108 protein-coding genes, 1 tRNA gene, 1 other RNA gene and 1 pseudogene (1 of these 111 running past the window's edge) are annotated in these 115,343 nt (G+C 55.2%); 46 read left to right on the top strand and 65 right to left on the bottom strand.

Annotated features, from left to right (window positions below; genetic code table 11):
* The 18 genes from alaS to IQ22_RS14125 form a co-directional block, all read right to left on the bottom strand.
* On the bottom strand, window positions 1–2,031 hold the 5' portion of the coding sequence (gene alaS / locus IQ22_RS14210; RefSeq protein ID WP_145143109.1) for an alanine--tRNA ligase. Its footprint begins 594 nt before the window's first position; the window shows 2,031 of its 2,625 coding nt (coding positions 1–2,031); the start codon lies at window positions 2,029–2,031; the stop codon falls past the left edge of the window.
* A gap of 117 nt (window positions 2,032–2,148) precedes the next feature.
* Window positions 2,149–3,153: a low-specificity L-threonine aldolase gene (gene ltaE / locus IQ22_RS14205; protein WP_145143107.1), complete on the bottom strand. Its 1,005-nt coding sequence runs from the start codon at window positions 3,151–3,153 to the stop codon at window positions 2,149–2,151.
* Between the two features lie 47 nt (window positions 3,154–3,200).
* Window positions 3,201–4,229, bottom strand: a complete 1,029-nt coding sequence (gene astE, locus IQ22_RS14200) for a succinylglutamate desuccinylase (protein ID WP_145143105.1) — start codon at window positions 4,227–4,229, stop codon at window positions 3,201–3,203.
* 27 nt (window positions 4,230–4,256) lie between these two features.
* Entirely contained in the window at window positions 4,257–4,541 is a 285-nt protein-coding gene (locus IQ22_RS14195) for a GTPase (protein ID WP_145143103.1), read from the bottom strand.
* Between the two features lie 10 nt (window positions 4,542–4,551).
* A complete protein-coding gene (astB, locus tag IQ22_RS14190; protein ID WP_145143101.1) occupies window positions 4,552–5,898 on the bottom strand; it encodes an N-succinylarginine dihydrolase in 1,347 nt (448 codons plus the stop codon).
* On the bottom strand, window positions 5,895–7,358 hold the full coding sequence (astD, locus tag IQ22_RS14185) for a succinylglutamate-semialdehyde dehydrogenase (RefSeq protein WP_145143099.1): 1,464 nt from the start codon (window positions 7,356–7,358) through the stop codon (window positions 5,895–5,897). The genes astB and astD overlap by 4 nt, the downstream gene beginning before the upstream one ends.
* A 9-nt stretch (window positions 7,359–7,367) precedes the next feature.
* Window positions 7,368–8,378, bottom strand: a complete 1,011-nt coding sequence (astA, locus tag IQ22_RS14180; protein ID WP_145143097.1) for an arginine N-succinyltransferase — start codon at window positions 8,376–8,378, stop codon at window positions 7,368–7,370.
* 97 nt (window positions 8,379–8,475) lie between these two features.
* Window positions 8,476–9,495, bottom strand: coding sequence for an arginine/ornithine succinyltransferase subunit alpha (aruF, locus tag IQ22_RS14175; RefSeq protein WP_145143095.1), 1,020 nt, complete (start codon window positions 9,493–9,495; stop codon window positions 8,476–8,478).
* 72 nt (window positions 9,496–9,567) lie between these two features.
* Window positions 9,568–10,788: an aspartate aminotransferase family protein gene (locus tag IQ22_RS14170; protein ID WP_145143093.1), complete on the bottom strand. Its 1,221-nt coding sequence runs from the start codon at window positions 10,786–10,788 to the stop codon at window positions 9,568–9,570.
* 307 nt (window positions 10,789–11,095) lie between these two features.
* Window positions 11,096–11,569, bottom strand: a complete 474-nt coding sequence (locus IQ22_RS14165; protein ID WP_145143091.1) for an outer membrane lipoprotein — start codon at window positions 11,567–11,569, stop codon at window positions 11,096–11,098.
* Window positions 11,570–11,758: 189 nt separating this feature from the next.
* Complete coding sequence (locus IQ22_RS14160; RefSeq protein WP_145143089.1) at window positions 11,759–12,895, bottom strand: glycerate kinase; 1,137 nt, start codon at window positions 12,893–12,895, stop codon at window positions 11,759–11,761.
* Window positions 12,896–12,945: 50 nt separating this feature from the next.
* Window positions 12,946–14,304: a GntP family permease gene (locus tag IQ22_RS14155; protein WP_145143086.1), complete on the bottom strand. Its 1,359-nt coding sequence runs from the start codon at window positions 14,302–14,304 to the stop codon at window positions 12,946–12,948.
* A 137-nt stretch (window positions 14,305–14,441) separates the two neighbouring features.
* Window positions 14,442–15,548, bottom strand: a complete 1,107-nt coding sequence (locus IQ22_RS14150) for a sugar diacid recognition domain-containing protein (RefSeq protein ID WP_145143084.1) — start codon at window positions 15,546–15,548, stop codon at window positions 14,442–14,444.
* A gap of 32 nt (window positions 15,549–15,580) precedes the next feature.
* The gene (gene pdxH / locus IQ22_RS14145) at window positions 15,581–16,231 is read right to left on the bottom strand and encodes a pyridoxamine 5'-phosphate oxidase (RefSeq protein ID WP_145143082.1); all 651 of its coding nucleotides are present in this window, start codon (window positions 16,229–16,231) and stop codon (window positions 15,581–15,583) included.
* Window positions 16,232–16,358: 127 nt separating this feature from the next.
* Window positions 16,359–17,054 carry an OmpA family protein gene (locus IQ22_RS14140; RefSeq protein ID WP_145143080.1) on the bottom strand — a complete coding sequence of 232 codons (696 nt, stop codon included), beginning with the start codon at window positions 17,052–17,054 and terminating at the stop codon, window positions 16,359–16,361.
* 314 nt (window positions 17,055–17,368) lie between these two features.
* Window positions 17,369–18,523 carry a serine hydrolase domain-containing protein gene (locus IQ22_RS14135; RefSeq protein ID WP_145143078.1) on the bottom strand — a complete coding sequence of 385 codons (1,155 nt, stop codon included), beginning with the start codon at window positions 18,521–18,523 and terminating at the stop codon, window positions 17,369–17,371.
* A 464-nt stretch (window positions 18,524–18,987) separates the two neighbouring features.
* Complete coding sequence (gene dinG, locus IQ22_RS14130) at window positions 18,988–21,132, bottom strand: ATP-dependent DNA helicase DinG (protein WP_145143076.1); 2,145 nt, start codon at window positions 21,130–21,132, stop codon at window positions 18,988–18,990.
* Window positions 21,133–21,286: 154 nt separating this feature from the next.
* Window positions 21,287–21,559: a DUF1145 domain-containing protein gene (locus tag IQ22_RS14125; RefSeq protein ID WP_145143074.1), complete on the bottom strand. Its 273-nt coding sequence runs from the start codon at window positions 21,557–21,559 to the stop codon at window positions 21,287–21,289.
* 345 nt (window positions 21,560–21,904) lie between these two features.
* On the opposite strand from IQ22_RS14125, the gene IQ22_RS14120 reads away from it, so the two are divergent.
* Entirely contained in the window at window positions 21,905–23,980 is a 2,076-nt protein-coding gene (locus IQ22_RS14120; RefSeq protein WP_145143072.1) for a S8 family peptidase, read from the top strand.
* Between the two features lie 52 nt (window positions 23,981–24,032).
* Here IQ22_RS14120 and IQ22_RS14115 read toward each other — a convergent pair whose 3' ends face one another.
* On the bottom strand, window positions 24,033–24,674 hold the full coding sequence (locus IQ22_RS14115; protein WP_145143070.1) for a PA1041 family peptidoglycan-binding anchor lipoprotein: 642 nt from the start codon (window positions 24,672–24,674) through the stop codon (window positions 24,033–24,035).
* Window positions 24,675–24,816: 142 nt separating this feature from the next.
* Here IQ22_RS14115 and IQ22_RS14110 point away from each other — a divergent pair, with 142 nt between their 5' ends.
* Together IQ22_RS14110 and IQ22_RS14105 are read left to right on the top strand one after the other, a co-directional pair.
* Window positions 24,817–25,314, top strand: coding sequence for a DUF6231 family protein (locus IQ22_RS14110; RefSeq protein WP_145143069.1), 498 nt, complete (start codon window positions 24,817–24,819; stop codon window positions 25,312–25,314).
* Window positions 25,315–25,316: 2 nt separating this feature from the next.
* A complete protein-coding gene (locus tag IQ22_RS14105; RefSeq protein ID WP_145143067.1) occupies window positions 25,317–25,790 on the top strand; it encodes a YchJ family protein in 474 nt (157 codons plus the stop codon).
* 6 nt (window positions 25,791–25,796) lie between these two features.
* Here the strand turns inward: IQ22_RS14105 and IQ22_RS14100 are convergent, their stop codons facing one another.
* On the bottom strand, window positions 25,797–26,345 hold the full coding sequence (locus tag IQ22_RS14100) for a flagellar biosynthesis protein FlhF (protein ID WP_145143337.1): 549 nt from the start codon (window positions 26,343–26,345) through the stop codon (window positions 25,797–25,799).
* A 236-nt stretch (window positions 26,346–26,581) separates the two neighbouring features.
* Here IQ22_RS14100 and IQ22_RS14095 point away from each other — a divergent pair, with 236 nt between their 5' ends.
* The 6 genes from IQ22_RS14095 to IQ22_RS14070 all read left to right on the top strand — a co-directional run bounded on the left by IQ22_RS14095 (window position 26,582) and on the right by IQ22_RS14070 (window position 32,731).
* On the top strand, window positions 26,582–27,076 hold the full coding sequence (locus tag IQ22_RS14095) for an LEA/WHy family protein (protein ID WP_145143065.1): 495 nt from the start codon (window positions 26,582–26,584) through the stop codon (window positions 27,074–27,076).
* A gap of 3 nt (window positions 27,077–27,079) precedes the next feature.
* Window positions 27,080–27,274 (top strand): SEC-C metal-binding domain-containing protein, encoded by a 195-nt coding sequence (locus IQ22_RS14090; protein WP_145143063.1) that lies wholly within the window; start codon window positions 27,080–27,082, stop codon window positions 27,272–27,274.
* Window positions 27,275–27,381: 107 nt separating this feature from the next.
* Window positions 27,382–28,029: a glutathione binding-like protein gene (locus tag IQ22_RS14085; protein ID WP_145143061.1), complete on the top strand. Its 648-nt coding sequence runs from the start codon at window positions 27,382–27,384 to the stop codon at window positions 28,027–28,029.
* A 193-nt stretch (window positions 28,030–28,222) separates the two neighbouring features.
* Window positions 28,223–30,763, top strand: coding sequence for a penicillin acylase family protein (locus IQ22_RS14080; RefSeq protein WP_145143059.1), 2,541 nt, complete (start codon window positions 28,223–28,225; stop codon window positions 30,761–30,763).
* 164 nt (window positions 30,764–30,927) lie between these two features.
* The gene (locus IQ22_RS14075) at window positions 30,928–32,130 is read left to right on the top strand and encodes a CmpA/NrtA family ABC transporter substrate-binding protein (RefSeq protein WP_244309159.1); all 1,203 of its coding nucleotides are present in this window, start codon (window positions 30,928–30,930) and stop codon (window positions 32,128–32,130) included.
* Between the two features lie 19 nt (window positions 32,131–32,149).
* A complete protein-coding gene (locus tag IQ22_RS14070) occupies window positions 32,150–32,731 on the top strand; it encodes an ANTAR domain-containing response regulator (protein ID WP_145143055.1) in 582 nt (193 codons plus the stop codon).
* Window position 32,732: 1 nt separating this feature from the next.
* Here the strand turns inward: IQ22_RS14070 and IQ22_RS14065 are convergent, their stop codons facing one another.
* Window positions 32,733–34,448, bottom strand: a complete 1,716-nt coding sequence (locus IQ22_RS14065) for a diguanylate cyclase (RefSeq protein ID WP_145143053.1) — start codon at window positions 34,446–34,448, stop codon at window positions 32,733–32,735.
* A gap of 256 nt (window positions 34,449–34,704) precedes the next feature.
* On the opposite strand from IQ22_RS14065, the gene IQ22_RS14060 reads away from it, so the two are divergent.
* The 10 genes and pseudogenes from IQ22_RS14060 to IQ22_RS14015 all read left to right on the top strand — a co-directional run bounded on the left by IQ22_RS14060 (window position 34,705) and on the right by IQ22_RS14015 (window position 49,007).
* Entirely contained in the window at window positions 34,705–34,911 is a 207-nt protein-coding gene (locus IQ22_RS14060) for a hypothetical protein (RefSeq protein ID WP_208733641.1), read from the top strand.
* Complete coding sequence (locus IQ22_RS14055; RefSeq protein ID WP_145143049.1) at window positions 34,912–35,685, top strand: hypothetical protein; 774 nt, start codon at window positions 34,912–34,914, stop codon at window positions 35,683–35,685.
* 406 nt (window positions 35,686–36,091) lie between these two features.
* Window positions 36,092–37,303 carry a nitrate/nitrite transporter gene (locus IQ22_RS14050; RefSeq protein ID WP_145143335.1) on the top strand — a complete coding sequence of 404 codons (1,212 nt, stop codon included), beginning with the start codon at window positions 36,092–36,094 and terminating at the stop codon, window positions 37,301–37,303.
* A gap of 135 nt (window positions 37,304–37,438) precedes the next feature.
* Window positions 37,439–39,109 (top strand): bifunctional protein-serine/threonine kinase/phosphatase, encoded by a 1,671-nt coding sequence (locus IQ22_RS14045; RefSeq protein WP_145143046.1) that lies wholly within the window; start codon window positions 37,439–37,441, stop codon window positions 39,107–39,109.
* 519 nt (window positions 39,110–39,628) lie between these two features.
* Entirely contained in the window at window positions 39,629–40,129 is a 501-nt protein-coding gene (locus IQ22_RS14040; protein WP_145143044.1) for a thioesterase family protein, read from the top strand.
* 275 nt (window positions 40,130–40,404) lie between these two features.
* Window positions 40,405–41,733 (top strand): annotated as a pseudogene (locus tag IQ22_RS14035) (FAD-dependent oxidoreductase); the annotation flags it as partial.
* Between the two features lie 100 nt (window positions 41,734–41,833).
* On the top strand, window positions 41,834–44,578 hold the full coding sequence (locus IQ22_RS14030; RefSeq protein WP_145143040.1) for a nitrate reductase: 2,745 nt from the start codon (window positions 41,834–41,836) through the stop codon (window positions 44,576–44,578).
* A 527-nt stretch (window positions 44,579–45,105) separates the two neighbouring features.
* Window positions 45,106–45,861, top strand: a complete 756-nt coding sequence (cobA, locus tag IQ22_RS14025) for a uroporphyrinogen-III C-methyltransferase (RefSeq protein ID WP_145143038.1) — start codon at window positions 45,106–45,108, stop codon at window positions 45,859–45,861.
* A 422-nt stretch (window positions 45,862–46,283) separates the two neighbouring features.
* Window positions 46,284–47,861, top strand: a complete 1,578-nt coding sequence (locus IQ22_RS14020) for a putative bifunctional diguanylate cyclase/phosphodiesterase (protein WP_145143036.1) — start codon at window positions 46,284–46,286, stop codon at window positions 47,859–47,861.
* Between the two features lie 129 nt (window positions 47,862–47,990).
* Complete coding sequence (locus IQ22_RS14015; protein WP_145143034.1) at window positions 47,991–49,007, top strand: ligase-associated DNA damage response exonuclease; 1,017 nt, start codon at window positions 47,991–47,993, stop codon at window positions 49,005–49,007.
* A gap of 39 nt (window positions 49,008–49,046) precedes the next feature.
* On the opposite strand, the gene IQ22_RS14010 is transcribed toward IQ22_RS14015, so the two are convergent.
* Complete coding sequence (locus IQ22_RS14010; protein ID WP_145143032.1) at window positions 49,047–50,288, bottom strand: DUF2254 domain-containing protein; 1,242 nt, start codon at window positions 50,286–50,288, stop codon at window positions 49,047–49,049.
* Between the two features lie 252 nt (window positions 50,289–50,540).
* On the opposite strand from IQ22_RS14010, the gene IQ22_RS14005 reads away from it, so the two are divergent.
* Window positions 50,541–52,262, top strand: a complete 1,722-nt coding sequence (locus tag IQ22_RS14005) for an ATP-dependent DNA ligase (protein ID WP_145143030.1) — start codon at window positions 50,541–50,543, stop codon at window positions 52,260–52,262.
* A gap of 110 nt (window positions 52,263–52,372) precedes the next feature.
* On the opposite strand, the gene IQ22_RS14000 is transcribed toward IQ22_RS14005, so the two are convergent.
* From IQ22_RS14000 to IQ22_RS13990, 3 genes are all read right to left on the bottom strand, one after another.
* Window positions 52,373–53,074 carry a DUF2726 domain-containing protein gene (locus IQ22_RS14000; RefSeq protein WP_145143028.1) on the bottom strand — a complete coding sequence of 234 codons (702 nt, stop codon included), beginning with the start codon at window positions 53,072–53,074 and terminating at the stop codon, window positions 52,373–52,375.
* Between the two features lie 156 nt (window positions 53,075–53,230).
* The gene (locus IQ22_RS13995; protein WP_145143026.1) at window positions 53,231–53,485 is read right to left on the bottom strand and encodes a hypothetical protein; all 255 of its coding nucleotides are present in this window, start codon (window positions 53,483–53,485) and stop codon (window positions 53,231–53,233) included.
* 58 nt (window positions 53,486–53,543) lie between these two features.
* Window positions 53,544–54,179: a M15 family metallopeptidase gene (locus IQ22_RS13990; RefSeq protein ID WP_425298868.1), complete on the bottom strand. Its 636-nt coding sequence runs from the start codon at window positions 54,177–54,179 to the stop codon at window positions 53,544–53,546.
* A gap of 450 nt (window positions 54,180–54,629) precedes the next feature.
* Between IQ22_RS13990 and IQ22_RS13985 the strand changes: the two genes are divergently transcribed.
* The 8 genes from IQ22_RS13985 (at window position 54,630) to pdeM (ending at window position 63,416) form a co-directional block, all read left to right on the top strand.
* Complete coding sequence (locus IQ22_RS13985) at window positions 54,630–55,409, top strand: ABC transporter substrate-binding protein (protein WP_145143022.1); 780 nt, start codon at window positions 54,630–54,632, stop codon at window positions 55,407–55,409.
* Window positions 55,410–55,521: 112 nt separating this feature from the next.
* The gene (locus IQ22_RS13980) at window positions 55,522–56,262 is read left to right on the top strand and encodes an ABC transporter permease (protein WP_145143021.1); all 741 of its coding nucleotides are present in this window, start codon (window positions 55,522–55,524) and stop codon (window positions 56,260–56,262) included.
* Window positions 56,259–56,969 carry an ABC transporter permease gene (locus IQ22_RS13975; protein ID WP_145143019.1) on the top strand — a complete coding sequence of 237 codons (711 nt, stop codon included), beginning with the start codon at window positions 56,259–56,261 and terminating at the stop codon, window positions 56,967–56,969. The genes IQ22_RS13980 and IQ22_RS13975 overlap by 4 nt, the downstream gene beginning before the upstream one ends.
* Window positions 56,970–57,032: 63 nt before the next feature.
* Window positions 57,033–58,145 carry a succinylglutamate desuccinylase/aspartoacylase family protein gene (locus tag IQ22_RS13970; protein ID WP_145143017.1) on the top strand — a complete coding sequence of 371 codons (1,113 nt, stop codon included), beginning with the start codon at window positions 57,033–57,035 and terminating at the stop codon, window positions 58,143–58,145.
* A gap of 93 nt (window positions 58,146–58,238) precedes the next feature.
* Window positions 58,239–59,003: an ABC transporter ATP-binding protein gene (locus tag IQ22_RS13965; RefSeq protein WP_145143015.1), complete on the top strand. Its 765-nt coding sequence runs from the start codon at window positions 58,239–58,241 to the stop codon at window positions 59,001–59,003.
* Between the two features lie 115 nt (window positions 59,004–59,118).
* Window positions 59,119–61,758: a ligase-associated DNA damage response DEXH box helicase gene (locus tag IQ22_RS13960; RefSeq protein WP_145143013.1), complete on the top strand. Its 2,640-nt coding sequence runs from the start codon at window positions 59,119–59,121 to the stop codon at window positions 61,756–61,758.
* 95 nt (window positions 61,759–61,853) lie between these two features.
* On the top strand, window positions 61,854–62,630 hold the full coding sequence (locus IQ22_RS13955) for a penicillin-binding transpeptidase domain-containing protein (RefSeq protein ID WP_145143011.1): 777 nt from the start codon (window positions 61,854–61,856) through the stop codon (window positions 62,628–62,630).
* Between the two features lie 129 nt (window positions 62,631–62,759).
* A complete protein-coding gene (pdeM, locus tag IQ22_RS13950; protein WP_145143008.1) occupies window positions 62,760–63,416 on the top strand; it encodes a ligase-associated DNA damage response endonuclease PdeM in 657 nt (218 codons plus the stop codon).
* A gap of 34 nt (window positions 63,417–63,450) precedes the next feature.
* Here the strand turns inward: pdeM and IQ22_RS13945 are convergent, their stop codons facing one another.
* Entirely contained in the window at window positions 63,451–63,681 is a 231-nt protein-coding gene (locus IQ22_RS13945; RefSeq protein ID WP_145143006.1) for a hypothetical protein, read from the bottom strand.
* Between the two features lie 76 nt (window positions 63,682–63,757).
* Window positions 63,758–64,642: a polyprenyl synthetase family protein gene (locus IQ22_RS13940; protein WP_145143004.1), complete on the bottom strand. Its 885-nt coding sequence runs from the start codon at window positions 64,640–64,642 to the stop codon at window positions 63,758–63,760.
* A 157-nt stretch (window positions 64,643–64,799) separates the two neighbouring features.
* On the opposite strand from IQ22_RS13940, the gene fni reads away from it, so the two are divergent.
* From fni to IQ22_RS13910, 6 genes are all read left to right on the top strand, one after another.
* Complete coding sequence (fni, locus tag IQ22_RS13935) at window positions 64,800–65,849, top strand: type 2 isopentenyl-diphosphate Delta-isomerase (RefSeq protein ID WP_145143002.1); 1,050 nt, start codon at window positions 64,800–64,802, stop codon at window positions 65,847–65,849.
* A 2-nt stretch (window positions 65,850–65,851) separates the two neighbouring features.
* Window positions 65,852–67,144, top strand: coding sequence for a glycosyltransferase (locus tag IQ22_RS13930; protein WP_145143001.1), 1,293 nt, complete (start codon window positions 65,852–65,854; stop codon window positions 67,142–67,144).
* Entirely contained in the window at window positions 67,141–68,319 is a 1,179-nt protein-coding gene (gene crtY / locus IQ22_RS13925) for a lycopene beta-cyclase CrtY (RefSeq protein WP_145142999.1), read from the top strand. Before IQ22_RS13930 ends, crtY begins: the two co-directional genes overlap by 4 nt.
* Window positions 68,319–69,827, top strand: a complete 1,509-nt coding sequence (locus IQ22_RS13920) for a phytoene desaturase (RefSeq protein ID WP_145142996.1) — start codon at window positions 68,319–68,321, stop codon at window positions 69,825–69,827. Before crtY ends, IQ22_RS13920 begins: the two co-directional genes overlap by 1 nt.
* Entirely contained in the window at window positions 69,824–70,750 is a 927-nt protein-coding gene (locus tag IQ22_RS13915; protein WP_145142994.1) for a phytoene/squalene synthase family protein, read from the top strand. Before IQ22_RS13920 ends, IQ22_RS13915 begins: the two co-directional genes overlap by 4 nt.
* Window positions 70,751–70,930: 180 nt before the next feature.
* A complete protein-coding gene (locus tag IQ22_RS13910; protein ID WP_145142992.1) occupies window positions 70,931–71,497 on the top strand; it encodes a gluconate 2-dehydrogenase subunit 3 family protein in 567 nt (188 codons plus the stop codon).
* A 64-nt stretch (window positions 71,498–71,561) separates the two neighbouring features.
* On the opposite strand, the gene IQ22_RS13905 is transcribed toward IQ22_RS13910, so the two are convergent.
* The 5 genes from IQ22_RS13905 to moaB all read right to left on the bottom strand — a co-directional run bounded on the left by IQ22_RS13905 (window position 71,562) and on the right by moaB (window position 76,748).
* The gene (locus IQ22_RS13905; protein WP_145142990.1) at window positions 71,562–73,121 is read right to left on the bottom strand and encodes a sensor domain-containing diguanylate cyclase; all 1,560 of its coding nucleotides are present in this window, start codon (window positions 73,119–73,121) and stop codon (window positions 71,562–71,564) included.
* A gap of 116 nt (window positions 73,122–73,237) precedes the next feature.
* Window positions 73,238–73,786, bottom strand: a complete 549-nt coding sequence (locus IQ22_RS13900; RefSeq protein ID WP_145142988.1) for a sterol desaturase family protein — start codon at window positions 73,784–73,786, stop codon at window positions 73,238–73,240.
* Between the two features lie 66 nt (window positions 73,787–73,852).
* Window positions 73,853–74,803: a lipid kinase YegS gene (gene yegS / locus IQ22_RS13895; RefSeq protein ID WP_145142986.1), complete on the bottom strand. Its 951-nt coding sequence runs from the start codon at window positions 74,801–74,803 to the stop codon at window positions 73,853–73,855.
* Between the two features lie 212 nt (window positions 74,804–75,015).
* Window positions 75,016–76,212, bottom strand: coding sequence for a molybdopterin molybdotransferase MoeA (locus IQ22_RS13890; protein WP_145142984.1), 1,197 nt, complete (start codon window positions 76,210–76,212; stop codon window positions 75,016–75,018).
* On the bottom strand, window positions 76,209–76,748 hold the full coding sequence (gene moaB / locus IQ22_RS13885) for a molybdenum cofactor biosynthesis protein B (RefSeq protein WP_145142982.1): 540 nt from the start codon (window positions 76,746–76,748) through the stop codon (window positions 76,209–76,211). The genes IQ22_RS13890 and moaB overlap by 4 nt, the downstream gene beginning before the upstream one ends.
* Window positions 76,749–76,882: 134 nt before the next feature.
* Between moaB and mobA the strand changes: the two genes are divergently transcribed.
* The 3 genes from mobA to IQ22_RS13870 all read left to right on the top strand — a co-directional run bounded on the left by mobA (window position 76,883) and on the right by IQ22_RS13870 (window position 77,922).
* On the top strand, window positions 76,883–77,470 hold the full coding sequence (gene mobA / locus IQ22_RS13880; protein ID WP_145142980.1) for a molybdenum cofactor guanylyltransferase MobA: 588 nt from the start codon (window positions 76,883–76,885) through the stop codon (window positions 77,468–77,470).
* A gap of 75 nt (window positions 77,471–77,545) precedes the next feature.
* Window positions 77,546–77,767 carry a YgdI/YgdR family lipoprotein gene (locus IQ22_RS13875; protein WP_145142978.1) on the top strand — a complete coding sequence of 74 codons (222 nt, stop codon included), beginning with the start codon at window positions 77,546–77,548 and terminating at the stop codon, window positions 77,765–77,767.
* Between the two features lie 78 nt (window positions 77,768–77,845).
* A tRNA-Pro gene (locus IQ22_RS13870) sits at window positions 77,846–77,922 on the top strand.
* 94 nt (window positions 77,923–78,016) lie between these two features.
* On the opposite strand, the gene IQ22_RS13865 is transcribed toward IQ22_RS13870, so the two are convergent.
* Window positions 78,017–79,360 carry an esterase-like activity of phytase family protein gene (locus tag IQ22_RS13865; protein WP_145142976.1) on the bottom strand — a complete coding sequence of 448 codons (1,344 nt, stop codon included), beginning with the start codon at window positions 79,358–79,360 and terminating at the stop codon, window positions 78,017–78,019.
* Between the two features lie 255 nt (window positions 79,361–79,615).
* Window positions 79,616–80,089 carry a hypothetical protein gene (locus IQ22_RS13860; protein WP_145142974.1) on the bottom strand — a complete coding sequence of 158 codons (474 nt, stop codon included), beginning with the start codon at window positions 80,087–80,089 and terminating at the stop codon, window positions 79,616–79,618.
* 432 nt (window positions 80,090–80,521) lie between these two features.
* On the opposite strand from IQ22_RS13860, the gene IQ22_RS13855 reads away from it, so the two are divergent.
* Together IQ22_RS13855 and IQ22_RS13850 are read left to right on the top strand one after the other, a co-directional pair.
* A complete protein-coding gene (locus tag IQ22_RS13855) occupies window positions 80,522–81,577 on the top strand; it encodes a hypothetical protein (RefSeq protein WP_145142972.1) in 1,056 nt (351 codons plus the stop codon).
* A 192-nt stretch (window positions 81,578–81,769) separates the two neighbouring features.
* Window positions 81,770–82,114 carry a hypothetical protein gene (locus IQ22_RS13850; protein ID WP_145142969.1) on the top strand — a complete coding sequence of 115 codons (345 nt, stop codon included), beginning with the start codon at window positions 81,770–81,772 and terminating at the stop codon, window positions 82,112–82,114.
* 591 nt (window positions 82,115–82,705) lie between these two features.
* Here the strand turns inward: IQ22_RS13850 and IQ22_RS13845 are convergent.
* Window positions 82,706–82,978: a hypothetical protein gene (locus IQ22_RS13845; RefSeq protein WP_145142967.1), complete on the bottom strand. Its 273-nt coding sequence runs from the start codon at window positions 82,976–82,978 to the stop codon at window positions 82,706–82,708.
* Between the two features lie 529 nt (window positions 82,979–83,507).
* On the opposite strand from IQ22_RS13845, the gene IQ22_RS23190 reads away from it, so the two are divergent.
* From IQ22_RS23190 to ssrA, 6 genes are all read left to right on the top strand, one after another.
* The gene (locus IQ22_RS23190) at window positions 83,508–83,678 is read left to right on the top strand and encodes a hypothetical protein (protein WP_158635435.1); all 171 of its coding nucleotides are present in this window, start codon (window positions 83,508–83,510) and stop codon (window positions 83,676–83,678) included.
* A gap of 601 nt (window positions 83,679–84,279) precedes the next feature.
* Window positions 84,280–85,605 (top strand): MFS transporter, encoded by a 1,326-nt coding sequence (locus tag IQ22_RS13840; protein WP_145142964.1) that lies wholly within the window; start codon window positions 84,280–84,282, stop codon window positions 85,603–85,605.
* A 487-nt stretch (window positions 85,606–86,092) separates the two neighbouring features.
* Window positions 86,093–87,427, top strand: coding sequence for a TrkH family potassium uptake protein (locus IQ22_RS13835; RefSeq protein WP_244309157.1), 1,335 nt, complete (start codon window positions 86,093–86,095; stop codon window positions 87,425–87,427).
* Window positions 87,417–88,094: a potassium channel family protein gene (locus IQ22_RS13830; protein ID WP_145142960.1), complete on the top strand. Its 678-nt coding sequence runs from the start codon at window positions 87,417–87,419 to the stop codon at window positions 88,092–88,094. Before IQ22_RS13835 ends, IQ22_RS13830 begins: the two co-directional genes overlap by 11 nt.
* 304 nt (window positions 88,095–88,398) lie before the next feature.
* Window positions 88,399–88,584 carry a hypothetical protein gene (locus IQ22_RS13825; RefSeq protein WP_145142957.1) on the top strand — a complete coding sequence of 62 codons (186 nt, stop codon included), beginning with the start codon at window positions 88,399–88,401 and terminating at the stop codon, window positions 88,582–88,584.
* A gap of 307 nt (window positions 88,585–88,891) precedes the next feature.
* Window positions 88,892–89,245: a transfer-messenger RNA gene (ssrA, locus tag IQ22_RS13820) on the top strand.
* Between the two features lie 326 nt (window positions 89,246–89,571).
* On the opposite strand, the gene IQ22_RS13815 is transcribed toward ssrA, so the two are convergent.
* The 19 genes from IQ22_RS13815 to IQ22_RS13725 all read right to left on the bottom strand — a co-directional run bounded on the left by IQ22_RS13815 (window position 89,572) and on the right by IQ22_RS13725 (window position 106,890).
* Window positions 89,572–90,333 (bottom strand): hypothetical protein, encoded by a 762-nt coding sequence (locus IQ22_RS13815; RefSeq protein WP_145142955.1) that lies wholly within the window; start codon window positions 90,331–90,333, stop codon window positions 89,572–89,574.
* A 12-nt stretch (window positions 90,334–90,345) separates the two neighbouring features.
* Window positions 90,346–92,148, bottom strand: a complete 1,803-nt coding sequence (locus tag IQ22_RS13810) for an SGNH/GDSL hydrolase family protein (protein ID WP_145142953.1) — start codon at window positions 92,146–92,148, stop codon at window positions 90,346–90,348.
* Window positions 92,149–92,223: 75 nt separating this feature from the next.
* Window positions 92,224–94,269 (bottom strand): hypothetical protein, encoded by a 2,046-nt coding sequence (locus IQ22_RS13805; protein ID WP_145142951.1) that lies wholly within the window; start codon window positions 94,267–94,269, stop codon window positions 92,224–92,226.
* Window positions 94,270–94,332: 63 nt separating this feature from the next.
* The gene (locus tag IQ22_RS13800; RefSeq protein ID WP_145142949.1) at window positions 94,333–94,848 is read right to left on the bottom strand and encodes a hypothetical protein; all 516 of its coding nucleotides are present in this window, start codon (window positions 94,846–94,848) and stop codon (window positions 94,333–94,335) included.
* Window positions 94,845–97,586 (bottom strand): host specificity factor TipJ family phage tail protein, encoded by a 2,742-nt coding sequence (locus IQ22_RS13795; protein WP_145142946.1) that lies wholly within the window; start codon window positions 97,584–97,586, stop codon window positions 94,845–94,847. The genes IQ22_RS13800 and IQ22_RS13795 overlap by 4 nt, the downstream gene beginning before the upstream one ends.
* Window positions 97,558–97,977 (bottom strand): hypothetical protein, encoded by a 420-nt coding sequence (locus tag IQ22_RS13790; RefSeq protein ID WP_145142944.1) that lies wholly within the window; start codon window positions 97,975–97,977, stop codon window positions 97,558–97,560. Before IQ22_RS13790 ends, IQ22_RS13795 begins: the two co-directional genes overlap by 29 nt.
* Window positions 97,974–98,465, bottom strand: coding sequence for a DUF1833 family protein (locus IQ22_RS13785; protein ID WP_145142942.1), 492 nt, complete (start codon window positions 98,463–98,465; stop codon window positions 97,974–97,976). Before IQ22_RS13785 ends, IQ22_RS13790 begins: the two co-directional genes overlap by 4 nt.
* A complete protein-coding gene (locus tag IQ22_RS13780) occupies window positions 98,462–101,344 on the bottom strand; it encodes a phage tail length tape measure family protein (RefSeq protein WP_145142940.1) in 2,883 nt (960 codons plus the stop codon). The genes IQ22_RS13785 and IQ22_RS13780 overlap by 4 nt, the downstream gene beginning before the upstream one ends.
* A 61-nt stretch (window positions 101,345–101,405) precedes the next feature.
* Window positions 101,406–101,681: an outer membrane protein assembly factor BamE domain-containing protein gene (gene bamE, locus IQ22_RS13775; RefSeq protein ID WP_145142938.1), complete on the bottom strand. Its 276-nt coding sequence runs from the start codon at window positions 101,679–101,681 to the stop codon at window positions 101,406–101,408.
* A 33-nt stretch (window positions 101,682–101,714) separates the two neighbouring features.
* Window positions 101,715–101,924: a DUF1799 domain-containing protein gene (locus IQ22_RS13770; RefSeq protein WP_280177092.1), complete on the bottom strand. Its 210-nt coding sequence runs from the start codon at window positions 101,922–101,924 to the stop codon at window positions 101,715–101,717.
* Between the two features lie 98 nt (window positions 101,925–102,022).
* On the bottom strand, window positions 102,023–102,340 hold the full coding sequence (locus IQ22_RS13765) for a phage tail assembly chaperone (protein ID WP_145142936.1): 318 nt from the start codon (window positions 102,338–102,340) through the stop codon (window positions 102,023–102,025).
* Window positions 102,341–102,348: 8 nt separating this feature from the next.
* A complete protein-coding gene (locus tag IQ22_RS13760) occupies window positions 102,349–102,993 on the bottom strand; it encodes a phage tail protein (RefSeq protein WP_145142934.1) in 645 nt (214 codons plus the stop codon).
* A gap of 84 nt (window positions 102,994–103,077) precedes the next feature.
* Window positions 103,078–103,488: a phage tail terminator-like protein gene (locus IQ22_RS13755; protein ID WP_145142932.1), complete on the bottom strand. Its 411-nt coding sequence runs from the start codon at window positions 103,486–103,488 to the stop codon at window positions 103,078–103,080.
* The gene (locus IQ22_RS13750) at window positions 103,485–103,892 is read right to left on the bottom strand and encodes an HK97 gp10 family phage protein (protein WP_145142930.1); all 408 of its coding nucleotides are present in this window, start codon (window positions 103,890–103,892) and stop codon (window positions 103,485–103,487) included. The genes IQ22_RS13755 and IQ22_RS13750 overlap by 4 nt, the downstream gene beginning before the upstream one ends.
* Window positions 103,889–104,257, bottom strand: a complete 369-nt coding sequence (locus tag IQ22_RS13745; RefSeq protein WP_145142928.1) for a hypothetical protein — start codon at window positions 104,255–104,257, stop codon at window positions 103,889–103,891. Before IQ22_RS13745 ends, IQ22_RS13750 begins: the two co-directional genes overlap by 4 nt.
* Window positions 104,258–104,259: 2 nt before the next feature.
* The gene (locus IQ22_RS13740) at window positions 104,260–104,760 is read right to left on the bottom strand and encodes a DnaT-like ssDNA-binding protein (RefSeq protein ID WP_145142926.1); all 501 of its coding nucleotides are present in this window, start codon (window positions 104,758–104,760) and stop codon (window positions 104,260–104,262) included.
* 6 nt (window positions 104,761–104,766) lie between these two features.
* Entirely contained in the window at window positions 104,767–105,087 is a 321-nt protein-coding gene (locus IQ22_RS13735) for a hypothetical protein (RefSeq protein WP_145142924.1), read from the bottom strand.
* A 52-nt stretch (window positions 105,088–105,139) separates the two neighbouring features.
* Window positions 105,140–106,159, bottom strand: a complete 1,020-nt coding sequence (locus IQ22_RS13730; protein WP_145142922.1) for a hypothetical protein — start codon at window positions 106,157–106,159, stop codon at window positions 105,140–105,142.
* 11 nt (window positions 106,160–106,170) lie between these two features.
* Window positions 106,171–106,890, bottom strand: coding sequence for a hypothetical protein (locus IQ22_RS13725; RefSeq protein WP_145142919.1), 720 nt, complete (start codon window positions 106,888–106,890; stop codon window positions 106,171–106,173).
* A 117-nt stretch (window positions 106,891–107,007) separates the two neighbouring features.
* Between IQ22_RS13725 and IQ22_RS13720 the strand changes: the two genes are divergently transcribed.
* On the top strand, window positions 107,008–107,499 hold the full coding sequence (locus IQ22_RS13720; protein WP_145142917.1) for a hypothetical protein: 492 nt from the start codon (window positions 107,008–107,010) through the stop codon (window positions 107,497–107,499).
* 33 nt (window positions 107,500–107,532) lie between these two features.
* Here the strand turns inward: IQ22_RS13720 and IQ22_RS13715 are convergent, their stop codons facing one another.
* From IQ22_RS13715 to IQ22_RS13670, 11 genes are all read right to left on the bottom strand, one after another.
* Window positions 107,533–108,639 (bottom strand): minor capsid protein, encoded by a 1,107-nt coding sequence (locus IQ22_RS13715; protein WP_145142915.1) that lies wholly within the window; start codon window positions 108,637–108,639, stop codon window positions 107,533–107,535.
* Window positions 108,614–110,053 carry a DUF4055 domain-containing protein gene (locus tag IQ22_RS13710; protein ID WP_145142913.1) on the bottom strand — a complete coding sequence of 480 codons (1,440 nt, stop codon included), beginning with the start codon at window positions 110,051–110,053 and terminating at the stop codon, window positions 108,614–108,616. Before IQ22_RS13710 ends, IQ22_RS13715 begins: the two co-directional genes overlap by 26 nt.
* Window positions 110,053–111,366, bottom strand: coding sequence for a terminase large subunit domain-containing protein (locus IQ22_RS13705; protein ID WP_145142911.1), 1,314 nt, complete (start codon window positions 111,364–111,366; stop codon window positions 110,053–110,055). Before IQ22_RS13705 ends, IQ22_RS13710 begins: the two co-directional genes overlap by 1 nt.
* On the bottom strand, window positions 111,344–111,850 hold the full coding sequence (locus tag IQ22_RS13700) for an HGGxSTG domain-containing protein (protein WP_145142909.1): 507 nt from the start codon (window positions 111,848–111,850) through the stop codon (window positions 111,344–111,346). Before IQ22_RS13700 ends, IQ22_RS13705 begins: the two co-directional genes overlap by 23 nt.
* A 41-nt stretch (window positions 111,851–111,891) precedes the next feature.
* Entirely contained in the window at window positions 111,892–112,107 is a 216-nt protein-coding gene (locus tag IQ22_RS13695) for a hypothetical protein (protein ID WP_145142907.1), read from the bottom strand.
* A 60-nt stretch (window positions 112,108–112,167) separates the two neighbouring features.
* Window positions 112,168–112,380, bottom strand: a complete 213-nt coding sequence (locus IQ22_RS13690; protein WP_145142905.1) for a hypothetical protein — start codon at window positions 112,378–112,380, stop codon at window positions 112,168–112,170.
* Window positions 112,380–112,535 (bottom strand): hypothetical protein, encoded by a 156-nt coding sequence (locus tag IQ22_RS23185; protein WP_158635434.1) that lies wholly within the window; start codon window positions 112,533–112,535, stop codon window positions 112,380–112,382. Before IQ22_RS23185 ends, IQ22_RS13690 begins: the two co-directional genes overlap by 1 nt.
* 4 nt (window positions 112,536–112,539) lie before the next feature.
* Window positions 112,540–114,066: a cellulase family glycosylhydrolase gene (locus IQ22_RS13685; RefSeq protein ID WP_145142889.1), complete on the bottom strand. Its 1,527-nt coding sequence runs from the start codon at window positions 114,064–114,066 to the stop codon at window positions 112,540–112,542.
* A gap of 65 nt (window positions 114,067–114,131) precedes the next feature.
* Window positions 114,132–114,335, bottom strand: a complete 204-nt coding sequence (locus IQ22_RS13680) for a crAss001_48 related protein (protein ID WP_244309153.1) — start codon at window positions 114,333–114,335, stop codon at window positions 114,132–114,134.
* Between the two features lie 11 nt (window positions 114,336–114,346).
* The gene (locus tag IQ22_RS13675; RefSeq protein ID WP_145142885.1) at window positions 114,347–114,862 is read right to left on the bottom strand and encodes a DUF2514 family protein; all 516 of its coding nucleotides are present in this window, start codon (window positions 114,860–114,862) and stop codon (window positions 114,347–114,349) included.
* Window positions 114,859–115,335, bottom strand: coding sequence for a glycoside hydrolase family 24 protein (locus tag IQ22_RS13670; RefSeq protein WP_208733642.1), 477 nt, complete (start codon window positions 115,333–115,335; stop codon window positions 114,859–114,861). Before IQ22_RS13670 ends, IQ22_RS13675 begins: the two co-directional genes overlap by 4 nt.
* Window positions 115,336–115,343: the final 8 nt, after the last annotated feature.

Here is a 115,343-nt window from a genome sequence, read left to right as displayed (position 1 = left end):
GCCGATATCGCCGGTTCGTGAGGCATGGATACCGCCACACAGTTCAACAGAAAAACCATTACCCATAGTTAGCACGCGAACGGTGTCGCCATATTTTTCGCCAAACAGCGCCATAGCGCCCTTGCGCTTGGCGCTTTCGATATCCATCGATTCGATCTGGACCGGTGTGTTCTTGCGCACTTCGGCGTTAACGATGTCTTCGAGCTCTTTAATCTGCTCGGATTTAATTGGCTCGAAATGGCTGAAGTCAAAGCGCAGACGCTGACTGTCTACCAATGACCCCTTTTGCTGGACATGTTCGCCTAATACCTGACGAAGAGCCGCATGAAGAAGATGCGTAGCCGAGTGATTGAGAGACGTTGCCTGACGTACAGAAGCATCAACCTGAGTCTCCAGGCGTTCCCCTACTTTCAGCGTACCGGCAGCTACTAGGCCATGATGCAGGAATGCACTACCCACTTTAGTGGTATCCCTCACATCGAAGCGCTGGCCGTCTGCAAACAGGTAACCGGTATCACCAATCTGCCCACCAGACTCGGCATAGAACGGCGTCTGGTCGAGAACAACAACGCCTTCGTCGCCCTCAACAAGTTGAGGAACGGCAACACCTTTCTTAAACAGCGCGACAATACTACCGCTACCGGCATGACTGTCGTAACCGGTAAAGAGTGTTTCGCCTTCCACCTTTACCAAGCTGTTGTAGTCCACACCAAAGGCACTGGCGGAACGGGCACGTTCACGCTGTGCTTCCATCTCACGCTCAAAACCCTCTTCGTCTAGAGTCAGGTTGCGTTCGCGAGCGATATCGTTGGTCAGGTCGACTGGGAAGCCGTAAGTGTCGTACAGCTTGAATACCACTTCGCCCGGAATCATCTCGCCGTTCAGTTCAGCCAGATCCTGCTCAAGGATCTTGAGACCCTGCTCCAAGGTTTTGGCGAACTGCTCTTCCTCGGTTCGCAGCACACGCTCGATATGAGTCTGCTGCTGCTTAAGATCAGGATAGGCTTCGCCCATCTCAGCTACCAGCGCACCGACGATCTTGTAGAAAAAGGAACCTTTGGCGCCCAGCTTGTTGCCATGGCGACAGGCCCGGCGAATAATTCGACGCAGAACGTAACCGCGTCCCTCATTGGACGGCAGTACGCCATCAGCGATCAGGAAGCTACAGGAACGAATGTGGTCAGCCACAACCTTGAGCGAAGGCGCTCCGTCATTGGCACAGCCGATGGCTTCAGCCGAAGCAGCCAGCAAATTCTGGAATAGATCGATTTCATAATTCGAGTGCACGTGCTGAAGTACGGCACTGATACGCTCCAGCCCCATGCCGGTATCCACACTGGGCGCTGGCAACGGGTGCAGCACACCATCCGCCGTGCGGTTGAACTGCATGAATACGTTGTTCCAGATCTCGATGTAGCGATCACCATCTTCTTCAGGTGAGCCGGGCGGGCCGCCCCAGATACCCTCACCATGGTCATAGAAGATTTCGGTACAGGGTCCGCATGGCCCGGTATCGCCCATTGTCCAGAAATTGTCAGAGGCGTAGGGAGCGCCTTTGTTGTCACCGATACGGACCATATGCTCGACCGGAACGCCGACTTCCTTGGTCCAGATATCAAATGCCTCGTCATCGGTTTCGTAGACAGTTACCCAAAGCTTGTCCTTCGGTAGGTTCAGCCACTTAGGCGAAGTCAGGAACTCCCAAGCGAAGGTAATGGCGTCGCGCTTGAAATAATCACCAAAGCTAAAATTGCCCAGCATCTCGAAAAATGTGTGATGGCGGGCTGTGTAACCTACGTTTTCCAAATCATTGTGCTTGCCACCCGCTCGAACGCATTTTTGGCTAGTCGCTGCACGGGTATAGGAACGCTTCTCGAGGCCGAGAAAACAATCCTTGAACTGGTTCATTCCAGCGTTGGTAAATAGCAAGGTTGGATCGTTCGCGGGAATCAGCGAACTTGAGGCCACTCGGGTATGCCCCTTCTCTTCGAAGAAGCGGAGGAAGGCTTCACGGATTTCTGCGCTTTTCATAAATTCTTCCAGACAGATACAGGGCTACAGCGCGCCGACAAAGGCCGGCAGTATATCGGGCAGAAGCGCTGGCTGTCGTCAATTTGCAATATAGGTATTACCTATTTTGAAACTGACTTACAGCGAACGATAAGCGGCAAATGCTTCAAGCACGGTTTCGATATCGGCCGCTCCAACATTTAGGTGAGTCACCAGCCGCAGGCGCGCCGCTGGACTAATCACTACCTCCCGATCACGCAGGAAAGCGGCCAACCGGGATGCTTGATCGCCTATGCTGACATAGACCATATTGGTTTGCACCGGCTCGACAGTGTAGCCCAGTTCGACCAGACCTTCTGCCAGCCGTGCCGCGTTAGCATGATCATCAGCCAGGCGGGCCACTTGGTTTTTAAGCGCATACAAGCCTGCCGCAGCGAGGATACCGGCTTGGCGCATGCCTCCGCCGACCACCTTACGCCAACGCATAGCTTTGTTGATAAAGGCCTGATTACCGCACAACACGGACCCGACAGGCGCGCCTAGTCCTTTGGAGAGGCAAACCGACACAGAGTCGAAGTATTGGGTGATTTCCCGAGGAGCAACCTCAAGCTTAACAGCCGCGTTATACAAGCGCGCACCGTCTAGATGCAGTCCGAGCTCGCGCTCCTGGGTAAAGCGGCGAGCGGCTGCCAAATAGTCAAGCGGCAATACTTTACCATGCACTGTATTTTCCAGGACCAGCAGGCGGGTACGAGCGAAGTGGAAATCGTGCGGTTTGATGTAGCCTGCCAACCGCTCCAGGCTTAGTGAGCCGTCTGCTTCCATCTCAACCGGCTGAGGCTGAATGGAACCCAGTACAGCCGCTCCTCCCCCTTCGTATTTATAGGTATGAGCCTGCTGGCCAACTAGGTATTCGTCCCCCCGCTCGCAATGCGCCATCAGCCCCAGAAGGTTACTCATGGTGCCGCTAGGAACGAACAAAGCGGCTTCAAATCCCAGCGTGTCCGCTAAATAACGCTGTAGCTCGAGAACGGTAGGGTCCTCGCCATAGACATCATCGCCAACTTCAGCCCTCGTCATGACGTCGCGCATGTCTGGCGTAGGCTGAGTAACGGTATCACTTCGCAGATCGATAAGGCTCATGCAGGCGGCTCCGAAACAAGGAAGAGCCGATGCTAATGCAAAGCCGCCTAAGAAAGCACGGCCTGGCCTGCAGGAGTACAGGGCACGATCAATATTCCAGCACGAAGGCCTGGCTTGACATGAGGATTGGGAAAAATGATTCGTGCATCCGTTTCGGTCACGATCCATTGATGTACGCCGTCTTCAGCCAGCAGATAACCTTCAGGTAAGGCTGTAAAGTTAGCAACATCATCAGCCAGGTGGAGCTTAAAGTTATCGCTGTGCTTGATGATCTCTCGTGACACGCGAAAAACTCTTAAGTGCTCTGGCTTTTCAGGCCGAGGCGGTTCACGCTGCTCGATCAAAGCCCTTAGCCCGGACTCAAGCTTTGAAAGATCAACGCCTGCGTTCTGTCCGAAAGGCCGAGCCTTACCTAGCTCTAACGTAAATGCCTCCGCCTCGTGAGCAGCATAACTGTAAGCACTAAACGTAATGCCCGGCTTGCTCTGCAACAAAATGGCATCAATACCAGCCGCTTCCAGCCGCGCCATTTCAGCCTGGGAATGAGTACGTCCTTCACTCCAGGGATACAGGGCGAAGCGCTCGATAGCCGACCCCCGAATGGCGGTATGCAGATCGTAATGCAAACGCGCACGTTTAGGCTCGCTGAAGAATTGTGAAACCAGTCGCTCCAGTTGATCAGCCCGCTGGGCTTCAAATCCTGACATCAAGGCATGACGGCCGTTAAACAGTCGATTCATGTCCTGTTCTACAAAGCGGACATTGCGCCGCATCGCCTCTGGATTACCCAGCAGAAACAGAATCCGTACCCGAGGCTTGATCTCTCCTCGGGCAATACTTTTCAAAAGCCTGTCCACTAACTCTATAGGAGCCGTTTCATTGCCGTGTATTCCGGCAGAAAGCAGCACGTCGAAGCCAGTATCCTCACTGGCTGCAGGCTTGACCAACAAGGCGCCCTCTTCCAACCACTGCAGCCGAGTGCCACTCGAAGTAAGTTGGATTTTTTCGGCCGGCTCCCGACCGGCCAGGGTTAGCTCAAGCAACTTGCCCAGGGAAAGACCGTACTGTTCCGTCATGATGATCCTGTCTGGGTAAAAGATTGATCAGTGGTCGTGTTCGCAACCGCAATCCGGACCATGTTCGTGGCCATCCTCAACCGGCTCGAGGCTAACCGTCAACCCAAACTGATTGACCGCCTGGGGCCGCAAGGTAATGACCGGCGTCTCGACTTCGTCTTCGAAAGATTCCGCATAGAGGGTCAGCCCACCCTGCCCGTCCGGCTCAAGCCAGAGATCACGATCATTGAGGTGGACGGCAATACGAAAAGCCTCTACTTCCTGATGTTCGCCCTGAGCATCTTCAAGGATAAGGGACAAGCCAATGGTCATAATCAAGCACTCAATCGATCTGAAAGGGGTACACCGAACCCAGGCCAAGGATTTGCGTAAGCACATCCAGAGCCGTTCGGCACTCGATCAGCAAGTGCGGGTCGGCAAGATCCGATACGCTCAAGCGGTCACGGTAGTGAGTATCTACCCAAGTGACCAGTTGCGTATAGAGCTCCGGCGTCAGGATAACCTTTTGATTTACAGCGGCCAGCTCATGCTCCTTAAGGGCAACGCGCAAACGCAGACACGCGGGGCCCCCGCCATTCTGCATGCTCTGCTTGAGATCGAAAACCTTGACCTCACGGATCGGCCCATCACTGGCGATCAATTGATTCAAATAGCCCCATACACGTGGATTCTGACGGCACTCTTCCGGCACGATCAGCAAGGAGTGCCCATCAGACCGTAACAGTAGTTGGCTATTAAACAAGTAGGACCGTACTGCATCCTCAACCCCGACCTGATCACGGGGTACACAAATCGCCTGCAAACGCCCACCGCGCCGGTCCAGCTTGCTATGGATTTCAGCAAGCACCTGGTCAGTTTCGAGAAAGGCATCCTGATGATAAAAAAGCACGCCGGCATTGCCTACGGCAATGACATCGTTATGGAATACGCCTTGGTCGATTACGGCTGGGTTCTGTTGAGCATATACCACGCCATCTTCGCTCAGACCGTGCAGCCGAGCCACTGCCTGGGAAGCCTCCAGGGTTTGCCGGGCCGGGTAGCGCTGAGGCGCAGGATAACGACTATCGAAAGCACTACGCCCAAAGACGAAGAACTCAACACCCGCCTCGCCGTAACCCCGGCAGAAACGCGTGTGGTTTGCAGCCCCTTCGTCACCGAACTGGCTGGCTGGCGGCAACGCGGCATGGTGGGCGAAGCAGGATTCATCCGGAAACATGGCGGACAACACCCGACTGGTAGTGGGATGCTCAATGCCACGATGAAACTTGTTATTCAAGTTCGCTGCCGTGAAATGAACACGCCCATCCGCCGTATCGGCGCTAGGGCTGATCGTTGCAGCATTAGCCGTCCACATGGACGAGGCCGAACTGACCGCCATCAGCAAAGGCAGCGCCTCGCGGGCGGCCTTTTCAATAACCTGGGCATCCGTACCGGAAAAGCCGAGGCTGCGGAGTGCCGCCACCGCCGGACGCTCTTGCGGAGCGAAGACGCCCTGCTTAAACCCCATTTCCATCAGCGCTTTCATTTTGGCCAAGCCTTGCCGGGCCGCCTCACGCGGGTTGGAAACCTGCTGGCCATTGCTCTGCGAGGCGACGTTGCCATAGGAAAGGCCGCCGTAATTGTGCGTCGGGCCTACCAGGCCGTCGAAATTGACTTCATAGGCGTTCATAACTGGACTCCAGGCAAGAGAGTGGCAGGCAGGTCGAGCGCTTCGGCTTCCAGAGAAGCGACTGGATAGGCGCAGTAGTCGGCTGCGTAATAGGCACTTGGGCGATGATTACCGGAGGCTCCGATGCCCCCAAAGGGCGCGCTGCTGGCCGCGCCCGTCAAGGGACGATTCCAATTGACGATGCCCGCACGGGATTCGAGCAAGAACTGCTCATACCGCTCTCGCGAGGAAGATAGCAGGCCGGCTGCCAAGCCGAACCGAGTGGCATTTGCCACCTTGATAGCCTGAGCGAAGTTGTCGTAGCGCACCACTTGGAGCAAGGGTCCGAAGAACTCCTCATCAGGGCGCTCCGAAACAGCGGTAACGTCAATAATGCCCGGTGTCAGTAAAGCCTCAGTGGCGTTCGGCTGGACCATGTCGAGCAACGAAACGCCATCAGCCTTCTGAAGATACCGCTGTGCTTCGAGCAACTGGCGGGCCGCGTCTAGAGAAATAACCGAGCCCATGAAAGGTGCCGGATCGTCATCGAAGCGTCCAACACGCAAGTTTTTCGCCGCCTGGACTAGCTGCTCTAGTAGCGCATCCCCTTGTTCGCCCCGAGGAACGAGCAGGCGGCGCGCACATGTGCAGCGCTGCCCAGCAGAGATAAAGGCCGATTGAAGGATGGTGTAGACCGCCGCCGGAACGTCATCGACCGTATCGACGATAAGGGGATTGTTACCTCCCATCTCCAGTGCCAGGATCTTGTGTGGCACTCCTGCAAACTGCTGATGAAGCAAGGCGCCTGTACGGCTTGAGCCGGTAAAGAATAAGCCGTCGAGCTCGTCCTGGGCAGCCAAAGCGACCCCGGTATCACGCGCACCTTGTACAAGGTTGAGCACCCCAGCCGGCAACCCCGCCTCGATCCAGCATTTAACGGTGAATTCGGCCACGCCGGGGGTCAGTTCACTAGGCTTGAAGATAACGGCATTACCTGCCAGCAACGCTGGAACGATATGACCATTAGGCAGGTGACCCGGGAAGTTATAAGGGCCAAAGACAGCGACAACGCCGTGCGGCTTATGCCGCAACATGGTTTTTGCCTCACCTAACATGCCAGCTTTTTCACCGGTGCGCTCCCGGTAGGCCTGGATGGAAATAGCCACCTTGTTAACCATACTGGTCACTTCGGTCGTGGCCTCCCACAAAGGCTTTCCAGTTTCCTCTCCGATGATTTGCGCCAACTGCTCACTACGAGACTTGAGCACAGCGGCAAAAGCCTCGATATAGCGAATGCGGGTTTCAAGCGATTGCCGCGCCCAGCTAGAGAATGCCTGACGCGCCGCTTTGACGGCTGCTTCAACCTGCTGCGCCAAAGCCTCACGGCCCGACCACACGACTGCCTGTGTGACAGGATTGAGCGAAACGAACTCTGCGCCCTCGCCTGCCTGCCATTGACCACCGATATATTGCGTATTCATAGAGGACTCCTAGGGCGCAACCGTAACAGCACGCACTTGTGCACCTGCCGACAGCTGTAATCGGCGGGCGGTAACCGGATCCACAACCAAGGTCCCCGAGGCCACTCGCGCCGGGGCTGCTGTGATCCGGCACTGCTCGCGCTTACGGTTATGGATCAGATAAGACACAGCATCATCACCAGGTGTTCCAATCGAGAGGACCAGCGTCTGGCTTTGCTGAATCGCCCGAACCTTGTCGGTTTCCGACTCGATGGCAGGGCCAGCATCGAAAATATCCACATAACCCTGATAAGCGAAGCCTTCGGCGTTGAGCATACGCAAGGCCGGCTCGGTATCCGGATGGACGCGTCCTATGACGGCCCGCGCTGCGTCCGACAGGAAACAGGTATAGAGCGGAAACTTTGGCATCAACTCGGCAATGAAAGCCTTATGCCCAACGCCCGTCAGGTAGTCCGCCTGGGAAAATTCCATCTTGAAGAAATGGCGCCCCAGGTTCTCCCAGAATGGCGACAGCCCCCGGCTGTCCGAAACACCACGCATTTCGGCGATCAGCTTGTTCGAGAACAGCTTGCGAAACTCGGCGATAAAGAGAAAGCGCGCCTTAGATAACAAACGCCCATTGAGGCCATGACGATAGTCAGCATGTAGGAACAGGGAACATAGCTCGGAGTTGTCCGTCAGATCGTTAGCCATAAATAGCGTCGGTATCTGACGATGAATATTCAGTTCACGCGAGGCGCTGACAGTTAGTCCTACCCGGTAGTTGTACCAAGGTTCACGCAACCCTACAGCCCCAGCAATGCCCGAGATGCCCACTACACGACCATCATCCTGCTCAAGCACAAAGAGGTAGTCGGCATCGGCAGGCTCGGCCTCGCCACGAAAGCTTTTCTCGGCCCAGGCTACCCGATGCGCCAAACGCTCCTCGCTAGCAGGCAAGGTAGTCAATCCCGCACCGGTCGTGCGTGCGAGATCGATCAGCGCTGGCAGGTCCGCGCTGGTGACAGGACGAATAATCATGTTTCCTCCGAAACCCTGAAGCCGCTAGCCGCCAGAACCATACTTGTGGCGCAGGCAGGGAATTTCATAACAGCGATACACTGAGCCGTGCTCATCGTCAGACGGCTATCAGCCGCACGGTATCGCCAACAGACACGCACAGCGCCTCGGCAACCGATTGCGGCAACGCCACGGGCTGACCCGGCGCCCAATCGAGTGTCTGAACCACGGCTCGGTAGTCTTGTAGGCGATCGTTACTAATCAGATAGACCTGGCCACTTCCTACCGTCTCACGAGGGCTGTCAACGCGTGCCACTTGGCTGCTGGCAATTGAGCGGATAGCGCTTGTACGGGCATGCAGCGTCGGCCCGCCATCGAAAATGTCGATGTAGTTGTCCGTTTCGAAACCCTCTCGGGTCAATACATCGAAAGTGATCTGTGCACGTGGATGAACCTGCCCCATGGCTTCCTGAGCAGCATCTGATAGCAGAGGCACGTAGATCGGGTAGATTGGCATCAGTTCGGCCAAGAATGTCCGGCTCTTGGCACCGGAAATGCGCTCAGCTTCGGCATAGCTCACATCAAAGAAGTGACGACCTACGGCATTCCAAAAGGGAGAGTCTCCCTGTTCATCGCTCATACCGACAATTTCTACTACGACCGAATCTGCAAAGCGCTCCGGATGCCCGGCCATGAACAACAGGCGGCCTCGGGAGTTAAGCTCGGCATAAGGCGTATCGAGCAAGTCGCGTTCGACGTAAAAGCTACTGAGCACGCTATTGCCGGTCAGGTCATGACACAGCGAAAGCACATGAGTCTTGTTATGAATCTTTAACTCACGCGAAGCGTGGATAAACGTCTCGTTACGAAAACTGTAAAAGGGCTCGGAGAAACCTGCCGTTGCGATAATGGCCGAGCAACCAGCCAGCCGCCCCGTTTGGGTATCCTCTAGAACAAAAAAGTAGCTTTCTTCACCATTGAAGCTGACTTCGGCGGCAAAGGAGGCCTCCGACAGACGAATCTTTTCCCGGAGTCGCTCCGTATCGTCCGGCAACGAGGTGACCCCCACTGGACTGTCCGCAGCCAGACGCTGTACATGAGGCAAGTCGGATGCCCGGGCCGGTCGCATCACCAGCATGAAGTCGCTCCTTAATAGTGAAAAAAGAGTTCATCCCTGAAGATGGCGGCGCGTCCCTGCGCCACCTGTCAATTAGGCCTGCGTAATCCGGGCAATGGCACGTTCCAGTCGTGCCAAGCCTTCGTCGATATCCGCTTCGCTGATCACTAGACTAGGGGCGAACCGGATGACATCGGGACCGGCCTGCAGGACCATCAAACCTTCTTCGTTGGCCGCCGTCAGTACATCTTTGGCCTTGCCCTTCCAGGGCTCGCTCAACAACGCACCGATTAACAGGCCCATGCCTCGAACACCAGAGAAAATGCCGTATTTGTCGGCCATTGATTCAAGGGCAGTACGGAAACGTTCATAACGCGCCTTCACGCCATCAAGCACCTCAGGCGTATTAACGACCTCCAACAGTGCAGAACCTACTGCGCACCCCAGCGGGTTACCGCCGTAGGTACTGCCATGAACACCTACAGAAAAATGCGACGCCAACTTTTCCGTGGTCAGCATGGCTCCAATTGGGAAACCACCGCCCAGACTCTTCGCGCTGGTCAAAATGTCTGGCACCACGCCATAGTGCATATACGCGTACAGATATCCAGACCGGCCGACGCCGCTCTGCACCTCGTCAAAAATCAACAGTGCGCCATGCGCGTCGCACAGCTCCCGAGCGCCTTGCAGGAAACCTTGCTCAGCCGGTAATACACCGCCCTCACCCTGGATCGGCTCAATGACTACCGCACAGGTCTTTTCCGAAATAGCTGCTTTTAGTGCGTCCAGGTCGTTGAACGGCACGTGGGTGATACCTTCGATCTTGGGCCCAAAGCCTTCGGAATACTTCGGCTGGCCACCTACGCTAACAGTGAACAGCGTACGTCCATGAAAGCTATTGATCATGGCGATGATTTCGTAGCGGCTGCCACCACTGACATCATGCCCATAGCGACGGGCCAGCTTGAAAGCCGCCTCGTTAGCTTCCGCCCCTGAGTTAGCAAAGAACACTCGCTCGGCAAAGGTCGATTCAACCAACTGCCGGGCCATGCGCAGTGCCGGCTCGTTGGTATAAACATTGGACAGATGCCAGAGTTTGCTAGCCTGCTCGGTCAGTGCCTTCATCAGTGCCGGGTGACCATGACCCAGGGCATTGACGGCAATGCCACCTGAGAAGTCAATCAGCTCTCGACCGCCTTGATCCCAGACACGGGAGCCTTCGCCTCGTACGGGAATAAAGGCGGCGGGCGCATAGTTGGGCACCATGAATTGATCAAAGTCGGCGCGTTGCACCGGGGACTGCGGAGCAGACATCGAATTTCTCCTGCCTTCTAGGCTAGCGATGGGAGGATTGTAGGGAATGGAACGAGCCGGGCATTGCCGCGATGCGACAACTATTTACAGCGCACAACCGATAGACGTGGAGCCTTACAGATATACGACAGAAACGATCGGCAATACGCAGTCTATGGTCTCTGCGCCTGGGCGGGAAGGGTTGAAGACAGGCTTATTCAAGGTAAGAAAATAGTTGTACTGCGCTTGGGACGTATCAGCACTGCGCAGGCTTTTGGCAGGTCGCGGCATCAACCCTGACGGACCGAAGCCGTGACCTGAACATGTTTTACTGCGGAACGCTAGGCGCTACGCGGCTTGTACCATTGACCGTCAAGATCCGCACCCGCTCGCCGACCCGGAATACTTCACCCTTGCCGACTTCCTGAACATAGGCACGGCTGCTACCGTCATCCTCTCGCACAGTGATTTCTACACCGTCGGCTCGGGTAAAGCCTTCTTCTGTTGCGGCACCTAAAAGTCCGCCCGCTACCGCTCCGACAATGGCAGCCACATAACTGCCCCGACCGCCGCCGATTCCGCTGCCGGCAATACCACCAACAGCCGCACCGGCACCGGTGCCGATTGGTGTTTTGGTTCCTTCAATCTTGACCGGACGAAGAGCAGTGATAGTTCCCATCCGGACGGTCTGTACCTGACGCGCCTCATCTCGTGAATAGACATCGCCCGACTGATTGGATACACAGCCAGCCAATAGTACGGCAGCTGTGAGCGAGGCGACTACTTGAGTGGTTTTTTTCATGGTTTCTACTCCAGTTCCAACAGGGCTGTTCAGGCAGAACCCTTAGGCGATGGACATCCTGCCTGACAGGAATGTTCAGCTTTGGTTAAATCCTCGCATACTCGTTGAGTCATTGGCTGAATACTGCACGGGCTCGTCAGTTAGCGTTCAGATTGCCAGGCACCAGGCACGCAAGCGGAACGCTTTGTCTTAACAGGAGCGAGCCAAGCGCCATAGCCTGGCAAGATCGGCCGCCCTCGCCTCCAGCTCCGCGGCTGCGGTCGAGCAAGCGGTTTCCAGACTGATCGGACCTGGAGCCAGACTAAAGGCTGCGGTTATTCCTGCGTCATAGACCTGCTGATAACCTTCGCCCAAGCTGCCCACTAAAGCGACTACCGGAACAGAAGCCTGTTGTGCAATTCTGGCCACGCCGACGGGCGTCTTACCATGAAGGCTCTGCGAGTCAAGGCGGCCTTCGCCGGTTATGACCAGATCGGCACCCGCCATGGCCTCGGCCAGTCGGGAAACATCGGCAACTAATTCGATACCGCGATGGAACTCGGCGTTAAGAAAAGCCTTGGCGGCAAACCCCAAACCGCCTGCGGCCCCTACGCCCGGCACCGTGCTCACATCCTTTCCAATAGCTCGGGCAGTAACCTGAGCGAAGTGGGCCAGTGCGGCATCGAGCACCTGTACCTGCTCCGGCGTAGCGCCCTTTTGCGGCCCGAATACGGCCGAGGCGCCCTTAGGGCCACACAAGGGGTTGTCCACATCGGCAGCAATATCGATACGCACATCCACAAGGCGTGGATCGAGCCCTGCCATATCGATTCGTGCGAGCTGAGCCAGGGCAGCCCCACCTGGCGGTAGAGTCTGCTCGCGCTCATCTAGAAAACGTATGCCAAGCGCACGCAGCAAACCGGAGCCCCCATCATTGGTGGCACTGCCGCCCAAGCCGAGAATAATCCGCTTTGCTCCAGCATCCAGCGCGGCAAGGATCAGCTCGCCGGTTCCGTAACTACAGGCACGCAATGCATCCCTCTGCTCCCGTAGCACCCAATGCAGACCACTCGCAGCAGCCATCTCGATTACAGCCGTCCTTTGCCCCAGCCAGCCCCACTGTGCTGTCACCGCTTCAAGCATAGGCCCTTGCACAACCTGCTCACGCCGCTCGCCCCCTACCGCAGCTAGCAGTGCGTCAACAGTGCCCTCTCCACCATCGGCCATGGGCTTGAGCACACATCTGGCTTCGGGATAGATCTGCTGCCACCCCCGGGCTATAGCTTCAGCCACAGCAGGCGCACTTAAGCTTTCCTTGAAAGAGTCTGGTGCAATGATAATTTTCATAAAAAGCTCCCGACTGATGGATCAGCCTCTTAGTGATCGTCACTCGGTTGTCAAAGCAGGATCAGACTCAATAGCCAAACGGTAGCCATACCCACGAGCCCCTGTACCAGGGTCGCCAGGGTTTGGGCACGATAAGCTGTAGCTACACTCATGCGGCTAAATTGCGTAACGACCCAGAAGAAACTGTCATTAGCATGGGAAACCGTCATTGCCCCCGCACCGATCGCCATAACGGTAAGGACCCGCCCTATTTCACTATCCAGCCCAAGCTGGCCGAGCAAGGGAGCGACTAATGCGGAGGTAGTGACCAAGGCAACCGTGGTAGATCCCTGAGCCGTCTTCAAGGCTGCTGCCACGAGGAATGGCATGAATAGGCCAATCCCCAACGCCGAAAGCGTAGATCCCAGGTAATCGCCTAGAGGAGTAACCTTTAGCACAGCGCCAAAGGCTCCGCCCGCGCCAGTAATCAGCAGAATCGGCGCCGCTGCCAGAATGCCCTCCGTCACACGTTCCTGAAACTCTTGCCGCTTGTTGCTTCCCTTCAACAAGGTACAGGCAAGCGCCAGCCCAACCAACAACGCAGGCACGGGTTGACCGATGAAGCCGAACACGGTCAGGGCCATACCCTCTCCGAACGGCCTGCCTGGAAACGCCGCCACAGAGCCTAAACAGATCAACAAAATTGGTACAAAAATCGGCGCGAAGGCCTGAAAGGCGCTGGGCAAGGTCCCGTACCGTGCACGGAGGGCAGCAAAGTCTTCTGCTGCCGGCATGGGCGTACCGTCATCTACCAGCGCGATATCTTTATTAAGGAACCGGTTGGCCCACCATAGACCTGCCATGGCAGTAACAAAGGACACGACCAAGCCAACGGCGATTACTAACCCTAACTGTGCATCAAGGCCTAGATTACCTGCTGCCGCAATTGGACCAGGCGTAGGCGGTACGAACGTGTGCGTAGCATAAAGACCAGTAGCCAGCGCCACGCTCATCGAAACCAGCGAGACCCTCATTCGCGCCGCTAACGCATTTTTCAATGAGTTAAGGATGACGTAACCAGAGTCGCAAAAGACCGGAATCGACACGAGGTAGCCAATGATGGAAAGGGTCAGCGTTGGAAAGCGCTCACCCAGTAGTCGAATTACGGTTTCAGCCATGGTAATGGCAGCGCCACTGCGTTCGAGGATCACACCAATGATTGTACCAAGCGCAATTACAATACCGATGTAGCCCAAAATACTGCCAAAACCAGCTGTAAGGGTTTTGGTGATATCAGACACCGGGACCTGATACGCGAAACCGGCCAGAAACGCAGCCAGCAGCAAAGCAAGGAAAGGGTGTAGCTTTAAGCGTGTCGTTGTGATGACGATGAACGCAATCAGCGCTACCAGAATAAGGACAAGACTCATGTCAGGCTCCGGATTGTTATTGTGATCGGATTACCGCAAGGTTGAGCCTATTGTGCTATCAAGTAGAAACCTTTCGCCTGAGGCAGCAGCACAAAGAAATTGCTTTTTTGCACGATCTTTATTGTGCGCATGCACAATCAGCTATCGCACTCCAAAAGACTCATGCCTAAGGATAGGTATAGCCATTGCCCAAGCATGCTGGGGTCCAACCCGCTCAGCTCGCAAATCCGCTCAAGTCGGTAACGTAAGGTATTTCGATGGATATGCAGAAATGCCGCACAGGCCGAAGCTTGACCATGATGCATACACCAGGCATGTAAAGTGCTACGCAAAACCCCCTGCTCATCCTGTGCAAACAGACGCTTGAGCGGCTCCAGCCAACCTTGCAATAGCCAGCTCTGCCGCTGGCTGTACAGCAAGGTGGTCAACCGGTGCTCCTCCAGCCGCAACACCTGTGTGGCCGGGAGGCAGGCACGCCCATACGATTGCAACAGACGCAGTGCCTGACATGCCTCGCGCAGATCAGCTAGTGTCTCCAGCGCACCGGAAACCGTAAGGCGCGCCAGTTTCCATCCCCGCGCCTCAGCCTGGCTCAACCACAAAAGGTCATCGGCCTGGGGATGATAAGGTCGGCACCAGAACCACTCTTTGACCCCAATAGGCGCACAAAAACTATCGGCCTGGAAAGATAACAAGGCGCTCAGCGGTTTATCCGGCCGGGCATCACTCGCCTCATCCAATTCGATCAGGCAGACCTGCCGAGGCCAGCCCAGCGGCACTTGTTGCCTCTCCGCTTCGGCGGCCAACGTATTGAACGGCACAGAAGGATCGAGCAACTGAGCGATCCACTTATCGAGACGATGCCCCTGCCAGTGCCGTTCCCTATGCGCCTGACGCTGCTCAACGAGCATTTCTGCCGCCATCCTGACCAACTCGGCATACGGCCTTACGACCTCCGGCACGCCTGTGATGCCTAGCACGCCAATCAATCGCTCGGCATAGAGCAAAGGCATGTTGACGCCCGGGCGGACACCACGCAGGCAGGAGGCGGTACGCTCGTCGATTTCAACGATACGGCTGTTGGCCAAAACCAGCTGTGCGCCTTCGTGTCGTGTATGCAAGCGCTGCGGATCACCACTACCGATGATCATGCCTTGTGCGTCCATCACGTTTATATTGTAAGGAAGGATAGCCATAGCCCGATCAACGATGTGCTGGGCCAACGTAGAGTCAAGCTCGATCATACGGCACTCCTTCATCTACTTACTTTAAACGCTCATGGTGCCAGACGCTGGCGCCGCCAGCCTTCGCCATCTCGCTGATAATCCAGCCGGTCATGCAGACGGCTCGAGCGTCCTTGCCAGAACTCGATACGATGCGGGACTAGACGATAACCGCCCCAATGCGGGGGACGCGGAGGCTCTTCCTGACGGGCGAAACGTGTCTGGATTTCGGCGACTCTGGCTTCAAGTTCCTCACGACCAGTGATCACACGGCTCTGAGGTGAGGCCCAAGCCCCCAGGCGACTGCCTAGCGGACGCACACGGTAATAGGCGTCCGACTCTTCGGCACTTACCTGCTCGATGGTACCTTCGATACGAACCTGTCGCTCCAGCGTAGGCCAGAAGAAAGTCATGGCGGCTTTGGGCTGAACAGCTATTTGCTGTCCTTTGGCACTTTCGTAATTGGTATAAAAAACGAAGCCATGGGAGTCGACCCCCTTGAGCAATAGCACGCGACAATGCGGTTGCTGCTCGGCGTCAACCGTTGCCAGAACCATAGCATTAGCCTCTACAGGTGGCTGCTCGGTTCTAACCGCCTCCTCGAACCACTGACCAAAAAGAATAAACGGATCGGTGGGTGCCTGGGCCTCAGTAAGCCCATCGCGTGTGTAGTCACGACGCATATCAGCCAGCGTCTGGGTCATAGCAAGCTCCTGTCCGGGAATGGAACTTACAGCTTACCCAGTCATGCGCAAGGTTGCTTGTCTCATGGCAGGGGTTGAAACGATTAGGGCATCCGGACCGGTGATACAGATCCGGATGCCCTAGTACTCAGCGCTTTGCTTGCAAGGAAGCGAGCGAAGCCAGAACCATGGCGCGAGGCTGGATCAGCACTTCAACGCGACGGTTGAGTGCCCGGCCTTCAGGACTTGCGTTATCGGCGCGTGGTTGGGTAGCACTGAGACCACGTACGACAAGACGGGAGCCTCCCATGCCACTGAGGCGGAAAATCGAGGCGACGGCTTTGGCTCGACCCAGGCTGAGCTTATCGTTGACGGCTTCACTGCCGGTACTGTCGGTATGCCCTAGAATGATAACTCCGTTCTCCTCATCCTGGCCGACCAGTTTTGCTGTACGTCCCAACGGACCAAGCATGGACGGCAGCAGCATTTCCGCGCGGTCCGGATTGAAGGAATCATCTACGTTGGCAATCAATACCAAGCCATTCTCACGGCGCTCCACCTGAACCTTGCTACCCGCTACCGCTTCCCGGATAGCCTTTTCATGTAATTCGAACCATTCCTGGCTGACCTTGAGTTCCTGGGCTTTCGCTGCTGCCTTGGTCTCGGTTACAGTCTTATCGCCCTTGCTAAAGGGCCACCACCAGTGCCCTTTATCCGCATCGGCCTGTATCTGCGGTACCGGCGCGGCAGGTTTTTCTATATGTGCGGTTTCGTCCTTATAAAAAGAACTGCAAGCGGAAATGCTCATGCATAGTACGAGAGTGGTGGTCTTGAGCAGCTTCATGCCTTTTCCCTATCGCGTGCAGGCCAGCCGAGAGCATTCGGCAAGGCAAAGTTAAAGTGACTTCTTAGATTGTGTCTGCAACACATTATTTCGCAAGGGCTCCCTTTGGTATGAAAGAAGCCAACTGACAAGCGGTTGGCTTTTATTCACCCTGCCCTACTTGAAGCCAACCCGCATCGTTAATGCAAGCTCGCTTCTGGCATCCAGGTAGCCACCGCCTGAATAGACAAATGGCTGTAACGGTGCCCATGAACAGGCGGTCATCATTTGCCTCTCACTCCGGTAAGTGGCCGAGCGCAAATTCTTCTTAATCCCTACAGGCACTCCCCTACAGCCTTTGCCAAACGCTGAGCCCGAGGGTCCATCAGGACATAAGGTCCCAATGTATTAGTGACAAAGCCGAACGCTACATCACGCTCGGGATCGGCGAAGCCAACCGACCCACCAGCGCCCGGATGACCAAACGCTTGCGCGCCAAGCCCATACGTTGCGTTGGCCTGCTCAGGCTGATCCAGCATAAAGCCCAGCCCGAACCGGGTAGACGTCAACAGCGTACGGTCTTCGCCTACGCTGTGCTCCCGTAGCATTTCAGCTAGCAGCACCTTATCCAGGAGCGCTCCCTGTAATAGCGCATTGTAAAAGCCTGCCAATGATCGTGCATTGCCATGCCCATTGGCCGCTGGCTGCTCGAAGCGACGCCACTCTGGCTTGTTGGTGCTTGTGAGCACACCGGGCGGATTGATGAATGCACGTGTGCTCAGGGCTTCCGGCTCGGTCATGGTCGTCCGGATCAGGCGCTGCGCAGCGGCATCACCCATGTCGCCCTTACCGCGTGTGATATGGGCAACACGGTCGAATTCGCTGTCGGCCAGTCCGATGTGAAAATCCAGATTCAAGGGCTGAGCAGTACGGGCTACGATGACCTGCCCGGCAGAGCGGCTCTCCAAACGACGAATAAGCTCGCCGACCAGCCAGCCATAAGTAATTGGTGCGTAGCCATGGGCCTGGCCCGGTATCCACCAGGGCGCTTCGGCGGCTAGGGCTGCCGTCATGGTCGACCAGTCATACAAGGCATCTGCCGGCAGAGGAGTTCTCAGGGCAGACAAGCCCGATTGATGACAAAGCAGCTGACGAACCGTGATGGAGCCTTTGTTTACGGCTGCAAATTCAGGCCAATAACGTGCTACCGGCGCATCCAGCTCCAGCTTTCCCTCTTGAACCAATTGCAGGGCCGCCACTGCGGTATACGCCTTGGTGCACGAGAACAAATTTAAGATTGTATCGGCATGCCATGCCGACTGCGCATCCTTGTCGGCTGTTCCGGCCCAGAGATCAATTACCGTCTCGCCCCCGACCTGAACGCACAATGCCGCCCCACGTGTTTGCAGACCTTGTGCCTCGGTGAACAGCTCGCTGAAACGATCCTTGACGGTTTCGAATGCAAGGTCGTAATACCCTTGAATCTGCACGCTTTCTCCTTATGTTTGGGTACGACTGGGTTATAGGTATGGCTATAGATTACAGGGCCACTATCACTCAAAAACCAGCCGTATCCTGCCCACGAGCCAGGGAGTGGGCATTTTTTACAGAAAATTAGGCTTTCACGCTTTTCTCGCTGGATAGTATGTCTTGCATACCCTTCATACAGTCCGCTGCATATTGCTCTATTTAGTAATCTGCCCAAACCACTAATTAAGCAATTTTTGACAGCGGCCAAGAATCTTTTCAAACAGCGCCAAACGTTGCCCATCGCTCCACGGGTACGCAGGATTTTGCCCCGTCATATCACAGCCCAAGGGCCAGCCTGACAGCATGGAACGAAATGGTATTCTGGATTCGGAGCTTTGCTGTAGGGCCTGCTCGTTCAACACCTGAGCATAGGCGCCATCCCTGCCAGTGCCCCGAGGTCGTTGGGGCAGAGATTGTGTTCGTCTCAGTCTATTTCAAGACGAAACGGCGGCAGGGTGCTCAGGATCGCTTTACCGTAGCGTTGCGTCACGACACGGCGGTCTAACAGGCTAATGGTGCCGCTGTCCGACTCGGTCCGCAGTAGACGTCCACAGGCCTGAATCAGCCGCAGCGACGCATCAGGCACAGCGATTTCCATGAAGGGGTTGCCGCCACGCGCTTCGATCCATTCGGCCAAAGCGGCTTCGACCGGATCGTCCGGTACGGCAAAAGGAATCTTGGCAATGACCACATGCTCACAGTACGCACCCGGGAGATCCACCCCTTCGGCAAAGCTGGCCAGACCGAACAGGACACTCGGCTCGCCACTGTCGACGCGTGAACGATGTTTGTTCAAGGTTTCCTGCTTGGACAGATTGCCCTGAATGAATACACGCCGGCGCCAGTCCTTTTCCAATCCGTCGAATACATCCTGCATCTGCCGCCGGGACGAGAAGAGCACCAGCGAGCCCTTGGCACCTTCGAGCATGCTGGGCAGTTCGCGAACAATGGCCGCAGTATGTGCTGCAGAGTCACGCGGATCGGCGTTTAGATTCGGCACCCTCAGCACCCCCGCCTCGGCATGCTTGAAGGGACTGGGCACAACCGCCGTGCTGGCATTACGAGGCAATCCCGAGCGCATACGAAAGCGATCAAACGTACCCAATGCCGTCAAGGTTGCCGAAGTAACCACCGCCCCGAACGCCACATTCCACAATGTGCGACGCAATGTTTCAGCCGCCAGGATAGGACTGGCATTGACTTCAATATCATATAAAGAGCCGTACTCGACCAGAGTCAACCAGCGCGCCATGGGTGGGCTGTCCTCAGGATCCTCCAGGGTAAAGGCAGTCCAAAGCTCCCAGCTACCCTGCGCTCGGGCCAGCAGGCTACCAAATAAGGGATACCACTCCTCGGCTTGATAGCTGGCGACACCAATGGACTTTTCACCGTCCATGGCCTCTTTGAGCAGATCGGTCAGTCGCGTAAATAGATCGGTAAGCCGGGCATAGCCCTTTTTGAGCTCGATGCCCATTTCGCGCAAATCGGCCGGCACAAGGCCGCCGGTAAAACGATGCCGTGGACGCTCGCGGCCAGCCATATCCTCACCGGCTCGGAAGTCGGCCAACGCTTCGCAGGCAGTAAACATAAACTGCTGCTGCGTCCTGAGGTCCCGGGCTAATTCCGGGATCTGCTCGATCAGTCGCCCCAACTCGCCTGGCAACGGATGCTGTGCCAGTAGTTTGGTCAGATTCTTGGCTATCTGCTCAAGCCATTCAGCTGTCGAACGCAGCCGAGTAAAATGCGCAAAGTGGCCTATGGCCTTGTCCGGCAGGTGGTGGCCTTCATCGAAAACATAAATCGTATCGCGCGGGTCAGGCAAAATCGCTCCGCCGCCCAGTGCTAGATCAGCCAGAACGAGGTCGTGATTGGTCACGATCACATCCACTTTGGTCATGCCTTCACGAGCCTTGAAAAAGGCACACTGCTGAAAGTTCGGGCAATGCCGATTGGTGCACTGACTATGATCGGTAGTAATCCGCGACCAATGCTCATCCTCGATCGCCTCCGGCCAACTGTCCCGGTCGCCATCCCAACGGTTGCCGGCCAGGCGCTCGATCATCTTGGTAAACAGCTTTTGCCCGGCCTCGTCGACTTCGATATTGAACCCATCGTCGGCGAACAGTTGTGCCGTGGTGTTTTGTGCTTCGCTCTCCTGCAGCATCAGATCCAGTCGGGAGAGGCATAAATAGCGCCCTCGTCCCTTCGCCAGGGCGAAGTTGAACGAAAGCCCACTGTTACGCAGGAGGTCAGGCAAATCTTTGTTGACGATCTGTTCCTGTAACGCCACTGTCGCCGTCGCGATTACCAGACGCTTGTCAGCCGCCTTGGCGGCAGGAATAGCCGCCAGGCTATAGGCTACAGTCTTGCCAGTACCCGTCCCTGCCTCTACTGCCACGACCGCGGGATCACCGACGCGGCGTCCTTCGTCGTCCTGCTCGATAGCGCCGATGCCTTTGGCAGTTTCGGCAATCATTAGGCGCTGACCATAGCGCGCCTTGAGCGATTTGGCTTCTAGAAAGCGGGTATAGGCCCCCTGGATCTGGGACTTGAGTTCGTCGCTAAGCATGGATTCCTCGACAGGGAAGCGCCTGGCACGCTTCCGGGGCATCGTACGGGAAGCGATCCCCATCAGGCACAAAGGACTGTATAAAATATCAGTAGCTTAAAGAGGTGGCTATCATAATGCGTCTTTGCCGACGTACTGACAGTCGCGGCGGATCTTACACCGCAGCATTGGATTTCGCGGGCAAGCGATGCCAGTGAAACACTCCGAACAGCATTACACCCAAGCGGCTGCGCCAAGGCGTCGGGCTCCGTCGAATCCGCCCGTTGAGCAGAAGCACTTCCAGGCCATGCACGATCAACAAGCCGACGCCAGCCAAATTCAACAGGACGTCAAATGGATAAGCGAACGGCTTGACCAGGTTGGCTATTACGACCAGCCAAAACAGCAGGGAAATGAGTTTGCCTAAAAAAATCAATAATGAAGACATGCCATACACTTGAAAAATGAAGAGTTGAATCGGGCCTAGTGTACTCCTCTCGGAGTCAACTATCGCCCTTAAGCAAGCCTAGCCGCTACTGCCCACTTACCGTTGAATACCTTCCGATAGTCGGAAACTCCTTTAGACCTACTCAAGACGCTTGGCTATTGGCCGTCATAGCGGACAGATCCCGTGTTGTCTTTCTGTCTGGGTGGTCCTGTGGTGAAAAGGAAAGCGTCTTCTATTACCTGGCTGGCACCTATGGCCCTGCTGAGTTCTTTTTCAGAGGCCAGCGAGCTCAGTTGGAACCTGAAACTGATTGGCTTGACGCCTAGCTTCTATGCCAGTTAGCCGCTGGGACAAGGGGTTCGTGTAGGCGTATTGGACGGCCTGGCTGATTATCGCCACGGGGAATTCGGCACTCGCCTCGATCGCAGCTGGCTCAGTCCTTATGGGTACTACACAAGCTTTGACAACCACGGTACGCATGTTGCTGGGATCATTGGTGCCGCCCTGGACGGAAAAGGAACCCTGGGTGTAGCGCCACGTGTTAGTTTGTCGAACGTGGCCGTGTTCGATAGCCGTGGCTGGGTGACCGGTGCGACGACCACGGCGGCTATTGCGCGTGTCGTCGCTGATGGTGCACGTGTTGTTAACATGAGCTATGGCCCTGTGGTCACAGGCGATCTGGCCTCACCAGAAACCCTGAGAGCTATTACTACCTACCGTAATCAGACAGTAGCCGTACTGGCTGCCGGTAATAGCGGCGTTGCCCTGAAAAATGAACCCTGGTCCTTGCAGAGTGCTCCGCTGAACAACCTGATCATTGTGGGTAGCGTGGACAGTAACAAGGTTCGCTCCTCATTTTCCAACGTGCCGGGCGAGGCCTGCTTTACTACCCGCCAATGCCTGGAGGCCGATAAATTCAAATACCGTTTCCTCATGGCGCCCGGCGGACGATGGATACCCTCCACCGCACCTGGTAACCGCTATCTGGGAATTGCCGGAACCTCCATGGCTGCGCCACATGTAGCGGGTGCGGCAGCGCTTTTGATCTCGAAGTGGCCCTTCCTCACTCCGGACCAAACAGTTGATATCTTGTTCAAGTCGGCTGAAGACCTGGGCCAAAAAGGAGTCGACCCGATCTATGGATGGGGTCTTCTACGGGTCGATCGCGCCGTGTCGCCGATTGGCCAAACCCGTATCGCCACAGGAAATAGCGTTACCGGCAAGAGTGCTTCTGCCAGCACCACGCGGCTGATCACACCAACAGCCATGGGCAACAGCCGCGCCTTGAAGTCAGCAATGCGGAATGCCGTCGTTTTTGATGATCTTGGCCGTGATTTCCAGGCCGACGCCAGCCAATGGACTTATAGCCATCACGCAGCTCTCGATTTGTCCCGTCATTTCTCTCGGTTGAGCCCTACAGGCGAGCAGACGGTAATTTCTCAGCCATTGGCGCCAGGGTTGACCCTGACAAGTCTTAGTACACCGGCGCTTAGGGGTGAGCAGGAAGGATTCGGTGTGCTTGAGCCTTCCGCCGAAGATAAAAGACTGGCACGCATGCCAGCCTGGCGTCTGGACAAGCAAACTGAGAATTTGTCGCTCAGCCTAGGAAAAGGATTCTCATTCAGCCAAGCCCTGCTGGGCACGTCATCCGAACCGCTGTTCCTAAGCGACGAAGCAGCGCCAGAACTGCCGCTCCTCGGGCTAGCCCGACAAAATACTTTTGCCATGAGTCGCATCCAACTGACCAATACGCTGGCGTTTGCGACCGGCTTTAGCGAGCTGTCCGATTCAACGTTAACAACCCGTAATGCACAGGGCACTCTTCTGGTAGCCCGGGCTACTTATACGCCTAGCGAGCGTGTTGAATTTTCGCTGACGCAGACAGTTCTTGATGAAAAGAACATGACACTGGGCAGTCCCTCGGCGGGTGCGTTAACCTTGGGCAAGGCGGCCCATACCGTGGCGACAGGCGTAGCCATGACAGTAAAACCCTTACCGTCGCTGCGGGCGCAACTGCACCTGACCGAGGCGGTCACCCGGCTTGAGGGCAGCAGCGACTCCCTGTTCCGCTCCGTCGATAATCTTCCCAGCCGCTCCTACGGCGGCTCCCTTGTCAAAACCGGTGTTTTCAAGGCTACGGACGAGCTAGGCCTGAGCCTAACGAAACCCCTGCGGGTGAACGGCGCTAGTGCAGCTCTGGATGTACCGGTAGGCAGAACGGATCAAGGCACCGTGCTCTACGAACACCGCAGAGTCAACCTGGAGCCAGAGGGCAGTCAGACCGACATCGAGCTGAGCTATCGCGGCAAGCTTGGGCAGCGTACCGGGTTCGGCGTAAACCTGTTTCATCAAGACCAGTTCAACCATGAGCGCGGAGAACGTAACACGGGTGCCTCCCTCAGCTTCAAGGTTGATTTTTAAGCGTCACCAAACAATAAAAAAGGGCCTGTCAGGCCCTGTTTTATTAACATCCTTATTCACGCTCGATAAGAATTTCCACCCGGCGATTCATAGCGCGGCCTTCGGCCGTTTCGTTGGTGGCTACCGGCTGGCTTTCACCCATTCCGCTTACCGATACGATGCTGGCTGACGGTACACCAGCCTGGACAAGATAATTACGTACCGATGCGGCACGACGCTCCGATAAACGCTGGTTATAAGCATCGCTGCCTTTGCTATCGGTATGCCCGGAGATGGACAGGCGGGTAGACGCTGCTTCATTCTTGAGCCGTGAGGCTACAGTATCGAGCTGTGCGCGGTCTGATGGGCTAATCTCGGCCGAATCGAAAGCAAAATGCAGATCACGTACAACGATAGTTTCCTGCCGCGGTAGCGGTGCGGGGGCCGGTGCGGGTGTAGGTGGCGGCGCTACAGGCTCTATAGCTGCCACTTGCTCTTCACCTTGCCCGTGGACGTAGCAATAGGCTCCTGCCGTAGTACCTGCGGCAAGAGCGCCCCAACCGGCATAGCTGCTACTTTCAATGGCCCCGACGGCAGCGCCGGTAGCGGCACCAATCGCGGCGCAGGCCGGCCAGTCGGATTTCTGTACGCCAGCGCATCCGGTCAGCACACTACCTACCAGAGCAAGAGGTAAAACAGTCCTTCTAATACTCATCGTTGTCTCCCGTATAGGACAGAAAGAAGCAAGATCGAAGAGGTGTGGGACATCGGTTTTTTGCCCTACCAGACTGACGGTCAAAGCCAGCTCTTGACAGTGCTGCCTGATTAGGCTCCATGTTAATAACGAGGTTCCCTGTATGCCTGACATATTCTCTTCACGAACGCCCCAGCAGGCACTAGCCGCCCTGCTCGATCATTACGCACCTACCCGCCTGCTAGTGGTCAGCGCCAGTGAGATGCCTGCCGTAGAGGCATTTAAGGCCGCTCATGAGAGCTGTAACCTTACTCAGTCCGTGCCTGGCATCCTCAGCCCTGCGGTCACTGAGCATCGCTACGACCTGGCTATTCTGGCGGACTGCCTGGAACACCTGCCCCGGCGCGAGGGTTTGGAACTACTTGGTGGCATCCGTAACCTCAATGCCAGCCGGGTAGCCGTTTTGGTCGACCTTGCCGCTAGCGCTTGGCTGGCAACCGACTTTTATGCCCTAGCCATGCAGGCCAGCGAACGCTTCGAGCGGGACGGCCAGACACTCGTGCTGTTCACTTATGATTTGCATGATTACAAGCAGGTCCCAGACTGGCTTAACGCCCGCTTCTGGGCTAACCCTGAACTTTTTGGAAAATACTGGTGGTAAGGATGACTGCACCCATTTGTCCCTGTGGCAGCGGTGAATTGCTCGATGTTTGTTGCGGTCGCTATCACGCTGGCGCGCCAGCACCTACAGCCGAAGCCCTGATGCGCTCTCGCTACAGCGCCTATGCGCTGAGCCTTATCGATTATTTGGTTGCTACGACCCTGCCAGCCCAACAAAAGAGACTTGATGTCGAATCCATCAAAGCGTGGAGTACAAACAGTGTCTGGCTTGGTCTGGACGTGGAGCGTCATGAGCCGCTGGGCGGGACGCCTGAGCATGCGTTAGTGGAATTTGTGGCGCGATGGCACGATGAACAGGGTGATCATGCCCACCGCGAGCGCTCGGCTTTCGTACAGATTGATAGCCGCTGGTATTTTCTGGACCCCACCGTTCCCCTGGCTGCAGGCCGCAACGACCCCTGCCCCTGCGGCAGTAAGGGCAAGTTCAAGAAATGCTGCGGCCCATTCCTGCCCTGATATTCTTCAGAGCAGTTTGAGGTGAGAAGTGTCAGGCACCGGAGCCGGTGCCTCGGGCGTGGCTTCGCCGATGTCGCTACCGGCGGGCGCTAGCGTATAGCGACTCAAGTCCAGCGCAGGCGGCGCCACCTCAGCGGCTGGATCCTGCAAGTCGGCTCCTACAGGGGCCAGGCCGAAATCAGGCGCATCTACATTAGCGAATGCGGCCATGACCTCATCACGAGGCGCTACTGAAACACGGGTAGCCGTGGGGGCAGCCTCTGATACCGGGGCAGGCGTTTTTGAGGGTTCGACAGGCGGAGACGCCAATTCGATTTCCTCCACATCTGGCATCGGCACGACCTCCACGCGAGCGCCCGCCTGTGCCAGTGCGGCCCGATACTTTTCTGCCGCGGCGGCATCGAGCCGGTTCTTGATGATTACGCGGCGTCCCGAGAATAATTGCGCAATCCGCCGCTCGTCTGCCTGGAATAGCCGGGTCAGGTTGGCTCGTACTTGGCGTTCTTCGGCCCCTTCAATCAATTCAGCGGAAAAGGCAATTTCATATAGCGTCATGTTCATCATCCCGTCTTGCCAAGGCGGTATAAGCATGGAGCGATCAAGCCTTCCCGACAAGCACACCTGGCATAAAAGGAAAACGACCTCTACCTGCCGGTGTTGTAATAAAACATGAGTATGACTCACATTTGGGTTATGGTTTGAGCCAGGTCTCACTTTATAACGATCAGACCTGCAGTCATCTACTGCGCCTTGCGCCGTGACCACTACTGCCCTTGTTATGGAGTCAAAACATGTTCTTCCGGGCGTACGACACAAGGATCCTGGGTATTTCTCTAGGGCTTTTTCTATTATTCGGACTGACTGGATGCAGTTGGTTTGGCCGTAGCTTCGAAGATCCTGAAGTCCAGCTCACCCAGGTTGACCTGGTAAAAGCCAGACTATGGGGGCAGGAGTTCTTGCTCCACTTCCAAGTGGAAAACCCCAATAGCAGGGAACTACCCATCCGCGGCTTGAGTTATACGGTATACCTTGAAGAGATTCCGCTGGCTCACGGCGAAACCGGCCAGCACTTTACGGTGCCGGCAAACGGCTCGAAGGATTTCACGGTCCCCGTTCAGACAAACCTGTGGCGTTACATGAAAGACGTGGTCCGGATGATCAAGCGAACCCATGACCCCATCCATTACCGTCTGGATGGCGAAATCAAAACGGGCTTGATGTTTGGCCGCAGTGTCTATATATCGCGCAGCGGCGAAATCGTTCCGAATAATTTTCTACCGGAGTAAGCAATGAACCAGCAGCCCCATGTCCATGGTCCGGATTGTAATCACGACCACGATCATGACCACCATGGTCATGTCCACGGCCCCCACTGCAACCACGGTCCGGCCGAACCCGTACGCAATCCGCTGAAAGCCATCGGCCGTAACGACCCCTGCCCCTGCGGTAGCCAGAAGAAATACAAGAAGTGTCACGGCGCCTGATCGCCACGGCCCGCTTCCGGCGGGCCCTTCTCGCTCATCGCTTGACCACGAACTGACGCCGCTCTTGCTGGTCACTTTCAAGGCAACGCTTGCCTTGGAGCCCTCAGATGATCGATCTTTATTACTGGACAACCCCTAACGGCCACAAAATTACGCTCTTTCTTGAAGAGGCCGGGTTGCCCTACCGTATTCACCCCATCGACATCACAAAAGATGATCAATACGCGCCCGATTTTTTGAAAATCTCGCCAAACAACAAAATTCCGGCGATCATCGATCAGGAGCCCGCCGATAATGGAAACCCCATTACACTGTTCGAATCTGGCGCCATTTTGCTTTATCTGGCTGAGAAAACCGGCAAGTTCATTCCGCTAAATACTCGGGGCCGCCAAGAGGTCATGCAGTGGCTCTTCTGGCAAATGGGTGGGCTGGGGCCGATGGCAGGTCAGAATCATCATTTCGGCCGTTTCGCCCCGGAAAAAATCCCGTACGCCATTAACCGTTATGTCAAGGAAACAGCCCGTCTATACAGCGTGCTGGACAAGCGACTTGCCGACCGCGACTTCGTAGCAGGCGGTGAATACACCATTGCCGATATGGCAATTTACCCCTGGATCGTGCCCCATGACTGGCAGCAGCAGGACCTGAACAACTTCCCCAACATCAAGCGTTGGTTCGAAACCATTGCTATGCGAACAGCTACTGTGCGCGCCTATGACATCGTCGCCAGGGTCAACCCACCCAAGGCCTCCTGAGCGTTAGCCGTCAGGCTTGAAAGGCCGGCCATTCTGGTCTTTCCTATAAAACGGACCGAGCCTGTCGAATTGGCAAGCGAGGGACGGTATGGACGAGCGGCATAAAAGGCAGGACAGCCCCTTGCCTGTCTCTAGCTGGCTCACTAACGTAGCGCGCCTTTGCCCCTCCGCGCCTTTTGAGAAGCTTTCGTCCATGGACTTGCGTGCACCCCAGCATTTGCTCTGCCGTTTCGGCCTTTTGTCCCTGCTGTCCCTGGGCGGCCTGACTGGTTGTCAGACCTACCTAGACAACCATTATGCGAGCAGCCTTCCGCCAACAGCAGGCGTATACCCAATCAAAGGACTGGCTGAAAACGCTTCGATCCGGCGCAACGCCTTGGGCGTTCCGTTGATTGAAACAACAACCTTTCACGATGCGCTGTTTACCTTGGGCTATGTGCATGCCTCGGACCGCCTGAGCCAAATGGTTGGCATGCGCCTGTTGGCACAGGGACGCCTGGCGGAAATGGTAGGCCCCGGGGCGTTGGAAATCGACCGATTTATGCGTGCCGTTAATCTGCGCAAGAGCGCCGAGGTGACATATAAAAATGCTTCACCGCGTCTGCAAAAATTCTTTGAAGTTTACGCACGAGGCGTAAATGCCTACCTGTTCCGTTACCGGGACAATCTACCTATGGATCTTGCCGCCAGCGGTTACCAGCCGGAGTATTGGAAGCCTGAAGACTCCGCCCTGCTGTTTGCTCTGCTCAACTTCAGCCTGGCGGTCAATTTAAAGGAAGAAATTGCCAGTTTGTCCCTGGCGCAGAGTGTTGGTCTCGACAAAGTGGCCTGGCTGCTGCCGAGCTACCCGGACGAACCCCTGCCCTTTGATGAAGCCGAAAAGCTGAAGGGCCTTTCGCTCACCGGGCAGATTCCCGGCTTCGCCACTCTGCTCCAGACCACGGACCAGATCGCCCAGCTCAATACGATGGGGGTAGCCGCGTCCAATAATTGGGCTATCACTCCGCAGCGTAGCCACAGCGGCAAAAGCCTTCTGGCTAACGATACCCACCTCCCGCTAGCAATGCCGTCGCTCTGGAACTACGTACACATCCGTGCACCACGCTATCAGGCAGCCGGCGTATCCCTGGCCGGTATTCCAGCAGTCGTAGCCGGCTTCAATGGCAAGCTGGCCTGGGGTATGACCATGGTCATGGGAGACACGCAAGATCTGTATCTGGAAAAGATCCGCCTGCAGGGCACCACGCTGATGTATGAGGCTGACGGACAATGGAAACCTGCTACGGCACGTCAGGAAACCTTTTTCATTAAAGGCCAGCGGCCCGTCCGCGAGACGCTGTATGAAACCCGCCACGGCCCGCTTCTCAATAATGTCTTGAATACCCAGGATCAAGGCATCCAGCCGCTCCCTCTAAAGACCCGTTATGGTCTTGCCTTGCGTACTACCCAGCTTGAAGCGGATCAATCACTGGATGCCTTTTTCGACCTGTCACGCGCCCAGACGGTAGAGCGCGCTTTCGAACTGGCCCGAGACATTCGTGCCATCCCTCTGAATCTGGTTTTCGCCGATGCCGAGCATGTTGGCTGGCAGGTAACCGGCCGCTATCCAAATCGACAGGAAGGGCGCGGTCTGCTGCCCTCTCCGGGCTGGGACAGCCATTACGAATGGGATGGCTTCGCCGACACCATGCTGCACCCCTATGATCAGGACCCACCAACCGGCTGGCTGGGTACGGCGAATAACCGTACTGTTCCGCGTGGCTACGGTATGCAGCTTTCCAGTTCGTGGCACTACCCGGAACGGGCAGAGCGCATCGCTCAACTGGCCGGCAGCCAGACCCGTCATGATGTGCGCAGCATGATAGCCATGCAGTACGATCAGACCACACCCATGGCTGCCAAGCTCAAGGCCATGCTAACTGCGCCGGGCATGGCCCAGCCTCTCAAGACGGCAATCGAAGCCTTGCCTGCGGATCAGCGCACCCGCGCTCGTGAAGCCCTCGACCGGCTCACAGGCTTTGATGGGCGCCTTGCGGCCAGCTCCGGCGATGCTGCGTTGTATGAAGCCTTCCTGCAGGAAAGCGCCCGCCACACGTTTGCTGACGAGCTGGGCGGCACAGACAGTGCGGCTTGGAACGCCTTGGTCGAAACGGCCGATCTGTCTTATTCAGCCCAGGCTGATCACTTGCTTGGGCGCGACGACAGCCCTTTCTGGGATGATATTCGCACCCCGCAGGCTGAAGACAAACCGGCCATCCTGGCTCGTAGCCTTGCAGCTGCCGTCATGACCTGCGAGCAGATCATGGGAAGCAACCGCAATGCCTGGCAATGGGGCCGGCTGCATACCTATACCTGGCAGACCAACAGCAGCAAGCTGGCGCCACTTCTGGAACCAGCCCAGCGCGCCAAGCTTGCCGCTACCAAAGGCTATCTCAATCATGGCCCGGTACCAGCTGGCGGTGATTTCTCTACGCTTAATGTATCGGCTTATCACTGGGGCAAGGGGTTCGATACATGGCTAGTGCCTTCCATGCGACTGATCGTGGATTTCGGCCAGCCCGAACCCATGCTGGCACTAAACAGTAGCGGTCAATCTGGCAATCCGGCCAGCCCGCACTATGAGGACGGCATCCAGGCTTGGCTCAAAGGCAACTACATGAGCTTTCCGTTCCAGCCGCAAAACATGAACAAGGTATACGGCACCCAACGCCTGACCTTAACCCCAGATAGATAAGCCATTCTCTGGCACATGACTTGCTTGACTTGATCCTACAGGAGCGGATACCAACGGCGGTGTCCGCTTCAAATCGATCGACAACGGCGTCGTTTAAGGCTGATTACTGCCATTTCCAGCCTGAACGACGCTTTTTTGTTTTACGTCTGCCAAGGTTTGTCATGATGACTATCAACCCTCTCGCCTGGGTATCAGGCTCGGATGCACCAGAACGGAGCATCGTGAACCTGGGATTCATGCCTCTGACCGATGCTGCCTCCCTGATCGTAGCGGCCACTCAAGGCTTCGCCCAACCGTATGGATTGACGCTGCGGCTGCATCGGCAGCCCTCATGGTCCGCGCTTCGCGATAACCTGCTCAACGGTGAGCTGGATGCCGCACATAGCCTATACAGCATGATCTATGGCCTACAGCTTGGCCTGAGCGGGTCGTCTGCTACCGATATGGCGATCCTGATGGGCCTGGCGCAAAATGGACAAAGCATTAACCTCTCGGCCACCCTGGCTGCAGAGGGCATTGTTACCGCTGATGCCTTGAGCCGGCGCATTCACCAACCCGGGCAAGCCCCGCTGACACTGGCCCATACGCTACCAACCAGCACCCATGCACTTTGGCTGTACTACTGGCTGGCAGCCCAAGGCATTCACCCCCTTGAAGATACCCATACCGCCGTCGTCCCGCCGCCACTGATGGTGGAACACCTGCGTGCCGGGCGTATTGATGGCTATTGTGTCGGCGAGCCGTGGGGAGCCGTGGCGACCGAGCAGGGCTTGGGCGTTACGCTGGCAACTTCGCAGTCCATCTGGCCGGACCACCCGGAAAAAGTGTTGGCCTGTACCCTCGCCTTTGCCCAACAGAATCCCAATACGGCACGGGCTCTGATTTGCGCCCTTCTCGATGCCAGCCGCTTCATCGAGGAAAGCCTGGAAAACCGTCGCAGCACCGCTCAACTCATTAGTGGCGAGGCTTATGTTAATGCGCCTCTCACCGCCATTGAGCCCCGCATGATAGGCAACTATGAGGACGGACTGGGCCACTGTTGGACCGATCCTCATCCACTCAGCTTTTTCCGCGAAGGAAACGTGAATATGCCCTACCTGTCAGATGGCATGTGGTTCATGACTCAATTCCGTCGCTGGGGGCTATTACGAAGCGATCCCGATTATCTCGGCATCGCAACCCAAGTCCAGCAACTTGCGTTGTACCGCGAAGCGGCCGAGCACGTTGGTGTCATAGTGCCGGAGCATACTATGCGTAGTGCCCGGCTCATGGATGGCCGCCTCTGGGACGGGCAAAACCCTGCCGCCTATGCGCGCTGTTTTCCACTGCATGCCTTGGCCGACATACCTTTGCATCAATCGTACTAGCTTCGAGGCGACGAGCACCATGCGCATTCTGCTTATCGACGATACCCCGAAGAAAGTAGGCCGCCTCAAAGCGGCTCTGCTGGAGGCCGGCTTCGATGTGATCGAAGAGTCCGGCCTGACAATTGATCTGCCTGCGCGGATCGAGGCCTTACGGCCCGACGTTATTCTGTTTGATACCCAATCGCCCAGCCGGGACGTGATGGAACAGGTTTGCCTGGTTACACGCGATCGCCCCCGGCCGATTATCATGTTCACGGATGAGCACGACCCCAACGTGATGCGCCAAGCGATCCAGTCCGGTGTCAGCGCATACATCGTAGAGGGTATTCATGCCCAACGTCTGCAACCCATTCTTGATGTTGCCATGGCGCGCTTCGAGACCGACCAGGCGCTACGGGCACAACTTCAAGCCCGCGATCAGCAACTGGCCGAGCGCAAGCGTATTGAGCTGGCGAAAGGCATGTTGATGAAAATGCGTGATTGCAACGAGGAGCAGGCCTATACCCTGATGCGAAGGCAGGCCATGAGCAAACAGCAAAAATTGATTCAGGTGGCCGAGCAGATCATTACCATGAATGAACTGCTCGGTTTTCAGCCCTAGGTCAGTATTCTGGACTCGTCAGGTCAGTCAGGGCTGGCGAGTCGCTCTCACTGGCCAAGTCGCTCATGTACACTTGGTTACGTCCACGGTTCTTAGCCTCGTAGAGCGCCTTATCGGCTGTATGCAATAGCTGATCAGCGTGCGTACCGTGCTGCGGATACAAGGCGATCCCCAGGGAAATGCTAATGGGCCCCAGCGGGCCGCCGCCATAAATAACCTGCATATGCGAGACCGCCTCACGCAGGGCCTCGCAGCGCGACAAGGCACCGGCCGGTGTGCAATCCGGCAGGATCAATGCGAACTCTTCCCCCCCGTAACGACAAGCCAGATCACTGGCCCGAACCAGCCGCTTCATTTCTACGGCAAGATGCCGGAGTACCGCATCGCCAGCCTCGTGACCGTGGTTATCGTTGAACCGCTTGAAGTGGTCAACATCCAAGAGCACCACCGCGGTAGTCGCCTGGTTGCGCCCGGCCCGCAGCAGTTCACGGCTCAGCGTTTCGTCCAGGAAACGGCGATTGTGCAGTCCCGTGAGCGCATCTACGATGGATTGATGTCTCAGGCTATCCCGCAACGCCAGGTTGGCGACGCCCAAGGACACCTGCTCGGCAAAGGCCTCGGCCAGCTCCATACCGGATACAGGGTGACTGCATAACGTGAGTACGCCTATCGGCTCGCCTTGCGCCATAAGCGGCACGCAGGCGTAACCATCACCTGCCAGAGGGATATCCGTCATGTGAGAGCAGATCAGATCCGTGCTGACATCACTTACCTTATGAGTCTGTCCGCGACGAATAGACCAGCACTGATGAGGCTCGAACAATGTTTTCTGTGCTTCCCAACCATTCCATGCACCAACCATCTCAAGCACATCGCGGGAAGGATGATAAAGGTGAATACAGCCAGGTGCGCTACCAAAAAGCTGCTTGGCGAAACGCGTGATGATGTCGTAACACTCAGGAAAGTCAGTCGTAGAATGCAGCGCGCCTGCCATTCGGCTCATGAGAACGGTCTCATGGTTACGCAGGCGAAGTCGCTCCATGCCATGAGCCAACTCTTCAGACAATTCAAACAACTTGCGCTCGCTTTCCTGGGTTTCGCGCAGGATGCGAAAGGTAAATTTGTACAAGAGGGCAATCAGGAACAGATCGAGCAAGGCTATGCACAGTAACGCGATACGAACGATCTGCCGCCGCAGTTCGGTTGTCTGCTCCAGCATCAAACCCTGCTGCTTCAAACGCGCTTCAATGGCTCCGGCCTCCTGCCGTATCAAGTCCATTAGCCGCTTACCCTCACCGACATTAACGCGAGCAATGGCAGCCTCCTGACCTTGCTCGCGGCGCAGCTCGATCACGCTGTTCCAGTAATTGCGCTGCTGTATGATCTGCTGTTGCAAAACGGTAAATTCAGGAAATCTGTCTGGATCAAGCTCCTGCGCCAATGGCCCCAGTAAATGGTCGACCTCGGCATACCCCTGGAATAGAGGGGTCAGGTAATCTTCTCGCCCGGTCAGAATAAAACCACGCTGGCCCGTTTCGCCGTCTTTGATCGCCGACAGCAGCTGCTGGACTCTATGCAGGCGAAACTCATGTACCTCGTACTCATCCAGTACTGCCTTGATCCAGTCGGTACTGAGCAGGGGCACCAGGATATTGATCACCAACATGATGATGATCAGAATAAATCTGCTACGCAGCTGCGAAGCCGTGTTGGTCATCTATTGCGTCCAGTTATCACTCAATCGGGCCTTGAGCGGTAGATTTCTACGGTTTACCAGGTTCAGATACTTTCCTGTATCGAACCGTGCATTCAAAACTGAAGAGGCTCTGATCACTTTATTCTACGGCCTGCCTATAAGCAGCTGCCTTTGGCCGGAGGGTCAATGAAGCAACCTGTCCCGGGAGCCATAGTGTCTTAGGCGATGTCTATTGAACACTGCTCCTATCTGGGCTATAAGCCACGGAAAGCCACGTATGGAAACCGCCATGTTCAAACGCTTGATCGGCCTGTTCAACACACCTTCGGAAGAAGAATTGAAACTGGCGCAAACGATCAACAATTCGTATAAATCCCTGCGCGTCGTTGGTCGGGGCACCATCCGTATTGATCCTGAGGAAATCTTCGAATCCCCGGAGTTCAAACAGGATCTGGCCCGCGCCAAACGTCTCGTCAGCGATTAAATGTTCCTTCTCCTTCTTCTGCCTATTCTGGTCAGCGGCTTTCTGGTCTGCCACTGGCACCCGCTGTACTATTTTCGGCTGCACCGTTACGAAGGCCAGTACCTGTATCTGCAAAGTGCCCGGTTGGGCCTGTTCTGCTCACTCATGGCGCTGGTGCTTCACCTTGCTCTGTTTCTTGTAGTTTCGAACCGAAGCTGGCCTGTGGGCGCCTATACCCTCTCGCTGAACTACTTTACAGCTTTGGCCCGACTGATTCAGCGCACTGGCACCATCGAAGCAGCCTCCCAGGCTACTCAGATGGCCTGGATTCTGATCCTGACGATTACGGCGCTGTTAATCCCCAGGTGCTGGGCCGTCCTGGCCAAAGTAAACCTTAAGCTCCGGTACGGCCTAAAGGAAGAGAACTACGCGACCTTTATCATGGCCGGCCTGCTTAAGGACAGCCCCCTAGACGACCTGCTACTCAATGCAACGATCAACAAGGAAACGCTCATGCTTTCCCTGGATGAGCGCAAGGTTTATGTGGGGCGGATCACGACACTGGGCGAACCCAGCGAGACGGAAGGTGCTGACCAGGAGGTCTGCATCAAGCCCATCATGAGCGGCTACCGCGACAAAGATAAACTCTGGGTAACCTTTACAACCCATTACGCCGAGGCCGACAAGGACATTTACCTAACGATCAAGCAAAGCCAGATCGTATCCGCCACGAAATTCGATTTCGATGCGTATGAGCGGTTCGTCCGCAGCAAAAAGGTCGAGCCGACCGTCTGAAGCAATCTGCACGACAAACCTGTCGTGCTCCATCTTCGAGCACTCTTGCCCCACCGTGCGCCGTATTGACACTGAAAACCGCACCTTCAGTTCTTCCCGTATATCTCTATAGCCTCGAGATTGAGCACCTAACCAATCTGGCGCGTCCTTTGCAAGAACAGTATCAACGGTAACCAACGGCGGTTGCCACTCTACGACAAAGGCGTCGCGTTGCCCCTGCCCCGGCAGAGGGTGACGTGGCGCCTTTGTCGTTTCAGCCCCAGCGCTTGGGGCAAATGGACGCACCATAGCAATGTTGAATGCAGATGCTCCGGCACTCCGCCATGCAAACGGTCGCGTTCATCTTGTGATGTTCGAACACAACCCCTGGCCTGCGGCAGGTCATCGTCGATTACGAGGTGCACGAATGAACACGAGTTTCTGGAAAGCCGGGCACGCGCCTACCCTTTTCGCGGCGTTTTTGTATTTCGATCTGAGCTTTATGGTGTGGTATGTACTAGGCCCCTTGGCCGTTCAGATCGCCACGGACCTGGAACTAACCACCCAACAGCGCAGCATGATGGTCGCCACGCCCATTTTGGCAGGTGCGGTGCTGCGTTTGGTTCTGGGTTTCATCGCCGACACGCTTTCACCTAAAACAGCCGGCATCATTGGGCAGGTCGCGGTTATCGTTGCCTTGTTCACCGCATGGCAGCTGGGTATCGATACCTATCAACAGGCACTCCTCCTGGGGCTTTTCCTGGGCTTTGCCGGTGCTTCTTTCGCAGTAGCCCTGCCACTAGCCTCGCAATGGTATCCACCACAGCATCAGGGCAAGGCCATGGGAATCGCCGGGGCCGGCAACTCCGGTACCGTGTTCGCGGCCTTGTTTGCGCCCGGCCTGGCCAAACTGTTCGGCTGGACGAACGTATTCGGCTTCGCCCTGATCCCACTGATTGCCACGTTGATTTTCTTTGTTATCTTCGCCCGCAATGCGCCTGAGCGGCCTGCCCCAAAAAAACTGGCCGACTATGGAAAAGCGTTGGGCGACAAGGACAGCTGGTGGTTCATGTTTTTCTATAGCGTGACCTTTGGCGGTTTTCTCGGGCTCGCCAGTACATTGCCAGGCTACTTTCACGATCAATACGGCCTGGAGCCAGTTATCGCCGGTTATTACACCGCCGCCTGCGTATTTGCCGGCAGCCTGATGCGCCCGTTAGGCGGCGCCTTAGCCGACCGGATTGGCGGTATTCGCTGTCTGCTGGGCATGTATACCGTAGCCGCCATCTGTATTGCAGCCGTCGGTTTCCATCTGCCCAACGCCATGGCCGCCCTGGCCCTGTTCGTAGTGGCCATGCTCAGTCTGGGCGCTGGTAATGGCTCGGTGTTCCAGCTGGTGCCCCAGCGCTTCCGCAAGGAGATTGGCGTCATGACCGGCCTGATCGGTATGGCCGGCGGCATTGGCGGTTTCGCCCTGACGGCAGGCCTAGGCGCCATCAAGCAGTCTACAGGTGACTATCAACTGGGCCTCTGGCTATTCGCTTCCCTGGGTGTCCTGGCCTGGTTCGGCCTGTTGAGCGTCAAGCGCCGCTGGAGAACAACGTGGGGGTCGGCCGCAGTTACTGCCGCCCGCGTTTGATCACTCGCAGTCTCGCCCGGGTTATGCTCAGGCGAGTCATGACAAGAAGGCTGCCCGCTACGGCCTTCTTGTCGATTCGATTCTTTCATCACGAGACCGTATGGACTCCTTTTGTCTGCTCAGGCGTTTCTGGCCATGCCCTTGATGCTTACTCTTGGCGAATCCTCAGCTACCGGCCCACGCGCTGAGAATCAAGACGCCCTGCGTAGCGTTACGCCCAGCCCGTCATTGAGCAACAGCAAGGGTCACCTGTTTGCCCTGGCCGATGGGGTGAGCCAGTGCGCCGATGGCGGTCTTGCTGCACACTCGACTGTTCAGGCCCTGGCCCTGGACTACTATTCCACGCCAGAAACCTGGCCAGTGGCGCAAGCGCTTGATCGCCTGCTCCTGGCACAAAACCGCTGGCTCCAGGCGGCTGGCAATGGTCAACCCTTATTAACGACGTTGACCGCTTTAGTGCTGCGAGGACATCGCTTCACCCTGGCTCATGTGGGCGACTGCCGTGCTTACCACTGGCGAGACGGTGAACTGTATTGCCTGACAGAAGATCATGTCTGGCAGCAGCCGGGCATGCAGCATGTTTTAACGCGGGCGATGGGGCTGGAAGCCCATTTGGTCGTGGATTTCCGTGAGGGAGAGCTACGTACCGGCGACGTATTTGCACTGGTCAGCGATGGCGTCTGGGCCACGCTAGGTGATGAGGGTGTCCGCCGCATCCTGTCCGATGAACCAGCAATGAACGCTGCAGCCCAGGCCCTGACCCGTGCCGCTCATTTGGCAGGCAGCCAGGATAATGCCAGCGCCCTGCTGATTCGAATCGACGGTTTACCGGAAAGACAACTGGCTGACAGCCTGGCTGCCGTGGAAAGCTGGCCCCTTCCACCGCGCCTGAAGGAAGGCCAGGTATTCGAGGGCTGGCAAGTGACCCAGCGCACTGCAGCCTCTCAGCAATCCTGGCTATACCGCGTGCATGACGAGACGGGCCACGCCTGGTTACTCAAGACCTTGCCACCTGCCCTTCAGGACGACACCCATGCTGCTCAGGCATTGCTCATGGAGGAGTGGTTTTTGCGGCGTGTAGCAGGCCGCGCGTTCGTTGAGCTGCATCCACTGCCCCACCGCCAGCACCTTTACTATGTACAGCGTGAGTACGCTGGGCAGACGCTGGCCGAACAGCTCCGGCAGAGGGGCCCGCTTCCTTTGGGCGAATGGCTGGATACAGCTACTCGCTTGCTGCGTGCGGTAGGGCAGCTACACCGACGCAACATTCTGCACCGTGACATTAAGCCCGAAAACCTGCATCGGGGTGATGACGGAGAGTTGAGACTTTTGGACTTCGGGCTGGCCTACTGCCCAGGGCTCTCTCGTGCAGAAGCACATACTGTACCCGGCACGCCTACCTATCTGGCACCCGAAGCTTTTGAAGGCGTAGCGCCTACACCGCAGCAGGATCTATTCGCAGTAGGCGTTACCCTTTATCAATTACTGACAGACCATTATCCATACGGCGAAATCGAGGCTTTTCAGCGCCCGCGCTTTGGTCAACCCGGAAATGCCCTGCGCTACCGACCGGACGCCCCAGCCTGGCTGAACGACTGGCTTCAGCGTTGCGTGGCTGCCGACCCCGCTGAACGTTTCGAAACGGCCGAACAGGCGCTCCTGGCCCTTGAGCAGGCAGAGCAACAGCCAGCGCCACGGCCACGACCACTGATGGAGCAAAATCCGGTGGGTTTCTGGCGCAGCGTGGCCTGCGTATCACTGTTGGTGAATATGCTGATGCTTCTGATATGGCTTTATCGTCAGTAAACCTTGGCCTGCCAGAGAAAGGTTGCAAGCGCATTACGCCAGATCCCGGTCGATCGGAACGGCATCAGGGCCAGCCGGTTATAGGCCTATTTGCAGGCTGGCTAGTAGGCCTGTTAGATAACTAACCAGCACGTTTAAGCGCTTCAAGTAGGCTTTCTTGGCTACGCTGTTATACAGGCGGGTCAAATTGGAAAACATGCATGGTGCCACTACCCCGCCCCGCTTAGTAGCAACACGGCAAGGATCGGCTTGAAGACCTTGCGAAACGTGAACGGCGTCAGGATCAGCCATTCAGGACATAAAGGGCGAATCTTCAGCATGGCGGAAGGGAATACCAGAAGTCTGCTGAGGCCATCTTCACTCCTTCGTGAAGATGGCCTGTTAAAAACGTTCCGTTAAACCGCTTCTCAAAAGAGCCGTTGACAGTGTAAAAGTAACGCGGGATTTCGATTCCAGACGGCATGCTTGTTCAGCTCCAAGCATAAGCCTCGATAAGAAAACCAAAAATGGGAGCTCATCATGGCCCGCATCGAACTCAACCTTCCAAGCGACCAGTTCTATTTCACAACGTACCAAACGGTCCGCAGTACCGACATCAATGCCGGTGGCCATCTGAGTAACGAGTCGATGATTTCCATGATCTCTGAAGCTCGTACTCGCTTCATGTTCTACTACGGAATCAGGGATGGCTCCGAGGATGGCATCGGCACGATGGTGACCGATCTTGCCACTGTCTACCTGGCCGAAGCCTTCGCCCGCGATAAGCTGCAGTTCGACATAGGTGTCATGGATTTCAACAAGTACGGCGGCGATATGATTTTCCGGATCACGCGGCCTGATACCGATACGTTGATCGCACTCGCCAAGTGCGGGTTCGTGTTTTACAACTATCGGGAAAAGCATATCGAACCGATGCCCAAGCCATTCCACCGGACCTTTCCCAAGGTCAACTGGGTCAGCGACCAACCGTCTTCGGGTATGCAAAACCTGACGCCAATCCGGGAGGGATCGCACGGTTAATGTGCATGGCGCATCAGGGTGGTGCATGAATAGGGCCGTTCATGCCCTGCCCTAACAGTAAAACCTCCGCATTATTCGCTAGTTACAAAACTGGCACGTCCTCTGCTTAAGGATAGGCATACATCAAGCGCAGCCTTCAATGGCGAATGGCGGCGCTCCCGATTGAACGGGACCGGACAAAGGCGTCCTCGCACTCTAGTGATTGTGCGAGACGCCTTTTTTGTTGCCTCGATTTAAGTGCGAGACCGGCAGGGTTACGCATGCGGAGACGCCTGATGAAAAAGCTCAAGCTAGTATTGATCGGAAATGGGATGGCCGGGGTGCGCACTCTGGAAGAGTTGTTCAAGCTCGCTCCCGACCTATATGACGTCACGGTCTTTGGTGCTGAACCGCATCCGAACTATAACCGCATACTGCTTTCTCCCGTGCTGGCTGGCGAGCAGACATTTGAAGAGATCGTGCTGAACGACCTCGCCTGGTATGCCAAGCACAACATCGAGCTGCATCTGAACCGTAAAGTTATCCAGATCGACCGTGAGCATCGCCGCGTGATCGCCGAGGACGGCACCGTGGCCACCTATGACCGCCTGATCATCGCCACCGGCTCTACCCCCTTCGTCTTGCCCGTTCCAGGTAAGGATCTGCAGGGCGTGATTGGCTATCGTGATATTGCCGACACCCAGAGCATGATCGACACCGCTGAAACCCACCGCCATGCCGTGGTTATTGGCGGCGGCCTACTGGGCCTGGAGGCCGCGAACGGCTTGAAGCTTCGAGGCATGCATGTGACGGTGGTTCACATCGGTAATTGGCTGATGGAGCGCCAACTGGACAAGACCGCCGCCACGCTGTTGCAAACGGCTCTGGAAAGCCGTGGCCTCAACTTCCTGTTGCCCAAGCAAACTGCTGAACTGCTGGATGATGGCAATGGCCGTGTTTGCGCCGTGCGCTTTGCCGATGGGGATGAAGTTCCGGCCGATCTGGTCGTGATGGCCGCTGGAATCCGTCCGAACTATGCACTGGCCGAAGCGGCCGGTCTGGAATGCAATCGCGGGCTGATTGTTGATGACGCTCTTCGTACTTCTGACCCTAACATCTACTCCGTTGGTGAATGTGCCGCTCACCGCGGCATCGCCTACGGCTTGGTTGCACCTTTGTTCGAACAGGCCAAGGTTTGTGCGAATCACCTGGCTTTACAGGGCACTGCGCATTATCAGGGCTCGGTCACGTCGACCAAACTTAAGGTAACCGGTATTGATCTGTTTTCTGCCGGTGATTTCATGGGTGGCGAAGGTTGCGAGGAAATCACCCTCTCTGACCCTATCGACGGGGTCTATAAAAAGCTGGTCATCAAGGATGACATTCTTGTTGGCGCCTGCCTGTACGGCGACACCGCCGACGGTAACTGGTATTTCCGCCAGATCCGCGAGCGCCGCAACGTCAGCACGATACGTGACCTATTGATGTTCGGCGAGCATGCCTTGGGTAACGCTGCTCACCAGAGTCAGGACAAGACCACACCGATAAGTGACGAGATAGGGATTTGCGGCAGTAACAGCGTTTGCAAAGGCGCCATCGTCAAGGCAATTGCCGAACACAGCCTGCATTTACCGTCTTCGGCAATACCGTAGCCTGGCCGTTGCCTAACCGATCTATCTCGCTTGCCACACGGCCCGCGTCCAAAGAAAAGAATGGAGTACCTGAATGAACATCCATCTTCACGAACCGTTTCGTGACGCTGCCGCGACCCAGATTACGCCCTCCACCTGCTGCTATTGTGGCGTGGGCTGCGGCGTCCTGATCGAGCATGACGGTGTGCGTATCCTGGACGTCAAAGGTGACCCTGATCATCCAGCCAACTACGGCAAGCTGTGCAGCAAGGGGTCGACACTGCACCTGACCGGCGACCTGGATGCACGTGCGCTCTATCCCGAGTTACGCCTGGGCAAGGGGCTGGCTCGCAGCCGCACTGACTGGGACAGCGCACTCGACCACGCCGCTCACGTGTTCGCCGAAACCCTTCGCGAGCATGGCCCGGACAGCGTGGCATTTTATATTTCCGGACAGCTTCTGACTGAAGACTACTATGCCTTCAACAAACTGGCCCGCGCCCTGGTCGGAACAAACAACCTCGACAGCAACTCGCGGCTATGCATGTCCTCTGCGGTGGTTGGTTACAAGCGCAGCCTTGGTGCCGATGCGCCGCCCTGCTCCTACGAAGACATCGAGCAGGCCGAGACGCTGCTCATTGCCGGCAGCAACATGGCCTATGCCCATCCAGTGCTGTTCCGCCGTCTGGAAGAAGCCAAGGCACAGCGGCCCGACATGAAAATCATCGTGGTCGATCCGCGTCGTACCGATACCACTGCGCTGGCTGATCTGCACCTCGCTATCCATCCCGGTACGGACGTGGCGCTGTTTCATGGCGTTTTGCACATTCTGCTTAGGGAGGGTTGGATCAATCATTCCTACATCAATACGCATACTGAGGGCTTCACGGCGCTGAAGGCCCTGGCGCGTACCTACACGCCTGCCATGGTTGCAGAGCTGTGTGGGATTACCGTTGATGCTTTAAACACCTGCGCCCGCTGGATCGGCATGTCGCCTGCCTTCCTGTCGCTCTGGTGCATGGGCCTCAACCAGTCCAGCGCCGGAACGGCCAAGAATACGGCCTTGATCAATCTGCACTTGGCCACGGGTCAGATTGGTAAAGTGGGTGCCGGCCCGTTCTCCCTGACCGGCCAGCCCAATGCCATGGGCGGACGCGAAACGGGAAGTCTTTCCAACCTGCTGCCGGGGCACCGGGAAGTAGCCAATCCGGCTCATCGAAGCGAGGTTGCCGCTTATTGGGGCGTCGACGCGTTGCCGGAAGCGCCGGGCCTGTCTGCCATCGATCTGTTCGATGCGGTACATCGCGGAAAGATCAAGGCGCTCTGGATCGCCTGCACCAACCCGGCACAGTCGCTACCCGATCAGACAAAAGTTCACGAAGCCCTGGCCAAATGCCCCTTCGTGGTGGTTCAGGAGGCGTTCTTTACCACCGAGACCTGCCGTTATGCCGACCTGCTGCTCCCCGCCGCCAGCTGGGGCGAAAAGGAAGGTACCGTTACCAACTCCGAACGTCGCATCAGTCATGTCCGCCCTGCCATACCTGCGCCTGGTGAGGCACGCCCGGACTGGGCCATTACTACGGATTTTGCCCGGCGGCTCGAAGCTCTTCTGCACCCTGAGGTTTCCAACCGATTCCGCTTCGAGACCCCCCAGGCATTGTTCGAGGAATACAAACACCTGACTGCAGGCCGCGATCTGGACCTATCCGGCATCAGCTATAACCTGATCGACACGCAAGGACCGCAGCAATGGCCTTTTCCAATAGGCGCCACGCAGGGTACGCCACGGCTGTACACCCATGGCCGCTTCCCTACCGAGTCCGGCCGGGCGCGCTTCATTGCCGAAGAGTATGCTGCCGCCAAGGAGCAGCAAGAGGCTCACTATCCGCTCACGCTGAACACTGGCCGCCTGCGCGATCACTGGCATGGCATGAGCCGTACCGGCACTGCCGCGCGGCTATTCAGTCATGTGGAAGAGCCGCTGCTCTCTGTACACCCGGACGACCTACAAGATCGTCGCTTGCTTAACGGTCAACTCGTTAAAGTCAAAAGCCGGCGCGGTAGCCTTATCGTGCGTGTCGAAGCGGATGAAAACGTCCGTCCCGGTCAAGCCTTCCTCCCTATGCACTGGGGAAACCGCTTCCTGAAGGGCTTGGGCGTGAATGTTCTGACTTTGCCTACTTACGACCCGCTCTCCAAGCAACCAGAACTCAAACATGCCGGGATCGACATTGAGCACGCTGAATTACCGTGGGAGCTGTACGCCCTGGTTGAGGGCGATGTGCAGAAGCGCTTCGAAGCTCTACGTCCGTTTTTTGAGCCTTTCTCCCATGCCAGCTTCATGCTGACCGGACGTGAGCGCCCGGCTCTGGTCATCCGCGCGGCGCATGCTGAAGCGCCGGATAGAGCCCTGCTCGACCAGATCATGACAGCCCTGAACCTAACGGAAGGCCCCGTCATGGCCTATGACGATGCCCACCGCCAGATAGGAAAGCGCGTTCGCCTTGAGAACGGACGGATCACGGCACTGTGCCTAACGGGAGAAACAATCGCACGGCGCTGGCTCAAAGAACTCTGGGAGGAAGGCCGGGCGGATCAGCCCCTGCGCCGCTGGCTGCTGGCACCGCTCAGTACACCACCCGGAAGGAACATGGCGGCTAGCGGTAAAACCCTCTGCAACTGCATGAATGTTAGCGAGGATGCTATCCGCGGCGGTATTGCCGAAGGGTTGGACCTGAACGGACTCAAGCAATCTCTGGGCTGCGGCACACAATGCGGCTCCTGTGTTCCAGAGATCAAGCGCATGCTACAGAGCGCTGCACTGTCCCAAAGCGCCTGAGAGACAACTGACACGGCGACCCACTTCAGCATTACCGCATACGGGTCGCCCTACTCAACTTACATAGGGAGAAGTACCACTGAATAGGCCTCTGGCAGACGACCTACGTTACAGCCATCATCTCAGGCCTTTCTAGGTTTTCTGTACACAAGGCAACGCATTTCGATAGGTCTATGAGCACGTCATGCCTCAAGCAAGCGCACTGAATCAACACACAGCGCCCCTCCTTGGTGCAACTTTAGTGGTATCAATACTGCTCGGCCTGTCTTAAACCCCACTAGCTCAGGCCTTTGCGTACTTGGCATAATCACTGCAACCAACGCTTTACATACGATGCCGTGATCAAAGGCGACCACGGCACCTCCGGGAGACTACGTATCTCTACGGAACCGGACAAAGGCGTCCTCGCTGGTAACAGCGGGTGCGCCTTTTTTATTTGCCGTGTTTTTATACCAAGCGTTCTGAATTATCGTTTCGATTAAGAACTGACGATCCAGGACCCTAGAACGTCTGATGAGGGTTTATCTATGAATGCGAAAGTCTGGTTGATCGGCGCAGGCCCTGGTGATCCGGAGCTTCTGACGCTCAAAGCCGTACGCGCTCTTCATGAGGCAGAGGTTGTGCTGATCGATGACCTTGTCAATCCAGCCGTTCTGGAGCATTGCCCAACAGCACGCATCGTCAAAGTCGGCAAGCGCGGCGGCTGTCGCTCCACGCCCCAAGCTTTTATCCACCGGCTTATGCTGCGCTATGCCCGCCAGGGCAAAGTGGTGGCGCGGCTAAAAGGCGGCGATCCGTGCATCTTCGGACGGGGTGGCGAAGAAGCCGAGTGGCTGGCCGCACGAGGTGTGCAGGCAGAGATTGTTAACGGCATCACAGCAGGACTGGCCGGCGCGACCCTGTCGGGTATTTCCCTGACTCATCGTGGCATTGCCCGAGGCGTCACGCTGGTGACGGCCCATACCCAGGATGACAGCACGCTAAACTGGCAGGCCCTGGCGCAAAGCGGTACTACGCTGGTTGTGTACATGGGCGTTGCGCGGCTACAGGACGTACAACAGGGCCTGCTGGAAGGTGGCCTGCCTGCCTCGACACCGGTAGCCATGATCGAGAACGCCTCACTTCCCCAGCAGCGCGAAGGTCGCAGTACCCTGGCCGACCTCCAGATAGACGCCGCCCTCTTCCAGCTCAAGAGCCCGGCGATCCTGGTTATTGGCGATGTGGTGGGAGCGTCCTTCGTACAGTCCACGCCGCTCTGCGAGCCGCTGTCACACTTCGGGTAATGCCGCCTCTATCCAGCGCTCCCTTCGTTTGAACGAGCATTCAAACAAAGGGAGCGCTAACAAGACAAAAAAGCGCTGCCAGGTAAAGGTCTACTGACCACAATGTAAAGCTACCCTATGGCAAGGCTCATAGGAGCAGCATTTTGAGCTGCGCGATATAGCCGAATATTCGCTATCTTCACGACAACACTGGCTCGCCAAGGACCAAGCAGCAAACTTCAATCTCGGCTCACCGTTTAGTCCCTTAGTTTCAGACGTATAGATATCCGAATCGATAGCTTGCTATTGCTGAACAGTAAACGGTCGTTTTAATGTGAAGCCCTCAGGTTTGTAAGCACCCGGTCGATTACTGACTAGCGTTTGCTTACGGCAGGGGCTGCTTGCTGCGCTCCTTTTCTACTCTATGACCGAGCCCGTCGATAATGTCGAGTAACCATTCGCTATTTTCCTCTCGGGAAGTCATCAGGGACTTCATTATCGTTCTTGTACTTGGCGTAGCCGCTTTGCTGGCCCTGGTTCGCTTCGAATTCTTTGAGGCCGTGGTCCGCTTCAGCGCAACGCATGAGAGCTGGGAAGTTGATGAAGTATTTACCGCTTTGGTTATCATCGGTTGGTGCGGCTTCATTTTCGGTTTCAGGCGTATCGTGGACATGCGCAAGGAAATTGCTGCTCGCAAGCAGGCCCAGGAAGAAGCCTATCATCTAGCCACTCACGACAATCTGACCCACCTACCCAACCGCCGAGCGCTTCAAGAGCATTTTTCTCGCGCCGTGGGAGCCAGTAACGAGCCTTTTTTCCTCTCTATCTTCGATCTGGACGGCTTCAAGGCAATTAATGATATCTACGGCCACGGCATAGGAGACACGCTTCTGCAGGATATTGGTTTAAGGATCGGATCTGCATTGCCGCAGGGCGACTTCCTGTGTCGGCTGGGCGGAGACGAATTTGCCATCTTGCTGCATTCGGCCAAGAGCGAGACGGCAGCAAAGGCCACTTTGGAAGGCTTGGCCCGGCTGGTGTCGAGCCCCTGCGTACTGGGCTCGACGGTTCTAACCACGGCGGCTACTTATGGCGTTTCCCGCTATCCGAACGACGGAACCGATATGAGTACGTTGCTGCGCCGAGCCGACGTGGCGCTCTATCAGGGCAAGCGTAACGGCAAAAATGCCATTCGCTTCTTTGACGTGACGCAAGATCATGTCCTAGAAGAACAGTCCCGCATTTCCCAGACACTGCGCGAAGCGCTCGAACTAAGCTATATACGTCCCGAGTATCAGCCGATTGTCGCACTGGGCAGCATGACGATTGCCGGCTTTGAAGCGCTGGCTCGTCTTGACCATCCGGTACATGGCTCGATTCCACCCGATAAATTCATCCCGGCGGCCGAAGATAGCGGCCAAATGACTGAACTTACGGATTACCTCCTGCTCCTGGCCTGCCAGGATGCCCAGAGCTGGCCGGAGCATTTGTTCTTGTCCTTTAACCTGAGCGCTGTCGACCTGCGAGACCCAAATCTACCCGCACGTTTAGAAAACATTCTTATACAAACGGGCCTGTCACCTTCACGTCTGGAGATCGAGGTCACCGAAACCGCCATCATCAAAGATATCAAACAGGCCAAGCTCAGCCTTGATACGCTCCGCGCTTTAGGCATTAAGGTGTCTGTCGATGATTTTGGCACTGGCTATTCGAGCATGGCGCAGATCAGTCGTTTTACATTCGACAAATTGAAAATTGATCGTGAATTCATTAATTCCATGATTATCAACGAAAAGGACGACAAGATCGTACGCTGCATCCTGGGCCTTGGGCACGGCCTGAACATGCCTTCCATTGCCGAAGGCATCGAACACAGCTATCAAGCAACCTGGCTCAAGTCCGCCGGTTGCGAGTTCGGGCAAGGCTTTCTGTTTAGCCGTGCAGTACCGGCTGCTGATGTACTTCTCTTACTGGAACAGCACGCCAAACGCCTGTCCCTTGGCTATTACGAGAGCACTTGACCAGAAGAGGAAAGGCCAGTTATCCATCGCCTGCTTTCGTGCAGCCTGCCCTCCGCTTTCAGATCCAGAATCTACAGAACTCGGCCGCCTCCCTCTGCTCTGATAGATACGTCCCTCACGAGCGTAGCCATGGATCTCATCATTGCCCGTCCCGAAGGTCTTTATTGTCCCCCTGGTGATTTTTATATAGACCCGTGGCGCCCCGTCGAACGCTCCGTCATTACCCATGCCCATGGAGACCATGCTCGCTGGGGAAACCAGCACTACCTTGGTTCGGCACCTAGTGAAGGCATCCTGCGCTCCCGCCTAGGCCAAGACATCAACCTACAAACGCTGCAGTACGGCGAAGTAATCGATCATCACGGTGTAAAAATCAGTTTTCACCCCGCCGGCCATGTACTGGGCTCGGCCCAAGTGCGGCTGGAGTATCAGGGTGAGGTCTGGGTAGCATCGGGGGACTACAAGGTCGAAGCGGATGGCACCTGCGCTGCCTTCGAGCCTGTGCGCTGCCATACGTTCATCACGGAGTCCACGTTTGGCTTGCCGATCTACAAATGGCAACCGCAGAGCGAGATTTTTGAACAGATCAACGCATGGTGGCGGCAGAACGCTATGCAAGAGCGTGCCAGCATTCTTTACTGCTATGCCTTTGGCAAGGCCCAGCGCATCCTGCATGGCATCGATGCCAGTATCGGCCCCATTCTGACCCATGGCGCTGTAGAGCCGCTTAATCGCGTATACCGGAAAGGTGGGATTTACCTGCCGGAAACCCACTATGCCGGAGATTTCAAGAAGAACGATCCGCTCCTGCGCAAAGCCCTGATCATTGCGCCTCCTTCAGCAGGCGGCAGCACATGGGTTCGCCGCTTCGGCGAATACAGTGATGCCTTTGCCAGCGGGTGGATGATGCTGCGCGGCACGCGTCGCCGTCGGGGTGTGGATCGTGGTTTCGTCCTTTCCGACCATGCCGACTGGCCTGGCCTGCTATGGGCTATCGAGCAGACCGGGGCCGAACGAGTCATGGTGACCCACGGTTCAGTAAGCGTGCTGGTACGCTATCTGCGTGAGCAAGGGCTGGATGCACAGGGCTTTACTACCGAATACGGCGAAGAGGATGACGAATCCGTAATTGAAAAGGCCTCTTGAACGCAGGGGTGCGCTGAAGAGGCCCTGTTCCAATAGGGGCTAAAGCTTGTCCTTTACATCTTCCGGCAAGCGACTGTATTGAACCAAAACGGCCTGCCTTTCATGCGGGAGTAGCCTTATCAGGGCAGTTACCGAGCCAGCCAGCTTTTTAAGTACAGAGGGATTGCTTTGACCAAAGTGATAAATTTGCTCAAAGGCAAGCCCTACGGCTAGTTCGAAAGACAACGGTCGCTCGATCAAGCGGATCCGCCCGTCTTCACTGCAATAAATCGAACAGGCTTGCCGTTGACCCAAAATGGTCAATACCTCGCAGAGCCGATCGATAACCCGAAAGGCCGTGGTTGGATCATTGATCGAGGGGGATAACGCCTTGATTGCAATATCCGCCATCTCGATCAGCCAGTACTCGATATCTTGCTCCGGCGTACGGTCTGAGCCAAGGACGAACTTTTTGCGTAGCTCAGCCATAACGGTCTCATCAATAGCCTCAGCAGGCCAGACCAAGGCGAGTACATCTCCCGGCAGAATAAACTTTCCAATACGATGCTCTAAGCGAACGATTAAACCTTGCTTGCGTGCCAGTTTAAGCAGCTCTTCACGGTCGACTGCCTGCAAGTATCCCCCTTGTTCGGTGCAGAGCGGGTATCCTTTTTTATCCAATGCCTCGCTTACACAAGGATCAAGCTCCGCCTGTTTTTCCCCAAGAGGCACAAAGGCATGCTCGATTTGCCCAACAGCCTGCTGTGTCACCTGTTGCAAGATGACGGCAATCTGCATGGCACGAGAAGCATGATCAATAAAGTAAACAATCAATCCGATACTGGTAAGTGCCAGTACGACGCCTAAGGCCATAGCAATCTGCGGAACAAAAGGCGCCGACTGTGGTGAGGCGGAACGAACCATACTCATAACAATCAATGTGTACGTAAAAGTACCTACCAGCCCTCCCAGCACTACCTGATTGGCACGATCAGACATGAAGTTTCTGAGCTGACGCGGAGAGAACTGGCTACTGGAGAGTTGAAGCGCAACGATCATGATGGAAAAAACAGTACCGGTAACCGTCACCACGCTGGTTCCGATTGCCGATAATACTGAGCGAGCCCCCTCTCCTGTACTGCCCGCCAACCATACCAGCTGCTCACCCGAGCTGATTATTCCCAAGCGCTCCAGGGAAACCAGAGCCACAGCCAACCCAGCCATCAAAAGCGACATGACCATGGGAAGGAACCAGAGGCTATCCCGGCATTCGATCCAAATAAAGCGTATATGTTGCCCCATTTACTACAACCTCATCATTAGATAGAGGTTAGAAGGGAACAGCTGTCGAGCTGTTCCACGCCCATAGGTAAACAGGGCGCAGGAATATGAAAAAAAACATGTATCAGGCGGCACAAAGAACTCCTTTCCCTTTAACAGGCTCATAACAACAGCGAAGCGATAGTGAAAACAGAGACGTTGCTCTATACGATAATGAGCAAGCGGCCCGGTCCTCATCGCTTCAAACCGCGGTATTAGGAAAGCGAGACCATCATGAAAGCCTTCGCCGATCTCTATGCCCGTCTGGACGCTACTACCTCCAGTAATGCCAAACTCCAGGCCATGCAGGATTATTTCAGCCAGGCCGAGCCGGCCGATGCGGCCTGGGCTGTTTATTTCCTGGCCGGAGGGCGCCCTCGGCGTACGGTACCAACACGCCAGCTTCGGGAGCTGACGATTGCGGCATCGGGTTTACCGGAGTGGCTCTTTGAGGAAAGTTATCAGGCCGTAGGCGATCTGGCAGAAACGATGTCTTTGCTTATCCCAACGGCCGAACATGTTTCCGATGAGGGGCTTGCAGTCTGGATAGAAGAACGGCTCCTGCCTTTGCGCGGCCTACCGCCGGAAGCACTGGCCGAACGCTTGCCCATGCTGTGGTCCCAATTGGACCGACCTAGCCTTATGGTCAGTCTCAAGCTCATCACCGGCGAGTTCCGCGTCGGCGTGTCCAAGCTTTTGGTAACACGTGCATTGGCAAACATGGCGGACCTTGATGCCAAGCGTATAGCACAGCGCCTGGTTGGCTATACAGACCTGTCCCACCGCCCTACAGCTGAACGCTACCGCGCCCTGATCGCCCCCGAGTCGGAGGATGAACATGCCCAGCGCGGCGGTCAGCCCTATCCGTTCTTTCTGGCTCATGCCCTGCAATTGCCGGTCGAGCAATTCGAAACTCAGCTTGGCCCTGTCGAAAACTGGCAGGTGGAATGGAAGTGGGACGGTATCCGTTCACAGCTGGTCAAGCGCGATGGACGCCTGTGGATCTGGTCGCGAGGCGAAGATCTGGTCACAGACCGCTTCCCTGAACTTCATGCGCTGGCAGCCGGGTTGCCCGACGGTACGGTTATCGACGGTGAGATCGTAGTCTGGAAAGATGAAGAAACCCCCGACCTGCTCATGAGCAGCAAAGAAGTTACGCACCAGCAGGCCGAGCATGCGCCGGGCGAGCCTATTCCCTTCGGCGTTAAACCCTTCGCGCTCCTGCAACAGCGCATAGGTCGTAAGACCTTGAGCAAGAAACTGCTCGAAGACGTGCCCGTCGTAATCCTGGCCTACGATCTTCTGGAGTGGCAGGGTCAAGACTGGCGTAGCCGCCCGCAACATGAACGCCGCGCTCAGCTTGAAGCCGTTACAGCAGCGTGTAACAGTCCGCTACTTCGCCCCTCGCCCTTGCTTACTGGAAAGGACTGGCAGGATCTTGCCCAGCAACGGGAAGCTTCCCGCACCTTGGGCGTAGAAGGCATGATGCTCAAAGCACGGGACTCGCTCTATGGCGTTGGACGAACAAAGGACATGGGCACCTGGTGGAAATGGAAGATCGACCCGTTTTCTGTCGATGCCGTCCTTATCTATGCCCAACGTGGACATGGCCGCCGCGCCAGTCTCTATACCGACTATACGTTTGCCGTATGGGATGGCCCACCCGGCACGAAGGATCGTACCTTGGTGCCTTTCGCCAAGGCGTACTCCGGCCTGACCGACGAAGAAATGCGCAAGGTCGACGCTATCGTTCGCAAGACAACCGTCGAAAAATTCGGCCCGGTGCGCAGCGTCGAACCGACCCTCGTATTCGAGCTGGGCTTCGAAGGCATTGCCCTCTCTACTCGTCATAAGAGTGGCGTGGCCGTACGCTTCCCCCGCATGCTGCGCTGGCGACACGATAAGCCTGTCGAGGAAGCCGACACGCTGGAGATCCTGCAGGGGCTTCTGGTCTAAACGTTACTGATTACTGTTGCCTCACGATCAGGTATTATTCTGCCAAACTAATAGGCTGGTATTATCTATCAAGGAGCCTACCGGCGGCGCTTTCTACAACCGCCGCACCTTCACTCATTGATGCGCTTCACATGGCGGCAAGTCGGAAAAGCGCTGCAGCCCCAAAACGCTTCACCGGCATTCGCGCCGCTTCTAGCTTGTCGCCGTACCATGGGCGAAGCGCAGCGCGAACAGACCGGGGTAGCCGTAGAAGGCGCTATACGTTGACTCGCTTTTTTGCGGCGGGGCCTTGATGCACCACGCTCACGCAAGGCATCCAGAATTTCGCTTCTTACCTCTGTAGTCGAATAGGTCGCACGTGCTGGAATCCGAATGAGCGGCAGGTTGATCGCCTTGCACACGCCTTCGACAAAGACGTCCCGCTCCTGCCGGTCGGCGCGCTCATGGGATTTATCGTCCAGCTCGATGACCGCAACAAATGACAAGTCCTCTGGATCACAAAGCACATAATCGAAATGTTTAGCACTGATCTTGTTAAATGCTCGGTACCAGCGCTTTTGATCACGCATATCGGTAACGCTGGCCACGTCAGCAATGCGCACCTTGCCGAAAACGCGGTAGTCATCGTCGACCGCGCTGTCCAGTACCCGTAGAAAATTGCGTTCGGCAGGCGTGAAGAGAGCCTCATTAAGCACATAGGGGAAATCACGGCGAAACGTGCTGGACAGCTTGAACTTGATAACTAACAGCAGAACGATACCAGCAGCGACACCCCACAATAGTGTGGAGTGCGCAGAAAGCGCTTGAAGCATAGGAAAAACCAACGACAACAGAAAATGAAAACGGATAAAGCCTTTGCAACGCCCATACGGCATCGCCCTCCCTGCCCTGCGCGTCGCTCCGTCAGAGCGAGCGAAAGCCGGGCGGGTACATGTAAAGCGGAGCGGTAAGGATAAGAACCAGGAGGTTTACTTCGGCGTCTGAGCCTGCTTGAGCAGATGCCGCAGTCTGAAGCTTTCCGCCAGCTTGATCAGAAAAGCCAGCATCCAGATGATCATTGGCATGCCGTAGTGATGCGTACCACGGGCAAACTCTATGCTCATAGCAATGACGCCGAACAGTGCCAAAATGATGCCGAGCACGAACAAGGCCACTCCCTTGCCATCATGCGTATGAGCGTCATCCTGTAGGGACGATGCTGGCTGTGCCTGGGGCTTTTTCACCAATGACTCCAAAATACGATTGGGTTACATACATAGCTTAGCCTGATAGAGGCACCGGTTATAGCGTCACAGGCAGGCAGATATTTTTAATATAGCGCTCAAACACCTCGGGAAGACGCCTGAAGAGCGCTTTTTTACCCGCCAGATCACTTGCATGCAGCACCGCCTCAAGCATATCGAAGCTAAGAAGCGCCATTGCTTCGCGGGAAACCGGCCAATAACTCAGATGCCAGGGTTCCTCATAAATTCCCCCTTGATAGGCCCGATAAGGGCGAAAGAAACCAAACGACTCGACATGCTCGTCCAGCCATTGGTGTAATTCATGGAAGACCCCGCCTGGCTGGGCCTCTTCAGGCAACAAGACGATTCGATAGCCGGATGGGAGCCGGCTCCGGTCTACCACATCAATTTCCGTTCCCCAATGGTGCCGGCTGGCGCCTGGCAGAGCCGACCAGCCAAGAATAGCCTCTATACGCCTGTCATCCGACCAGCCAGTCATAGTGCACATATGTCCCCTCTGGTCGTATACCGGCTTTTGGCCGGTGAACTTTCCATTCCAGATTCGCCGCTGCGCCTCAAAGTCTCGAAAGGCGCTGAACGGCGACAAGGCAAACCCGTCCCGCTGTGCCGCCGCCTGCAAGGCCAGGAAAGGCTCATGAACGGCGCGGTGAATGGCAAAGCGTGGCGTATCCACTTGAATAATATGCGTACGGGCAAGGCCAACCAGTTCACCCTCGGTAAACATACATAACGCTCCGTTGGGCCAGTCGAGACAACGTATCGAAAAATTGCAGACGGATGAAAGCCATTAATCATGATACTTGCCCTTCATGCCGGTCCCAGAGCCTCCCCCTCGTTCTGGCTGATGTAGAAGCTTCTGAAACCACATTATTAACCGCCTGGAGCACGGTTAAAATGCGTCGTAAAAGTGCAAGTTCATGCCCCATGCCGGACTTTCGCACACTTTAAGCGCATGATACGTTTCATTGGCCGCCTCACCGAGTGGTTCGCGCGGTCCGAAATCTCTGATTTCATCTGTTCGAGCCGCCATGATGGCCAATTGGTTCGGTTATTGCTGAATCCTTAGGTCAGAGGCAACGCGCCTTTTGCGCGCTGCATCGCATTCAACTCGTAAGGACAACACATGAAAAAGAAATGGCTGGCTCTTTCTGCAATGGCGCTGTGTTTGGCTACTGGTTCCGCTCTGGCCAAGGACATTAAAGAGATCCGCTTCGGTGTAGATACAACCTACCCTCCCTTCGAGTACAAAGCACCGGATGGTAGCTTTGCCGGCTTCGATGTTGAGCTGGGTAATGCGATTTGTGAAAAACTGGCCGTAAAGTGCCGCTGGATCGTAAGCGATTTTGACGGTTTGATTCCGGGGCTGCGTGCACGCAAGTTCGACGGCATCCTTTCCTCCTTGACTGTAACGCCGGCACGTGCCGAGCAGATCGACTTCACGGATCGCATGTGGTCTGGCCCAACCTCGATGGTCGTCAAGGAAGGTGCCAACCTCGAACCTACACCAGAGTCTCTCAAAGGCAAGACAGTTGGCGTTCAGCAAGGCACTATCCAGGAAAGCTTCGCCAAGGCCAAGCTGGCACCGGCTGGCGTTAACGTGCAGAGCTATCAAGATCAGGACCAGGTCTATGCCGATCTGATTTCGGGCCGTGTTGATGTTGCCATGCAGGACATGCTCCAGGCTGAAGAAGGCTTTATGAAATCGCCTCAGGCCAAGGGATTCGTTAACAAGACTATTCATGACGAGCTGTTGCCAGCCGATACGGCTATCGGTGTCCGCAAGGGCAACGATGAAATGAGAACACTGCTCAACAAGGGTATCGCCGCCATTCATGCGGACGGCACCTATGAAAAAATCCAGAAAAAATACTTTGGCGACCTAGATCTCTATAACACCAAGTAAATTGCCATTATCGGATAACGTTGCCTTACTCAGCGCCTCCCTCAGGATTCCTTGTCTGGAAACTCCTCATGGAGGCGCTGGCATTTCAGGCCTATAACAATAGTTAATCCTCATGTCGCAAACGACTTTTGATACTTTTCTGGAAAACCTGGGGCTTGGCGCTCTCAGCTTGCACGGCTACGGTCCGCTGCTACTGGAGGGCACCTGGATGACGCTAAAACTAGCCATACTGTCGCTTATCGTCTCTGTAATCCTCGGCCTTCTAGGTGCCAGTGCCAAGCTTTCGCCGCTCAAGGCGCTGCGACTGCCCGCCGCGCTGTACACAACCCTGATCCGCGGAGTGCCCGATCTCGTGCTGATGCTGTTGATCTTTTACAGCCTGCAGAACTGGCTAGGCGAACTGACCGACTATATGGACTGGGACTACATCGAGATCAACCCGCTCTCAGCCGGCGTCATTACCCTCGGGTTTATCTACGGCGCTTACTTCACCGAAACCTTCCGGGGCGCAATGCTTGCCGTTCCGCACGGGCAGACCGAAGCGGCGATTGCCTATGGTATGACCCGTGCGCAAACATTCTTTCGGATTACCTTTCCACAAATGATGCGCTTCGCCCTTCCGGGAATCGGCAACAATTGGCAGGTACTGCTGAAAGCTACTGCACTGGTATCGATCATCGGCCTGAGCGACATCGTCACGGCCACGCAGGAAGCCGGCAAAAATACCTACAAGATATTTTATTTTCTGATCCTGGGCGGCTTGATCTATCTGTTGATTACTGCCCTGAGCAATCAGGTTTTGAACTGGCTTGAACGCCGGTACTCCGCTGGTGTGCGGGAGGCGGTGCGATGATCGAGATCCTGCAGGAATACTGGCGCCCCTTCCTCTGGTCCGATGGTTACCAGCTTTCGGGCCTTGCCATGACGCTCTGGCTGCTGACGGCATCAATCGCCATCGGCTTCGTGGCTTCACTGCCGCTGTCCGTGGCACGCTTGTCCCGTTACCGCCTCGTGCGATGGCCGGTGCAGTTCTACACCTACATCTTTCGCGGTACACCGCTCTATCTACAGCTGCTGATCTGTTACACCGGCATTTATAGCCTTGAGGCCGTACGCGAGCAGCCGCTCCTGAACGACTTTTTCCGCGATGCCCTGAACTGCACCATCCTGGCGTTTGCGTTGAATACCTGCGCCTACACGACGGAAATCTTTGCTGGTGCGATTCGCAACATTCCCTATGGGGAGATCGAGGCCGCCAAAGCCTATGGGCTAACCGGCTGGCGCATGTATGTGTACGTGATCATGCCATCGGCGCTACGCCGTGCATTGCCGTACTACAGCAATGAAGTGATCCTTATGCTGCATTCCACCACCCTGGCCTTTACTGCGACCGTGCCAGATATTCTAAAAGTCGCCCGGGATGCCAATGCGGCCACCTTTCTAACGTTCCAGTCGTTTGGCATCGCGGCGCTGCTCTATCTACTGCTGTCCTTTACCTTGATCGGCTTGTTTCGGTTGGCCGAGCGCCGCTGGCTGGCCTTCCTTGGCCCAGCACGCTAATCCCTGCCTGGATAGACTATTTTCAGCCCATACGGATGTGGGCCGACCCTCAGGAGTTATTCTATGCGTCACCTGACTCACGCCCTGGTTTCCCCTGTTCCCGGTACAGACCGGAGTATTCACAGCTTTCACTTCGGCCCTGAAGACAGCGGCCGCAAGATCTATATTCAATCCTCGCTGCACGCTGATGAGCTGCCTGGCATGCTGGTAGCCTGGACCCTCAAGAATCGCTTGCGCGAACTGGAAGAAAGCGGACGCCTGAAAGCGGAAATCGTCCTCGTACCGCTGGCCAACCCGATCGGCCAGGACCAACAGGTCATGGACATTCACCTTGGCCGTTACGAATTGGAGTCTGGCCAGAACTTCAATCGTCGTTTCCTTGACATGACGGATGCCGTCGCCGCCGATGTCGAGGCCCGGCTAACCGATGACCCGGCTCATAATCAGGCGTTGGTTCGTGCCAGTTTCAAGGCAGCGCTGGAGCGCGAAACTGCCAATAACCAACTGACTTCTCAACGCCTTGTACTCCAGCGGCTGGCCTGCGATGCCGAGATGGTGCTGGACCTGCACTGTGACTTCGACGCCGTCGAGCACCTCTATACCACGCCGGAAGCCTGGGAACAGGTCGAACCACTGGCTCGTTATTTCGGGTCCAAGGCCAGCCTGTTGGCTACCGACTCCGGTGGCCAGTCCTTTGACGAGTGCTTTACGCTGCTCTGGTGGAACCTGAACCAGCGCTTCGGTAATCGTGTACCAATGGGCAGCTTTTCCGTCACGATCGAGCTGCGTGGGCAGATGGATGTCACCCATGCCCTGGCCGAACGGGATGCCCAGGCCATTCTTGATTACCTTACCCATTACGGCGTTATTGCAGGTGAAGCTCCTGCTCTGCCGGCGTTGCCCTTCCCCGCCACGCCGCTAGCGGCAGTCGAACCTATTGAAAGCCCCATCGGCGGCGTCCTGGTGCTGATAGCCAAGGCGGGCGACGTGATCGAAGCCGGGCAGATCATTGCAGAAGTCATTGATCCCATTGCCGACCGGGTTGTGCCAATCCGCAGCTCGGTCTCGGGGGTGATGTACGCCTGCGCCAATCGCCGCATGGCTACCGCTGGCATGGCAGTGGCTCGGGTAGCAGGTACACAGGCATACCGTAGCGGCTATCTACTGGCGCCATAAGACGACCACGACGTTGCAATCCCTTGAAAGCGCAACGCATGAACCTCGGCGGCCGTTGGAAGGCCGCTGTCTTGAACGGGTGGGAAACCGGTAATGTATAAGCTAACCGTCGAAGGATTGTATAAGCGCTACGGTGATATCGAAGTCCTCAAGGGCGTCTCGCTCAAAGCTAAAAAAGGCGATGTGGTCAGCCTGATTGGCGCCAGCGGCTCGGGCAAGAGTACCTTTCTGCGCTGCCTTAACTTTCTGGAAATACCCAATGCCGGAACGATTACTCTGGACAACGAGCCTATTCGGCTGGAACCCGACGATCATGGCCTGCGGGTGGCAGACGATAAACAGCTGCAGCACCTACGCACTCGCTTAGCAATGGTATTCCAACACTTCAATCTCTGGTCGCATATGACCGTATTGGAAAACATCACGATAGCGCCTCGCCGAGTGCTTGGCGTTAATAAGCAAGAAGCCGAAGCACGCGCCCGGGCCTATCTGGATAAAGTTGGTCTGCCCTCCCATCTGGCAGACCAATACCCAGCCTTTCTCTCGGGCGGCCAGCAACAGCGTGTTGCTATCGCTCGGGCCTTGGCCATGGAGCCGGAGATCATGCTGTTCGATGAGCCGACCTCTGCCCTGGACCCGGAACTGGTAGGTGAAGTACTCAAGGTAATCCAGTCCCTGGCTGAGGAAGGCCGTACCATGTTGATGGTGACCCATGAAATGGGGTTTGCCCGCGAGGTATCGACCCAGGTGGTTTTCCTGCATCAGGGCCGTGTGGAAGAGGCCGGAGCGCCCTCCAAGGTGCTGGTCAACCCACAGAGCGAGCGCTTGCAGCACTTTTTGAGCGGCAACCTGAAATAAAACCTCTAGCGCACTCCGTGCAGTGCGCCCTCTCAACACCCCAACGGTTTTCTTTACGGGGAACCAGCCTGCCTCAAAGGACTCCGACCTCTTAAGCACGACGGAGTCCATCACGTTGCCACCTGCTAAATCTTCTGCGCCCTCACGCGGGGCCGCCTGGTTCGCTCAACGCGGCTGGTCACCCTTTCCTTTTCAGGAAGAGGTATGGAAAGCCGTTGGGCGCGGCGAGTCCGGTCTGCTACACGCTACAACCGGCTCGGGAAAAACCTATGCCGTCTGGCTCGCCGCCCTCAACCACTTTGCTTCGACTAAGCCGCTTACGGCTAAAGGCGAACCGAGCAAACGCAAGCAGGTAGCCGCCCCCTTGACCGTGCTTTGGTTGACCCCCATGCGCGCCCTGGCTGCCGATACACTCCGTGCGCTGGAAATCCCTGTGGCCGACCTGGATATCGATTGGACCCTAGGGCTGCGCACTGGCGATACCGGCAGCGCCGAACGCGCCCGGCAGACACGTAGGCAGCCCAGCTCACTGGTTACGACGCCGGAAAGTCTTTCATTGATGCTCAGCCGGGAGGACAGCCGCGAAGTCTTCTCACACTTGCGTATGGTCGTGGTGGACGAATGGCATGAACTGCTAGGCAACAAGCGTGGCACTCAAGTGCAACTGGCCCTGGCCCGCCTTCGCCATTGGAATCCCGGCCTGATCGTTTGGGGGCTTTCGGCGACCCTGGGCAACCTGCCCCATGCCCAGGAAGTGCTTCTCTCAGGCCATCCCGGCCGGCTCGTTCAAGGTAAGCTGACCAAAGACCTGCGTGTCGATACTCTGCTTCCAACACAAGGCGTCGAGCGCTTTCCCTGGGCCGGACATCTGGGGCTGCGCATGGTGCCGCTGGTCGCTGCGGAGATTGAGCAGAGCGCCACAACACTTGTCTTTACCAACACGCGAGCTCAGGCAGAGATCTGGTATCAAGCCCTGCTCGAAGCTCGTCCGGAATGGGCGGGCCTGATAGCCCTACACCACGGATCGCTGGACCGCGATGTGCGGGAGTGGGTTGAAGTCGGGCTCAAGGAGGGCAAGTTAAAAGCGGTTATCTGCACCTCCAGCCTCGACTTGGGCGTCGACTTCCTGCCTGTCGAGCGCGTCTTGCAAATCGGCTCGCCCAAGAATGTCGCCCGGCTTCTGCAACGGGCCGGTCGTAGCGGCCATGCACCCGGACGCCCGTCTCGCGTTACACTGGTACCAACCCAGACGTTAGAACTAGTTGAGGCCGCCGGTGCGCAAAAAGCGGTATCGGCACGCAAGATCGAATCACGTGCAGCACCGCCCAAGCCTCTCGATGTTTTGGTGCAACACCTGGTAACCATTGCCTTGGGCGGTGGTTACCGGCCGGATGAGCTGGTGCAGGAAGTACGTTCCGCCTGGGCGTATCGTGCTCTTACTGATGAAGAATGGTTCTGGGCGCTGGCCTTTGTGCGTCATGGCGGGCATTCGCTGACCGCTTATCCGGACTATCGCCGTGTAGAGCCGGATGAGCATGGCGTCTGGCGTGTCCCGGACCGTCAGTTAGCGCGCCGCCATCGCATGAGCATTGGTACGATTGTCAGCGAGGCAGCCTTGCGCGTGCAGTTCTGGAGCAAGGGCGGCGGTGGCGGCACGCTTGGCAGCGTTGAAGAGGGTTTTATTGCACGCCTGAAGCCGGGCGATACCTTTCTTTTCGCAGGCCGAATCCTCGAACTGGTGCGGGTGGAAAACATGACCGTGTACGTCCGCCGCGCTACAGTCAAAAAGGCGGCCATTCCGCGCTGGAGCGGTATGCGCTTACCGCTTTCCGATGAGTTGGCGGAAGCGGTAATCCATGAATTGACCGAAGCGGACCAGGACCGCTTCGGCAGTCCTGAGATGCGCCTGGCCAAACCCCTGTTGGAAATCCAAAAACAGTGGTCAGCCTTGCCCACGCGTCAACGCCTTCTTGCCGAAGTTATGAAGTCTCGCGAGGGGTGGCACCTGTTTCTTTATCCCTTTGCCGGACGCCATGCCCATTTAGGGCTAGCCAGCCTCATGGCCTGGCGACTGGGACAGCAACGCCCCTTGAGCTTTTCCATTGCAGTCAACGATTATGGCTTTGAATTGCTTTCCCCGACTGCCGTAGACTGGCCAAACCAACTAAATGCCGAGCTGTTCTCTACAGAAACCTTACTAACCGATGTGCTGGCCAGTCTTAATGCCAGTGAGCTGGCTCAGCGGCGGTTTCGCGAGATTGCCCGAATTTCGGGGCTGATTTTTACAGGTTATCCCGGCGCACAAAAAAGTACGCGCCAGCTCCAGGCCAGCAGCAGTCTTTTTTTCCAGGTATTCCAGCAATATGACCCCGAGAACCTGCTGCTGACCCAGGCCGAGCAGGAGGTGCTTCGTCAGGAGTTGGACGTAAACCGTCTCGAGCAGGCCCTTCAGCAAATGCAACGCCTGGAGCTGAACCTGCAGGTAATCACGCGACCAACACCGTTCAACTTTCCTTTGCTGGTTGAGCGGTACCGCGAAAGTATGAGCTCGGAAAAACTGGCCGATCGGATAGCGCGTATGGTTCAGGACCTGGAAAGCGCCGCGGGGCCAGGTAATTATGTGCCTCAGGTTGGAGCAGAAGCTTTGACTACGCTGAATGCTGGTGAGTCGGATTTGCCATCACGCAATCGTAAACGTCCTCCGCGACCTCAAAAGAATGGTCTACCCACACGCAAAAAACAGAGCACTACGTAACAGTTTGCTGCCTGGCTAGCAGAATACTTAAGCACAATGTCACATAATGTTTTTTGACGCGGTAACTTTGACTTCGCCGCGCCCTTATGAAGTACATGAAAACGCTTTTGTCCGCTTTGCTTTCCTTTCTACCTGCCCGAACACTGCCCCCAGCCACTCGTTGGCAGGAAAGCCCTCTGTTGGCCCAGTTATTCCGCAAGAGTAACACCCAAGGCACGTTCGTTTTATATGACGTCTCGGCGGATACCTATACAGGTCTCGATCAGGCGCGAGCCTCTACTCGCTTTAGTCCAGCCGCCACCTTTCTGATTCCGAGCCAGCTGATTGGTCTTACAGCCGGGAACACCGTCGGCCCCTCTCTCGCCATGCCTGCCGAAAATAATCTGCAGCCTTCGGTCCCGATGTGTGAGCAGAACGGCGGCTTGCAGAGAGCACTGATACTGTCTGACATTCAGACTCAAGGGGCGCTACCCCACCTGCATGCGCACCTGCTCAAGCTCGAATACGGTAACCACGACGTAGGTAGTAAACACCCGCATGCCTTTTGGGAATCGGGACCGCTGGCAATCAGTGCACTTGAGCAGACGCGGTTCCTATCCCGTCTGGCACAAGGCAAGCTGCCTTACCCAACAAAAGCACAGCGACAAACTCAGGACCTATTCTGGCTTGAGCAGGGTGGCGACTGGCGCCTCTATGGCACAACAGGCTGGCTCACTGATCGAGAGCACCCGCTGGGCTGGTGGGTCGGTTGGGTAGAAAAGCAGGGCCGGATATATGGATTCGCCCTTAATGGGGATATGACTGAAAAGGAGGACACCGAGGCGTGTATTGCGCTGGGAAAGTCATGTCTCAGGGCGCTCGGTATTCTTTGAATGCCCGCCTAACCTTTCAAAACCGCCTGACACAGCTCTTGAGGTTATAGGCGCCTGTCGTCACCCGCTGCTACGCGCCCTTGAGAACGGCTGTTACCATGCAGGCCTGTCTCCTCGCTACACGGCTCCATGCAGACTCATTTTTCCCTTACTTTGGCCGGTACAGAAATATGGCTACTGGCTGACAAGGCTATCTATTGGCCAGAACGCAAGGCCTTGTTGATTGCTGATGTGCACTTTGGCAAAGCCGCCGCGTTTCGTGCCCTAGGGCAGCCCGTACCACACGGGACAACAGCCTCTAACCTATCGCGTCTGGATGCTCTGCTTGATCGCTACTCATGCGAACAGGTGTATTTTCTGGGTGACTTTTTGCATGCGCCGGAATCACGAGCCCCCTTAACACTAGAAGCCCTGGCGCAGTGGCGCAGCCGCTGGCCTGACCTAGCAATGACCTTGATTCGCGGTAACCATGACCGCCGTGCCGGCGACCCACCCTCGTCGCTACGGATCACTGTTGTTTCCGAACCCTTTTTGGTTGGGCCTTTGTCTCTTCAGCACGAGCCGGACCCGCATCCCACGCACCATGTTTTGGCCGGTCACGTGCATCCAGTGTTCTACCTGAATGGCCGCGGACGCCAACGTTTGCGGCTACCCTGTTTTAGCGTTGAGACAGGGCTGACGCTGCTACCCGCGTTTGGAGACTTTACGGGAGGCTGGGAGATAAAACCTGCAGCGGCTCGGCGAATTTTCGTTCTGGGTGATGGCGGAATATGGCCGCTCGGATAAGCCTAAAGGGCCAAAAGGCCCTTTAGGAGAAGAATTAATCGACCTGTGCAATACCGGAAATGGTAATGCCGTGCCGTTCCAGTAGCGCTATCGTAGGCGCATCGTAGTCGTTAGGTAGATCGCTATCGTCATAGTCGGTATCGCTCAAGGCGTCGTCCCGTACCAGTTGCGCTGCTTTTTCCATATCGGGTTTTTCAGCATGGTTATATTCCACGACGGACGTGTTGCCATCATTATTGGTATAGGTGATTTTCCACTTAGGCATCGCACGTACTCCAGTAATCAACTGACTCTATGGGATTAGACGTCTAAGCTGCGTACAGTTCTCCTGGCAAGGCGCGTCATTGGTCGAACAACACATCGACCAGATGACCGAGCCCACCGCTGCCCAGCCCTATGTTCTGCAATGCCTGCCGGGCCGCTTGCAGATGGCAGTCGAGCTGCGCCTGCACGGCATCCTGGCCAAGCAACGATACCAGGGTCGACTTGCCATGATCCTTGTGTGCGTCCTTGCCAATGCCCTGGCCATCCTGCAAGTCGTCAAGCAACTGAAATGCCTGTCCTAGCTCGACGGCAAAATGGTGCATCCCTTCGCGTATGGCTGGCTTGGCCGACAGCGCCAGCGCAGTCATGTCCAGCGCCGCGGTAAAAAGCGAACCTGTCTTAAGCTGATTGGCACTGGAAATGGCGGCAGCTTCCCGAGCCGTTTGCCCTTCCCGAAGATCCCGATACTGCCCGCGCACCAATCCTTGCGAGCCAACAGCGCCTGACAGCAGACAAACCATTTGGGTACGCAGCACCGGTGCCACGCCAGGCACGCTGGCCACAACACAAAACGCATGGCTGAGCAGCGCCACAGCGCCTAGCACTGCAACGTCTTCCCCATACTGAACGTGTATCGTCGGACGACCACGCCGCATTTGCGCATTGTCCATGCACGGCATGTCGTCGAGAAACAGGGAGGCGGCATGCACCATTTCCACGGCACATCCCAGATCCAATATTGCTGGTGTTACATGCCCCAGATCCCTTGCTGCCAGAAGCATCAGTAAAGGACGTATACGTTTGCCAGGCGCCAGGGCGCCTTCACGCATGGCGGCACAGACGAGATCCCCCGATTCGACAGGAGGAAGCAGTTCTTCCAGGCGCACATCGATCCGGGCACGCTCTTTTACAAGCTCAAGAGCAGAATCCTTTGCAGGTGTTGGCACTAATACCGTGGCCATGAGTCGAGATACTCCAGCACATGTAAGCGAGCCGACGAAAGGTCGACGCCTGCGTCTCCAGTTATTCCTTGATCTACTCTTGCAGATCGGAGCCGCTTGACGTACTCATGACCACAACAGCCGACGAAAGGTCGATGATCACAGGAAAAAGTAGCACATGGTTGATTGGGAACTGGCAAGCCGCAAGAACGACCACCTGGATATCGTTCTCGACCCGCAGCGCGCCTTAAACACGATTCGAACAGGCTTTGAACAGCTCCATTTCGAACATTGCGCCTTGCCAGAGCTGCACTTGGACGATATTGACCTCCGTACCACACTGCTTGGCAAGCCACTCTCCGCCCCGCTCCTCATCAGCTCCATGACAGGCGGGCCGGAGCGAGCCCAAGCCATTAACCGTCACCTCGCTGAGGCAGCAGAAAAACTGGGCTTGGCCCTGGCGGTGGGCTCGCAGCGTATCGCTTTAGAGGCTTCCGGTTCGGACAATGGGCTGACCGGACAGCTGCGTCAGCTGGCACCGTCCATACCTATCCTGGCCAACATCGGCGCAGCGCAGCTGGTAGCAGGGTTTGGCCTGAAAGAGGCGCGCCGGGCAGTGGACATGATCCAGGCCGATGCGCTCATTATTCATCTGAACCCCTTGCAGGAAGCCGTGCAGTCCGGCGGCGATCGAGACTGGCGCGGCGTATTGAATGCTATCGAAAACCTGGCCTCTGCACTGGAGGTACCGCTGGTCGTCAAGGAAGTTGGTGCAGGCCTGTCCGGTCATGTCTGTCGACAGCTTGTAGAAGCAGGCGTGGCAGTACTCGACATAGCCGGTGCCGGCGGTACGAGCTGGGCGGCCGTCGAAGCCGAACGCTCGCACAACGATAAGGATCGCCGCGTAGCTCAGGCCTTTATCAATTGGGGAATCCCCACAGCGCAAGCCATCGTTCAGGCCAGAGCGGCCTGCCCCGACACGCCGCTCATCGCCTCGGGTGGCATACGCACTGGGGTAGACGCCGCCAAGGCGATACGTCTGGGCGCTGATCTGGTCGGCCAAGCCGCTGCTGTGTTACCCAGCGCCACACACTCCAGCGAGGCCGTTATCGAGCATTTCGAAGTCTTGATTCAACAGCTGCGGGTGGCCTGTTTTTGTACGGGCTCTCCCGATCTGCAGCGTTTACAGCAAGCGGCCCTGCTGTCACATACCCGAGAAGGGAAATAGTGATGGCACACTTCGCAATACTTTGTCCGCCTTTTCCAAGTCATATTCGCGCCCTGGAGGCCATCGCCGATGTTCTGGCCGCACGTGGGCACCGGCTCACGCTGCTACACCAGGCCGATGTAGGCTCCCTGATCCGCAGTCCAGCCATTACGTTCAAACCTATCGGGGCCCTGTCTCATCCCTCCGGCACGCTGCCAGGGATTATTCGGCGGGCAGGTAACCCCGGTGGGCCGCTGGGCCTGATGCGAGTCATCCATGATATGGCCTGTAGCACCGAGCTGTTCTGCCGCGAAGCACCAGCCCTGCTTCGTCAGGAAGGGGTCGACGCCCTTATCACCGATCAAATGGAGGCAGCCGGTGGGCTCGTGGCGGAGGCTTTGAATCTTCCCTACATATCTGTCGCTTGCGCCCTGCCCGTAAACCGCGACCCGCTGGTACCCCTTCCGGTCATGCCATGGGGTTATGATGACTCTGCACGGGGTCAACAGCTGAACGAAGGAAGTGCGCAGGTATACGACCTTCTCATGTACGAGCATGCCCAGGTTATTCGACGTTATGCCCAGGCCTTCGGCCTGGCGCCGCGTTCCACCCTGGCAGAATGTTTGTCGCCCTATGCACAGATCAGCCAATGCGTACCGGGCTTTGACTTTCCACGCTCGGTACCGCTGCCCTACCTGCACGAGACAGGCCCGTTGCGCTCCCCTCGCCTGCACGAGCCGCCGCTTATCTTGCCCAACAAAGACGTTCCCCTCCGGGACGACCGCCCGTTCGTCTTTGCCTCGCTTGGTACATTGCAAGGAGGCCGCTTCCGCCTCTTCCAGCGTATCGCACGTGCTTGCCAGGCGCTGGATGTTCAACTGCTCATTGCGCATTGCGGTGGGCTGACGCTTGAGCAAAGCCTTCTGTTACGGCGAGCCGGAGCGCAATGGGTTACCGATTTCGTTCCGCAACGTGCCGTGTTGGCCCAGGCCGATGCCGTCATTACGCATGCGGGGCTCAATACGGTGCTGGACGCACTGGAAGCAGGTATCCCGATACTGGCACTTCCCATCGCCTTCGACCAGCCCGGCGTCGCAGCGCGCGTTGAGTATGCTGGCGTAGGCCTGCGCCTGAGTCACAAGCGGGCCACCTCCGCGCGGCTCACTACGGCACTGAAGCAGCTTCTTCATGACCCTCGCTTTCAGCATAACGCCCAGTCTTTTTCGCCACGTGTGGCTGCTGCAGGCGGGGCCGCCCGTGCAGCAGACATCATCGAGGCGGTTCTACGGCGGCCAGCCTTGGAGCGCCCGGCATGAATCAGTACGACCTGATCCTAGCCGGCGGCGGTCTTGCCAATGGGTTAATCGCCTGGCGTCTGCATGAAGTACGTCCTGACTTGCGAGTCTTGCTTGTGGAACAGGCACCCCGGCTTGGCGGCAACCATACCTGGTCCTTTCATGAACCGGACTTGACCCCGGCCGAGCATGCCTGGGTCGCCCCGCTGGTGGTGCACCGTTGGACTCATTACCAGGTATTGTTTCCCGAGCTCACACGTACGCTGCACAGCGGCTACGCCTCGATTACCTCCGAGCGGTTTCACGAGGCCCTGTCTGAGCGTCTGGGCGAAGCCATTCGCCTGAACACTCCTTTATCTGTGCTAACGCCCACTGAAGTCCGCCTGACCACAGGCGAAAGCCTCCAGGCCCACGCCGTTCTCGATGGTCGTGGCTATCGCCCTAGCCCGCATCTCTGGCTGGGCTTCCAGAAATTTCTCGGTCAGGAACTGCACTTAAGCCAACCCCATGGCCTGACCGGCCCAATCATCATGGATGCGACTGTTCCCCAGCAGGACGGTTATCGCTTCGTCTATGTGCTCCCCCTGGCCAACGATCGCGTGCTTATCGAAGACACTTACTACGCGGATGGTCAGGACGTTGATCCGGATCGGCTGCGGGAAAATATTGCCCGCTACGCCTCCAGTCGCGGCTGGCAGATCAAGGCCACTCTACGGGAAGAGCAAGGTGTCCTGCCCATTACGCTAGGCGGTGATATCGAAGCCTTTCTGGCAGAAGCGGGTGATGTTCCGGTAACCGGTCTAGCGGCCGGCCTGTTTCACCCTACTACCGGCTATTCGCTACCAGAGGCGGTGCGCTTGGCTGACAAGATTGCACAATTACCCCACCTCGATGCTGCCAGTCTTTCTACCCTGCTTCGTCAACACATCCTGCGCCGTTGGCGAACCCAAGGATATTTCCGCCTGCTCAACCGGATGCTCTTTCTTGCCGGTCCGGCGCAACACCGTTACCGCGTGATGCGCCGGTTCTATGGTTTATCCGAGCCCCTGATCCAGCGCTTCTATGCAAGCCACCTGAAGCCGTATGACAAATTGCGCATCGTGATGGGTAAACCACCGGTTCCGATACGCGAGGCCTTGCCGGCCGTTTTCGCCTCTTCCCCAGATCGATCCGGCGGACCTCTTAAGGACCTATAATGACTACTCCGCTCCACTCAAATACCAAACACGCCATTGTTATCGGTTCTGGTTTTGGAGGCCTAGCCTTGGCGATCCGCCTGCAGGCCTCTGGCATTCGCACCACTGTATTGGAAAAACGCGACAAGCCCGGTGGACGTGCGTATGTCTATAACGACCAAGGGTTCACGTTTGATGCCGGGCCCACTGTTATTACCGACCCGTCGGCCCTGGAAGAACTGTTCGCCCTGGCTGGACGAAAGGTTTCCGACTATGTAGAGCTGCTGCCCGTCACTCCCTTTTACCGGCTCTGCTGGGAAGACGGCACCCAGTTCGATTACGTGAACGACCAGGCTGCCCTAGACGCCCAGATCGAGGCGCTCAACCCGGCGGATGTGGAAGGTTACCGACGCTTCCTGGCCTATTCACAGGCAGTGTTTGAAGAGGGTTATTTAAAGCTGGGTAGCGTGCCCTTTTTGCACTTTCGTAACATGCTCAGTGCCGGCCCCAAGCTTCTAAAACTCAAGGCCTGGCGTAGCGTCTATGACCAGGTCGCCACGTTCATCGAGAACGAAAAACTGCGGCAGGCCTTGTCCTTCCATACACTGCTCGTAGGCGGCAACCCCTTCGCTACTTCATCCATCTACACCCTGATTCATGCCCTGGAGCGTAAATGGGGCGTCTGGTTCGCCCGTGGCGGCACTCATGCCCTGGTCCAGGGGATGGTCAGATTATTTGAAGACTTGGGCGGTACGCTCCAGCTGAATACGCCCGTGGAGCGAATCCTCGTAGATAACTGCCGCACAACCGGCGTGGTCACAGCCCAGGGAAACCATATTCCAGCCGACCTGGTCGCTTCCAATGCAGATGTGATACATACCTATCGCAACCTGCTTGGTCATCATGTGCATGGCACAATAGAGTCCAGCCGCCTGAAGCGTAAGCGTCACAGCATGTCGCTCTTTGTCGTCCATTTCGGCCTGCGCCAGCGCCCGGCCAACCTGCAGCACCATACCGTCTGCTTTGGCGCGCGCTACCGTGGCCTGATCGACGAACTTTTTGCCGGTCCCGGCCTGCCGGAAGACTTTTCCCTGTACCTGCATTCGCCCTGCGTGACCGATCCTTCGCTTGCCCCCGAAGGATGCAGTACCCACTACGTCCTTTCGCCGGTCCCTCACCTAGGCAATGCCCCGGTAGACTGGTCCGTGGAAGGCCCCAAGTACCGGGACCGCATTCTGGCCTACCTGGAAAAGTACTACATTCCCAACCTGCAACGCGATCTGGTCACCAGCCGGATCTTCACACCGGCAGACTTCCAGACTGAACTCAATGCCTACCATGGCTCCGCTTTCTCCCTTGAGCCGACCCTGACTCAAAGCGCCTGGTTCCGCCCACACAACCGTGATGCGGCCATTCCCAACCTCTATCTTGTAGGGGCTGGCACCCATCCCGGCGCTGGCGTACCCGGGGTCATCGGATCGGCCAAAGCAACGGCTACTGTCATTCTGCAGGACCTCAAGCACCCATGAGCACAGCCGTCATCGATCACGCCACCCAATCCATCAACGTCGGCTCGAAAAGTTTTGCTGCTGCCGCCAGGCTCTTTGACGAGCAAACGCGCCAGAGTGCCGTGATGCTCTACGCCTGGTGCCGGCATTGCGACGACGTGGTGGATGGCCAGGAACTCGGGCACGGACAAGTGCTTGGCGATCGCAGCGCCAGCAAAGCCCGCCTGGAAGAACTGGAACACGAAACCCGTCGCGCCTTCGCAGGCGAGCCCATGACCGAACCGGCCTTTGCCGCGTTTCAGCAGGTCATCCAGCGCCACAAAATCCCTGAGCAGTATCCACTGGACCATCTTGCTGGCTTTCGTATGGATGTCGAAGAGCGTGTCTATCATCATATCGACGATACGCTCGACTATTGCTATCACGTAGCCGGTGTGGTCGGCGTGATGATGGCCAGGATCATGGGAGCCGAAGACGAACGAACCCTGGATCGCGCCTGCGATCTGGGCATGGCCTTCCAGCTGACCAATATCGCCCGCGACATTGTCGAGGATGCGCGAATCGGCCGGGTCTACTTACCCAGGGCTTGGCTGGACGAAGCCGATATTCCCACCGTCGCGCTAGCTGACCCGCAGTATCGGCCTGCCCTGGCAACCCTGGCGCAGCGACTCATTGCCCTGGCCGAACCCTATTACACCTCAGCGGTAAGCGGCATCGCCGACCTCCCGCTGCGCTCCGCCTGGTCCATTGCAACCGCTCGCGCCGTTTATCGGGAAATCGGCGTGAAAGTGTATGCCCGCGGCAGCCACGCCTGGGACAGTCGCGTATCAACGTCGAGTTGGGACAAACTGCGTTTGGCAACAGGCGGCGCATTGCTTGCCATGCGGTCACGCGTAATGCGCCCGACCCCACGGCCCGATAACTTATGGAGGCGGCCACACTAGATAATCGACCGTACAGTAGCGTCTCGTTACAGATTTTAATGCTTGCGGATACGCTCAAAATTCGGCACAAACAAGGCGTAGTACGAAAACATTAAACCTAAACTTTTCAGTGGTATAGCAGGTCAGATATAAGCGACTACTTTAAGTCGCATCCTAGTAGTCAAGTCACGGGATATATTTATGCAAAAGACGGAATCGGCTGTTCCAAGAGACCTACAACACGCACCGACCTCGCTCTTCTCGATCATCCCGCTCGTGCCGAGCGCACAGACCTCGGCCCAGACGCGGCCCTACAAGCCGGAATTCTTCAACGAGAGCGAATGGACCCTGCTGAGTGCAGCCTGCAAGCGTCTTAGCGCTACGACCCCAGTAGATACGAACGACTCCCTGCAAGATCTGCTGGCGTTCATCGACCAGCATATGCTTTCGCCTTATGCTCATGGCGACCTAGGGTGCGTGCAGGATCCCTTTTTCGACACCAACACGCCCCATCAGGCCGCTACGCATCAGAGTTTGCGTGATCAAGTACGGACCGGTATCGCCGCGCTCGACCAGTACTGCCAACATACGTACCAGCACTCCTTTAGCGAGCTATCCGACGAGCAACAGCAACAAGTACTCGATAGCGCTGAAGCGGGGCACGTAGGCAAGCCTGCACAAGACTTTATCGGCTTGCTGCGTACTGAAATCGAACATAGCCGCTTCGCTCATCCGCTCTTCACGGCCTATGAGCCTTTGACCGCCTAAGGTCAGCCTCAATACGCGGGCGCGCTCGCTAGAGCGCCCCGCCTGGATACTCTTCTCTAAGTACTCATGCCACCGATGAGAACAGTAAGCTTCTGATCTTGTTCAGAAAGTGCGAGTGAACCTTATTGCGTCCGCTGGCCTTGGCGATATAAAGCGCTTCGTCCGCTGCCTTGATCATTCGTTGCGGCGTAACATGTTCGCGACGGGGCAAACAGGCATGCACACCTGCGCTGATCGTCACAATGCCAGCCTGGTTTCCTTTGTGCTCAATTGCCAAGCCCCGTACGGTTGTAAGAATCTTTTCGGCTACCGTGTACGCCCCTACCTCATCCGTACCGGGTAGCAAAATCAGGATTTCCTCTCCACCGTAACGAACAGCCAGATCGCCGGCCCGACGCACCGTATCCTTGACGGCCTCACTGACCGCCTTGATACATTCATCACCGGCCGGATGCCCATACAAATCGTTATAGCGCTTGAAATGATCGATATCGATCATGATGAGCGCCAGTGAAGAGGCATTACGGTAGGCTCGCCCGATTTCAGCTGGCAGCATCACCTCAAGCTGACGCCGGTTAGCCAGCCCCGTCAAACCATCATGTAAGGCCATCTTTTCCAATGCATCGTGGGCTTTCTGCAAGGCTTTCTCAGCATCCAATCCATGCTGGATCTGACGAATAAGCAGCAGGCCGAACAACCCCATGATGATCATTACTACCAACACGACCAAGGCGGAGCGATATACGCCTTGCTGCCAGGAAGCTAATACGACCTGTTTGGACAAGCCCGCCTCGATAACCAGAGGATAACGGTGAAGCTGCCGGTAGCCATATAACCGCTCTACCTGATCCACGATAGAGACCAGCATGGCGGTGCCAGAATCTGATTTGGGTAAGAATTCATTGAAGATACGTCCTTTCGCTTCGCTGGTGCCGATGACCGCCTCATCGAAAGGGCGACGGACCAGCACGGTACCGTCCTTCAGAGCCAACAGCAGGGCTCCGTCGCTCCCGATCCCCAGTTCGCGGTAAAACGTATTGAAATAATCGACCCTAATGGTAGCCAGTACAACCCCGGCGAAACGGCCGTCGGGATGGTTCATTCGCCGGGTCACGGGAATAACCAGATCGCCTGTCGTACGGCTTTTAACCACTGCGCCGATACGAACAGTGGCGTCAGGGTGATCCCGGTGATAGATGAAATACTCGCGATCCGAGTTATTGACATGGACCGGGACCGTATCATAGGACGTCGCCAGCCACGTACCTTGGGCGTCATAGACAAACAGGCCATGCAGCTGAACATGCGCCTCGACACGACTGCGCATCCAGCGCTCGAGCCGCTCCCGGTTCAGCGCCTCCAGCCCATCCCACTCCACGCGCTCGACGATACCGGCTATTACCGTATCGGCTTCAGCAATAGTGTCTTCGGCATGCTGGGCGATAGCGCGCGTCAGATTCGAGACATTGACTTCGCCTTCCTGCAGGCGTTGGGCACGCGCCGTCATGGTCTGCCAGATATCCAGACCTAGAATAGCCAAACACACCAGCACCACAAAAGACAGTGCCAAGTGCTGGGCTGGTAACCGTTTACGTGTCAACAGAGCAAGCAGATTAGTGCGCATCCCGCATCCTTCAGCGGTTCACCCCAATAAGACCGCTTCGCTCTATAGATCGTACGGAAAGAGAATTACTTGAATGAAAAAATCAATCTATTCAACAGACAGGACGCGTTAGATGACTAGACGCTGGAACGCGCTTTGTCTTTGTTACAAGCAGTCGCCCCGGTCTGGGTAGAGCGGGACTCGGAGCGTTGCCGCTTTAGCGGCCCCTGGTGAAGTTCGCGCAGTTGCTTCTTTAATGTAGATACAGAAGGCGCATACAGAAAACCAAAGGAAACACACCCTTCCTTGCCATCCACCGCATGGTGCATCCGGTGCGCCTGATAAAGTCGCTTGAGATAGCCCCGACGCGGGACATACTTGAAAGGCCAGCGCTGATGGACCAACCCATCGTGAGCGATAAAGTACAGCAGGCCATAAGCCGTCATACCTGCACCAACCCATTCCAGACGGCCATACCCCTCTGTGCCGAAGTAGATCAGCATAATCGCAATACCTGCGAACACCACGGCGTATAGGTCGTTTTTCTCGAACCATCCCGTACGTGGCTCATGGTGGGATTTATGCCAGCCCCATCCCCAGCCATGCATGATGTACTTGTGCGCGTACCAGGAGAACGCCTCCATAAAGGCGATCGTGGCCAGCACGATAAGCGTATTGATCAACATATCCGCTCGGGTCCTAGACTCATTACCCTACCTTAACGCCTATGGCAGGTCAGAGCACGATCTGAATCAAGAAACCGTGTCGGACGTTAGCGCCACCGGACTATTTCCTATCAGCACGCAATTGATCGGCATGTGCAGGCGCAGCGCATTTGGGCGCACCTCGAACCGGACCGTATCCCGGTGCATCGGCTCCCCATCAAGGTTCATGTCGAGCCCTTCAGGCGCAGACACCTCGACCCAGGGTAACCGCGCGCGTATAAACAACTCATCAGTGCCAAAACCACCCGACATCAGCGAGCCCAGGGTACCCATCAAGTCCTGTGGCGTTGGCAAAATGCTCAGGTCCAACAGGCCATCGTTCGCCAATGCCTGCGGGCACAGAACATGCCCACCCCCTGCCTGTCGCCCGTTGCCGATACCCATTGCCAGGAATTCTCCTTCCCATTCGAAATCCGGCCCCTTGAAATGGCCGAACGCCGCACGGACTTCGGCAAATCGGGTCAAGCCTGTCAATAAATAAGCCGCCCCCCCTAAAGCCCGCTTGAGTTCGGTAGAGGTATTGGCGGTAACTTGAGAGCCAAACCCGCCCGTGGCCATGTTGAGAAACAGTTGACCGTCCACTCCAATCATGTCGATCGGCTGGGCCGGTACGTCGAGCAGCCCCAATGCGCCGGCCGGATCCAACGGAATACCTGCCGCTCGGGCAAAATCATTTGCCGTTCCTAAAGGCATCAAAGCCAGCGAAGCATTCGACCCTGTGCGAGCAAGCGCCTCGGCAACCATTTTTAACGTACCGTCTCCGCCTCCGGCCACCAGGTGCGTATAACCGGCCTCAACAGCCTCGTTGACGAAACGCGCAGCATCGTCAGCCTCCCAGGTCACCCGCACATCAATGCCGATTCCTAGCGAACGCCGCGCCTCGACGGCAGCCCGAACGTCCTCATTGGCCGCCTGGTTACCATGCAAAATCAGCAGACTTCTTTCAGTAGGAGTGGACACGGTGACAGGAAGAGTCATAGACAAGGCATCCAGTAAAGACGAGACTCATTAGGACTCTGCGAAAAGACGCATGTTCAGTGGCTAATAGGGAATTTCAGCGGGTGTCAGCGGGTGCTCCGATACAAGAAAGAAATGTCCGTCAGAGATGATGCCAAGCGCCTAGAAAGACCGTATTCTGACGTTGGCAAAAGAGCAGCGAGACAACATGCCCTTTTGCCAGTCCATTACTCTCAGGCCATCAGCTCACTCAGTGGAATAAAGTTCACTTGATCCCCCTCAGCAATGGTCTTGCCTTCCCGTACCTCAACCAGTCCGTCTGCCCAGGCAGCCGTACGTAGAACATTCGATCCCTGATCACGGTGCGGCATTACCCTGCCATTCTCCAGACGGGCCCGCTGGTATTCTCGGCGATCACCAACACGTGTCCAATTGAAGCCAGCCGTGACTTGCAGGGTCAGCGGCTCGACACTCTGCACACCCATCCGGCGTAGCAGGTAGGCTCGCGCCAGCAGGCCAAACGTTACGAGCGTAGACGCCGGGTTACCTGGAAGCCCTATAACCGGCACACCGTTGAATCGACCGCAGGTCAGTGGCTTGCCTGGCTTGAGGGCTAGCTTCCACAACGTCAGCTCCCCCTCCTCACGCAAGGCCTGCCCCAGGAAATCCGCTTCCCCTACGGATACTCCTCCAGTCGATAGAATCAGATCTATATCGTCCAGGCGACCTAGCTGCTCACGCGTCCTGGCCAGATCGTCTGGCAGAATGCCTGCATCTATCACCTGACAACCCAGGCGCTTCAACCAGGAGGACAAAACAACCCGGTTGCTGTTGTAAATCTGTCCTGGCCCCAGCGGCAGCCCCGGTTCGACCAGCTCATCGCCCGTCGACAGGATCGCCACCCGGGCGCGTCGAAACACATCGAGCGTAGCGCAACCCAGCGAGGCCGCTACACCCAACTCAACCGGTCCCAGCCGTTTGCCTGCCTCCAGTACCATGTCGCCCTGACGGGTTTCGTTGCCTTTCAAGCGAACATTTTTACCCAGCTTGAGGGGTTCCAGAAAGCGTACCCGGCCGTCATCCAGGACCTCAGTGTTCTCCTGCATTTCTACCGTATCGGCACCATCCGGCATGGGGGCACCGGTGAAAATTCGCGCGCAGGTATTTGGTATCAGAGGCCGCGGTGACTGGCCAGCCAGGATACGCTGGCTGACCGGTAACGGCGCATCCTGCAAATCCGCTAAACGCAGCGCGTATCCATCCATGGCACTGTTCGACCAGGGTGGTAAGTCCAGCGTAGACACAACGGGCTTCGCTAGAACACGTCCTTCGGCTTCGGCCAGCGGAACGGACTCCATCTCCTTAATCGCATCAGCATCGGCCATGGCCAACAGCCGCGCCAGCGCCTCTTCAAGCGGAAGCAGGCTCATCCGCGTGGCCCACAGGGTTCGGCCTTTTTCAAGTGCGGCACGAAGTTACAAGGGCGATGACGGTTATCCAGCTGCTCGGCCAGAATGCTATCCCAGCCCGTGCGGCAGGCCCCAGTCGAACCCGGAAGGCAACACACCAACGTACCGTTGGCAAGGCCGGCCAAAGCGCGGGACTGTACGGTTGATGTGCCGATATCGGCTACCGAAATCTGGCGGAAGTATTCACCAAAGCCATCCACTTGTTTATCTAGCAGACAAGCCACAGCCTCTGGCGTACTGTCTCGCCCGGTAAAGCCTGTGCCGCCGGTAATCACGACGACCTGAACGGTATCGTCGGCGATCCAAGCTGCTACCTGGGCACGGATTTTATACAGATCATCCTTGAGCAATACGCGGGCGGCCAGGTAATGGCCCGCCTCGGTCAGGCGATCCACAAGTAACTGGCCAGACGTATCGGTTTCGAAGGTGCGGGTATCGCTGACCGTCAGCACGGCAATGTTAAGAGGGACGAAAACGGCATCGGCCTTAGCGCTCATGGTAATTATCCAAAACTGGCAGGTAAGCGTTTTTTATAACACAGGCTAGCTATTAGCGTGCAGCCGGGACACCCCGTCGCCCAGCTATTGGCAGGCGCGTTACACTAGCTTCCTTTTCATAAACTGGACTTACGATGTCTTCTCGCCTCGTCGACTGCTCCATCCTTATCCTGGCCGGCGGCCGTGGGCAACGCATGGGCGGACGGGATAAAGGCCTCGTAGAATGGCAAGGCCTACCGCTGGTAGAGCACATGCATCGCGTCATACGTCCTTTGACCGATGACCTGATTCTTTCTTGCAACCGCAACGCTGGCCAGTACGCCCCGTATGCCGACCGACTCGTCAGTGATGCCGAGCCTGATTTTCCCGGCCCGCTCGCTGGCATCCGGGCCGGTCTGGCCGTAGCGCAACACCGCTGGCTCATCGTATTGCCTTGCGACGCTCCTCGAATCGACGCAGCGCTTCTTCATCAACTGGCCAAATGCGCTCGTCAAACACCGGATCAACCAATCATGGTACGTCAGGGCAGCTTTTGGGAGCCGCTTTTCAGCGTGATACCGACGGCGCTGCGCAGCAAAGTGGAAAAGGCTTGGCAAGCAGGCGAGCGCAGTCCGCGGGGAGTTCTACTTCCTTTGAAAGCGCAGGCTCTTCACCTTGAAGAAACTGATAAGCGCCTGGCTAACATGAATGATGAGCGCAGCCTGACCGACAGCTCTCAGTAGGCTTTCAGTCATCAGGAACCCCCCTCACCGTCATCAGTCGAATGGAGCGAACGTGCGCTACCAAGGAGACTGCACATGAACACTCGGATCCTACCGGCCTGCCTGCTTGCCCTGGGCTTCACTATTCTGGCGGGATGCTCATCCCCGTCGGTTATTACACTCACCGATGGACGCCGTATCCAGGCAGTAGACACGCCTGAGTACGATGAAGAGTCCGGCTTCTATGAATTTGAGCAGCTTGACGGCAAACCAGCCAAGATTAATAAGGACCAGGTGCGCACCATCGAAGAAATGTAAGCCCCCTGTAGTGCCTGAAAATTTTTCGGCTAAAGCCTTGTCGATCAAAAGTTTTTAGGTAAAATGCGCGCCATCTTTCGGAGCGTAGCGCAGCTTGGTAGCGCGTCTCGTTCGGGACGAGAAGGTCGCTGGTTCGAATCCAGTCGCTCCGACCAATATCCCGTTCAGTCATCTTTAACTGAACTCACAAAGCCCGCCTCGTGCGGGCTTTGTTGTTTCAAGCCTATGATAAAGGCAAAGCTAATGGCCTCAGCTGTCCTGCCGTTCACCACGTCCGCACAGTGTACGTGCCTTTTTTCCGAACGATGCTGCAGACAGGCCGGGTATGGAATTAGCCAGTCGGATCTTAAGAAACTCCGTAACGTCAGCCGCCTGCTCACGGCCTCCCCCACCTGGAAAATTATTATCGTTGACGACCAACAGGGTTCGCTCATCCAGCGGAAGAACGCTTTCGATGGTTACATAAGGGAAAGTGAATGTTTTCGCGCCATCACCGTTCAGGTCGTAAGGATCATCGAGGCGCATCAGGTCGACCAGTTCTGTCTTTTTAACCGTCCCACCGTCCGCTATACCACGCGTATCGATCAGAAAGATACGTTTGAACGGAACGCCATTCGTAGCCGTGTCGCCATTACGCTCAATAACCAGGAAGCGATTATCGTCGATAGCCGTCATGTCGCCGATCGCATGGCCAGCCACCTGTAACTTATAAAAATAGGTAACGCCTGTGAAATGCTCCCGGTCGATATCGAACTCATTGATACGTAGCTGATTAGCTGGATCGCCTTCCACGGGCTTTTCCAATAGTGCGTAAAGCTTGTCGCCGCGCGGAGTAATTGCCATGCCCTCAAAACCGCCCGAACCACCCAGGTTAGAGGTAGCTTTCCCTGCCACAACGTCCTTGTGCTGAGGGGCATACACGCCCGGCAAGGAAATCTCGCTGCGTAAAACCGTACCGGAAGCGTCCGTCTTTATGAGATAAGGGCCAAACTCATCGCCAAACCATAGTGCGCAGTGCTTGTCCTGGCGCACCGATTCGACATCGAGATCAGCGCCCGTCAATAACCGGCCAAATTGAATCTGCGGGTCGACTGCTGGATTTGCATCCTTGTCGTAGTAGTGCGTGATATCAGCCTGCAGCGGAATCATCAGCTTCTGATTGATATCGTTCAAGGTAATACGCGACGGCTCGGTAAAGCGCGCCAAGGAGGTTCCTGTGACAGCATTGCTGGCCGTAACCGTTCCCGTACCGCCCCGTCGTGTCTTGAAGTCCGGATGTACGCTGTAAAGCCGGAGCAGTGTATCGGCTGAATTAGCCTGAGCACCGAAGCCGTTATCCGTCAGGAAAAGAAAGTTGTTGCCATCAGCGCCAGGCAGTACGGCCGAAAAGCCCTGAACTGGTTGAAGGTTTGTATAAGGCGGCAAGAAGGTGCCGTACGGATTGGCGCTCACGAACTGGCCAGATGTCGGCCCATCGGAAAAAGTCGCAGGCGGCATAGCAGCCCAGCCAACCAATGTATTGGTATTAGCAGCAAGTGCTTGTGTTGATAACGCCGTAGCAAGGGCAATCCACAACGGCTTTGGTATTTTCATTATTCTGTCTCCGTCCAGAAAAGGTATGTACTGGCCGTAAACAGTGACTCGATGCGACCAGAGCGAGACAGCACATTACGAAGAGAGTGTGTCAAACAGATGGCACAAGATTGCTTTATTAACGCCCGTGCCATCCTCAACTGTTTTGAGTAGTACGCAGCTGCGGTGACTATCGTTCTTCTGCTATTCAACAAAGACGTGAGCTTGGCCATGGGCCTCTTCGCTCTACGAACAACCTGTCTGACAATGGATGCCTTACTTCACCAGACGCAGCATAGGTCTCGAACGGCTGATGCTGTGCGATAGCTCCCATTTGCCTCGTCGCGACATGGCTGCCATGATGGCTACTCTGTCCGGCCCTCGGCTACTAGCATCCGTACTTACAAAAACGGCATAAATGAAATGCTCATTTGCACACCCGTTTTCAAATGCCCAAGGCCGTGTCCGTAAATCGGTATGCGTTTTGAGACGACCTAGGATCATTTTGCCAGCAGGTTCATGCTGTAACGCTTCTTGACTTACAAACTCTTTCATCCCTACCTGCTTAGATCCACCTGTTTGGACCACGAGTCCTTTCATGAGCATTCTCTCGATTTGATCGAGCAGCGCGTCGTAGACCTCGCGTTTTTTAACTTGTTCGCTAAGTAATTGCCAAATCAGGAAATTGCCGCCATTGGTAGGACGAGCTACAACCGTCAGACTTCCATCTTTGTGAAAAAAAGTGTTCATGAAATAGTACTCCGCCCATGAGGAACAGAGACCCAGTAGGGATTTCATAAGAAGTGACCATGTCGTAAGGCAGCTTCCCCACATATCGGCTAGCGTGACGAAACCTGTATGGCGGCTTATAGCGCGCATGGCTCTAGCATGCAGGCCCAAGCAAGCCTGTACTGGTAGCTGATGCCTACCTGCTTGTACCTGTACGGTTCTTCTCGTGCAGTAAGAAATATGCCGCTACCGCTTGTCGCTATCCATCCTTCGATGGATACCCGCCTCCACTGATCTAGTGAACGCTTGCCAGGCTGTCCTATGACTAGAACAGCGTTCATGAAGAAAGCTTGAACAGATGGCAATCGGAGAGCCATCCATGAGTAGTCAAACGGTATTTCGACGTTACCTCTCCAGAGCGTTCATTACTTCTGACAAACAGGGAAAGCACTCATGTCTACTTTGAAGCCCCTTGCTGCACTGATTCTGTTAACCCTTGCCAGCCAGGCATTTGCAGCCAATCAAAGCGCGAACCAGACGCAGACCGGTAACAACAACCAGGCCACACTGGAGCAGAGTGGCGGTGATATGAATGCCGCCACGCAGACACAGAACGGTGACGACAACCTATCGGCGATCGTGCAGATCGGCAGTAGCAATACCGTAACGACGGATCAGCAGTCCAGTGGCAACAGCGTTAGCCTTCAGCAGGAAGGGACAGGTAATACCACGTCTGTTTATCAGCAAGGCGATGTTATGGGCCATACCGCCCAGGTTACTCAATTAGGTGACACCAATACCATCACGCTGGATCAAAGTACCAATGCCTCTGCCGCCACGCTGTATCAGGAAGGTAGTAATAACGTCTATACCATCGAGCAAGTCGGCTATGGTGGGAATGAATTGTTAGCCTCCAGTGTTGGTACGGGAAATACGCTTGATGTACGCCAAGACTCGGGTGGATATGCCGAACTGACCCAGACGGGCGATAACAATGCTATTACGCTGCAGCAAGACGTTTCCTTCGCCAGTGGCCGTACGTTTGTTAACCAGACGGGTACCGGCAATACAGCTGATGTCTCGCAGAGCGCCAACCGCTATTTTGCCCGCTCAATCACGCTGGATCAGAACGGTGAAAACAATCGTGCCACGGTTAGCCAGAACTCAGGCTTTAGCGAATTTGCTTTTACACAGCAGGGTAGCGGAAACGAGCTGACAGCAATGCAATCCACGATCGAAGGTACCTTGATCGGCAGCTCGATCGGTAATGACAACATCGTGAATGTTTCTCAAGAAGGATATAACGTTCATGGTGAGGTGTATCAGAACGGTGATGGCAATCTGGCGAACTTGACCCAGCTAGGAGGCGAGTTAGGCGTAGGAGGCCCCTACTCTGCCTATATCAGCCAGACCGGAACCGCGAATGAGGCTACGCTGACGCTAGATCGCTCTTCCGGCACCATTATCCAGGACGGCACGGGCAACATCGCCACGGTAGTACAACAATAAACAAACGACAGGGCATTGAATCCTTCGAAGGGCTCTCCCCATGAGCCCTTCGAAGCAGTTAGAACCCATGTAGCGAAACGTATTCCCAATGGTGCGGATGGCGCTAGCCGGCTCGCCAGCGCATGTCATCACGCTCAAAAATAAGGGACGGGACAAAAGGCGAAAGCAAAACGACGAGCAACCGCCCCATCAGTGAATGAATTTAAAAGAACCTTCTCTAAGCCAGCATCGTTCGTTTATTTGAAGTGCTGCCGCATGAAGTCGTTATCCAATTTTCTCGCGCTTTCCAAAGGATATTGCCACATAGAAACCACTTTTCATGAGGATGGTAGCCTGACCCTTTATGCGACATCCCTCGATGGACGGAGTCATCCGCGGGTCTGGCGACTCACATCTGGCCAACTTGCCAATCACATGCTCTTTGAAACCGTTTTGACGGACATCGAACGACAATTAAAAGCTGCGTTTTCTATTTCTGCACAGGCAGCAGCCAATACGCTAAACCTGCCGGTAAAGCCAAGCCCAGCTTACAAGTGAAGCGCTGTCAGCCAGACGCATACATCACCGCTTGAACCCCGCCGCTCCAGAAATAATGCCTTTAACTATTATTCAACAGCGCTGTGCTCTGATTCTGCTAATAATAGTGGCTGTAATCAGGAGCGCTCCCACATTAAGCTCGTTAAACGCCTCTGGCAGGCGTAAAAGGCCTCGCTGTTTTAACAATTATCCTTATGTTTTCGCGGCACAAAACATCACGCCAGGTTCTCCTCGCGGACGCGCTACCTGCCTGTTGAGCTGGCTTGGTATTGTCCTGTTCGGTACGGCTGCCAAGTAGGCTTACGCAGTGCCCCTTGTCTGGAAAGCTACCATTCCACTCCTGTAATGGCGGAGCGCATTAGTCCTCCTAGCGATTATGGTCAGGTAATGCCCGGCGGTTTCGCCTTAATGAATCATGATCGTCGCGACAAAGGTCTCGCCCTTACTCGCCAAAAATTGCTAAAGCTTTTGAGATGACTACCGATACGCTCAATGCCAGGCGGGCTAAGGATATCTACTGCCTGGCTGAGCATGCTGCCCCAAGGACGGGGCCCTTCTTACTGCCAGCAAGCGGCTTTCCAGCCACCTCAATCAGCCCCGCAAGGGTCCTGTATATTTCTGATGATCAACAAGAAACTCAGCACTAGCCTTGAAAGAGGGCTCTGTAACTGGCTCAGGCAAACCACTTAATACCTGCAAGCGTATACCTAGCGCACGCGTTTTATCATCCTGTGAAAGCGCACAAGCCACGATCATGTTATGAATCGATTCTTTACTTTGAAGCGTAAAATTACCTAACCCTTCGTCGCGCAGGTGACGACGGACGGTCAGCATGCATTCAACTAGTGCTCTGCTTACTTCCATTTACGCACTCCTTGCGAAATAGCTCCCAAGGAAAAGCAATCCACATACCATATTTATCACGGCTTTTAGAGCGGCTTTTCTAGCTTGTAAATGTTTCAGCTTTTCATTTCCGTTACATAGTGGTGCAACGGATTCCCATAACAGGGCACGACTGCCAAGCTTATCTGTATCGGTAGGCAAGACAACCATTCATCATTTTTCTTCAAGCCTTCTCGGATATCATCGATAAGGTCTATGGCAAGCAGTTCACCCCTACTTACTGCTTGCTTCTTTCTCTCAGCCCTGATTCGTCAGGGCTTTTTTATAGGCGCTTGCCAGCAGGGCTAGCATCTCCTGATCTGGGAAAACGATTTGTTTTAACTATCTAACCAATAACATGAAGGCCATCACAAAAAATAATATCATTTAGACATCATTTATTTCTTGGCTGACACGTTACAGTTTTGTTATCAATAGCTTTCCTTATGTTGTGCTCAACAGATTCAGGCTGTTTGAGCCTTCGTCCTACTTACTGGCAGTTTGAATATTTATGAACCGACTTATAGCCCTACTGACAGTAGTAGGGCTCATCATGCTGATGCTGCCTTGGCAGTACGTTAGTAACGAATTTTATTTCTGGTTTAAGGATCTGTGGCTTACCTTGTGCCTGACCGTGGCCAGTGCAGCTTTCTGGCTTTGGCAAGGCAGTGAGCCAACCTAACGTCTATACGTAGAGGCCAGGGAATCGGCCCCTCCTGTTTAAACTCTGTATAGCTTCGTCAGGCTGAACCTTTTTAGATACTTGGCGCTAAGCAAAGCCATACCGTAAGGCTGTATTGATATTCGTTTACGTTTCAATTCTTATTGCTGTAATGACATACCTTGCTCATGTATGTACCTAGTTAGCTAATCTTGTTCGCTGATCGAACAATAGCTAGCTTATGGAATTGACGCTGTTTTTAAGGACAAAGACTATTGATCAAGCACTCACGCCGCTTACGGCAGGCTGCTTGCGTCCAGCTGTTATCCTGCCGCTCAAGCCAGTTATAACAAAACGAATATTCGGTAGATGCCCTATGTCTGTAATCCAATTCCAATATCGCCCGCACGCCTTTGTCCTTGCCTCTATCTTCAGTCCCTCTGTCTTTAAGTCCATTTGTCTCTGACTCACAGCCTAGCTCCTGTACGGTGACTGTTTACTTTCCCTCTTTATCACCCTAGTGGCTTTGTTAGTCGTTAGGGCTTGAGGCGAACATCCGGTTCAGTCAATACGTTAAGACGCATGGCATGCAGTCATGCTCTTTCATTAAATGGCTATCTTTATGATTCACTCCAAAAGTACATCTCTTCCCTCTTCTGAAAAGCCTGTTTCCGTACGTGCTAAAATTCGTGGCGCCTTTGCCGTTGGCCATACGCGCTGGTACATGTTATCGCTGGTTTTCTTTGCTACTACGTTGAATTACATCGATCGCGCTGCACTAGGCATCATGCAGCCAATTTTAGCCAAAGAAATGAGTTGGACAGCTCAGGATTATGCTGATATCAATTTTTGGTTTCAGGTCGGGTATGCCATTGGTTTCGTCCTACAAGGACGCTTTATCGACAAAGTAGGCGTGAAGAGAGCCTTCTTTTTAGCCGTGCTGCTCTGGAGCATGGCAACAGGCGCCCATGGATTGGTGAGCTCTGCCGTAGGCTTTATGATCTGCCGGTTCATTTTGGGCATGACCGAAGCCGCTAATTACCCTGCATGCGTCAAGACTACTCGCCTCTGGTTTCCTGCCGGAGAGCGAGCCATGGCTACCGGTATCTTTAATGCTGGAACCAATGTAGGGGCTATGGTGACCCCGCTCCTACTTCCGTTTATTCTTTCAATTTGGGGCTGGCAGGCAGCCTTTCTGTGTATTGCTGCCCTTGGGTTTGTCTGGTTGGTATTCTGGGCATTGAACTACTTCAATCCGGAGTCACATCCCCGCGTTAACGAACGTGAACGTGCCTATGTCCAGAGCGAAAAAGAGCCAGAAGCGCAGCGTGTTCCTTTTACTCGAATCATACGTATGCGCGGCACCTGGGCGTTTGCATTAGCTTTTGCCATTACGGCACCGGTTTTCTGGTTTTATCTTTATTGGCTACCGCCCTTTCTTAACCAGCGCTATGACTTAGGCATCAGTGTGGTCCAGATGGGCATTCCGCTGATAGTCATCTACTTGACGGCAGATGTCGGCAGTATCGGTGGTGGAGCGCTATCCTCCTTTTTGATCGGACGGGGTATGGCTCCGGTTAAAGCCCGACTGACCTCCATGATGGTATTCGCTACCTGTATCACCACGGTTATTCTAGCGGCCAACGCAAGCACACTTTGGATGGCCGTATTTGCAATCTCGGTCGCCATTGGCGCGCATCAAGCCTGGACGGCCAATATCTGGAGCATGGTCATGGATTACACGCCCAAGCACTTGATCAGTACGGTCTTCGGCTTCGGCGGTATGATAGGTGCCGTAGGCGGTATGTTTATGACTCAACTGGTGGGCTATGTACTGACCACAACCCATAATAACTATGCCGTGTTGTTTACTCTAATTCCGGTTTGCTACTTCGTAGCTCTGATCTGGTTATATTTCATGGCACCTCGGGAAGTTGAGACCGTATAAACCGTATTGGTATCTGCACAAAAGTCCGCCTGGCAAAAAACAGGCGGGCTTTTGCTAATAAAATTTAAGGCTCATATCGTATTTTCGGATTCGGATTGAACTATAAGAATCACTATGCCCTTCTACACTCTGCGTACAACCGGTAAGGGAGAACAACGGCTAAAGATTTGCCGGTATCAGCCTGTATAAACTCCGTAGCCCTCTCCCTTGGTATTAAAAGCTAAATGTTCTCGGCAAATCTGTCGCAGCTGGAAAAATCAAAAGATTAACCATCATTTAGCAAGAATACGTACGTTATCTATAGTTTCCTTCCAGACTTTAGGATTTCGAGCCTGCCAGCTCTTCGTAGTGCCTCAAAGCAGAGCGGCCCGCGCTTTCTGAAGACGTGCTTCTTCGGTTGTGGTCTCATAACAGAGATATCCGCTATGCCATGCCGCTTACGGACGGCTAGCCGAAACAGTGATTCATGTATTGCCAGGATGCTCCCTTGCCGAGAGATACGATAAAACACCCTGCGCGGCTCGTGCCGCTGGCTTTTCTGATTACCATTGCCATAGGCACCGCACTTCTCATGTTGCCTATGGCGCGTGCAGGCGAAGGTAGTGCTCCCTTACTGACGGCACTGTTTACAGCCGTTTCAGCTGCCTGCGTTACTGGGCTTGTCACCGTGGACACCGCTACCTATTGGACAGGCTTTGGTCAGACCATCATTTTGATTCTGTTCCAAATTGGCGGGATCGGCATTATGAGTGGCGCGACCTTACTGGGCCTGTTGGTAAACCGTCGGCTGCAATTAAGCAGTCGCCTGGTGGCCCAGACCGAAACCCGCCTGCTCGGCCTGGGGGATATTATCGAAGTACTGCGCCTGGTCGTAACCGTCACGCTGATCGTCGAACTCAGTGTGGCGGCTTTTCTGACTTTGCATCTGCACTTTGCTTATCATGAACCATGGACTGCTGCGCTGTGGAACGGTGTCTTTCATGCCGTCTCTGCATTTAATAACGCCGGGTTTTCCACCTACTCCGACAACTTGATGGGGTTCGTTGCAGATCCTGTCGTTATCCTGCCTATTACAATAGCCCTTATTATTGGCGGCCTGGGCTCCCCTGTCTTGTATGAATTCAAGAATACGCTCAGAAAGGCGAGGCCCTGGTCTGTCCATACGCGCATCACACTGCTCGGCTCAGCACTCCTACTGATTATCGGAACCGTAGCAATTCTAGGCTATGAATGGAGAAATCCCGCCACACTGGGGCCACTTGGAACAGGGGCTAAAATACTAGCGGCGCTGTTCCACTCCGCCGTAGCACGTACAGCAGGGTTCAACAGCCTGGACATCAGCCAGTTACATACGGAGACACTGACTGTTCACTACATCCTGATGTTTATTGGCGGGGGTAGCGCAGGAACAGCTGGAGGAATAAAAGTAACGACATTTTTTCTGCTGTTCTTCGTCGTCTGGGCAGAAATTCGTGGAAATACCGACACCACTGTATTCAACCGGCGGATTGCATCTGAAACCCAGCGGCAGGCTTTGGTCGTCGTCCTGTTAGGCACCGCTATGGTCTCGCTCGCCTCTCTCATTCTGCTCACCATAACGCCCTTCTCTATGGAGAAAATTGTATTCGAAACAATTTCGGCATTCGCCACTGTTGGACTGTCCACCGGCATAACGGCCGACCTTCCCCCACTCGGGCAGGTTGTTATTATCACGCTGATGTTTGTAGGCCGCGTTGGAACTATTACAGTTGCCACTGCCCTAGCCTTGCGTAGCCGAAGCAAACCTTATCGTTATCCGGAGGAGCGTCCCATTGTTGGATAAATTCTTTTCTTCGCCCCGTACCGACAGCGTGGTCGTTATCGGTTTAGGCCGTTTTGGTGCCTCCGTCGCCGAATCCTTGATTGACCTAGAACATGAAGTACTGGGATTAGACGAAGACGCGACGCTCGTCCAAAACTGGTCGGATCGACTCACTCATGTCGCACAAGCTGATAGCACTAATATCGAAGCGCTGCGCCAGTTAGGAGTCGATGAGTTCGTACATGCCGTCGTAGGCATTGGTAGCGATCTCGAGGCCAGCGTCCTGACGGTATTGGCTCTTCAGGAGCTGGGTGTAAAGGACATCTGGGCCAAAGCCATGAGCGCAAAGCATGGGCAGATTCTAGAGCGAATCGGCGCTCATCACGTTGTCTATCCTGAAGCAGCAATGGGCGAGCGTGTTGCTCATCTGGTAACCGGCAAGATGTTTGAGTTCATTGAGTTCGATGACGGGTTCGCCATTGCCAAAACCGGAGCACCGCGAGAGGCTCATGGAAAAACCTTAACCGAATCAGCTATCCGCACACGCTACGGCGTGACCGTTATCGGACTTAAACGCCCCAAGACAGACTTTGTTTATGCCAAGGCAGATACACAGATTCATGAAGGCGATTTTCTGATCGTGGCGGGCACAACCAAACTGGTCGAAAAATTCTCGGCTCTGATGTAGCGCTCTATCTGAAGGGCGTTGCCAGCCCTTCATTTGACCTTCTGTCGCAGGGCGTCACTACTTCGCTTATAGGCCAGGCTTCTTTCACAATACGGCATTCTGTCAACACGAAAGAGCCTACCTTTATTGACGCAGCGCAACTCTTTCATGCCTACTCTTGGCTATGATCTTTCGATAGATCAACGGCACTTTTTTTGCCCTTAAAAAGTGGCGATTATCTCAACGCAGACCTATGCTCATTCGACTACAAACTGTCCATGTTCATAACGCAAGTCCCTACTCATTGCTACAGGAGTAACAGACTATGCAACGCTCAGATTGTCTCTCGGCTCAAGCTCTGGTCGCGTTGTTGCTGCATGGATGTGACATGCCTTTACCGACACGGCAAACAAACGCCACACGGCGAACGCCTGTATTAATAACGGCAACTGCTCAACCTGGAAAGGAGCCGCGTGTGTTTGTTGCCTCAGTAGAGGCGGAAACACTCTGAGTTGATTAACTGCCGCCTTTGTTGCTCCTCTAAAGGATTGATCTCTTCGTTTAGCTCACTAGACCAGACTTCGTGTTTTCCAAAATATCTAACAGCAGACCGCATGACGCTTCAGCGGCCGGTCATGCTCTACTAAAAACTTATCACTTCATCACCTTGAAAATTCGATCGCAATCTCCATATAGATGACTGCTTACTGAATACGTTATCAAGAGTACAAAGCCTTGATGCGAGCTAAGCCGATGTTTGCAAAGCAGTATTTCTTGACAAACCGGCTGTAGTTTTATACAGTGAGCAGTCTCATCAAGGGGGCGATTAGGATTCGACGCCGGTAACAAAACTTGAGGAGCATGCCGAGCTGGTAGCAGACCTCGTAAATTAGCTGCTGCAAACTTATAGTTGCCAACGACGACAACTACGCTCTAGCTGCTTAACGCGGCTAGCAGTCGCTAGGGGATGCCTGTAAACCCGAAACGACTGTCAGACAGAACAGGATCGCCGCCAAGTTCGCTGCAGACGTAACGGCTAAAACTTATGCAGATCGCCCTACGCACCCTGCCCATCGGGTCGCTAAGGGTTAACTCTAGTAGATTGGGCTAAGCATGTAGCGCCAAGAGCGGAGAGCTGGCGGACGGGGGTTCAAATCCCCCCGCCTCCACCATACAAGCCCCGAAACATCAGGGGTTCCGCAGAAAAGGTTGCTGAAGGTTGTTGTGAGTTAAGGTCGATTGAGGCCCGCTTCAACAACATTTCAGCAACCTTTTTTGTTGCCTGCTAAAAAGTGCATGTGTGACATAGCTGGAGTATGGCTAATGCTCCGCAGAGGGGATTCCTGCGCAGCATGACACCCCGCCATCCCCCTCGAATCCCCATCGAGTGGTACGAAAAGTGGTACAAGCTATTTCCCCTTCCCCATCTCGCTAATGATCGCCAGGTTATATGGTCGTCAGCTTCCTGACGATAACGATACGTCAGGAAGCAAGGCTGCTAAACAGCGATACCTAAACGTGCCATGCGTTTACGCATAGCTAACGCAACTTGCGCGATTTCAGCATCCGTTAAAGCTACTGAATATATAGCTACTGCTGAAATATCTGCCTCAGCAGCAAACGCTGTCGTTGCGCTGCCAATCCTAAACTTAGTATTTGAGAGCACTCTCGCCCCGGTGGCCGCCCGAAATGCACTTGTTCCACGCGTAGAGTTAAATGTCGTAGTGCCTGATGTGTCAGCTCTAACTCCTCGAATCGCCCAATTTGTTGGAGTGTCACCACTTAGGACTGTCCCGCCTGCGGTAGCTGCCCCTGAGCCATTATCTTGAGCAGCCGTCCCCGTTATTGACGTTTCCGATGTGGAGAATACGTTGACACCAAAAGCATTGCCCGTAACGCCAGCGGTCTGGCTTGTCCCATAGTAATTGCCAACAAAGAATGGGGTATTAGCGTCCCCACCTCCCGAGGCTCCTGCTGGCACTGGGTTAGCCGCTCTACAAACTACGATTAACGTCTGGGCGGCCGTCTCTCCAATTTGCGTTTGAATAAAGTTTGTCAAACTTTTGAAACGACCATGCGTAGCGAATGCTGTAGGAGCCCCAACAATAGATGCATCATTTTTGCCTATAGCCCGGTTAAAGCTAAACCTGCTTGCGTCTGTATCAAATGTAAACCACCCCTCAATACCGCGCGTCACAGGAGGAATAACTTTGCTATACCAAGGCGCAACAGTGCCACGAGAAATAATTTTAATGCCCATGTATATTTTCCTTTAAATAAGATTAAGTGCAGCCGCGGCTACAAAAGGTGACATCGCCTGATAATAGGAATGTCGTGAGGACCCTATTAAATGAACAGGATCAGCCCAATCGCCTCTTATAAAACCAGTAGCATCAGTTGTGGTAGGAATAGAAAACCCAGCTTCTGGATTCATCATTGCCCACAGCGGAGCAATCGTTATTGATGAGTTGGCTAGGTCTTTGCTGGCCTGCTGCATTGCTTTTATTGTCGAACTGTAGCGGGTTGACCATAAAGTATTACGGACTGAGTTGATAGCTGTGCCTGGCAGAGTTCTAATAATCTTTGCATTAGGCCATGCTGCAGCGATCTGCGAATGCATAAGCATATCGTTGCTATAAACATCGTTATAAATAGTATTGTCATCTCTATCCCTAATGTCGTTTGTTCCTAATGCATTGATAACAATGTCCGGCGTTTCAAGACTAAATCTTTGCTGATAAAACAGGCAGTCAAATACATAGCCATTGCGAACAATTGAGGCAGGATCGCTACTTGTTGCCACTCTTAGGAATGGATTCTGAGGCCACTTGGCGTCCTTGGTGGACGAGAGATAAGCCGCTTCACTTCCAGGCGCAATAATTTTAACTCGATCAGTTATTGCGTAGGTAAAGTCGCCCGTTTCCCAGCCTTCTCGACATTCACAAAGAGCACCTAAACTATCGTTGCCTGCATCAGCAGATACCGAATTTATGGTCCCTATAAATTGTGCGGCGAACCCTAGCTGGCTTATATACTGAGTAATAAGTTTAGGACCTTGCCGGTTACCGATCGAATCACCTATGAATAGAATCTTGACCGTTTTAACGGGCGACTGAACAGGTACTGTTCGCACTGTTAATGGTAGGTAACGATGCTCGTCTGGGTAATTTACGTCTCTAAAGACTAGAACCGGCGAGTCTCCATATTGTGAAGTCAGCGGAAGAACTGTACCTGTTTTGCTAGAGCTATTACTCGTGCTGGCCAATGTAGCAACAACCGACGATACAAGTTCACGGCGTGACAATATGCTTTGCACATAAATACTTGATTCATCAGTAGGGCTAACAGCCAGTGTTGGCTGAAACAATAAATTACCTTCAAGGGGTGACCGTGTTTCTTTGTCTGGATCACTAAGTACCCTTATTACTTGCCCGTCATCATCTGTGATAAAAATACCCGGGTCAGACGTTACCTGCATTTCTAATGGCCCTAGTTGAGCCGTAGTCGCATCAAAATAAAGCGAGACTCCGCCCTCTTCATCAGAGATCTCAACATTATCGTTTTCGGATGCAATCTCAAAAGGCAGGGCTATTAATCGCTTACTTGTTAATCTAGCTATCTGAGAACTTTCTTCATCAATAATCGCAAAATACTCACCCTCAGATGAAGATTGAGTATCAGCACGAATCAAAGAATCAAATTCGGCTTTAATAACTGGCTGGTTAGCAAGCTTAACCCAGCTGCCGTTGCCGCTAGCCCCGCTCTTGTAGTACCAGCCATTATCTTCCGCTATCGGATCGTTTGTAACGATAGCTCCCCACGATTCAGGCGGGGAAAGATCCGCATCCATTGCCGCCTTTGTACTGTATTGACGACTGCCAACACTCTTGGCGATTTCTAAAAATGTTTCGCGTCCCTCTGCGGCTAGTCCTGCAAAGGTTTTTCGAGCAACCCCTAAACGGTCTTGAAACGTGCTTTCCTCACTATTAACGGCTATATCCAATAGATTGGCGTTATCAAAGAGGTCTCGCGGGTCCATAGAACCTAAAGGGTTGCCGGTGTTGTATTCGGGCATAACTTTTCTCCAGACGAGCAAAAGCCCACAGCGTCAAAGGCCGTGTCTTCTGTTTCGCAAAAAGTGCTTAACTGGTTAGAACTTGACTTCCCAGTCAAATGAAACTGAGGAATTGACCAGGGCAGTTGCCCCTATAAAGAAGTTGACGGTAAAGCTGGTGTCGGTTTTTGTGATGACCTGAGAAGTTGCGCCATCGCCGCCGCCCGTCATGGAGATAAAGACTCTTTTAGGCGTAAAACCTGCCCCATGCTGAACGATTACTTGCCCAGCCGCGCTGGTAGTCGCTGTAGTGCTGCCTGACTCTCCAGGCGCGCGCAATATGCCAACGCCGCCGTAATAAGCCCCGCCGTTCGTATCTCCGATCCGTGGGTAGCCGGTAACATCGACTCGGTTATCAGGCCCAGCCTCTATTGCAGGAAAATTTGAGTTAGCCTGGTTGAAAGTTGCCAGCTTGGGATTGTTGATGACAACACTATTACCAGTTCCATAGACCCTAATGCAGTTGGCGTTGTAAACACGTAAATCTGGCGACTCAAACGTAAACTCGCCGTTCGTTCCGCTGGTCAGAATGCCGCTGTTTTCTTCAGAGACACCGGTTTCGCCTTGGGCGGAGAAGCCTATAAACAGAGCAGAAGCCCCCGACGAGGACTCGTCTTGCACAAACCCATACACCCCTCGGTCGATATCTGCCCCGAAAATCTTGGCTTTGTTTGTTGTCCCTGCTGTCGTCCCCAGGATGTTGAAGCCGATGTAATGAAAGATGCTGAAAATGTTTTGATAGAATGGATTGTCGTTACGCATCGAGACATAGGAGCGCAGGTTTGCCAGCGTGTAGTTCCATACCCGCTGATCGTGCGACCAGAACGGCCAGAACTGCACATCAATGACTCGACAGGTATCATAGGATTCCTCAATAACAATGCCCCTGCTCAACGGCTGGCCCCGCAACCCACGGATGGTGAGGCGGCCAAATGATCCGTTTACCAACCTGATACCCTTGTACGGGTTAAGCATGGTCACGTCTTCAATGGATACATCTGCATTATTGATATCAAAATCGAAATCGGCCTGTGTAGGGCTGAACGTTGTCGTGGCACCAGTCACAAGAGTATGTCGGCGCACAGTCCCTATCCCGGAGAAGCGAACCCCCGTCGCGGCTGATGTACTGTCCAATGAACTGCTTGCAGTGATTGTGAAGCCAATGCCCGTATGATCGAAGAACAACCAGCTACCCTGCCCTCGGGTGTTCTGACCGCTTCCATTCACCACCGAATGCGGCTCGCAGCCCTCCCCCCTGATACGAACCCCTGCATTGATTGTAAGTGTGGAGGTTGCTCTGAATGACTTGCCAGGACCTACGAGCGGAACGATTATTTCAAATCCGTCTGTGGCTATTGCAAGGTTGATCAGTGCTTGGATCTTTGCCGTATTATCCGTTGCCCCATCAGCAACGCATCCAGCCTGATATAGATCGACATGGCCGTCATGTTCGAGCTTCCAGCGCGTGCCATCTGCTCCAACAATGGTTGTTATGCCGTTGTCAGCGCTCGTGGTATCTGTAGTATCGCGGTAAAAGTTGCCGCTGCCGCCATCCCCAGCAGTGCTGTAGCCCAGCACAAGTGCACTCTTGCTGTTACCGGCTGACATTGCCCTGAGCGCGGATATAGTGGACGCAATCCGGCCAACGCCTGCAATTAGCGCTGCACCCTTGGACGGGTCAGCCGTATTCGCCAGATCCTGCCGAAGAACATCATCACCGCGTAGGATGAATTTGCTGCTCTCGCTAGCCCAGTCACCTGTAGTCGTGTACGGAATCGCGGTAGACGCTGACAGGCTATAGGGCAGTCCGTTGTATATGACGTACTGGTTATGGGCAGTAATACTAATGCCAGCCGCATAAGTGCCAAGACTTTGATAGCCTGACGCCATCAAGAACGCATCAAACTGAGCCTGTCGGCCATTTTGCGCGGCCCTGAACTCGGCCTGCATGCCAGACCATGATTCTTTCATCCGGCCAAAGCGGTCAGGGTAGAACGGGTTCTGCCCGTTTAGTAGATAGTCGAGATTCTTGGCGTTTTCGTACAAGTCCCGAGGACTGGTAGAGCCTACCGTGTTAGTCATGCAAATACTCCAGGCGAACGGAAGCCCACAGCGTCCGGGGCCGTGTCGAAAGGGTCTTAAGGATTAAGCTTCGGGAAGTTTGTCGTTGACCGCTCGGTCGAAGACATCCATGTAGGTCTGATAATCGCTGTCAGGCCATTCTCGTGTCATGGCAAGATCAAATAGCGGCGCACCCACGATGTATTCAGGTGCGTCAATAACCCATCCAGGCTCAAGAAGAGGCCGCTTTCTCAGCTCAAGCGTGGCCGAGAACTGCCACCAGCCACGAGTAACTGGAGTGGGCCCCTGGTAGATATCAGTAAATCGTGCGGTATAGGCTTGAAAGCCGGTTGGAGCCGACAGCGGGCAATCGAACCACTGCGTACCCGATACAAGGATCTCTTCCCACCACGCTTCGAAATACTGCGCCTGGGACTGGTTCATCAGCCATTTAACAGTTGCGTTCGTAGGCACGGAGGTAAAGGCTCGACGTTGCCGAGCCCTACCGCTTTGCAGCTCCGAACGCACCATAGGGCTCACTGCCTGGAAGTCGTAGCCATCCATGAGCGGCCTGGGCAACTCTTTAGGGTATGTAATCATGCGTTGTCCGGTGCGTAGTTATCGTCGTCTGCGTAAACCCGCTCGTCATAGCCAATTGCCTCAACATCTGCCGAGTAATCTCCGGGCGTGACAGAGGTAATCAGGACCGGATAGCTCCAGCGGGTCGTTGTGCCAAATAAGAGGTGTGGAGGCTCGATTGACCATGAAGTATCTGGCGTGAAATCCAAAGCTTGTACAGCCAGCCGGTAGTCATCCATCTGAATAGCTGGCCAGGGCCCGGATACCGAGCCATCTGGGCGGCGAAGGGCTACAACATGTGAAGCGCCCTCTTCCCATTTCAAAGGCTCTGAACTCTCCAGAACCGTCATCGTGCCGTCTGTGAAATAGTCCATCAGTAGCGCACTCTGCCCATAGCCCGGGATGTCATCAGCCACGGCGTCAAAGCTTAGATATCCGCTATTGAGGGCATCCAGCTCGGTTGACCATGAATACCCCTTGTTACGGAAGGCATACTCTCTGCGCCTCCGCATACCAATCCGCCATGCCCGATCCCGATCAGTCACACCGTTAACCGTGATCTCTTTGACCATCAGCCCAGCATCACCCGGCAGGCGACACGTCACCGTTTCATCCGCCCAGGTCGTGCTGTCTGTGTACTTGACGTCTACCCCGTCATAATCATCTGGAGCCGGAAGCGTTACGGTGCGTTTAAGCGGCTCTGTCATGTTCTGCGGGGTATACATGTGCTCGTACACCGTGCGCGGCTCGTCTCTGACAGGCTTTAGCTGGCCTCGATCAAGTGTGAACTCAGCAAACCCAGCCAATAGCGCATCATTAATACACTCTTTGACCGTACTGCTGTCCTCAACGGCATAGTCAAAGTAATCATCACGACTACTCCAGATCGCACCGAGACGGGCCATTTCCTCAAGATCAAGGTCATCGTCGGTATAGCCGATGGACTTCGCTACATAGTTCACCCACGGAACAATGTCGCGGGTAGCCACCGGTGCTGTCCATGCTCCAGCTGAAAGCGTAGGCAGCTTGCGAGTGGCTACTACGGAGATCTGGCTTTCCGACTGTGCCGAAAGCCGGTCACCTCCTTTGACGTATACGGCCATCACCGTGACGTCCGGATAGCTGGGCGGCGCCTTATCCAGTCGGGCCCGGAGGCCGTACCACTGAACGCGGTCGTATTTATCGGAGGAACTGGATTCCTCGCCGATCCTGCGCAGCCTGACCTCTGGCCGGATAGCCGTAGGCAGATCGATACGCTGCGTATAACCCAGCTGGTCCGGGGTTCTGTTGGTGTAGGTCTTGGTTACAGAAACCCACGACCCTAGCGTCGTCATGTCGCGGTACTGGATCTCGACAGTACAGGAGTAATTACCCCGCGCCCCGGTCTTGCTGTTGAAGTTCACAAGGCCTTGCGGAAAAAAGGTATCCACTTCTATAGCTGACGTAACCTCGCCCTCAGGGCACGCTGCGAAAGGACCAACCCAATCACCTTCCAGCGTGGTGGTGTCCAGCGTAATGACTGCCGACGCGCTGTTGAGGTAATTGAATCCAGTCCAGCTATCATCTTCAGCGCCGGTATCGGTCAGGCGCTCTACGGTGAGAGTCGAAGGTCCATGGTCAGTAGTCGTATCATCGTCATCACTTACCGCATCATCAGAAACCGCAGTGATTCGATAACGCAGCCCCTGGTAGCCAATAGCCGAATTCAGTGCGCCGGACTGAAGGCCTGATGCTGGAGCACCACCCTCATAGTTAAGGGTAAAGCTTGTAGCCTCGCCCTCGGCATTGGTTTCAACGCTGCCGATCACGTAGCTACCTGCGTTATCACCAGTAATTTCGATAGCCATCCCAACATGGGGATTAATCATCGCCACATGGATGCCGCTGACGACTGTTGCGCTACCATCGCCCAGGTTCGTGTAGGTATAAGGATAAATCGCCTCGATGCGGGCTATCAGACCTGACGTCCAGCCTTCAGGAAACCAGCCAGCCCCTTCCGGAACCGTTACCTGATAACCTGACAACAGATAGGTACTGGCAGCCGCCTGCTGAGTTAGGGCAAAGGTAGCCTTAAGAGTCAGGCCAGCACTGCCGGTACTGGTCGATCCCACTTCATCAGAGGAATGCCACCACTTGGCAGCCGCCTCTCCAGAAAGATCCGCTCCAGGGCCAAAGACCTTATAAGAAGCTGTATCGCCTAGAGAGGCCAAAGCGGTATCACCAATCTTTACATCACCGGCGCTGATCTCGAACTCGCCCACCCCCACACAGAGCAGGATTTCTGCCCACTGCGTTTTGACGTCAGTAAAGTAGCGACGGGGAGGCAGAAGGTAGTCAGGATATATCTTTGTCCGACCTGACACTTCTCGAATGATGTCGCCCAGCTTGACTTGGTTTCCGGCAGCATTGCTCAGGTTCAGGTCTTTGCCTTGGTCAAGGGTGGCTGAGCTTGGCGTCTTTGTCGTGAAAAGCGACGTAATGACCGACATAACGGTGCTGACCAAGCTGATCAGCGCAGTAGCACCGGACTTCTTGGGTTCAGGCCAGATAGCCACAGTGTCGTCAGAGGAAAACAGGGTAACGCCCCAAGCCTTGGGCTCGATCAGAACACCATTGATTTCAATGCTGATCGGCGGTGACTCTCTGGATTCATAGCTTGGAATATTGGCCTTTAGCCATGCTTCAAGCGTCATAACGCCTTTGGTTGGCCAGCGTTCTAGCGGCTCGCCTTCAAGCTTGCTGGGATAGACTTCGATCAATGTGGTAGCTCACGTTCAGGTATTTAGCTTGAAAGGCCCGCAACGGCTTGATGAAGACGCCCTGTTGGGTCATCTCCATGCCATGCAGTCGGCCACCGACTTCAACGATCACGCCCACATGCACACACAAGGGGCCACGCCAGACACAAGCAATCGCACCCACGCACGGCTCACAGCGAACCATTGCATCGGTGCATTCATGGGCAGCGCGGGTAAACTCTCGCGGCATTGTGCTTCGGACATGTCCCCAGCTCGGAAGCAGGGGAAGTCCGTAAACCTCATGCCTCACCGCCCGAGTTAGAGACCAGCAGTCATGCTGCAACACGCCGTTGACGACTTCGCCACGGGCGCCGTCAACATAGATAGCGCCCAGGTAGTCGTTCAAGGTCATGATGCGGTGTACCGAAGTCCAGGCGCGAAGGCCAATGTGTAGCGGCGGCGGGGCCACGCTAGGTTAAGGAGGTCGTAGTAACCAGAGGTCAGCTGCACCGTAGTGCCCTGCATCGTCCCGCCCAGGACTTTCATCCGGTAGGGACGTTCAGCGGGAGCGGTCAGGTCGGTCGAGACATAGGCGCGATAAACAAGCGAGACGGATGCTCTGGCATCAAGGGCTTCATCTATTCGCTGCTGCGCCTCGCCGGTGACGTTATCAATCGCAAACGTCAGGGACTGATCGCCGCTGTTGTCTTTCTTCGGTAGCGCAATGTCGATGCCGGATGCCTGAAATATGACCGTATCGCCCGCCTCTGTCGTGGCTACAAGGTCCTCATAACCACGACAGAGGTAGATCGATTCATCCCAGGCAGGACATGACAGCTCAAGGGTATCGATGATTACTTCAGGACCGCCCGACGCATAAAGCCGTTCGAGCACGCTCATCGTCCCACCCTCCGTAGTCCATAATATTGCTCCATGGCTTTAGCCGCCGTTCCGCCTTGCTTTAGATTGGCCACAAAGCCCTCTACGGTTAATCCGCCGCTTGGCTGCTGAATGACCTGAACCTGACCTGCCTTGCTGGCATCCTCGTGAAGGTTGACCACCACGCCGCCGCCTCCGCTGGATGTTCCGCTAGAGGTCTGCCCAGCACGGCTAGCGCCGCCTTGCGGGGCGTAACCCTTCCGCATCGCTTCAACTGTTGCTACACCTCCAGCGCGGGCAATGTCGGCCTGACTCCAGACAACCTCGCCCTTGTGTACCACTCCGGCAGGGTCATTTACCCCACCATCACCGGTATAGCCCCCTTTTGAGAAGCCTTTAGAGAATGCAAGCGCCGCCACAACTGCCGCCAAGCCAACTGCCGCTGCCGTACCAAACGAGCCAATAGACGCCGCAATAGCTGCTGGCGTCCATGAAGCTGTAGTAGTAGCTGCTGCCGCTGTTTGGGTTGCAGTCGTGGTTGCTGTAGCTGCCGTCGAAGCTGCTGTAGTAGTAGCAATCGCTGCGGTCTGAGCCGTTGCCACTGTAGTAGCCTTGGCAATCTCAGCCGCCTGGGTAGTTTGTATTCCAGCCAGTTGCATTGCCTGGGTAACCGCATAGCGAGCGCCCATCTCGATAATCGAGCTGATCACATGCGATACGATAGTCTGCCCCAGGTTGCGCATCGCCTCGCCAAGGGATTCAGCACCTACTATGGCATCGGCAAAGGTATCGCTAAGCCCTGTAGTGAAATCCTCAAGCGTCCCGCCAATTAGGTTCTGTGTCTGGTCAGCAATATTGCTGGCACTCTCCGCGTACTCATTAAAAGCCCGCTCTGCCCCGGTCTTCCAGTCCTCATTCAAGCCGTCCAGCTGACGATAGTAGTCCTGCTGGTCAGCCAGCCGCTGATCAAGGTTCCGCTTTAATGCTTCCGTTTCAGCGCGATAGGTATCCTCTGAAATGGTGCCGTTAGCGCGGTCACGTCCGGCGCGCTCAAGTTGACGCTGGTAGTCATTGCGTAACTTCTGCTCAGCCTGGAGGCGCATACGCGCTTCAGCACTAAGCGTTGCCCCGCTTAATTGATCAGCATAACCCTGACGCTCTTCCGCCCTGCTTGAATCCAGAGATTGCTGAAACGCTTGCAGCTTTTTGATCTGCTCGCGCTTTTTGATCTCGTCTTCAAGCGCGACATTCTGTTCAAGCTGGGCCCTGATCTGCAGCTCATTGGCTTGCAGGCTCTTTTGTTGAGCCGTCAGCGTACCCTTGGACTTCAGGTCAGATATCTGCTGCTCGAACTGAACAAGAGCTTTCTGAGAGGCTGTCAGCTTCTCATTAGTGTTCAGCTGCTCGCGTAAAGTGGCTTCCTGCTGGCTTAGCTGCTGCAAATACCGGGTAGCGGCATCATCTTGATAGGCAGGAGCTTTGCGCGTGCTTGTTTTCGGATCGGCGTATCGTTCCTCAAGGCTCCTGATGACTGCCTGTACGTTTTCCGGCTTCAAGCGCTCATCGTTCGGATTGACCTTACGGACATCTTCAAGAAGCTTCTTGTAGTCAGAAACCGCTTTGGTACGCTGCTGGGCTTTTGTCAGCGATTGGCTTTCAAGGGCATCAATCTTTTGCTGGGCCGCAATAGCCTTTTCATTCTGCTCAGCTGAAAGCTTTTGAGCGGCGGCAATGCCAGCTTGCGTGGCCTTCTGCTGCTGCAAGAACTGAAGTTGAAGCTTTAAGCCTGCCTGAGCATCGGGCGTGACGTAATCGCCCTGCCCCATAGCCATATCAAGAAAGCTTCTTGAGCCTTGCTTGGCAGCTTTATCCAGGGAGGCTTGAACAGATGCTATCTGCTCATCAAGCGTAGCTTCACGGCCCACATTGAGCATGGCATCCCAGGCGCTCTTGGCGGCGCCTTTTACACTATTCCATGCACCCTCGATTGCCCCAAGATTCTGCTTGATGCTATCTGAGCGGGACTTTAGTGCATTGGCATAGGTCTCTTCGGCAAGGTTTGCCGCACCTACCGTATCCCCTTGATCCTGTAGCGCCTTGATCTGCTCATAGACAGCAGCAGTCAGGTAGCCGTACTGCTCGTTAAGCGCTGCCGAAGCCTTGGCAGGATCTTCGGCAAGCTTTTGGAACTGCGCAACGGTCTCTTCTACGGCTTGACCGGTCGCGCTTTCAAACGCCACCGCCGCGACGGCGATGTTCTTGAACTGGTCACTGGCAATAGCACCGGTCGAAGCGATCATGGCCAGAGCATCAGCCGCAGCGCCGGTGGTCCCGGTGATCGAACTCACCTGACGGGCCAGTCCCGCCATGCTGTCTGCCGTCTGCCCAGACTGGTTGCCGGTCAGGATCAGGGCGCGCTGAAAAGCTGAGCCTTCGTCACTGCCCTGCTTATAAGCTAGAGCCAGTGTCGCTGCCGCCGCCGCAGCCACGGTAAAAGGGTTGATCAAGCCGACAACATAACCGCCTAGAGCCTTAGCGGCGGGGCCGATACCGCCGAACATATCCTTGAGCTGTCCGCCCTGTTGAAGCAAGACAGTCAGAGGGCTTTGTCCGCCCTGTAGCGAGACAGCAATATCAGTAAACTGAGCCGGTACGCCTCTAAGGGCTGCGGCTGTCTGCTTGGCTGATATTTCGGTCTGCTTGAGCGCTGTACTAGCTTGGTTAAGCGACTGGTTGGCTGCTCTTACCTTCTGCGCGACCTGCTCAGAAGCAGTACCTATGCTTTTAACTTCATCCTCAGCCTTGGAGCCCGCTTGAGTAAAGCGCTGTAGACTTTCTGTACCTTTATCAACTTCGCTTGAGTCAACTCTCAGGCCAAGGCTGGCTATATCATTGGCCATATTTTTCTCCGGGCAAAAGAAAACCCGCACTTGGCGGGCTCTTGGTCATTCCGTTGTGCTGCTAAAAAGATGAAGGGATGCTTGGCGTCTCTATCACCTTGCCACCTTTCATCTTGAAAGAGACGGCTTTAGAGCCAGCAAATACATTCGCATGACTCCATACCCACATCTGTTCATCGCCTCTGGATACGACTGAATAAGGCCGCCCCATGATCTGCACGACCTCAGCCTCAGTCATGCCGACTTTTACTTGTCTGGCTTGGCTGTAATCAAAGCTTGTGCCTGCACAGCCAGAGATCGCCCCAGCCAAGGCGACCGCTGCTAAAAACTTACGCATCCCATGCCCTCTGCATACAAAGTGAGAAGAAAATCACTCCCTATGTATAGCATCTAACGCAGCGCTCTCCATAACCCGAATAGCGTCAAAGATTTCTGGCTGATCTTTGCGCGGAATGCTGAGATAGCGCATGACATCACGAAGCTCGCTGTAGACCAGACCCGTAGGGCCACCGGGCCCGCATCGCCATTGCGTAGCCATGGATTCGAAGACTTGGAACGCCTGTAAGTTGTCAGGCCATATGTAGTAATCAATGCTGCCCAGGAGGTCAGGCGTCAGCCCGAACGCCGCTAACTCCGAAGCCTTTTGTTGCTTTCGGTATAGCGCCTGGGCAGCACCAATTAGTTTAAACGCTTGGCCTGGTAGAGTTCTTCAAGGTACTTGATGTAGATCGCCGAACCCGACCCTATGTAGTTCTCGACCAAGCGACCGATGTTTTCAGCGTTAAACTCATCGTCTAACTCCCAGCCTGAGGCGATTTCCTGAATCAGCGATACGTCATCCAGATCTTTATTGGCATTGGTGAACTCGGCCAGCTCGGATTTGGAGCGATGCTTGAACGTGAACCTCACGTCTGCCTTGCCGCTGCCTGGAACAGGGATCGACACAACAGCATCAAAGGTCGGGTTAGGGTCTAGCTTGAAAAGTACCTTACTCATCTACCACCTCAGCGAGCGTAACGAACGACTTCACCAGCCAAGGCAAAGGATGCCGTGACGGTACGACCGGTATTGATATCGCCGGTTGGGTTGTTATTGAAACCAACATAGACGGGATACAGGTTGGTTGAACCGTCGCTGTTGTTGAACCGAACAACACGAATCAAACCATCAGCATCGGCTTCTTCCAGATACTGATAGAACGGCAGGGTCGGATCATCAAGAATTGCCAGCTGGAAGCTCATAGCCGACTTGAACGTTGGGATTTGTTTTTGAACCTTTGATTCAAGGAACTGGTATTGCCAGTAGTTCTGGTCGCCACCACTAAAGGTCAGGCCAGTAATCTGGTTGATACGAACCCAATCCGACACTTGGCGAGCAGTACCAACACCGTCACCAGCAGGAAAGCGAGTGGTATCGGTTGTATTCAATCCGGCCACGGTGAACCCTGTACCGCTTGCATCAGCTACACGGAATGGGCGGTCATTGGCATATTCCCAGCCTGAGCCAAGCAAAACGATATCGCCATCGGCAAAGGTATTGGCCGCTGTAGCTACGGCAGGGTTGGCGTTAGAAATAGCGGTAACAGTGGCCTCATCGGCAAAAGCTGCCGAGAAATCTACTGTTAAGCCATTGATGAGTGTCACAGCCATGGAAGTTGTCCTCTCTGCCGTTGGCAGTTTTCAGTCAATAAAAAACCCGCCGAAGCGGGTTCTTGGTGATGCCCAACGGGCGAATTAGATAGTGTCAGCGCGGTACGTCAGGCTAACGGGCACCGTGTAATCAGTAGCGCCCTGAATCTCTCTGGCTATGGCCATGGGAGTAATGAGCTGGACGGTAAAGGTTTCCTTGCTCAGGCGGTCATTGAGCGGATACAAGGCCGAAAGCTCATCCGCCAGGGCTTCCCCTGCCCCGGCCCCCTTCCCTGCCGGTGTTACGACGCTGACCTGAAAAATGCCGGTGTATTCCCGATGATCCCCGGCGAGCGTCAGGCTGTCGGTCAGTGCGGGAAGCGTGGCAGTTGTTAAATAGGTTTCGCCGTCTACCGGGTCGAAGCTCTGGTTCTGGTAGGCCACTCGCAAGCTTTTCGTCTTAGCCCAGGCGGCTAGGCGCGCTTCTAGCAGTGATCGAATAATGCGATGGCTCATATCTGGTTACTCCTTGCGGCATCACGAACGATCTGCTGGAAACGAGCCACCGTTATTCGAACAATACCCTGCGGCGCCTGTTGGCTATGCCCATACTCAAGCTCAATCGCATAAGGCAAGCAGTTCACGATATAGGCCGTCTGCCCTGCGCTGAATGTATTGGCTTCTGCCACAAGCTTGGCAAGTGTCTCGGCACCGTCTTTGTCTTCTGCTTCCAGCTGCCCTGTGCTGGGTCGTTCCAGGCTGAACTGCCAGTTGCCCCTGAATCGACCGGTATCTACCGGGCTCATGCGAATGATCGACGATCCAAGCTCGACGACAATGGCTCTGAGGGTATCGTCTATCGCGCCCTCGGCCTTCTCAGCCCATTCCCGAATGCTTAGTGCAAAGTTGTTCTGCCTCATGCCCTCACCTGCAGCTCGTAAACAAGAGGCGTACCGGCTGGATTGATCTCGTTGAGGTTGATTACGCTATAGGCCTTGCCTTGGATGGCCACCTTATTGGCTATCTCAGGCGTCCACTCCAACCCTTTCGCAGCAATCTTGAGCTTCTTGTCGCCTTGCTGGATCTGGGTGTTGGTCAGGAATTCTTGCCCGGTGTAATCAAGCAAAACGCCCGAGGCTGGCTGTTCTTCTGCTGTGCCGTCACTAACTGTCCCGGTCTCAGGATCGTATTCACCTGCTGCTGTACGCTGAAGGGTTACTGTCTGGCCGTACTGCCCGATCAGGTCCAGCGCGACAGTTGCCATATCGCTATAGAAGTCAGCCATGGCTATGCCCTCACAGCAAACAATCCGCGCCGGTCAAGGTAGTCAGCAAATTGTGTCTGGCTAGGCCGGTCAGGCGCTGCCGGTAGCAACTTGCCGCTAGTATTCGTGATCGTGCCGTACTCCCGCGTTACGGCTCCCTCCACCCGTTCCAGTGTTACTGGGCCTTTGCGGGTTTCAGGTGGCGTCAGATCGTCAGCGTGGATCTCCGCAGCCAGAGCCAACTGCCCATAGAAGATTTCACGCGGGATGTAGTTCGACTTCCTGTACGCATGATCGACGATGACACCCTCACGAGGCCAAGCCAAAGCCTGTTCCTCATGAGTGCGCCGTCCTTTCCACTTCATGCCATTCATCGCAAGGGCAGCGCGACGGAGCAATGCTTCTTGAGCTGCTTCGTCAGCTGGTATGGTCACGCCGAACTTGGCGGCATATGAGACCAGTTCAGCTGCGGTAGCGTAACTCTCTGCGTCCGGATCTCCAGCCCCAGATTCGATGATTAGCATGTTTTCTTACTCCTGATTCAACAATGCCAGCAGTTCAGCTTTCGTAGCTGTAGAACTGTACTCAACGCCTTTGGCGTCAAGCTGGGCCTTGATTTGATCCTTGGTCAGGCTTTCGCTTGAAGCTTCAGCTGTAGTTGTAGCTTCGTCAGTACCGCCGCCATTGTTACGAGCGCCTGAATCATCAGCATTCATGCGGATGGTATTGACGCCACCGGTTTCTTCAACAGTCTGAGGACCAACCTGAATCTGGCCGTCCGCGCCTGACGCATAACCCCAGCGCGCTTTAGCGTTAGGGTCGAGCACATTATCTTCTTTCTTGATAGCCATTTGCCTTATCTCCTGTCGTAAAGACAGCCCCGGTTACCCAGGGCATGCCAAGTTAAGCGGCTGTCGAGCGGATGAAGGCAATCGGGACCTGCTTACGGTCAACAGTACGCTGCCAGTTGGTAGCAAGTGCCAGGTCAGCCCAGCTTGCCGACTGTGGGCGGGTCTCAGTGGTGTTGCCGGTGATCGTGGCAGACAAGAACTTGTAGCCGAACGGATGAACCAGCATGTCACGGCGGCTCCATAGCGTCTCAACGCCACCACCGTTACCGCGAGCTTCAACGCGCTCAACAGCCAAGCCATCCAGACCAGCAGGCTGTTCTTCGGCATAACCGATAGCGCCGCCCTTGAACACGATGGAGATGTAGCTAGCGGGAGCACCTTCTGTCGCAGCTGCAATCACCGGCAAACCGTCATCAATGATCACCGTCATGCCCTGATAGCGGCCATTCAGAGGCACCTGATCACCGATTGGCGTGAAGTCAATCAGGTTCAGGATGGACAGCTGAGTGAATACAGCCGAATGCATGGCGATAGCGCCTAAAGCATTGGCGGTATAGTCGCCCATGGTGGCCTTGGCACGAATGATCGCTTCGGCCGTGATAGTGCCACCAGCATCAACAACCATGTCGCTGCCATTGCTGGCTACGTTGTTGTTGTATACACCCATGGCCGTAGCAATCACACGACGCTGCGCCTGACGCTGCCAGTAGCTCACCAGCTGACCAGCCACGAAGTCCAGCGGATCCTGATTGGTGATGTTCTTCACCAGATTCATGGTTGCCCAGCCTTCGTTCAGGTAGGCAGCACGAGCGGTCTGCTCGGCAGTGGCAATAGCCAGCGGCGTAGCGATGTCTTCGTATACATCGTTCGAGTAATTAGGCTCGATCGTGCTATCAAGACTCAACCAGAACGGGATATTGAAGACGTTAGAGGGACTGGCCAGCAGAGCATTCATCTCGTTATTGCGAGCCAGAATGCCGGAGTTGAACAGGTTGGTTTGCTCGATAACAGGCTGTTGCATGTAATCGCGCAGTTCGTCTTGGAACACTACATCAGAAAGTACAGTTGGCATTGCTTAGGTCCTTAGGGCTTTGCCGATTGCGCCTTCAAGCGCTCGTATTCGGCGGGATTGGTTCGGCGGAGCTCTACACGCTCCATGCCAGTCATTTGGTCTAACGTTTTTGCGGCCCCGCCGCTCTTGCTACCACCAGCCCCGCCGCCGGTAGCTCTCGATCCAGCAATCAGCGGAGCCAATGCCGGGTCGTTTGTGATTTCTGCCTTGTATTCAGCCACTGTCATGGCAGAGGGTCGGCCTTCTTGGTCGAGCACCACGACAACAGGCTTTCCGTCTCGGATTTCCATGCTCAGACGTGGAGCAATCAGCCGTTCCAGAACGCCAGAACTGCCCTGTACGGCTAGTTCGCCTGCAAGGGATGCAGCGGTAGCGCCTACTGTCAGCTTTTGAATCTGGGCCTGCAGAGAAGCAAGCGTCTGTTCCTTTTCGGTCAGCGCCTTGGTGTGCTTTTCCTCCCATGATTTTTGAAGGGCTTCGACGTCGCCGTTCTTACGGGCCTGTTCTTCGGCATAGCGCTTGGCTGCCTCTTCGGCTTCCTGACGCTTCTTGGCTTCGGCCTTCTTCTCGGCTAGAAGCTCTTCAACCTTGGCCTTGAGGCCGGTTACGTCTTCGCTTGGCTGAGGGATGCCTTCGACCTGCAGATAGAACTTGCCGTCTTTTTCGACGTACATAGCGGCCTGAGCCGGCTCCAGCCCTTCAAGGCTGTCCAGTTGATATTTAAGAGTCATGATGTCTCCTAGAGACGATATACAGGCCCTGCCTGAAAATAAAAGTATTTACAACGAGCTATATTGTAGATACAATGTGCACTCATTGTAGTTATTAATGAGAAAGGAAACAGATCAATGAGCGGCGTGCAGTTTATTCATGACAAGGAAGGCAACCCGGTTTTTGCAGTTTTACCGATCGACTCGTATCGCAGAATCGTTTCAGGCGACTCTGCACTGCAGGCCGAAGCGGTTGTAAAACCTTCATTACTTACTGAGGAAGACCTAATGATTAAGCTCCCTTACGCTGGCCCCGTTGGTTTCTTGGATATTCGTCAGCTGGTCAAATATTTGGACTCGAAAGGTATTCGTGATCTTGCTATTAACCAGCGTGCTCAAAAGCTTGATAAATATCCTGAAGAACAAAAGATGACACTCGACCCGATCATTCGTCGTGATTTTCTTCCTGCCAATTCTCCTTATCGGAATACGATGCAGGCTACTGCAGAGGTAGTTGATGCTTTGGTAGAGAGCGGTTTCTTTCGCCGTACTAAGAAAAAATATCCTTTCTTCGCTCGCGCCGTTAATGCCCTTGAGTTGGTTGAAGAAAAGGTCGTTACACTTTCTTAAAGAAGAACATATAGGGGGCTCTAGGCCCCCTTCTTAGATTCCAGCTCTTTCAAACGCCAACGGCTCTAGCTGTCTGATTTCTTCAAGCGTTAATGGCGAGAAGTTTCTATCCAGTTGCATCTGCGCGAATCGTTCCGCACTCAACCCTCCATCTCGAAACAGCTTCGCTCGTGCAACGCCAAGCGCTTGGTCTTGAAAGCTCGCAGGCTGCGTTTTAAGCCACTCGTAGTAACTAAGTGATGCACTGACCTGCTTTCCACCGTCCGCGCCTTTTGAGGCCCTTGTAGCGCCTTGGCTGAACAGCTTAGAGAACTTGGTGATCGGCACTACCGTTGACCGGCAATTGATATGGATAGGCGGTCTAGGTCCGGAATCAACCGGGAAGCGCTGGCCGTCTAGCGTCTTACATGTAATGGTCGTTCGGCTGTCGAGGGTTGATACCCATTCAACTTCTTTCACGACATCACTGTTAGCCTTGAGCGTTTCCATTCGGGCTTGTGACGCCACATGCTGAACCGCTGTCCTCACGACTGCTGAAGCATTGCGGTCAGTGACAGCTAGGATGCCGTCTTTGTACTGCTGCGCCTTGGTGCCTCGGATAGCCTGGATAATCTGCGTAGTGGTCTGGCCTTCGAAGAAGCCCTGACGTATCGCACCAACCACCCGTTGACGTTCTGTCTGCGTCCAGCCTTCGATAAAGGCCTCAAGCAGCTTGCCGCCGTCTACCCCTCTCACACTCAAGGGGTTGGTAGTGATAGCCGCCTTGATCGCCGCAGCGCCCGGCAGAACTGCTTCAAACGTCACCGCTACTGCTGTATCTGCTGTTGCCACTGCCGCCGCGTTGTTCAAGCTGGATGCCTCGAACTGCGCCTCGTACATAGCAAGATCCACCAGATCAAGCTGTAGCTGGTCAGTGAATCGCCCGAAGATAGCCAGAAGAATGCTGTCAATCTGGTCTAGCAGCTTCTCCTGACGCTTTCGGTTGTATTCAGTGATGTCAGGGTCGCTCAGCTTGGCCCTGATCTTTCGATCAAGCTCCTTGAGGAAGGGGGCAAACTTGGCGACCTCGTTAGCCTTTAGTTGCTCGAGCAAGACAGCATGGCGAACCGTGGCATCAAACAGTGCTGGATTCGCCGCCATCGTCTGCATCCTCCAGGCCTAAGCCGGTGCTACTGGTTTCAAGCTCGTCGCGTACATCATCGTCGGTCTTCTCAGGGTCAATCAGCTGATAGTCACGCAGCTGACGCCAGAAGTCGGACTGAGGAATCAATCCGGCCTGAACACCCTTGATCAGGCTGGCAAGCAGGTTCGAGTCAATTTGTACCCGTACAAAATTCTGATTGAGCGTGTATTCCATGGTGCCGTTGGCATTCATGAAAGCACCCATCCACTCCAGCACCTTGGTGTAGGCCTCGGATACGTTACTGACGACCAAAGAGAGAACCGAATGCTCGGCAGCGTTTTCGTTCTGCTCCTGGGTCGCTGTTTTGGCGCCGCTACCCTGCTCGATCAGACGAGCGCCTAGGGCCACCATTTGGCGTTCCTTAGCGTCCATGGCCTCTTTAGCGATGGAATTAGGCTGAGCCTGTAGGATTCCGGCGCTACCACCCTGAGGCAGCAGAATAGGCGCACGTGAGCCGAAGTAGATGCCGTTATCCTGCATCCAGTCTCGCCATTGCTCATCAAGGCCAGACATCCACACTTGAGGCTGACCGACTAGATAAGCGCTGTCTTCGTAGTCGGCGCTGTTCCGGTAGTGGGCAATGTTGAGTTCCGCCATGTCATACAGCGGGGCGTCGTCAATGCTGGAGTCGTTGCTTTCCGAGCCTAAGAAGGTAAACGGTATCTCGGTCCACTTGTTACCGCGCCCATCAGTGGGCTCACGGTAGTCATACAGATTCCAGCCACCCTCATTACGCCATATCTCAACGGCATAGCGGCCTTCTTCCGTTAATCTCAGGACGCGGTACTGGTCTTTGACCTCTTGGCCGAAGCCGTCTGCCGTGTCTTCCTCGTATTGCTCCTTCAAGACCACCAATGACAAGACATGCTGACCACCAACCTGACGGGTACGCCAGTTGATGATGTCTTCAGCCTTGTAGCTTGTTACCGTGGCACGAATGCGCCCAGCCTGCATGTCGGCAAGGGAGGCGTTGCCTTCGATGGCGGGATAGTCCACCAACAAGCCATGACGGCCCACTTCAAGCAGATGCCCGATAACCGATTGGCTCTGCTGATAAATGCTTACCCCAACGCCGTCGATGTCGGTATTGACGTACTCAAGCAGCTTAGGAACCTTGAGCGTCGGCCAAGTCGTAAATACCGCGCCTATCAGACCGTTCTTTGTCCGTCCGGTGGCGTTGTAGAACACAGCCCTAGCAAGGTAGGAATCATACCGCGCCTCGTTTTCCTTGCTCTTATCCTGAGGATTAGGCTTGGGCAGGTAATCATCCTTCCCGCCCTTGATCTTTTCGGAGCCTTTGCAGACGTCCCGCACGAGCCGCCAACGGCGAAGCGCGGCTGTTAGCTCAGGCCGTGTATATGTGACGTCCATTAGCGTGCGAATCCCATAGCAATAGTGGTAACAGGCTTCACGATTGGATAGTCCTTGTGGATGAAGTACCCACCGGCATCGTTCGTGTGGTCATTGCCTTGTGTCTTGTCTGGCTCACCGTTAGCGGCCCATACCTGTTGCTCTAACGAGTCGGCATAGGTTGGGCACTTGTCGGCATTTACTCGGTAGCGGCGCTCACCCTGGGCATTGCAGAACATCGCATTCATGGCGTTGATGCGATCCTTCACCGGCGGGTTGCTAGGCGGCGCTATGACGGCAAAGCCTGCTTGTTTCAGCTGGGCAATGTCCGTAGTACTGGCATTCACTGACTTGCGTGAGTCACCAGAGGCGTCAGGGTAGATCCTGATCTGCCGTGTATTTCGATACTGGCCATCGGCGTATAGCCAATAGCGCTCCTTAATCTTCTGAATCATGTCCGGCGTGTCGTAGCCGTTGATGATCTCATCCACCGCATGAGGCATACCAAGGCGCTTAACGTGAACGATGGCCGACATCTTGCCAACGTTGAAGTCCATGCCAATGAACAGTGGCTCGGCTGGCTGTATCGTCTCCTGGGAGGCGTTTAGCTTTCGGTCATACGTGTGGTAGATCGAACCAGACGTCAGGTTAACGAACTGACCATTCAGGTATGCCTTGATCAGCTGTTCCGGATATGACTCGAACAGCGAGGGTATGTAGTCATCAGGAAGGTTTAGCTCGTTGTCGTAGGTGCTCGCCTGGATCATTCCATAGCGCTCACCAAGCCCAGGCTTTTCCCTCACCTGTTTTACGAACTGCTGATAGACAAACTTGAACCCTTCCGGCGTTGTGGTTACGTCTACCCCATTCTTTAGCCCATCTACGTTGTAACGCATACGAGCAATGATCTTTCGCCAGGCCTGCTGCGCTTTAACCGCAGACATGACATCCAGCTCATCGACCAAGGCATGACCAATCTTGAAACCAACAATGGTCTGTGGCTTTTCCATCGAACGACAGATGATCGTGCCTCGATAAGCGCGACCGCTGTAGACGTGAATTTCGTGATTGCTTTCCTTGATATCGGCTTTTAGCCCCCAGTCGTAAGCTACCTCTTCGAATGTAGGGTAAAAGATGTCGCGGATCTGGCTATACGTTGGAGCAAAATAGCCCGCATTGACTCTGGGCCATTCCCAGAAGTGCTTGCAGGTAGCAGAAGATCCAACCCACGTCTTGCCTGAGCCGAATCCGGCAACGAATGCCCTAAACTTCTGCGGCATTGCGAGGAACTGCGACTGGGGCACATTTAGGTTAGGCTTCGGGGCGTCTCGCATCTGTTACTACCACCTCAACGCGTTGCGGCGCCGGACCTTCATCATCGCCTTCCAGCTTCTTCATGATGTCAGCGCGCTTAGCCTCAAGGTCACCAATGCGCCCAAGTAGGCGATTGATGATGTCCTCATAGCCGCGACGTCTGCGCTGGGTTGTCTTAGTTGATCCAGAGGGGCCGTTTGAATCTGTCTCTACGTCCAGATCCAGACCATCGCCCTCTTCTGCCTTCGCTTGAGCTATCAATGCCCTTCGAAGCTGAAGCTTGGCGATTTTGATGTCGTCATCAAGCGTTCCGACATTGATCTCATCCCACATGCCCTGCTCATCAGCAGTCAGGGTGTCGGAATAGATGCCATGTTTGCGGGCGTTCTGGTTACCTTTCGGCGCCCCTGTACTAGCTCCGCCGTGTTTTCGGCAGCGACCGTTAGGCATTGCGTGGGCTTTGCAAGGCTGGCCGCTGCGGGTTTTGGCTCCGCATTCGGCCATGATGACCTCGCAGGGTTACATAGGGTTGTTTCGTAAAAAGGTCATCGACGCTTTACGGTCACTCCAGACTTCACAATCTGGAAAGTACTGGCGTCGATCATGTTGACAGCCGAGCCGTCTTGCAGCTGATATCTCTGCAAGGATGGAAGACGTTCACCATCAGCTACTATGTACTCTTGGTACTTGAGAATAGTGATTCCATTACCTTTTTCATCTCCGCCTTCAATCGTCTCGATCAGTTTCTCTTCTCTTTTCACTGCAATAGCTCCATATCAAAGAATAGGACTTGCAGTGTAGTGTCAAAGACATGTTTAGAGTTAAGCGGACGGCTCATCAGGCTTCTCGTGGAGTTCGTAGCGCTTGAGGATTTCGATTACACCAGCGGCTTGGGTCTGATCAGGCAGGAACTTCACCTGTACCTCTACGGCCTGACTGGCTTCGAAGTGAACAGTGACCGCCGTAACGGACATACCCTGAAGCCCTAGAGCCTCAAGGAGTTCCTTTCCTATCGCATTGCTATATACAGCCATTACTCGATCACCCTTTCCACGAACACTGCCTTCGGGATCTCTTTCACCAGCTCAGCACCCACATAGAAGCGGGCACTGTGCTCGTCCTGTACATAGGTCAGCGCCTCCACTATGAAGGTCTGACCCTTAGCGTCTACGACCTTCCACTGTGTCATGGCCTTATCCCTTTGTTTTGGCGTAAGCGGTCATCTCTTTAGCTAGGGCAAGCATCGCTGAGTTATCAATGCTGCTGTTCGAGGCGTTCAGCTCGATGTTGTGTGCATTACCCTTTCCGAACCAGTCACCCATACCGAAGAGATACACGTTGATGCCGTTCTCTACGCAGTACTTGAGTAGCTGACGCTCACCCTTCATCAGGTTTGTGAGGGAGCCGGTAACAAGGTTCTCACCGATATTCCCGTTAAATCCGTGGGTCTTGAGCCAGTTAGCAAAGCCTTCGATACGCTTGGTGCCTACCGTCTCAAACGTCACACCCTCTGATGCACTGATCACGTCGCCTTCGTAGTAGCCATCCGCTCCAGCATCCAAGTACAGATGACCGGAGAACTCAATGTACTGCTTGCCACGTGGATGGGTGATCGTATGGAAGTTGGGGTTATTGGCTACCCAATTCCGCGTACTGCTGTATTTCGTGCCGTTGAGGACGAATATCTTGTCTTCGCTGATCTCTGCGCACCGGTTGATGACCGCCTGGTACATCTTGATCATCGTGGCTTCGTCGCAGTCGTACGGCTCGTTACAGAGATCGAAGCGTGTAGTAGCGGCCCAGGTGTCAGGATCTGACTTTAGGTGCTGGATGAGTGCATACCAATGATTGGCATACATCTCTGCCGTATAGCCTGAACTGCCAAACTTCGATTTTCCTGATGCTCCATTGCTGGGGAAATACGCATACACATGGTTGTCCCACATGATCGTGGCGCCGTACTTCTTACAGAGCTTTCCGACTTGAAGCATGCGGTCTGATGTATAGGGACGACCTTTCGTGTCATTGCCCTTGTACATCTCTGTACTGTTGGCTGACTTGAACACCCTTCCCATTATGAAACCGATGCGGAACTCATCGAACCCATGCTCTTTGGCCCGCTTGATCTCAGCCTCGGAAGGAAGCTCATAGTTCGTACCCGAGGTACCTGGGATAACCTGATCAGCACCGGCACCCATGCCAAGGTTGATATAGATCTTGCCGACCGTGTTCTTAACGCTGGAATCATTGGCTGCTGGGGCTGTTGTTGCCCCTTCAAGCTTTGGGACAGTGAATACCACCGCCTTGCCAGCCACTTTGCTTGGATCAAGCTTTGCGCCGTCAAACGTTACCGAGGTCTTCTCGCTGAAGCCTTCAAGGTTCTTGATCGTGCGTGTTGTCCCGTCAGGTAGCGTTGCCGTCTGACCTATAGCCAGGGCTGCATTGCTGATAACCGAGATACGCGCTGTATCATCTGCTACCCATACGCCATCCTTCCAATCACCTGTAGTTACCTGAGCATTAGGCACAAGGCTTAGGGTTGTCGCCTCTACTGTAGGCGTCTCTATCGGCTTTGGAGCCTCTACAGGTGCGCTAGCAGGCGTTTCTACCGCCGGGCTTGGTGCTGAGGTGCTCGCTGCCTTAATCGCAGACTCAAGCGTTTCTACGCGTTTCTCCAGCTCATTGAACTGGTCTACTGTGGGAACCGTTATACCGGCCATGTGACTCTTCCTCGTTTGATTGCCGCGCCGGACAACAGAACTCGGTCACTGGCCTATGGTTGGTGTTAAAACAGGTCGATACGCTGGGACAGGATGTCTGAATATTCCTGCATGGCTCCGCGTTGAGCGGTCAGCAGTTCCTGATCCTTGCCTGAAAGCGTTCCAAATACCGGATTGGATGTGATGAACACGTTCAGTTTGCCAAGGCGGTCATCTAGCTCAGCCTTTTCGTCAACTACTCGTTGTTGATGCGGTTGCAGCTCGCTCATAAGCACCTCAGTCATTGGTTGTTTCGGATTGAATCGTAAGCACGCTCGCAGGCACTGCCAGCGGCTCTAGTTCGGTCAGCTTCTTTAGCCAACTCTCCCGCTCGCTCATCAATGCGGCTGAGCACGTTGGCAAGCAAAACGCTGGGGTCGGGCCTTGTCTCGCTTCCGTTGGTAGTTCCGGTATCGCTGGAGCAACTACGGACGGACTGGGCGAGACGATCTGCCTGTTTACGCAACCGCTCAGAAGCAGCGTCAGCATCACGAGCATCAGCTTCTGCGGCTTGGATCTGCTGTTGGGCATCGGTTCTGATCTTCTCTATCTCAGCTTGACGGGCTTGTTCTTTGGCTCGCGCCTCTCTCTCTTCCGTCGCCCTGAGCGTTGCCTGTTCGGCTTGTGCGTCACTCTGTTGCTTTTCCCACTTGGCATTAGTGGTGTTCACTCCATATCGGTAAGCCCCAAACAGGCAGCCAAGCGCTATAGCGATAGCCAGTGCCCACTTAATCAGGACTTCAGGAATGATGGTCACGCTACCTTGCCTCCAGCCTTCACAAAGGCCGCTAGCAGGTGGTCAATGTTGTGCTCATGCTGTCCGTACCCGGCGCCCGGAAGGCTTGCCCAGATATTTCGGCATTTAGCGATTGCAGAGGCGAAGCGTCCGGCCTTGATGTCATCAAGAGCCCTTTGCTCCCTGAATTGCTGGATGGCGTACAGGTCCTGACTGATCGGGCCGAAGTCCGGCAGCTTGAGCAGAGCCTTATAGTGGGGCCAGTAGCGATACAGGATTTGATAGCGACCGGCAGCCGTGGAGTTGGTTGCCTGATTGTAAACATTCGGATGATCCGAATAATCCCGCATCAGGAGCATCTTGTTTGGCATGGAGCCTACAAGAACGTTATAGCCGTCGTCAGACAAGGCCAGCATCTTTGGGCCAATCTCACTTGCAGCCAGGGTATCCAAAAAGGCGCAGACGTTCTCACCGCCTGCTTGTTGTGCGGTGATACGCGGCA

The organism is Pseudomonas duriflava (assembly GCF_007830155.1).
Classification (GTDB): Bacteria; Pseudomonadota; Gammaproteobacteria; order Pseudomonadales; family Pseudomonadaceae; genus Chryseomonas; species Chryseomonas duriflava.
This window is presented reverse-complemented; position numbering and strand designations above follow the sequence as displayed.

Excerpts from the sequence above, each read along its gene's own strand:
- ltaE (WP_145143107.1), bottom strand. The coding sequence starts at position 3,153 with ATGAGCCTTATCGATCTGCGAAGTGATACCGTTACTCAGCCTACGCCA.
- astE (WP_145143105.1), bottom strand. The coding sequence starts at position 4,229 with ATGACGGAACAGTACGGTCTTTCCCTGGGCAAGTTGCTTGAGCTAACC.
- IQ22_RS14195 (WP_145143103.1), bottom strand. The coding sequence starts at position 4,541 with ATGACCATTGGCTTGTCCCTTATCCTTGAAGATGCTCAGGGCGAACAT.
- astB (WP_145143101.1), bottom strand. The coding sequence starts at position 5,898 with ATGAACGCCTATGAAGTCAATTTCGACGGCCTGGTAGGCCCGACGCAC.
- astD (WP_145143099.1), bottom strand. The coding sequence starts at position 7,358 with ATGAATACGCAATATATCGGTGGTCAATGGCAGGCAGGCGAGGGCGCA.
- astA (WP_145143097.1), bottom strand. The coding sequence starts at position 8,378 with ATGATTATTCGTCCTGTCACCAGCGCGGACCTGCCAGCGCTGATCGAT.
- aruF (WP_145143095.1), bottom strand. The coding sequence starts at position 9,495 with ATGCTGGTGATGCGACCGGCCCGGGCATCCGACTTGCCTCATGTACAG.
- IQ22_RS14170 (WP_145143093.1), bottom strand. The coding sequence starts at position 10,788 with ATGTCTGCTCCGCAGTCCCCGGTGCAACGCGCCGACTTTGATCAATTC.
- IQ22_RS14165 (WP_145143091.1), bottom strand. The coding sequence starts at position 11,569 with ATGAAAAAAACCACTCAAGTAGTCGCCTCGCTCACAGCTGCCGTACTA.
- IQ22_RS14160 (WP_145143089.1), bottom strand. The coding sequence starts at position 12,895 with ATGAAAATTATCATTGCACCAGACTCTTTCAAGGAAAGCTTAAGTGCG.
- IQ22_RS14155 (WP_145143086.1), bottom strand. The coding sequence starts at position 14,304 with ATGAGTCTTGTCCTTATTCTGGTAGCGCTGATTGCGTTCATCGTCATC.
- IQ22_RS14150 (WP_145143084.1), bottom strand. The coding sequence starts at position 15,548 with ATGATCGAGCTTGACTCTACGTTGGCCCAGCACATCGTTGATCGGGCT.
- pdxH (WP_145143082.1), bottom strand. The coding sequence starts at position 16,231 with ATGACCCAGACGCTGGCTGATATGCGTCGTGACTACACACGCGATGGG.
- IQ22_RS14140 (WP_145143080.1), bottom strand. The coding sequence starts at position 17,054 with ATGAAGCTGCTCAAGACCACCACTCTCGTACTATGCATGAGCATTTCC.
- dinG (WP_145143076.1), bottom strand. The coding sequence starts at position 21,132 with ATGCTTAGCGACGAACTCAAGTCCCAGATCCAGGGGGCCTATACCCGC.
- IQ22_RS14125 (WP_145143074.1), bottom strand. The coding sequence starts at position 21,559 with ATGTCTTCATTATTGATTTTTTTAGGCAAACTCATTTCCCTGCTGTTT.
- IQ22_RS14115 (WP_145143070.1), bottom strand. The coding sequence starts at position 24,674 with ATGAGTATTAGAAGGACTGTTTTACCTCTTGCTCTGGTAGGTAGTGTG.
- IQ22_RS14110 (WP_145143069.1), top strand. The coding sequence starts at position 24,817 with ATGCCTGACATATTCTCTTCACGAACGCCCCAGCAGGCACTAGCCGCC.
- IQ22_RS14105 (WP_145143067.1), top strand. The coding sequence starts at position 25,317 with ATGACTGCACCCATTTGTCCCTGTGGCAGCGGTGAATTGCTCGATGTT.
- IQ22_RS14100 (WP_145143337.1), bottom strand. The coding sequence starts at position 26,345 with ATGACGCTATATGAAATTGCCTTTTCCGCTGAATTGATTGAAGGGGCC.
- IQ22_RS14095 (WP_145143065.1), top strand. The coding sequence starts at position 26,582 with ATGTTCTTCCGGGCGTACGACACAAGGATCCTGGGTATTTCTCTAGGG.
- IQ22_RS14090 (WP_145143063.1), top strand. The coding sequence starts at position 27,080 with ATGAACCAGCAGCCCCATGTCCATGGTCCGGATTGTAATCACGACCAC.
- IQ22_RS14085 (WP_145143061.1), top strand. The coding sequence starts at position 27,382 with ATGATCGATCTTTATTACTGGACAACCCCTAACGGCCACAAAATTACG.
- IQ22_RS14080 (WP_145143059.1), top strand. The coding sequence starts at position 28,223 with ATGGACTTGCGTGCACCCCAGCATTTGCTCTGCCGTTTCGGCCTTTTG.
- IQ22_RS14075 (WP_244309159.1), top strand. The coding sequence starts at position 30,928 with ATGACTATCAACCCTCTCGCCTGGGTATCAGGCTCGGATGCACCAGAA.
- IQ22_RS14070 (WP_145143055.1), top strand. The coding sequence starts at position 32,150 with ATGCGCATTCTGCTTATCGACGATACCCCGAAGAAAGTAGGCCGCCTC.
- IQ22_RS14065 (WP_145143053.1), bottom strand. The coding sequence starts at position 34,448 with ATGACCAACACGGCTTCGCAGCTGCGTAGCAGATTTATTCTGATCATC.
- IQ22_RS14060 (WP_208733641.1), top strand. The coding sequence starts at position 34,705 with ATGGAAACCGCCATGTTCAAACGCTTGATCGGCCTGTTCAACACACCT.
- IQ22_RS14055 (WP_145143049.1), top strand. The coding sequence starts at position 34,912 with ATGTTCCTTCTCCTTCTTCTGCCTATTCTGGTCAGCGGCTTTCTGGTC.
- IQ22_RS14050 (WP_145143335.1), top strand. The coding sequence starts at position 36,092 with ATGAACACGAGTTTCTGGAAAGCCGGGCACGCGCCTACCCTTTTCGCG.
- IQ22_RS14045 (WP_145143046.1), top strand. The coding sequence starts at position 37,439 with ATGCCCTTGATGCTTACTCTTGGCGAATCCTCAGCTACCGGCCCACGC.
- IQ22_RS14040 (WP_145143044.1), top strand. The coding sequence starts at position 39,629 with ATGGCCCGCATCGAACTCAACCTTCCAAGCGACCAGTTCTATTTCACA.
- IQ22_RS14030 (WP_145143040.1), top strand. The coding sequence starts at position 41,834 with ATGAACATCCATCTTCACGAACCGTTTCGTGACGCTGCCGCGACCCAG.
- cobA (WP_145143038.1), top strand. The coding sequence starts at position 45,106 with ATGAATGCGAAAGTCTGGTTGATCGGCGCAGGCCCTGGTGATCCGGAG.
- IQ22_RS14020 (WP_145143036.1), top strand. The coding sequence starts at position 46,284 with ATGTCGAGTAACCATTCGCTATTTTCCTCTCGGGAAGTCATCAGGGAC.
- IQ22_RS14015 (WP_145143034.1), top strand. The coding sequence starts at position 47,991 with ATGGATCTCATCATTGCCCGTCCCGAAGGTCTTTATTGTCCCCCTGGT.
- IQ22_RS14010 (WP_145143032.1), bottom strand. The coding sequence starts at position 50,288 with ATGGGGCAACATATACGCTTTATTTGGATCGAATGCCGGGATAGCCTC.
- IQ22_RS14005 (WP_145143030.1), top strand. The coding sequence starts at position 50,541 with ATGAAAGCCTTCGCCGATCTCTATGCCCGTCTGGACGCTACTACCTCC.
- IQ22_RS14000 (WP_145143028.1), bottom strand. The coding sequence starts at position 53,074 with ATGCTTCAAGCGCTTTCTGCGCACTCCACACTATTGTGGGGTGTCGCT.
- IQ22_RS13985 (WP_145143022.1), top strand. The coding sequence starts at position 54,630 with ATGAAAAAGAAATGGCTGGCTCTTTCTGCAATGGCGCTGTGTTTGGCT.
- IQ22_RS13980 (WP_145143021.1), top strand. The coding sequence starts at position 55,522 with ATGTCGCAAACGACTTTTGATACTTTTCTGGAAAACCTGGGGCTTGGC.
- IQ22_RS13975 (WP_145143019.1), top strand. The coding sequence starts at position 56,259 with ATGATCGAGATCCTGCAGGAATACTGGCGCCCCTTCCTCTGGTCCGAT.
- IQ22_RS13970 (WP_145143017.1), top strand. The coding sequence starts at position 57,033 with ATGCGTCACCTGACTCACGCCCTGGTTTCCCCTGTTCCCGGTACAGAC.
- IQ22_RS13965 (WP_145143015.1), top strand. The coding sequence starts at position 58,239 with ATGTATAAGCTAACCGTCGAAGGATTGTATAAGCGCTACGGTGATATC.
- IQ22_RS13955 (WP_145143011.1), top strand. The coding sequence starts at position 61,854 with ATGAAAACGCTTTTGTCCGCTTTGCTTTCCTTTCTACCTGCCCGAACA.
- pdeM (WP_145143008.1), top strand. The coding sequence starts at position 62,760 with ATGCAGACTCATTTTTCCCTTACTTTGGCCGGTACAGAAATATGGCTA.
- IQ22_RS13945 (WP_145143006.1), bottom strand. The coding sequence starts at position 63,681 with ATGCCTAAGTGGAAAATCACCTATACCAATAATGATGGCAACACGTCC.
- IQ22_RS13940 (WP_145143004.1), bottom strand. The coding sequence starts at position 64,642 with ATGGCCACGGTATTAGTGCCAACACCTGCAAAGGATTCTGCTCTTGAG.
- fni (WP_145143002.1), top strand. The coding sequence starts at position 64,800 with ATGGTTGATTGGGAACTGGCAAGCCGCAAGAACGACCACCTGGATATC.
- IQ22_RS13930 (WP_145143001.1), top strand. The coding sequence starts at position 65,852 with ATGGCACACTTCGCAATACTTTGTCCGCCTTTTCCAAGTCATATTCGC.
- crtY (WP_145142999.1), top strand. The coding sequence starts at position 67,141 with ATGAATCAGTACGACCTGATCCTAGCCGGCGGCGGTCTTGCCAATGGG.
- IQ22_RS13920 (WP_145142996.1), top strand. The coding sequence starts at position 68,319 with ATGACTACTCCGCTCCACTCAAATACCAAACACGCCATTGTTATCGGT.
- IQ22_RS13915 (WP_145142994.1), top strand. The coding sequence starts at position 69,824 with ATGAGCACAGCCGTCATCGATCACGCCACCCAATCCATCAACGTCGGC.
- IQ22_RS13910 (WP_145142992.1), top strand. The coding sequence starts at position 70,931 with ATGCAAAAGACGGAATCGGCTGTTCCAAGAGACCTACAACACGCACCG.
- IQ22_RS13905 (WP_145142990.1), bottom strand. The coding sequence starts at position 73,121 with ATGCGCACTAATCTGCTTGCTCTGTTGACACGTAAACGGTTACCAGCC.
- IQ22_RS13900 (WP_145142988.1), bottom strand. The coding sequence starts at position 73,786 with ATGTTGATCAATACGCTTATCGTGCTGGCCACGATCGCCTTTATGGAG.
- yegS (WP_145142986.1), bottom strand. The coding sequence starts at position 74,803 with ATGACTCTTCCTGTCACCGTGTCCACTCCTACTGAAAGAAGTCTGCTG.
- IQ22_RS13890 (WP_145142984.1), bottom strand. The coding sequence starts at position 76,212 with ATGAGCCTGCTTCCGCTTGAAGAGGCGCTGGCGCGGCTGTTGGCCATG.
- moaB (WP_145142982.1), bottom strand. The coding sequence starts at position 76,748 with ATGAGCGCTAAGGCCGATGCCGTTTTCGTCCCTCTTAACATTGCCGTG.
- mobA (WP_145142980.1), top strand. The coding sequence starts at position 76,883 with ATGTCTTCTCGCCTCGTCGACTGCTCCATCCTTATCCTGGCCGGCGGC.
- IQ22_RS13875 (WP_145142978.1), top strand. The coding sequence starts at position 77,546 with ATGAACACTCGGATCCTACCGGCCTGCCTGCTTGCCCTGGGCTTCACT.
- IQ22_RS13865 (WP_145142976.1), bottom strand. The coding sequence starts at position 79,360 with ATGAAAATACCAAAGCCGTTGTGGATTGCCCTTGCTACGGCGTTATCA.
- IQ22_RS13860 (WP_145142974.1), bottom strand. The coding sequence starts at position 80,089 with ATGAACACTTTTTTTCACAAAGATGGAAGTCTGACGGTTGTAGCTCGT.
- IQ22_RS13855 (WP_145142972.1), top strand. The coding sequence starts at position 80,522 with ATGTCTACTTTGAAGCCCCTTGCTGCACTGATTCTGTTAACCCTTGCC.
- IQ22_RS13845 (WP_145142967.1), bottom strand. The coding sequence starts at position 82,978 with ATGGAAGTAAGCAGAGCACTAGTTGAATGCATGCTGACCGTCCGTCGT.
- IQ22_RS23190 (WP_158635435.1), top strand. The coding sequence starts at position 83,508 with ATGAACCGACTTATAGCCCTACTGACAGTAGTAGGGCTCATCATGCTG.
- IQ22_RS13840 (WP_145142964.1), top strand. The coding sequence starts at position 84,280 with ATGATTCACTCCAAAAGTACATCTCTTCCCTCTTCTGAAAAGCCTGTT.
- IQ22_RS13825 (WP_145142957.1), top strand. The coding sequence starts at position 88,399 with ATGCAACGCTCAGATTGTCTCTCGGCTCAAGCTCTGGTCGCGTTGTTG.
- IQ22_RS13815 (WP_145142955.1), bottom strand. The coding sequence starts at position 90,333 with ATGGGCATTAAAATTATTTCTCGTGGCACTGTTGCGCCTTGGTATAGC.
- IQ22_RS13810 (WP_145142953.1), bottom strand. The coding sequence starts at position 92,148 with ATGCCCGAATACAACACCGGCAACCCTTTAGGTTCTATGGACCCGCGA.
- IQ22_RS13805 (WP_145142951.1), bottom strand. The coding sequence starts at position 94,269 with ATGACTAACACGGTAGGCTCTACCAGTCCTCGGGACTTGTACGAAAAC.
- IQ22_RS13800 (WP_145142949.1), bottom strand. The coding sequence starts at position 94,848 with ATGATTACATACCCTAAAGAGTTGCCCAGGCCGCTCATGGATGGCTAC.
- IQ22_RS13790 (WP_145142944.1), bottom strand. The coding sequence starts at position 97,977 with ATGACCTTGAACGACTACCTGGGCGCTATCTATGTTGACGGCGCCCGT.
- IQ22_RS13785 (WP_145142942.1), bottom strand. The coding sequence starts at position 98,465 with ATGAGCGTGCTCGAACGGCTTTATGCGTCGGGCGGTCCTGAAGTAATC.
- IQ22_RS13780 (WP_145142940.1), bottom strand. The coding sequence starts at position 101,344 with ATGGCCAATGATATAGCCAGCCTTGGCCTGAGAGTTGACTCAAGCGAA.
- bamE (WP_145142938.1), bottom strand. The coding sequence starts at position 101,681 with ATGCGTAAGTTTTTAGCAGCGGTCGCCTTGGCTGGGGCGATCTCTGGC.
- IQ22_RS13765 (WP_145142936.1), bottom strand. The coding sequence starts at position 102,340 with ATGAGTAAGGTACTTTTCAAGCTAGACCCTAACCCGACCTTTGATGCT.
- IQ22_RS13760 (WP_145142934.1), bottom strand. The coding sequence starts at position 102,993 with ATGGCTGTGACACTCATCAATGGCTTAACAGTAGATTTCTCGGCAGCT.
- IQ22_RS13755 (WP_145142932.1), bottom strand. The coding sequence starts at position 103,488 with ATGAGCCATCGCATTATTCGATCACTGCTAGAAGCGCGCCTAGCCGCC.
- IQ22_RS13750 (WP_145142930.1), bottom strand. The coding sequence starts at position 103,892 with ATGAGGCAGAACAACTTTGCACTAAGCATTCGGGAATGGGCTGAGAAG.
- IQ22_RS13745 (WP_145142928.1), bottom strand. The coding sequence starts at position 104,257 with ATGGCTGACTTCTATAGCGATATGGCAACTGTCGCGCTGGACCTGATC.
- IQ22_RS13740 (WP_145142926.1), bottom strand. The coding sequence starts at position 104,760 with ATGCTAATCATCGAATCTGGGGCTGGAGATCCGGACGCAGAGAGTTAC.
- IQ22_RS13735 (WP_145142924.1), bottom strand. The coding sequence starts at position 105,087 with ATGGCTATCAAGAAAGAAGATAATGTGCTCGACCCTAACGCTAAAGCG.
- IQ22_RS13730 (WP_145142922.1), bottom strand. The coding sequence starts at position 106,159 with ATGCCAACTGTACTTTCTGATGTAGTGTTCCAAGACGAACTGCGCGAT.
- IQ22_RS13725 (WP_145142919.1), bottom strand. The coding sequence starts at position 106,890 with ATGACTCTTAAATATCAACTGGACAGCCTTGAAGGGCTGGAGCCGGCT.
- IQ22_RS13720 (WP_145142917.1), top strand. The coding sequence starts at position 107,008 with ATGAGCGGCGTGCAGTTTATTCATGACAAGGAAGGCAACCCGGTTTTT.
- IQ22_RS13715 (WP_145142915.1), bottom strand. The coding sequence starts at position 108,639 with ATGGCGGCGAATCCAGCACTGTTTGATGCCACGGTTCGCCATGCTGTC.
- IQ22_RS13710 (WP_145142913.1), bottom strand. The coding sequence starts at position 110,053 with ATGGACGTCACATATACACGGCCTGAGCTAACAGCCGCGCTTCGCCGT.
- IQ22_RS13705 (WP_145142911.1), bottom strand. The coding sequence starts at position 111,366 with ATGCGAGACGCCCCGAAGCCTAACCTAAATGTGCCCCAGTCGCAGTTC.
- IQ22_RS13700 (WP_145142909.1), bottom strand. The coding sequence starts at position 111,850 with ATGGCCGAATGCGGAGCCAAAACCCGCAGCGGCCAGCCTTGCAAAGCC.
- IQ22_RS13690 (WP_145142905.1), bottom strand. The coding sequence starts at position 112,380 with ATGGCTGTATATAGCAATGCGATAGGAAAGGAACTCCTTGAGGCTCTA.
- IQ22_RS23185 (WP_158635434.1), bottom strand. The coding sequence starts at position 112,535 with ATGACACAGTGGAAGGTCGTAGACGCTAAGGGTCAGACCTTCATAGTG.
- IQ22_RS13685 (WP_145142889.1), bottom strand. The coding sequence starts at position 114,066 with ATGGCCGGTATAACGGTTCCCACAGTAGACCAGTTCAATGAGCTGGAG.
- IQ22_RS13680 (WP_244309153.1), bottom strand. The coding sequence starts at position 114,335 with ATGAGCGAGCTGCAACCGCATCAACAACGAGTAGTTGACGAAAAGGCT.